General features: G+C 46.3%; 103 protein-coding genes, 1 pseudogene and 2 riboswitches (2 of these 106 cut by a window edge). Of the genes and pseudogenes, 68 read left to right on the top strand and 36 right to left on the bottom strand.

Going from position 1 to position 115,343, the window contains the following annotated elements; all coding sequences use genetic code 11:
• Positions 1–344, bottom strand: partial view of a M14 family metallopeptidase gene (locus EBO34_RS14725; protein WP_122899853.1) — the 5' portion only. The gene continues 799 nt to the left of window position 1, outside the view; 344 of the gene's 1,143 nt are visible here — the first part of the coding sequence; its start codon is at positions 342–344; its stop codon lies off the left edge, out of view.
• Positions 345–915: 571 nt separating this feature from the next.
• Here EBO34_RS14725 and EBO34_RS21150 point away from each other — a divergent pair.
• The 5 genes and pseudogenes from EBO34_RS21150 to EBO34_RS14705 all read left to right on the top strand — a co-directional run.
• Positions 916–1,056: pseudogene (locus EBO34_RS21150) on the top strand (endonuclease VIII); the annotation flags it as partial.
• Positions 1,057–1,208: 152 nt separating this feature from the next.
• Positions 1,209–1,283 (top strand): hypothetical protein, encoded by a 75-nt coding sequence (locus EBO34_RS21145; RefSeq protein ID WP_346725805.1) that lies wholly within the window; start codon positions 1,209–1,211, stop codon positions 1,281–1,283.
• A 370-nt stretch (positions 1,284–1,653) separates the two neighbouring features.
• Positions 1,654–2,841 carry a ParM/StbA family protein gene (locus EBO34_RS14715; RefSeq protein WP_122899851.1) on the top strand — a complete coding sequence of 396 codons (1,188 nt, stop codon included), beginning with the start codon at positions 1,654–1,656 and terminating at the stop codon, positions 2,839–2,841.
• A 12-nt stretch (positions 2,842–2,853) separates the two neighbouring features.
• Positions 2,854–3,468 carry a hypothetical protein gene (locus EBO34_RS14710; protein ID WP_122899849.1) on the top strand — a complete coding sequence of 205 codons (615 nt, stop codon included), beginning with the start codon at positions 2,854–2,856 and terminating at the stop codon, positions 3,466–3,468.
• A gap of 426 nt (positions 3,469–3,894) precedes the next feature.
• Complete coding sequence (locus tag EBO34_RS14705) at positions 3,895–5,322, top strand: M28 family peptidase (protein ID WP_122899847.1); 1,428 nt, start codon at positions 3,895–3,897, stop codon at positions 5,320–5,322.
• A gap of 222 nt (positions 5,323–5,544) precedes the next feature.
• On the opposite strand, the gene EBO34_RS14700 is transcribed toward EBO34_RS14705, so the two are convergent.
• The 3 genes from EBO34_RS14700 to EBO34_RS14690 form a co-directional block, all read right to left on the bottom strand.
• Positions 5,545–6,987 carry a carbon starvation CstA family protein gene (locus EBO34_RS14700; protein ID WP_122899846.1) on the bottom strand — a complete coding sequence of 481 codons (1,443 nt, stop codon included), beginning with the start codon at positions 6,985–6,987 and terminating at the stop codon, positions 5,545–5,547.
• Positions 6,988–7,014: 27 nt separating this feature from the next.
• Positions 7,015–7,926, bottom strand: a complete 912-nt coding sequence (gene ilvE / locus EBO34_RS14695) for a branched-chain-amino-acid transaminase (protein ID WP_122899844.1) — start codon at positions 7,924–7,926, stop codon at positions 7,015–7,017.
• Between the two features lie 276 nt (positions 7,927–8,202).
• The gene (locus EBO34_RS14690; protein ID WP_122899842.1) at positions 8,203–8,925 is read right to left on the bottom strand and encodes a DUF421 domain-containing protein; all 723 of its coding nucleotides are present in this window, start codon (positions 8,923–8,925) and stop codon (positions 8,203–8,205) included.
• Between the two features lie 67 nt (positions 8,926–8,992).
• Between EBO34_RS14690 and EBO34_RS14685 the strand changes: the two genes are divergently transcribed.
• Positions 8,993–9,646 (top strand): DNA-3-methyladenine glycosylase, encoded by a 654-nt coding sequence (locus EBO34_RS14685; RefSeq protein WP_122900145.1) that lies wholly within the window; start codon positions 8,993–8,995, stop codon positions 9,644–9,646.
• A 127-nt stretch (positions 9,647–9,773) separates the two neighbouring features.
• Here the strand turns inward: EBO34_RS14685 and EBO34_RS14680 are convergent, their stop codons facing one another.
• Positions 9,774–9,980: a YwbE family protein gene (locus EBO34_RS14680; protein WP_122899840.1), complete on the bottom strand. Its 207-nt coding sequence runs from the start codon at positions 9,978–9,980 to the stop codon at positions 9,774–9,776.
• A gap of 133 nt (positions 9,981–10,113) precedes the next feature.
• Here EBO34_RS14680 and EBO34_RS14675 point away from each other — a divergent pair, with 133 nt between their 5' ends.
• The 5 genes from EBO34_RS14675 to EBO34_RS14655 all read left to right on the top strand — a co-directional run bounded on the left by EBO34_RS14675 (position 10,114) and on the right by EBO34_RS14655 (position 14,662).
• Complete coding sequence (locus tag EBO34_RS14675) at positions 10,114–11,385, top strand: DEAD/DEAH box helicase (RefSeq protein ID WP_122899838.1); 1,272 nt, start codon at positions 10,114–10,116, stop codon at positions 11,383–11,385.
• 131 nt (positions 11,386–11,516) lie between these two features.
• The gene (locus EBO34_RS14670) at positions 11,517–11,849 is read left to right on the top strand and encodes a hypothetical protein (protein ID WP_122899836.1); all 333 of its coding nucleotides are present in this window, start codon (positions 11,517–11,519) and stop codon (positions 11,847–11,849) included.
• Positions 11,824–12,630, top strand: coding sequence for a membrane protein insertase YidC (gene yidC / locus EBO34_RS14665; protein WP_122899834.1), 807 nt, complete (start codon positions 11,824–11,826; stop codon positions 12,628–12,630). The genes EBO34_RS14670 and yidC overlap by 26 nt, the downstream gene beginning before the upstream one ends.
• A 271-nt stretch (positions 12,631–12,901) precedes the next feature.
• Positions 12,902–13,276 (top strand): hypothetical protein, encoded by a 375-nt coding sequence (locus tag EBO34_RS14660; protein ID WP_122899831.1) that lies wholly within the window; start codon positions 12,902–12,904, stop codon positions 13,274–13,276.
• Between the two features lie 195 nt (positions 13,277–13,471).
• Positions 13,472–14,662: a class I SAM-dependent rRNA methyltransferase gene (locus tag EBO34_RS14655; protein WP_122899822.1), complete on the top strand. Its 1,191-nt coding sequence runs from the start codon at positions 13,472–13,474 to the stop codon at positions 14,660–14,662.
• A 141-nt stretch (positions 14,663–14,803) separates the two neighbouring features.
• On the opposite strand, the gene EBO34_RS14650 is transcribed toward EBO34_RS14655, so the two are convergent.
• Positions 14,804–15,412: a 2OG-Fe(II) oxygenase gene (locus EBO34_RS14650; RefSeq protein WP_122900143.1), complete on the bottom strand. Its 609-nt coding sequence runs from the start codon at positions 15,410–15,412 to the stop codon at positions 14,804–14,806.
• 217 nt (positions 15,413–15,629) lie between these two features.
• Complete coding sequence (locus tag EBO34_RS14645) at positions 15,630–16,934, bottom strand: mechanosensitive ion channel (RefSeq protein WP_122899820.1); 1,305 nt, start codon at positions 16,932–16,934, stop codon at positions 15,630–15,632.
• A gap of 216 nt (positions 16,935–17,150) precedes the next feature.
• Here EBO34_RS14645 and EBO34_RS14640 point away from each other — a divergent pair, with 216 nt between their 5' ends.
• The 4 genes from EBO34_RS14640 to EBO34_RS14625 all read left to right on the top strand — a co-directional run bounded on the left by EBO34_RS14640 (position 17,151) and on the right by EBO34_RS14625 (position 22,219).
• On the top strand, positions 17,151–19,502 hold the full coding sequence (locus tag EBO34_RS14640; RefSeq protein ID WP_122899818.1) for an FdhF/YdeP family oxidoreductase: 2,352 nt from the start codon (positions 17,151–17,153) through the stop codon (positions 19,500–19,502).
• Between the two features lie 18 nt (positions 19,503–19,520).
• Complete coding sequence (gene fdhD / locus EBO34_RS14635) at positions 19,521–20,306, top strand: formate dehydrogenase accessory sulfurtransferase FdhD (protein ID WP_122899816.1); 786 nt, start codon at positions 19,521–19,523, stop codon at positions 20,304–20,306.
• 409 nt (positions 20,307–20,715) lie between these two features.
• A complete protein-coding gene (gene moaA / locus EBO34_RS14630; RefSeq protein WP_122899814.1) occupies positions 20,716–21,744 on the top strand; it encodes a GTP 3',8-cyclase MoaA in 1,029 nt (342 codons plus the stop codon).
• 115 nt (positions 21,745–21,859) lie between these two features.
• Positions 21,860–21,970, top strand: a riboswitch (SAM riboswitch).
• Between the two features lie 81 nt (positions 21,971–22,051).
• Positions 22,052–22,219: a Fur-regulated basic protein FbpA gene (locus EBO34_RS14625; RefSeq protein ID WP_122899812.1), complete on the top strand. Its 168-nt coding sequence runs from the start codon at positions 22,052–22,054 to the stop codon at positions 22,217–22,219.
• A gap of 63 nt (positions 22,220–22,282) precedes the next feature.
• Here EBO34_RS14625 and EBO34_RS14620 read toward each other — a convergent pair whose 3' ends face one another.
• Complete coding sequence (locus EBO34_RS14620) at positions 22,283–23,185, bottom strand: hypothetical protein (RefSeq protein WP_122899810.1); 903 nt, start codon at positions 23,183–23,185, stop codon at positions 22,283–22,285.
• Between the two features lie 495 nt (positions 23,186–23,680).
• Here EBO34_RS14620 and EBO34_RS14615 point away from each other — a divergent pair, with 495 nt between their 5' ends.
• Positions 23,681–24,379, top strand: a complete 699-nt coding sequence (locus EBO34_RS14615) for a tryptophan 2,3-dioxygenase family protein (RefSeq protein WP_122899808.1) — start codon at positions 23,681–23,683, stop codon at positions 24,377–24,379.
• Between the two features lie 249 nt (positions 24,380–24,628).
• Positions 24,629–25,903, top strand: coding sequence for an SH3 domain-containing protein (locus tag EBO34_RS14610; protein ID WP_122899805.1), 1,275 nt, complete (start codon positions 24,629–24,631; stop codon positions 25,901–25,903).
• Positions 25,904–26,142: 239 nt separating this feature from the next.
• Here EBO34_RS14610 and EBO34_RS14605 read toward each other — a convergent pair whose 3' ends face one another.
• Positions 26,143–27,669 carry an FAD-dependent oxidoreductase gene (locus EBO34_RS14605; RefSeq protein WP_122899803.1) on the bottom strand — a complete coding sequence of 509 codons (1,527 nt, stop codon included), beginning with the start codon at positions 27,667–27,669 and terminating at the stop codon, positions 26,143–26,145.
• Between the two features lie 898 nt (positions 27,670–28,567).
• On the opposite strand from EBO34_RS14605, the gene EBO34_RS14595 reads away from it, so the two are divergent.
• The 12 genes from EBO34_RS14595 to EBO34_RS14545 all read left to right on the top strand — a co-directional run bounded on the left by EBO34_RS14595 (position 28,568) and on the right by EBO34_RS14545 (position 39,976).
• Positions 28,568–29,989, top strand: coding sequence for a circularly permuted type 2 ATP-grasp protein (locus EBO34_RS14595; RefSeq protein WP_249414121.1), 1,422 nt, complete (start codon positions 28,568–28,570; stop codon positions 29,987–29,989).
• The gene (locus EBO34_RS20955) at positions 29,983–30,978 is read left to right on the top strand and encodes an alpha-E domain-containing protein (RefSeq protein WP_249414105.1); all 996 of its coding nucleotides are present in this window, start codon (positions 29,983–29,985) and stop codon (positions 30,976–30,978) included. The genes EBO34_RS14595 and EBO34_RS20955 overlap by 7 nt, the downstream gene beginning before the upstream one ends.
• A gap of 15 nt (positions 30,979–30,993) precedes the next feature.
• Positions 30,994–31,848: a transglutaminase family protein gene (locus tag EBO34_RS20950; protein ID WP_249414104.1), complete on the top strand. Its 855-nt coding sequence runs from the start codon at positions 30,994–30,996 to the stop codon at positions 31,846–31,848.
• Positions 31,849–31,969: 121 nt separating this feature from the next.
• Positions 31,970–32,449 carry a large conductance mechanosensitive channel protein MscL gene (mscL, locus tag EBO34_RS14585; RefSeq protein WP_122899799.1) on the top strand — a complete coding sequence of 160 codons (480 nt, stop codon included), beginning with the start codon at positions 31,970–31,972 and terminating at the stop codon, positions 32,447–32,449.
• 79 nt (positions 32,450–32,528) lie between these two features.
• Entirely contained in the window at positions 32,529–33,275 is a 747-nt protein-coding gene (pxpB, locus tag EBO34_RS14580; RefSeq protein WP_122900139.1) for a 5-oxoprolinase subunit PxpB, read from the top strand.
• Complete coding sequence (locus EBO34_RS14575) at positions 33,259–34,026, top strand: LamB/YcsF family protein (RefSeq protein WP_122899797.1); 768 nt, start codon at positions 33,259–33,261, stop codon at positions 34,024–34,026. The genes pxpB and EBO34_RS14575 overlap by 17 nt, the downstream gene beginning before the upstream one ends.
• Complete coding sequence (locus EBO34_RS14570; protein ID WP_249414103.1) at positions 34,023–35,021, top strand: 5-oxoprolinase subunit C family protein; 999 nt, start codon at positions 34,023–34,025, stop codon at positions 35,019–35,021. Before EBO34_RS14575 ends, EBO34_RS14570 begins: the two co-directional genes overlap by 4 nt.
• 344 nt (positions 35,022–35,365) lie before the next feature.
• Complete coding sequence (locus EBO34_RS14565; RefSeq protein ID WP_122899795.1) at positions 35,366–35,746, top strand: RidA family protein; 381 nt, start codon at positions 35,366–35,368, stop codon at positions 35,744–35,746.
• Between the two features lie 4 nt (positions 35,747–35,750).
• The gene (locus tag EBO34_RS14560; protein ID WP_183163889.1) at positions 35,751–36,662 is read left to right on the top strand and encodes a phosphotransferase; all 912 of its coding nucleotides are present in this window, start codon (positions 35,751–35,753) and stop codon (positions 36,660–36,662) included.
• Between the two features lie 204 nt (positions 36,663–36,866).
• Entirely contained in the window at positions 36,867–37,067 is a 201-nt protein-coding gene (locus tag EBO34_RS14555; RefSeq protein ID WP_183163903.1) for a cold shock domain-containing protein, read from the top strand.
• 355 nt (positions 37,068–37,422) lie between these two features.
• Positions 37,423–38,928: a degradosome RNA helicase CshA gene (cshA, locus tag EBO34_RS14550; RefSeq protein ID WP_249414102.1), complete on the top strand. Its 1,506-nt coding sequence runs from the start codon at positions 37,423–37,425 to the stop codon at positions 38,926–38,928.
• Positions 38,929–39,151: 223 nt separating this feature from the next.
• Positions 39,152–39,976, top strand: coding sequence for a DUF6544 family protein (locus EBO34_RS14545; RefSeq protein WP_122899789.1), 825 nt, complete (start codon positions 39,152–39,154; stop codon positions 39,974–39,976).
• Between the two features lie 550 nt (positions 39,977–40,526).
• Here the strand turns inward: EBO34_RS14545 and EBO34_RS14540 are convergent.
• From EBO34_RS14540 to EBO34_RS14510, 7 genes are all read right to left on the bottom strand, one after another.
• The gene (locus EBO34_RS14540) at positions 40,527–41,243 is read right to left on the bottom strand and encodes a 5-formyltetrahydrofolate cyclo-ligase (RefSeq protein ID WP_283234592.1); all 717 of its coding nucleotides are present in this window, start codon (positions 41,241–41,243) and stop codon (positions 40,527–40,529) included.
• A 126-nt stretch (positions 41,244–41,369) separates the two neighbouring features.
• Positions 41,370–42,572, bottom strand: coding sequence for a GTP-binding protein (locus tag EBO34_RS14535; protein WP_122899786.1), 1,203 nt, complete (start codon positions 42,570–42,572; stop codon positions 41,370–41,372).
• Positions 42,573–42,616: 44 nt separating this feature from the next.
• Entirely contained in the window at positions 42,617–43,783 is a 1,167-nt protein-coding gene (locus EBO34_RS14530; RefSeq protein WP_122899784.1) for an FAD/NAD(P)-binding protein, read from the bottom strand.
• Positions 43,784–43,912: 129 nt separating this feature from the next.
• Positions 43,913–45,046, bottom strand: a complete 1,134-nt coding sequence (locus tag EBO34_RS14525; protein ID WP_122899782.1) for a glycerate kinase — start codon at positions 45,044–45,046, stop codon at positions 43,913–43,915.
• 40 nt (positions 45,047–45,086) lie between these two features.
• Entirely contained in the window at positions 45,087–46,778 is a 1,692-nt protein-coding gene (locus tag EBO34_RS14520; RefSeq protein WP_122899780.1) for an alpha-amylase family glycosyl hydrolase, read from the bottom strand.
• A 560-nt stretch (positions 46,779–47,338) separates the two neighbouring features.
• A complete protein-coding gene (locus EBO34_RS14515; RefSeq protein ID WP_122899778.1) occupies positions 47,339–50,005 on the bottom strand; it encodes a glycoside hydrolase family 38 N-terminal domain-containing protein in 2,667 nt (888 codons plus the stop codon).
• A 38-nt stretch (positions 50,006–50,043) separates the two neighbouring features.
• Positions 50,044–52,014: a fructose-specific PTS transporter subunit EIIC gene (locus tag EBO34_RS14510; protein WP_122899776.1), complete on the bottom strand. Its 1,971-nt coding sequence runs from the start codon at positions 52,012–52,014 to the stop codon at positions 50,044–50,046.
• A gap of 287 nt (positions 52,015–52,301) precedes the next feature.
• On the opposite strand from EBO34_RS14510, the gene EBO34_RS14505 reads away from it, so the two are divergent.
• A complete protein-coding gene (locus EBO34_RS14505; protein WP_122899774.1) occupies positions 52,302–53,054 on the top strand; it encodes a MurR/RpiR family transcriptional regulator in 753 nt (250 codons plus the stop codon).
• A gap of 470 nt (positions 53,055–53,524) precedes the next feature.
• On the opposite strand, the gene EBO34_RS14500 is transcribed toward EBO34_RS14505, so the two are convergent.
• Positions 53,525–54,898 (bottom strand): YjiH family protein, encoded by a 1,374-nt coding sequence (locus EBO34_RS14500; RefSeq protein ID WP_122899772.1) that lies wholly within the window; start codon positions 54,896–54,898, stop codon positions 53,525–53,527.
• 219 nt (positions 54,899–55,117) lie between these two features.
• Positions 55,118–56,482, bottom strand: coding sequence for an alanine/glycine:cation symporter family protein (locus tag EBO34_RS14495; protein WP_122899770.1), 1,365 nt, complete (start codon positions 56,480–56,482; stop codon positions 55,118–55,120).
• 363 nt (positions 56,483–56,845) lie between these two features.
• On the opposite strand from EBO34_RS14495, the gene EBO34_RS20485 reads away from it, so the two are divergent.
• From EBO34_RS20485 to EBO34_RS14465, 6 genes are all read left to right on the top strand, one after another.
• Positions 56,846–57,292 carry a hypothetical protein gene (locus EBO34_RS20485; protein WP_142996795.1) on the top strand — a complete coding sequence of 149 codons (447 nt, stop codon included), beginning with the start codon at positions 56,846–56,848 and terminating at the stop codon, positions 57,290–57,292.
• A gap of 16 nt (positions 57,293–57,308) precedes the next feature.
• Positions 57,309–57,872 (top strand): GGDEF domain-containing protein, encoded by a 564-nt coding sequence (locus EBO34_RS14485; RefSeq protein WP_183163887.1) that lies wholly within the window; start codon positions 57,309–57,311, stop codon positions 57,870–57,872.
• A gap of 149 nt (positions 57,873–58,021) precedes the next feature.
• Positions 58,022–58,144, top strand: a riboswitch (SAM riboswitch).
• 78 nt (positions 58,145–58,222) lie between these two features.
• Positions 58,223–59,254 carry a methionine ABC transporter ATP-binding protein gene (locus EBO34_RS14480; RefSeq protein ID WP_122899764.1) on the top strand — a complete coding sequence of 344 codons (1,032 nt, stop codon included), beginning with the start codon at positions 58,223–58,225 and terminating at the stop codon, positions 59,252–59,254.
• Positions 59,241–59,906, top strand: a complete 666-nt coding sequence (locus EBO34_RS14475) for a methionine ABC transporter permease (RefSeq protein ID WP_122899762.1) — start codon at positions 59,241–59,243, stop codon at positions 59,904–59,906. Before EBO34_RS14480 ends, EBO34_RS14475 begins: the two co-directional genes overlap by 14 nt.
• 381 nt (positions 59,907–60,287) lie before the next feature.
• Complete coding sequence (locus EBO34_RS14470; RefSeq protein WP_122899761.1) at positions 60,288–61,118, top strand: MetQ/NlpA family ABC transporter substrate-binding protein; 831 nt, start codon at positions 60,288–60,290, stop codon at positions 61,116–61,118.
• 207 nt (positions 61,119–61,325) lie between these two features.
• Positions 61,326–61,736: a hypothetical protein gene (locus EBO34_RS14465; protein ID WP_122899759.1), complete on the top strand. Its 411-nt coding sequence runs from the start codon at positions 61,326–61,328 to the stop codon at positions 61,734–61,736.
• A 197-nt stretch (positions 61,737–61,933) separates the two neighbouring features.
• On the opposite strand, the gene pdxK is transcribed toward EBO34_RS14465, so the two are convergent.
• Both pdxK and EBO34_RS14455 read right to left on the bottom strand, forming a co-directional pair.
• The gene (gene pdxK / locus EBO34_RS14460) at positions 61,934–62,731 is read right to left on the bottom strand and encodes a pyridoxine/pyridoxal/pyridoxamine kinase (RefSeq protein ID WP_122899756.1); all 798 of its coding nucleotides are present in this window, start codon (positions 62,729–62,731) and stop codon (positions 61,934–61,936) included.
• 343 nt (positions 62,732–63,074) lie between these two features.
• Positions 63,075–64,313 carry an aminopeptidase gene (locus EBO34_RS14455; protein WP_122899754.1) on the bottom strand — a complete coding sequence of 413 codons (1,239 nt, stop codon included), beginning with the start codon at positions 64,311–64,313 and terminating at the stop codon, positions 63,075–63,077.
• A gap of 261 nt (positions 64,314–64,574) precedes the next feature.
• Here EBO34_RS14455 and EBO34_RS14450 point away from each other — a divergent pair, with 261 nt between their 5' ends.
• Positions 64,575–66,422, top strand: a complete 1,848-nt coding sequence (locus EBO34_RS14450; RefSeq protein WP_122899751.1) for an LTA synthase family protein — start codon at positions 64,575–64,577, stop codon at positions 66,420–66,422.
• A 264-nt stretch (positions 66,423–66,686) separates the two neighbouring features.
• Positions 66,687–67,193 (top strand): hypothetical protein, encoded by a 507-nt coding sequence (locus EBO34_RS14445; protein ID WP_122899749.1) that lies wholly within the window; start codon positions 66,687–66,689, stop codon positions 67,191–67,193.
• 421 nt (positions 67,194–67,614) lie between these two features.
• On the opposite strand, the gene bshB2 is transcribed toward EBO34_RS14445, so the two are convergent.
• The 3 genes from bshB2 to EBO34_RS14425 all read right to left on the bottom strand — a co-directional run bounded on the left by bshB2 (position 67,615) and on the right by EBO34_RS14425 (position 69,764).
• Entirely contained in the window at positions 67,615–68,283 is a 669-nt protein-coding gene (gene bshB2 / locus EBO34_RS14435) for a bacillithiol biosynthesis deacetylase BshB2 (protein WP_122899745.1), read from the bottom strand.
• Between the two features lie 29 nt (positions 68,284–68,312).
• The gene (locus tag EBO34_RS14430) at positions 68,313–68,663 is read right to left on the bottom strand and encodes a YojF family protein (RefSeq protein WP_122899743.1); all 351 of its coding nucleotides are present in this window, start codon (positions 68,661–68,663) and stop codon (positions 68,313–68,315) included.
• 150 nt (positions 68,664–68,813) lie between these two features.
• Positions 68,814–69,764 carry an ATP-grasp domain-containing protein gene (locus EBO34_RS14425; RefSeq protein WP_122899741.1) on the bottom strand — a complete coding sequence of 317 codons (951 nt, stop codon included), beginning with the start codon at positions 69,762–69,764 and terminating at the stop codon, positions 68,814–68,816.
• Positions 69,765–70,155: 391 nt separating this feature from the next.
• Between EBO34_RS14425 and EBO34_RS14420 the strand changes: the two genes are divergently transcribed.
• Positions 70,156–71,121 carry an aminoimidazole riboside kinase gene (locus tag EBO34_RS14420; RefSeq protein ID WP_122899739.1) on the top strand — a complete coding sequence of 322 codons (966 nt, stop codon included), beginning with the start codon at positions 70,156–70,158 and terminating at the stop codon, positions 71,119–71,121.
• On the top strand, positions 71,118–72,569 hold the full coding sequence (locus tag EBO34_RS14415) for a glycoside hydrolase family 32 protein (protein WP_122899737.1): 1,452 nt from the start codon (positions 71,118–71,120) through the stop codon (positions 72,567–72,569). Before EBO34_RS14420 ends, EBO34_RS14415 begins: the two co-directional genes overlap by 4 nt.
• A 186-nt stretch (positions 72,570–72,755) precedes the next feature.
• On the opposite strand, the gene EBO34_RS14410 is transcribed toward EBO34_RS14415, so the two are convergent.
• The gene (locus EBO34_RS14410; RefSeq protein ID WP_221175154.1) at positions 72,756–73,118 is read right to left on the bottom strand and encodes a response regulator; all 363 of its coding nucleotides are present in this window, start codon (positions 73,116–73,118) and stop codon (positions 72,756–72,758) included.
• Between the two features lie 183 nt (positions 73,119–73,301).
• On the opposite strand from EBO34_RS14410, the gene EBO34_RS14405 reads away from it, so the two are divergent.
• The 9 genes from EBO34_RS14405 to EBO34_RS14360 all read left to right on the top strand — a co-directional run bounded on the left by EBO34_RS14405 (position 73,302) and on the right by EBO34_RS14360 (position 83,193).
• Positions 73,302–73,994 (top strand): DNA alkylation repair protein, encoded by a 693-nt coding sequence (locus tag EBO34_RS14405; protein ID WP_122899733.1) that lies wholly within the window; start codon positions 73,302–73,304, stop codon positions 73,992–73,994.
• Positions 73,991–74,491, top strand: a complete 501-nt coding sequence (locus tag EBO34_RS14400; protein ID WP_249414101.1) for a GNAT family N-acetyltransferase — start codon at positions 73,991–73,993, stop codon at positions 74,489–74,491. The genes EBO34_RS14405 and EBO34_RS14400 overlap by 4 nt, the downstream gene beginning before the upstream one ends.
• A 20-nt stretch (positions 74,492–74,511) precedes the next feature.
• Entirely contained in the window at positions 74,512–75,216 is a 705-nt protein-coding gene (locus EBO34_RS14395) for a uracil-DNA glycosylase (RefSeq protein ID WP_183163902.1), read from the top strand.
• Positions 75,213–76,037 (top strand): aldo/keto reductase, encoded by an 825-nt coding sequence (locus tag EBO34_RS14390; RefSeq protein WP_122899731.1) that lies wholly within the window; start codon positions 75,213–75,215, stop codon positions 76,035–76,037. Before EBO34_RS14395 ends, EBO34_RS14390 begins: the two co-directional genes overlap by 4 nt.
• Before the next feature lie 520 nt (positions 76,038–76,557).
• Positions 76,558–77,439: an NAD(P)-dependent oxidoreductase gene (locus EBO34_RS14385; protein ID WP_122899729.1), complete on the top strand. Its 882-nt coding sequence runs from the start codon at positions 76,558–76,560 to the stop codon at positions 77,437–77,439.
• 219 nt (positions 77,440–77,658) lie between these two features.
• Positions 77,659–79,839: a cache domain-containing protein gene (locus EBO34_RS14375; RefSeq protein WP_122899725.1), complete on the top strand. Its 2,181-nt coding sequence runs from the start codon at positions 77,659–77,661 to the stop codon at positions 79,837–79,839.
• 114 nt (positions 79,840–79,953) lie between these two features.
• On the top strand, positions 79,954–80,634 hold the full coding sequence (locus EBO34_RS14370) for an NAD-dependent epimerase/dehydratase family protein (RefSeq protein WP_122899724.1): 681 nt from the start codon (positions 79,954–79,956) through the stop codon (positions 80,632–80,634).
• 407 nt (positions 80,635–81,041) lie between these two features.
• The gene (locus tag EBO34_RS14365) at positions 81,042–82,832 is read left to right on the top strand and encodes a M3 family oligoendopeptidase (RefSeq protein ID WP_122899723.1); all 1,791 of its coding nucleotides are present in this window, start codon (positions 81,042–81,044) and stop codon (positions 82,830–82,832) included.
• Between the two features lie 46 nt (positions 82,833–82,878).
• Positions 82,879–83,193, top strand: a complete 315-nt coding sequence (locus EBO34_RS14360; RefSeq protein WP_122899722.1) for a DUF5327 family protein — start codon at positions 82,879–82,881, stop codon at positions 83,191–83,193.
• Positions 83,194–83,261: 68 nt separating this feature from the next.
• On the opposite strand, the gene EBO34_RS14355 is transcribed toward EBO34_RS14360, so the two are convergent.
• A complete protein-coding gene (locus EBO34_RS14355) occupies positions 83,262–83,879 on the bottom strand; it encodes a GNAT family N-acetyltransferase (RefSeq protein WP_122899721.1) in 618 nt (205 codons plus the stop codon).
• Positions 83,880–84,554: 675 nt separating this feature from the next.
• Between EBO34_RS14355 and EBO34_RS14350 the strand changes: the two genes are divergently transcribed.
• Both EBO34_RS14350 and EBO34_RS14345 read left to right on the top strand, forming a co-directional pair.
• On the top strand, positions 84,555–84,857 hold the full coding sequence (locus tag EBO34_RS14350) for a hypothetical protein (protein ID WP_122899720.1): 303 nt from the start codon (positions 84,555–84,557) through the stop codon (positions 84,855–84,857).
• A gap of 79 nt (positions 84,858–84,936) precedes the next feature.
• Entirely contained in the window at positions 84,937–85,314 is a 378-nt protein-coding gene (locus EBO34_RS14345; protein ID WP_122899718.1) for a DUF423 domain-containing protein, read from the top strand.
• 61 nt (positions 85,315–85,375) lie between these two features.
• On the opposite strand, the gene gerQ is transcribed toward EBO34_RS14345, so the two are convergent.
• From gerQ to EBO34_RS14320, 5 genes are all read right to left on the bottom strand, one after another.
• Positions 85,376–85,879 carry a spore coat protein GerQ gene (gene gerQ, locus EBO34_RS14340; RefSeq protein ID WP_122899716.1) on the bottom strand — a complete coding sequence of 168 codons (504 nt, stop codon included), beginning with the start codon at positions 85,877–85,879 and terminating at the stop codon, positions 85,376–85,378.
• A 343-nt stretch (positions 85,880–86,222) separates the two neighbouring features.
• On the bottom strand, positions 86,223–86,654 hold the full coding sequence (locus EBO34_RS14335) for a cell wall hydrolase (RefSeq protein ID WP_122899715.1): 432 nt from the start codon (positions 86,652–86,654) through the stop codon (positions 86,223–86,225).
• Between the two features lie 252 nt (positions 86,655–86,906).
• Positions 86,907–87,650 (bottom strand): hydrogen peroxide-dependent heme synthase, encoded by a 744-nt coding sequence (gene hemQ / locus EBO34_RS14330; RefSeq protein WP_122899713.1) that lies wholly within the window; start codon positions 87,648–87,650, stop codon positions 86,907–86,909.
• Positions 87,651–88,041: 391 nt separating this feature from the next.
• Positions 88,042–88,791: an enoyl-CoA hydratase/isomerase family protein gene (locus EBO34_RS14325; protein WP_122899711.1), complete on the bottom strand. Its 750-nt coding sequence runs from the start codon at positions 88,789–88,791 to the stop codon at positions 88,042–88,044.
• Positions 88,792–88,814: 23 nt separating this feature from the next.
• Positions 88,815–90,740 carry an oxidoreductase gene (locus EBO34_RS14320; RefSeq protein ID WP_122899709.1) on the bottom strand — a complete coding sequence of 642 codons (1,926 nt, stop codon included), beginning with the start codon at positions 90,738–90,740 and terminating at the stop codon, positions 88,815–88,817.
• A 290-nt stretch (positions 90,741–91,030) separates the two neighbouring features.
• Between EBO34_RS14320 and pta the strand changes: the two genes are divergently transcribed.
• The gene (gene pta, locus EBO34_RS14315; protein ID WP_122899707.1) at positions 91,031–92,008 is read left to right on the top strand and encodes a phosphate acetyltransferase; all 978 of its coding nucleotides are present in this window, start codon (positions 91,031–91,033) and stop codon (positions 92,006–92,008) included.
• Positions 92,009–92,409: 401 nt separating this feature from the next.
• Here pta and EBO34_RS14310 read toward each other — a convergent pair whose 3' ends face one another.
• Positions 92,410–93,231 (bottom strand): lipoate--protein ligase family protein, encoded by an 822-nt coding sequence (locus EBO34_RS14310; protein ID WP_122899705.1) that lies wholly within the window; start codon positions 93,229–93,231, stop codon positions 92,410–92,412.
• A gap of 153 nt (positions 93,232–93,384) precedes the next feature.
• Between EBO34_RS14310 and EBO34_RS14305 the strand changes: the two genes are divergently transcribed.
• The 5 genes from EBO34_RS14305 to EBO34_RS14285 all read left to right on the top strand — a co-directional run bounded on the left by EBO34_RS14305 (position 93,385) and on the right by EBO34_RS14285 (position 96,540).
• Positions 93,385–93,609, top strand: a complete 225-nt coding sequence (locus tag EBO34_RS14305) for a YuzB family protein (protein WP_122899703.1) — start codon at positions 93,385–93,387, stop codon at positions 93,607–93,609.
• A 419-nt stretch (positions 93,610–94,028) separates the two neighbouring features.
• On the top strand, positions 94,029–95,333 hold the full coding sequence (locus EBO34_RS14300) for an HD domain-containing protein (RefSeq protein ID WP_122899701.1): 1,305 nt from the start codon (positions 94,029–94,031) through the stop codon (positions 95,331–95,333).
• A gap of 2 nt (positions 95,334–95,335) precedes the next feature.
• Positions 95,336–95,842, top strand: a complete 507-nt coding sequence (locus EBO34_RS14295; RefSeq protein WP_122899699.1) for a YwgA family protein — start codon at positions 95,336–95,338, stop codon at positions 95,840–95,842.
• Between the two features lie 30 nt (positions 95,843–95,872).
• Entirely contained in the window at positions 95,873–96,178 is a 306-nt protein-coding gene (locus tag EBO34_RS14290) for an antibiotic biosynthesis monooxygenase family protein (protein ID WP_122899697.1), read from the top strand.
• Entirely contained in the window at positions 96,175–96,540 is a 366-nt protein-coding gene (locus EBO34_RS14285; RefSeq protein WP_122899695.1) for a hypothetical protein, read from the top strand. The genes EBO34_RS14290 and EBO34_RS14285 overlap by 4 nt, the downstream gene beginning before the upstream one ends.
• Positions 96,541–96,583: 43 nt before the next feature.
• On the opposite strand, the gene thmT is transcribed toward EBO34_RS14285, so the two are convergent.
• Positions 96,584–96,775, bottom strand: coding sequence for a 2-hydroxymuconate tautomerase (gene thmT, locus EBO34_RS14280; protein ID WP_122899693.1), 192 nt, complete (start codon positions 96,773–96,775; stop codon positions 96,584–96,586).
• A gap of 340 nt (positions 96,776–97,115) precedes the next feature.
• Here thmT and EBO34_RS14275 point away from each other — a divergent pair, with 340 nt between their 5' ends.
• Positions 97,116–97,646, top strand: coding sequence for a YwhD family protein (locus EBO34_RS14275; RefSeq protein ID WP_122899691.1), 531 nt, complete (start codon positions 97,116–97,118; stop codon positions 97,644–97,646).
• A gap of 712 nt (positions 97,647–98,358) precedes the next feature.
• Here the strand turns inward: EBO34_RS14275 and EBO34_RS14270 are convergent.
• Positions 98,359–100,443 carry a transglycosylase domain-containing protein gene (locus EBO34_RS14270; RefSeq protein WP_122899689.1) on the bottom strand — a complete coding sequence of 695 codons (2,085 nt, stop codon included), beginning with the start codon at positions 100,441–100,443 and terminating at the stop codon, positions 98,359–98,361.
• Positions 100,444–101,048: 605 nt separating this feature from the next.
• Between EBO34_RS14270 and speE the strand changes: the two genes are divergently transcribed.
• Positions 101,049–101,876, top strand: a complete 828-nt coding sequence (gene speE, locus EBO34_RS14265) for a spermidine synthase (protein WP_122899687.1) — start codon at positions 101,049–101,051, stop codon at positions 101,874–101,876.
• A gap of 12 nt (positions 101,877–101,888) precedes the next feature.
• On the top strand, positions 101,889–102,764 hold the full coding sequence (gene speB / locus EBO34_RS14260) for an agmatinase (RefSeq protein WP_122899685.1): 876 nt from the start codon (positions 101,889–101,891) through the stop codon (positions 102,762–102,764).
• 78 nt (positions 102,765–102,842) lie between these two features.
• Here the strand turns inward: speB and EBO34_RS14255 are convergent, their stop codons facing one another.
• The gene (locus EBO34_RS14255) at positions 102,843–103,151 is read right to left on the bottom strand and encodes a hypothetical protein (RefSeq protein WP_122899683.1); all 309 of its coding nucleotides are present in this window, start codon (positions 103,149–103,151) and stop codon (positions 102,843–102,845) included.
• 340 nt (positions 103,152–103,491) lie between these two features.
• Here EBO34_RS14255 and EBO34_RS14250 point away from each other — a divergent pair, with 340 nt between their 5' ends.
• The 4 genes from EBO34_RS14250 to EBO34_RS14230 all read left to right on the top strand — a co-directional run bounded on the left by EBO34_RS14250 (position 103,492) and on the right by EBO34_RS14230 (position 107,568).
• Complete coding sequence (locus EBO34_RS14250) at positions 103,492–103,932, top strand: YwiB family protein (RefSeq protein WP_122899681.1); 441 nt, start codon at positions 103,492–103,494, stop codon at positions 103,930–103,932.
• Positions 103,929–105,599 carry an arginine--tRNA ligase gene (gene argS, locus EBO34_RS14245; RefSeq protein WP_122899679.1) on the top strand — a complete coding sequence of 557 codons (1,671 nt, stop codon included), beginning with the start codon at positions 103,929–103,931 and terminating at the stop codon, positions 105,597–105,599. Before EBO34_RS14250 ends, argS begins: the two co-directional genes overlap by 4 nt.
• Positions 105,600–106,128: 529 nt before the next feature.
• Positions 106,129–106,296, top strand: a complete 168-nt coding sequence (locus EBO34_RS14235) for a XapX domain-containing protein (RefSeq protein WP_122899675.1) — start codon at positions 106,129–106,131, stop codon at positions 106,294–106,296.
• 468 nt (positions 106,297–106,764) lie between these two features.
• Positions 106,765–107,568, top strand: a complete 804-nt coding sequence (locus tag EBO34_RS14230; protein WP_122899673.1) for an alpha/beta fold hydrolase — start codon at positions 106,765–106,767, stop codon at positions 107,566–107,568.
• Positions 107,569–107,651: 83 nt separating this feature from the next.
• Here the strand turns inward: EBO34_RS14230 and uvsE are convergent, their stop codons facing one another.
• On the bottom strand, positions 107,652–108,608 hold the full coding sequence (uvsE, locus tag EBO34_RS14225) for a UV DNA damage repair endonuclease UvsE (protein WP_122899671.1): 957 nt from the start codon (positions 108,606–108,608) through the stop codon (positions 107,652–107,654).
• 20 nt (positions 108,609–108,628) lie between these two features.
• Complete coding sequence (gene cls, locus EBO34_RS14220; protein WP_122899669.1) at positions 108,629–109,840, bottom strand: cardiolipin synthase; 1,212 nt, start codon at positions 109,838–109,840, stop codon at positions 108,629–108,631.
• 235 nt (positions 109,841–110,075) lie between these two features.
• On the opposite strand from cls, the gene EBO34_RS14215 reads away from it, so the two are divergent.
• The 4 genes from EBO34_RS14215 to EBO34_RS14200 form a co-directional block, all read left to right on the top strand.
• The gene (locus EBO34_RS14215; RefSeq protein WP_122899667.1) at positions 110,076–112,181 is read left to right on the top strand and encodes a (Fe-S)-binding protein; all 2,106 of its coding nucleotides are present in this window, start codon (positions 110,076–110,078) and stop codon (positions 112,179–112,181) included.
• 180 nt (positions 112,182–112,361) lie between these two features.
• Positions 112,362–113,540, top strand: a complete 1,179-nt coding sequence (locus EBO34_RS14210) for an acetyl-CoA C-acetyltransferase (protein ID WP_122899665.1) — start codon at positions 112,362–112,364, stop codon at positions 113,538–113,540.
• Positions 113,541–114,301: 761 nt separating this feature from the next.
• Positions 114,302–115,153 carry a 3-hydroxybutyryl-CoA dehydrogenase gene (locus EBO34_RS14205; protein ID WP_122899663.1) on the top strand — a complete coding sequence of 284 codons (852 nt, stop codon included), beginning with the start codon at positions 114,302–114,304 and terminating at the stop codon, positions 115,151–115,153.
• Between the two features lie 16 nt (positions 115,154–115,169).
• Positions 115,170–115,343, top strand: the 5' end (the start) of a protein-coding gene (locus tag EBO34_RS14200; RefSeq protein WP_122899661.1) for an acyl-CoA dehydrogenase. It continues 969 nt past the right edge of the window; only the first 174 of its 1,143 coding nucleotides appear in the window; it begins with the start codon at positions 115,170–115,172; the stop codon falls past the right edge of the window.

Below are 115,343 nucleotides of genomic sequence, written 5' to 3'. Positions count from 1 at the left end.
TCGGTAACTCTCCGCCAATGTCTCATCCCCCAAGGGTTTATGCCGTGAACAAAATAAATACCTGTCGTTTCAGGATCCAGTTTGTGCAGATACTCTTCGAAAAACATTTGAAGAGCAGCTGCCCCTGTATATCCTTCAATGCCGTGTTCTCCTGTAGTAATGAATACAACGTTTTCATTTCGTTTTATGGCTTCAGATTTAATAACATCTATCGTATTGTCTTCCTTATTACCGATGGGGTAGGAGTGGAGTCCGGCCTGTGGCCAGAATTCCTTTATGTTCGACAGACTCTCTCTGAATCTCATTCTGGAATGCTCGTAAGTATCTGAAAAATAGTGAAGCATAAACAGACACCTCCTAATAGGGTTCTATTTTCCGCTCTACCTCTCGCGACTCTATATAAAACCTAAAAGGAGGGCAGGCAGAGAATTGCATACCTTTATCTTAATTCGATAGCCTTTCCTATCTGTTTTATTATTACTTTTTTTAAAAAATAGGTAAGAATAACAAGAACAAAGAGAGTAGACGCAGGGAGGTATACAAATGCCTGAAGGTCCGGAAATCAGAATTGCTCCCGCTCGTGTGGCTCTTACTCCCTCTCCGGTGTCGGGTATTTCCTTCTTTTTCTAGGCTCTTCAAGTCTATGAAAATTGTTCTTAGAGGTGCACGGGTGAGACCGGTAGATACTAAGGGCAAGGCAACGCTTATCAATACCCAAGAACAAATCGCCAGCTTCGACTCGCTATTCACAATGAAAAGAATTCGGCATTGCTTTACAGTGCCTCCGATATTGACGTTTTACGAGATGAAGAGGTTCCCGCTCATCCTTTTGTAAGCAGGGCAGGTCCTGATATATTAAGCGAAAAAGTTGCAACCGTAGTTCTTTATAATTGATTTCTGTCAAAACACTTCGTAGTGCGACGGTGGACAGGGCTTCTTTTGGACCAGCGTTTTATCGTAGGGATCGGTAATTATTTGCGCAGTGAGATCCTTTTTGCTGGAAAGATTCCTCCCTCTTTTCGGCCTAAGAACTGCACAGACTTGCAGTTAAGGACTGCATCATATGCAGTCATCGATTTAATGACACATTCCTACGATACAGGTGGGATTACGACATATTTGGATCTCGTTAAAAAGCTGAAGCATAAAGGCCTGACCATAGGGAATTATCGTCATGGGGTTTTTACCGTGAAGATCAGTCTTGTCGTATATGCGGTACTGAAATCAGTAAGATTATTGCCAGTTCAAGACGGTTTTATTTTTGTCCGGAATGCCAGTCATAATTGAAGATAGTTCTTGCCTAAACCAAATACGGTGACAAACAGAAGACTTTATTTCCAATTAACGTAAGTTCGAGAGGAGGCTTACTCCCCACAGAAGTAATGTATACAATTTTGTATACAAGTAAACAAAAAGTACACATCGTGTATACAAACATGTTTACAAGTATACGAAATTGTGTACATGTTGTCATTTTAAGGTGTGTACGGGTTTGTACACTTGTATACACTTTTGTGTACAAGTGTACAAAAATGAATACAACTAAAGGATCATTGACGTTTCAAGTAACCTGCTATACTCTTTAATATAAATGGTACAAGTTACTATTTTTTACCTTATAACTCTATTTATTTTTATGAAGGGATGATGAAATTGAGTAAATCAAGAATTGCTGCAGTTGATGTGGGGAACGACTCCGTTAAAGCATTATTTGGGAAGGCGGATGCTGAATACTACATACCAAACGTCATTGCAAGAGATGTTGAAGATCGTCCTGTTATTGGCATCGAAGAACTGGATGAAAAAGATCCATTGGACGGCATCCATATTCGTGTTCACTCACCTGCGCTGGCAGAAAATAACGTTATTTACCGTGTTGGAAATCTTGCAACAAAAGCAGACAATGCTACTGAACTTGACCCGGGAAGCAGTAAATCTGAGGAAGACCAGACACTCGTCATGCTTTTTGCATCATTAGCTCTTGATGCTGTAAATGATCAAAATAAAGATCGTTTCAAAAAGAATAACAATGTAGTTGAAGCAAACTACACGCTTGGGACAGGGCTGCCTTTACGTGAAGTAAAAGAAGGAAAAGACGTAGGCTACCGTTCGCAGCTTTTAAGTTCTGTTCACCAGGTGGAGTTTTTAGTAACGCCTAAATATCAAGGGATTAAAGTAAACATCAAGTTTGATGAAGTAAAAGTTTATCCTGAAGGGTTTGCTGCTTACATTAATCTTGTAATGGACAAAGACTTAAACATTATCAATCGTGACTTGATAGACAAGCAGATTCTTATTCAGGACATTGGCGGGCTATCCACAGATATTGCTGTGATTCGTAATCGCAACGTTGACGACGACAAAGCACAAGGATTTAACATCGGTGTATCCGAATCTCTTGAACAAATTCGCGAAGAGATCCGCTCAAAGCACGGGGTAGAATTGGACAGCCGCCGTGATGTGGTGGATATTCTGACGAAGAAAAACGACCGTAATCACATTATGGTAAAAGGAAGCCGCACAAGCGTTCACGATATTACAGACCGCATTCTTGTTGAACTGGCTAAAAAGCAGTACCGCCATCTTCGTAACGTATGGGCGAAAAACTCTCAGACAGAGATCTGCTATTTTGTCGGCGGAGGCGCAATGGTACTGAAGGATTACCTGAAAACACTTAACAACAATCTTGATGGTTACAACATCGACTTCTTTGAAGATGAAAAGGAAAGCATCTGGATGATGGCCAATGCTTACTATAAACTCATCTCAGACTCTGTTCGTAAGCAGCAAAAAGCGGAAGAGAAAAAGGGCAAAGAAGAGAAAAAAGCAGTAAAAAACTAACCGGGTGATTCCATGGCTAAAAAGGGGACAAGCGGAATAGAAAGAGGGCAGGCGATTACTTTTCGGCTGCCTTCCGATACACCTGACCATCTTATAAAACAGTTACAAGATTTGAAAGAAACAGAGAAAAGAAATTTTTCAAGCAAGATTGCGCAGTTCGCGCTTGAAGGGGTTAGCCAGTCGCTTCAGAAAGAACGGGAAACGATTACGATCCCCTTGCCTAAAGGGTTGAGCAAAGAACAGCGGAACTGGATTAGACATGCCCATTCCGAAGCCCTTCTCGGTAATATCGTCTATCAGCTGCTTGCAGATCCGATAAGAGCTTCGTCAGTGCTGGCTTCTCTTAACAGCAGTTCGCTGGATATAGACGAGGCTCTCTACCTTCAGGAAGGACCGTCACAGCGTTTTGAGCATTCATACAGTCAAATGCCTGCAGAAGAAAGTTCAAATCAATCTGAAGAGCACTCAAACCGTATGAATAAATCCGAATTTGATGACCAGCTGGACAACTTTGACTGGGGGCAAGCACAGGCAGAGCAGGCTTCTTCATCAGAAACGGAGAAAGAGCCTGAAGAGGAAGATGCAGATGATTTGCTCGGAGGATTTCTGGACCGGATGAATCGTTAAGCGGGTGCCTGTCACCACCCGGATCCTGTCGAAACCATAGGACTTTTCCACACCAGGATAGAAAAAGACCTATGAATACGACAAAATTCGGGGAGAGACAGGCACCAACGAGCCATGGAGCATAATATGCGTCCATGGCTCTTTTTTGTGGAGATAGAGTATTTCGGTCTAAACGTAGAATATAAGTGAATAAGTGTAAAAAAACGAAAGCTATCCGTAATAACAATAGATTGTGCGTAGATTCATTAATAGGAGCTAGCCACAATGTCATCCCCCTACCGCGGTCATGGGCAGATAGACTGTTACTGTGTTTGAATTTTCAAAATTTAAGGAAATTTGGTCTATTGGCAAGTTTATCCTGTTCACCGAAACTAGAATAGTAGATTACTATTTCGGATTTCTAAATGTTGAACAGGAGGGTGTATTATGAAGAAAGGTCTTGTTGCTTTTTTAGCTTCATTAATGGTGTTAACTGTGCCGATGGGGTTAAGCGGAAGTTCACTGGGTTCAGGGCAGACTGTCTATGCGGAGGCGCCGGGTGAATCAGGATCGGCCTTTGACAAAAGAATTACCCAGAGGTTTGATACAGATCTTGTCATGGATCATATTTATTATCTTACTGAAGAGATCGGTCCAAGGGTGGCAGGAACAGAGGAGGAAAAAGAAACCGCTGCCTACATCCAGGATCAGTTAGAAGAGTATGGGTATGACGTTTCAACCCAGGAGTTTGATATTGCCAACCGTCTCTCAGGAACGCTGATCAGCGGGGAGGACGAGTTTGCAATCCGGATTTCACCAGGCTCTGCTTCAACAGGTGAAGAAGGGGTCTTAGGGGAGATCGTTTACTCCGGTTTAGGTCTTGAAGGTGACTTTCCTGCAGAGGTGGATGGAAACATTGCGCTGATTCAACGAGGAGAGATTCCTTTTTGGGATAAAGTTAACCGTGCCCAGGAGGCTGGGGCTGCCGGGGTAATCATTTTTGATAACGCAGAAGCCCTTGTGCCGCCTACACCAAGCCTGGGAGCTAACCAAGCCGATGTTCCGGTGGTAGGTATTACGAAAGCCGATGGAGAACGCCTTCTTGAGGAAAACATGACCGCTGTCATTACGATCAGCGAGGTGACCGATCAGGTATCACAAAATGTCATTGCTGTTAAAGAACCTAAAGGTAAAAAGTCAGACGATGCTGAAATTGTGTATGCAACTGCCCATTACGACAGTGTTCCTTACTCCCCTGGTGCCAGCGACAATGCATCGGGAACAGGGGTAGTGCTTGAGCTGGCCAGAATTATGGCCCCTTATCCGACAGAAAAAGAAATCCGCTTTGTTTTTGTGGGGGCAGAGGAAATCGGGCTTGTAGGATCACGTTATTATGTCAGCCAGCTGAGTGAAGGTGAGATTGCCCGTAGTGCGGCAAACTTCAACTTGGATATGGTGGGCACGAACTGGGAGCCGGCAACGAGTCTGTATGTAAATGTTGTAGATGGAGCGCCGAACCAGGTTTGGCAGTCTGCCAGTGGCGCAGCAGAAAGGCTGGGGAATGATTCTCTTATTTTATTTGAACGAGGGGCTTCCGATCATGTCGCTTTCTATGAAGCTGGAATAGATGCTGCGAACTTTATAAGAAGAGAGCCTGGAACCGCTGCTCTCGAGCCGTGGTATCATACCCCGTTTGATACGATTGATAAAATCAGTGAGAGCCGCTTACAGGAAGGCGGCCAGCTGATTGGTGCAGCGATCTATGACTTTGCCCGGAAAGAACATCCTGGAAAAGGGAAGTCGGAAAACAGAAGAGCAACTGTATCAGGTGCCTATCTCCTGAACGAAGATCAAACTGCGCCTGAAGCAAGGTAACAGCGTAATGTATGAAACCGCCCTGGTTTTTGACCGGGCGGTTTTTTACTATGATGAAAATTACTTGGCCGCCGGCTGAAATTTTAAATAGAAAAAAGACCTATGAATACGACAAAGTTCGGGGAGTGACAGGCACCCGCAGCAAAAAAACAGAAACCTATCCGTAAAAAAGGCTGACCTAAAAAGTTAAAAATCCTTTTAGGTCAACCTATTCTGAAAGAATTATGAAGCTAAGCTTGATGCGCTGTCTTCCTGTTTTTCTTTTCTATGAACGTAAATCTGTCTGATGTACCAGGCAAGAACAAAGCTTGTGAGTGTCAGGCCAATTGCGAGAGAAGGCTGGTAAGCCATACCGAAACCTTCCGGTGCGTAAAAAATGTACGTACAAACGACACTCGTCATAAACATAGCGGGTATGCCGCAGATCCAATGAAACTTGAAATGTTTAAGAAGATACATCGTTGCTGTCCAGAGCATAACCGTAGCAACAACCTGGTTTGTCCACCCTACATAGCGCCACAGGAATGTGTAGTCGATTGTAGCAAGATAAATAGCCGGGACAGTAACCGGAATCGTCGCAAATACGACTTTCTTTTTGCCGGAAATACCTTTAAATGACTTGCCTAAAAACTCAGTCAGCATCATTCGTGATGAACGAAGGGCTGTATCACCAGTCGTAATTGGAAGAATGATAACACCGAGAATAGCAAGGATACCGCCGATCGTTCCAAGTAAGGAAGTAGAGATCTCGTTGACTACACCTGCTGGTCCTCCGGCTGCCAATGCACTTTCCAGTCCGACTGTGCTTCCGAAGAATGTCATACCTGCAGCTGCCCAGATGAGGGCGATAATTCCTTCGGCTACCATGGCACCGTAAAATACTTTACGTCCATCCGATTCCTTTTTTATTGTCCGGGCAATAATCGGGCTTTGAGTACTGTGAAAACCGGAAATCGCACCGCAGGAAATCGTCACCATTAAGAGCGGCCATAACGGCAGCGATTCAGGATGCAGGTTCGTCATTGTCAGATTTGGTATCGGCTGATTTGTAAACAGCAGCGCACCGGCAATAGCCACTGCCATGAAGATAAGGATTGCGCCGAAAACAGGATAAATCTTACCGATAATTTTGTTGACCGGAAGGACTGCTGCAATCAGGAAATAAGCAAAGATAAACCCTAAAGCAGCAAGGAAACTTAGTGGTGTCAGCTCCGCGATCAACTGTGCCGGACCAGCGGTGAAAGCTGCTGCTACTAAAATCATCAGTATAATTGAAATAATATAAATAAAGACTCTTACGTATTTTCCAAGATACCGCCCTACGATTGTGGGATACTGCTCGCCATTGTGGCGAAGTGACAGCATTCCGGAAAAGTAGTCATGAACCGCACCTGCAAACAGACAGCCGACTACAATCCAGATAAAGGCTACCGGCCCATAAAGGGCACCGAGAATCGCCCCGAAAATAGGCCCAAGCCCTGCGATATTAAGCAGCTGAATCAAACTGCCTTTCCACCAGCTCATAGGGACGTAATCCATGCCGTCACGGCTTTTATATGCCGGTGTTTCGTTCCGGTCGTTGATTCCGAAGATTCGCTCGACCACTTTTGAGTAAACCATATAACCAAAAACAAGCAGTAAAATTGAAACGATGAATGTCATCATGGTGTCTGACCCTCCTTGATGCCCGCGCTACCCGGCGTAAGCTTTTTCCAATTTGACATCTGGATAGCAGGAGACCCCGTCGGTCGTCACAAGCTCTCTGAATTTAGAAAGCAAATGTTTTGTTACTTTTCCAGGCTTTCCATCGGCAATTTTACGGCTGTCCACATCAACGACTGCAATGACTTCGACGGCTGTGCCGGTAAGGAACACTTCATCAGCCACATATACATCGTGGCGGGTGAACGGCTTTTCCTCTAACGTATATCCATGCTCTTTTGCCAGATCAATGATGGCGTTCCGGGTGATGCCTTCCAATGCGCCCAGATAAACAGGAGGTGTATAAATCGTGCCTTTTTTTACGATGAAGATATTATCGGCAGAGCCTTCTGTTACGTACCCCTGATCATTAAGCATCAGTGCCTCATCCACACCTGCCTGATTGGCTTCCATTTTTACGAGGATGTTATTTAAATAGTTTAAAGATTTTACCTGCGGGCTCAGTACATCGGGACGGTTTCGCCTGCTGGCTACTGAACCGACGCGAAGCCCTTTATCATATAATTCCTTTGGAAACATATTAAGTTCTTCAGCGATCACAACCACTTGTGGTTTTGAGCAGTGTGAAGGGTCGAGACCGAGGTTACCGGGACCTCTGGATACAACAACGCGGATATAGGCGCTGTCCAGCTCGTTCTTTTGAACGGTGCCGACAATAATCGCTGCCATCTCCTCCATTGAATAAGGTACGTTCAACATGATCGACTGGGCTGAATCGTATAAACGATTCAAGTGTTCTTCAAGTTTGAAGATGTTTCCGCTGTAAACGCGAATTCCTTCGAACACCCCGTCGCCATATAAAAATCCATGATCATAAACTGATACTGTTGCTTCTTCCTTCTTTACAAATCTGCCACTGAGAAATATCCACTGACTGCTCATGTAAACCACTCCTTTCTTTCATGGTGAGACGCTTTACTTTAATAAAAAGCAAGGTTGTAAAAAGACCGTTCCTGCTGCTTGGAAAAATGTCAGGAAAAGTCTGTTTATTGCGTCTTTTGAAATAACAAAGCTAATAATACGCCCGTTCGAAAGGAAGGTCAACACTAAAAAAAAATTATTCAGAACATTTTTATTAAACTGATTTTATCTAAGCGCTTACACGCTTGCAGCAAGCCGGATTGAGCCGTTTATAAAAAATGATGTAAACTCTGCCCCTTAATGGTGAATCGTTGGAGAGCTTCCAGTACTTTCATTCTTTAAGGAAATATGGAGTTCAGCCTGATCGTTTACAGAAGCGAAAAAGATGTTTTCAGTACCGATAATTCCGTGTTTTTCCAACTCTTTTGATAGCCAGTTACGGGGAATTTCCAGATTATCCAGCACGGAAGGGTACACAATCCCCTCAATAATTAACGGATACGATATGCTTGAATGCAACTTTGATATATTCATATCCTCATTTGTGACAGGATGCTTGGCCGGTTTTTTAAACACGCTGACAGCCCCGTTTGCTTCTACAATAGCTGTATCAACTTCACTAAGGTCAAATACCCCTTTTTCCCTGAGCATTTGAAGAATGTTATCGATGGAAAAACGGATTTTTTTTAGGTTTTTCGGGATAAACTTGCCGTCTTTTACAACGATTAAAGGCTCAAAGGTGGCAAAGCGCCCGATCTTGCGGTTCTTTATTTTCCATGATGAAACAAGCCGTTGCAAAATGCCGATAGCAACAATTGCGATTGCTGTAGGAAGATGTTTAATATTCGGGTCGGCAATATCAGCTCCTACTACAGCGCCAAGGGTTATAATGATCAGGAAATCAAATACCGGAAGTTCACCTATTGCTCTTCGTCCCATGAACAGTGTGATGAGAAGGAGAAGAGGAAGGATCGTGATGATTCTGCCGAGAACCAGGAAAATTTCGCTTACCGTTTCCATGTAGCTCACCTCTTTCTAAAAAGCTAACATTACTGTTCGTTATTATGGGTAAATTATGCAGTATATGATGCTTTTGTGGGGAGGCAGAGCTTTGTTTAAACCAATAGACGAGAAATTTTTTCATAAACCAACGATTGATCTGGCAAAAGAATTACTGGGAAAGATCCTTGTGAAAAACACGGAGGAGGGAGTCAGTGCCGGCAGAATTGTAGAAACAGAAGCTTATTTAGGACCTGATGACAGGGCGGCTCACAGCTTTGGAGGAAAGAGAACGAAGCGGACAGAAGCCATGTTTCACGGGCCGGGTACAGTGTATACATATGTGATGCACACTCACTGCCTTGTAAATGTAGTAAGCGGAGGCGAGGGTGAGCCGGAAGCGGTTCTCATACGGGCGGTTGAGCCTGTAGAGGGTCTCGGTCTTATGTATAGGCGCAGAGGGGAAAACAAACGGCTGTATGACCTTACAAGCGGCCCCGGAAAGCTTACAAAAGCCCTGGGAATAACGCCGGAGGACTATGGTCGGCAGTTTTACGGCCATCCGTTATTCATTTCAGAGGGCGATGGAGATACGTTTGATATCTCCACAGGTCCGAGAGTGGGCATTGATAACAGCGGGGAAGCAAGGGACTACCCGTGGCGGTTCTGGATAAAGGATAATCCGTTTGTGTCGAAGCCGAGAAAAGAAGTGAAGGTCATAAAGGGCTTTATCAGCAGCTAAAGGGCAGGTGTCTATTCATTCATTCTCTATTTAAAGGTCATTTTGAATTATACGTGCTGAATTGTGCGGAATGAGCGGGTTTACAGATCCTTTAAATAACACTTGTCATAAAAAAACGAACAGGCTGTCAGGCCTCTTCGTCTTTTACAATCTCTTTTACCCTTCCGACCTGGCCGTCCTGAAGGCGGACCTTAATTCCGTGTGGGTGGCTTGGTGACTTTGTAAGAATATCTTTAACGATCCCGGAAGTGAGTGTGCCGGTACGCTGATCTTTCTTCAGTACAATTTTCACACTTGCCCCCGGCCTAATGTCTTTGCGGTTTTGTCCGTTCATATAAGTGAAGACTCCTTTAAAACGTAGTGTGCTTTATTTTATCATGAATCAATCAAACCCGATACGTTGGTTTCTGTTATAATACACTGATGGATAATGAGTAAATGCGAGTAGAACTTAGGAGGAAAACAGATTGAAAGGCTTTTTACATTTAGGAATAAAAGAAGAAACCAACAAGGTTTTAGAAACCCTTGGAATTATAGAACCAACACCGATACAGGAGCAGGCAATTCCCGTGCTTCGATCAGGAGAAAACGTGGTGGCCCAGTCTCAGACAGGTACGGGGAAAACACTGGCATTTGTTCTGCCAATGCTTGAAAAAATCGATACGGGAGCCAGCCATACCCAGGGGCTGATCCTTGCTCCGACGAGAGAATTGGCTCTACAGATAACAAAAGAAGTGTCCAAGCTTACAGAAAGCGAGCCCGAGGTAAAGATACTGGCTGTTTACGGGGGACAGGATATCGAGAAACAGCTTCATAAATTAAATAAAGGTACCCATATAATTATTGCTACACCAGGAAGACTTCTTGACCATCTGCGAAGAGGAACAATCCGTCTTGATAAAGTGGACATGCTGGTCCTTGATGAAGCGGATCAGATGCTTCACATGGGCTTTTTAAATGAAGTGGAAGAGATCATCGCCAAGACGCCTGTTACGCGCCAGATGATGCTCTTTTCGGCAACCATGCCAAAGGAAATCAGGGATCTTACAAAACGCTATATGAAAAAGTCCACGTTTCTTAAAGTTGCAGCAACACGAATTACCGTTGAGGAAATTGACCAGCTCGTGGTTGAAACAACAGACAGGGCAAAGCAGGCAGCACTCCGGGGACTGCTGGATGAACACCAGCCGTTCCTTGCAATCTTGTTCTGCCGGACTAAGCGCCGTGCTTCTGCACTGAATGAGGCTCTTCAGGAGCGGGGTTACAATTCGGACGAGCTTCATGGTGATTTGTCCCAGGCCAAGCGAGAAAAGGTAATGAAAAGCTTTCGTGACATGAAGATTCAATTCCTTGTTGCGACTGATGTAGCTGCGAGAGGGCTTGATGTGGAAGGCGTTACCCATGTTTATAATTACGACATTCCTCATGACGTGGAAAGCTACGTGCACCGGATCGGTCGTACAGGCCGCGCCGGAAATGACGGACTGGCTGTGACTCTCGTGGCACCAAAAGATAGAATGCACCTTGATTTAATTGAAAAAGGAATTGGCTTCAGCATCCGAAAAGTGCAATCTGAGGCCACAGCGGATCAAAATCACGGCAGCGGTCCATCGCGGGGTGGTGACCGTAGTAAAAGCAGAAATTCCTGGCAGGACCGGAACCGGAAAGGGTCTAAGCCGAAGCAGAGAAACGGAAGGGAAGGCCGAGGCGGACGTCAGGGATCGAGGCGGGGACGGTAAAGGAGCCGGCTGGACTCAGGTGTTTGTCGAAAAGAAGTGACAGGGGTGCCAAAACCTCCCTTTGACTTTGTCCCAAAAATAGACGATGATGAAGCTATATTTAACAGCGCGTGTAAAGGAGGTGAATGCAGATGTTTCTTGAGCATTATCATGATCTGGTGCCGATTCTGATTTCGATCAGTATACTCGTGGCGCTTGCCGGGGCCCAGTGGGTCAACTATTTGTCCCATGACTGCATGGTTCGGAACCGCCATATGGCGAACAGCAGGATCCGCTCGCTTCAACGGGCGCGTTTAGACGACGATGAAGCAGTGGAGAGTAAAGAAGAACGCCAAAGCTTTATTACCAGGATTGTAAAAAGAAAAGAAGCACCGGAAGATGATGCGGATTATTTTTCCTTCTCGTTGGAAATGATGAATGAAAGCGAGGAGGATAAATATGGAGAAAACATCTGCATCACTTAGGAAGTATCAGCTTTTGATTGTTTTTGGTTTATTACTCGTTACTTTAGCGGGCTGTGGAGCTTCCACAGAGCCCATCAACGCGGAAACGACAGGGGTTTTTAACCACTACGTCGTATGGCCGTTTTCGTTTTTAATTAAATTCTTTGCAGGAATGTTTGCAGGAAATTACGGGCTGTCCCTTGTGTTCATGACCTTCCTGATCCGTCTGGCACTTATGCCGCTCATGATGAAGCAGTATAAAGGTCAACGCACAACAAGGGAAAAAATGGCGCACATTCAGCCGGCTATGAAAGAGATACAGGAAAAATACAAGGACCGGAAGAATCCGGAGAACCAGAAGAAGCTTCAGCAGGAGATGATGGCTCTTTACAAGGAGCATAATTTTAACCCGATCACATCCATGGGGTGTCTGCCGATGCTGATTCAATTCCCGATTATGATTGGTTTTTACTATGCGATCATGCGGACACCGGAAATTGCTCAGCACAGCTTTCTATGGTTCAATCTTGGACAAACAGATATGATTCTCCCTTTTATTGCAGGGGGGGTCTACTTGATTCAATTCAGAGTTTCCATGTCCGGCATGGATGATCAGCAGCAAAAACAAATGGCGATGCTCGGCTATGTTACACCGATCATTATGGGAGTCTTTTCGTTCAACGTAGCGGCAGCTCTCCCCCTTTACTGGTCCGTAAGCGGTCTGCTGCTTATTTTCCAGACACTGCTCTTTAAAACGATGTACAACAGTAAAAAGCAGACAGCGGAAACAACAACGGTATAGACTGAAGAGGCTCTCCATACGGAGGGCTTCTCTTTTTTGTGGCGGAGTTTTTTTATGGTGAACTTTCGGGGATTTATGGAGAATTTTAGTGACTTTATGCAGACTTTCAGATCGTTTATGCAGAACTTCGAAGGGTTTGTAAAGAGTTTGCAGTGATATAAAGAGAATAGGTCAATTTTCGACATATTTTTAAAAACGGGTTTTTAAAATCCATATAAAGGGTATTAAATCAAAAGATTTAAAGAAAATTGTTGGTCTGGAGGTAAGGGGAATGTGGGATGTTAAGATTGTTGATACAAAAAATCACATTATTTATCTAAAATGGGCAGGTCTTGTCAAACCGCGTGAAGTAGGGGAGGCAAATAATAAGCTGGCTGAATGTATCGATCAGCTGGGATCACGCTTCGATATGGTGGTAGACATGGCTGAGCTGAAAGTGTGGACACCTGAAACGCAGCAGGAAATCGTTAAGCACCAGCAGTGGCTGATTGGAGCTGGCCTTGGAAAGGCAGCTGTAGTGGTAAACGGTGCCATTGCAAAAATGCAGCTTAAACGGACGGCGAAAGAATCGAGCCACAGTAATGAGCATCACTTTACAAGCTATGAGGATGCGATGGCATTTCTGCAAAAAGAAGCGGTAGTATAGAAGGCTCTCCTTTGGGGGGCTTTTTTGTGTTGCCTGTAGCTTTCGGCAGGCAGGGGGAGACCCAGGAGTGCTGTGAGTGTAATTCAACATTTGAGTTTAACAGAGCCTTAAAGAAAAACCCATTCCCGCATTTGTTTTCATCCTCTTTTCGTGAAAGAATAGAAGCATAATGGTTAAAGAAATGAGGATGAACAAATGACAGAAATGACATTGAAAATAAAACAGAAGTTTTCCCATAAATTCAAACAAGGACAGCCGCTTATTTTTAAGGAAGCGATCGCCAACCTGGACAGTCTGAAGGAAGAGGGAACAATTGTATCCCTTGAAGATGAAAGAGGAGGCTTTCTGGGGCGCGGTTATTACGGGCGGCAGAATAAAGGCTACGGCTGGATGCTGACGCAGAAACAGAAGGAACAGATCGACCAGGAATTTTTTGAGCGGAAGTTTGCAAAAGCCTGGAGTAAGCGAAAGTCTTTTTTCAACAACCCGGATACGACTGCTTTCCGCCTTGTGAATGGGGAAGGTGACGGGCTTGGGGGTCTGACAATTGATTATTTTGATGGTTTTCTTCTTCTCAATTGGTACAGCGAGGGGATTTATTGCTTTAAAGATGAAGTGATTGAAGCTCTTGAAAGAACGGTGGACTTTAAGGGTATTTATGAGAAGAAACGGTTCAACACAGGCGGAAAATATATTGATGACGATGATTTTGTTACAGGGGAACGTGGTGAATTTCCTTTGATTATAAAGGAGAACGGCATACAGTTCGCTGTTTATTTAAACGAAGGGGCAATGGTCGGGGTCTTTTTGGATCAAAGAGACGTTCGGCGGAAGATTCGTAACCACTATTCAGAAGGCAAAACCGTGCTTAACACATTTTCCTACACAGGTGCTTTTTCCGTGGCAGCAGCCTTGGGGGGAGCGAGAGAAACGACGAGCGTGGATTTAGCCAATCGGAGTTATGAAAAGACGGTGGAGCAGTTTGCCATTAACGGCATTGATTACGAAGCGCAGAAGATCGTCGTCCAGGACGTGTTTGATTACTTCAATTACGCAGTAAAAAAAGGGCTGTCTTTTGATACGGTTGTTCTCGATCCTCCAAGCTTTGCCCGTTCAAAAAAGAAAACGTTCAGTGCGGAAAAGGACTACAAGGATTTGTTAAAGCAATCCATTGCCATTACTGAAAAAGATGGCGTCATTGTAGCATCAACGAATGCTGGGAAGGTACCGATGGCCAGGTTCAAAGGATTTATTGATCAAGCGTTTAAAGAAACCGGACATAAGTACGCCATCCTGGAAGAATTCACATTACCCCATGACTTTGCTGTTGATCCGAAGTTTCCTCAAGGCAACTACCTGAAAGTGGTGTTCGTCAGGAAGAGGTAGATATAAAGTTGGAAGCTGTTCTTTATATCGTATTTATAACGTAAAATAAGCCTCTAAGGTAGCTTTACTTACATGAACCGATGCTATGCCCCCGATAAAAAAGAGTGCCGGACGTAATGACCGGCACTCTTTTTTATACTGTTATGTGCGAAATTTCTGACGGCGAACCCAGAGAGTGGATGCCCACTTTTCGCCGGAAATGACCGGTGAACCTGCGTGGAGGGTGAGTGCATTGATTTTAGGGTCGTTGTAGAAGTATTCAAAGTACAAAGCAGTTCCACGTTTTGGCGGAATGGAAATACCAAGCTTCGGGAATAGTGTTTCCCCGCCTTCTTCCACGTTATTTAAGTACACAACCATTGTGGCAATCCGGTTGTTGACATCAGGTTTGGTAAAGGAGTCCATATGAGCTTTATATTCCTCACCAGGCCGGTAATGCAGAATGTGCAGGTTCTCGGCGTGGGAGAGGGGCATGCCCATTATGGCGCAAAGGCGGTTCTCTACCTCGGAAATAACGTGTGAATGGTGATCATCAAGAAACGCGCCACGGCTCGTGCGCATAGCGTGTTCTTGTTTATCGGTGCCAACTTTGGACCGCTTCAGTTCTCCGCGGCTCAATTCGATGATGGCGTTGCACTCCTCATCATCGAGGACGTTTTCAAAAACAGCGACAACAGGTTCTTCTGAAAGTCGTTTCAGGTTCATTTGGCGTCCGTTCACTTCCAGTGAACCTCCGGAATAAGAAAACATCGACTGCTCTTTAATTTGATTCAACCAGGTTCCTCCTTAACGGATATGAATCCGTTTTCTTTAGTGTAGCAGAACCGGTGATTAAAAGGCTTTTTAATTTGGTGAATCAAGTGTCTTTAAGGTGAACTTTCAAGGGGGAGCATACCGACTTCATGTAACAAAGGCTGAATTAAAAAAAGCTGTACCGGAGAAAACCGGCACAGCTTTTTATGATCGTTTAAATAGATGGTGGTCCGTCTGTTGGATCGTTGGAATCACGCTGAATTTTTCTTTCAAAACGGTCCAGGTTACGTTTGGCAAAGTCACGTCCGCCGATACCAAAGGAGATGGCAAATGCGATGCTTAGACCGCCAAGAATGAGCAGGAAGCCGATGTTGACGATGGTTGTAGCGAATCCGAGCTGATCAAGAGCCATAAACACTGCGAAGATGATGACAATGTACTTTACAAGTGCAGCTGAGAACGGACTGTTTGTGTAGCGTCTGATCACGCCTTGCAGCAGTGTTCCCCCAGCGATTGCAAGCCCCAGAATAAGTAAAGCACTGACAACCATAGGCAGGTAAAGAATAATGGCATTACCGATCTGATTGAGTACGTAAAGCTGAAGGACATTTAAGGCCTCAACTGTAAAGAAGACAATAATCAGTACTTTAACAACTTGTCCAATGATGTTGGCAAGGTCAAAGCGTTTGCTGTCTCCGCGTTCAATACCGATGAAATCATAAACCGAGTTAATTCCTGTACGCTGCAGGAGGCTGATAAGCAGATCTGAGATGAACTTAGCAAGGTAGTAACCTGCAATCACAAGAATAATTGCCACAAAAATATTTGGAATCATCGTGAGTACAGTGTTCAGCACTGATGTAATGGGCTCTGAAATGGTCTGAATGCTTAATGTTTCAAGAGCCACAGTTACGATTGGGATCATGATGACAACGAACACAATATTGGAGAGAATTTTAGCAAGTGTGATCTTGTTCTGTGCAGCCGGCTTTTCACCAGGGGCTGCAGGTGCAGCGGAATCAGCCGGTGCGGCAGTTCTGGTTTGAGTATGACCGAGGCGGTTAAACCAGTGATCAATATTTAAACTCAATAAAAGGTTGTGAACAAGGTTTCGTACGAGCCTTGCAATATAGAAACCGATAACGAGGATCACGACAGCCGCAAAGATATTAGGAAGGAAAGCAAGGAACTGCTCGACCATATTTGTAATTGGCTGTGCCACTGACTGCATGTTCAATGCATCCAGGATACTTGGGAGGAAGAGAATGAAAATGAGGAAAAAGAATACGTTTCCGATGGACCTTAAGACGTCTCTTCCCTGTTCTTCGGATGTTACGACGCGTGATTTAACCAAACCGCGCGGGGCACCGAGTTTACCGAATCCTTTAACGATAACACCTCGTACCAGGCTCGCTACTATGTATGCGAGTAATAATAAGAGCAGTGCAACAATGACATTTGGGATCGCCTGAACCAGCGAGGCCAGTGCAGATTCAAAACTGTTTGATACATTATTCAATACAATCACTCCTATTGCAGAATATAGACCAATATCCTGTAAATGGAGTATCTAAACAAGAATTAATCACTTTTTCATGGTTTTGGTTAATGTTGGTACCAACGGCCCTCCTTATACCACAATTTTACACAAAATTGTGCGGGGGACAGACCCCGGTGTTATACTTGGTGTATGCGTTTTCAAAGTGCGTGAGAATAAGAGAGAAGGGTGATTGGTATGGGGAAAACGAAGCATCAGGGGCCGATGAAGCTGCCGAAGACACCGGATCCGAAGCATTGGGTAAGCATGGTTCCCTTTGGCCTTGGGAAAGTAAAGCCAAAGCATATCCGTGATACGGCCAAGGTTGTCTGGGATAACAAGGATAACCTGCCTTACGCGACGCGGATTTTAACCCAGGGGGTTTGTGACGGCTGCGCTCTCGGTGTGGCTGGTTTATATGACCAGACCCTGTCCGGCCCTCACATCTGTACGACAAGGCTTAACGTTCTGCGCTTAAATACAATGCCGGCGATCAAAGACGACATTTTATTTCAGGATATAGATGAGTTAAAGAAAATGAACAGCTCCGAATTGAGACAGCTGGGTCGTATCCCTTATCCCCTTTCAAGAAAACCGGGGGAAAAGAAGTTTACGAGAATCAGCTGGGATGAGGCTCTCGACCGTGTAGCCGGGAAAATTAAAACGATTAACCCGAAACAGCTGGCGTTTTTTCTGACTGCACGGGGGATTACGAATGAATCTTATTATGCAGCCGGAAAAGTCGCTCGTTTTCTAGGGACGAATAACATTGACAATGCTTCCAGGATCTGTCATTCCCCGAGTAAAACAGCCCTCAAACGCTCCCTCGGGATCGGAGCATCGAGCTGTAATTACCAGGACTGGATCGGGACGGACGTTCTTGTATTCTGGGGATCGGTCGCATCCAATAACCAGCCGGTATCAACAAAATACATGTACGCGGCAAAACGAAAAGGGACAAAAATCATTATGATTAACCCGTACCGGGAGCCGTCAATGGATCAGTACTGGATTCCATCGATCCCGGACAGTGCTTTGTTCGGTACAAAGCTTGCCGATGACGTGTATCAGGTTAATATCGGCGGGGATATCGCCTTTATGAACGGCGTAATGAAACATTGGTTTGAGATGGAGCAGAAAAACCCCGGCTCAGCCATTGACCGCAGGTTTATTAATGAACACACGAACGGATTCAACGACCTTAAAGGCCACGTGGAAAAACAGGACTGGCATGTCCTCGAGAAATCTTCAGGCCTTACAAAAAAACGCATGCTTGAGTTTGCACAGCTTTTAGCCAAATCAAAAAGCGGGGTCTTTGTCTGGTCCATGGGTCTTACCCAGCACCGTTTTGGTACCGACAACATTTCCCAGGTTGCGAACCTGGCTATGCTCAGGGGCTTTCTCGGACGGGAGCATTGCGGAGTCATGCCGATACGGGGTCACTCCGGGGTACAGGGGTCCGGTGAGATGGGGGCTGATCCATTTGTCCTTCCCGGCGGAGAATTTGACGAAAAAAACCGGAAGCGCGTCCAGAAGCTATGGCGGTTTGAAATACCGGACTGGCAGGGGGATATCGTAGGCGTTACTCTGGAAAACGCTGTTCTTCCTGAGGATCACGAACGAAAACTCAAAGTCTTTTATACGTCAGGGGGCAATTTCCTGGAGACGATGCCCGACCCTGCCTTTGTGGAGAAGTGTCTCCAAAACGTTGACATTCGTATTCACCAGGACATCATTTTAAACACCTCAACTCTCGTCGATGCAAAAGAGGAAGTCATCGTTCTTCCTGCAGCCACACGCTATGAACAGGCAGGCGGCGGAACGTCCACATCAACGGAGCGAATGGTTTATTTTTCTCCTGAAATTAAAGGGCACCGCATTGAAGAAGCCCGCTCTGAGTGGGAAATTTACGTGGACCTTGCCAAACGGGTCAAGCCATATAAAAGTGAGCTTATTGATTTTAAAAACGCCCAGGAGATCAGAAACGAAATTGCAAAAGCCCACCCGATGTACGACGGAATTCAGCACCTTTATAAAAAAGGGGATGTGTTTCAGTGGGGCGGAGCATGGCTTTTGGAGGGAGGCGTGTGTCCGACGGAGGATGGAAGAGGAAACCTGCTTCCGATCGTTCTTCCCGAACTTCGAAAGCCGGAAGGACATTTCTATGTGACGACCCGACGTGGAAAGCAGTTTAATTCCATGATCTACAGTGAAAAAGACCCCAACAACAATGCCGGCAGATATGATATTCTCCTTCATGCCAAGGACTGTGAAGAGCTGGGAATCAAAGAAGGGGAAGCGATCGTGGCCTACAACAAATACGGTGTTTATCACGGGCGTGCAAAAGTAGATGATACAAAACAAGGCAACATCCAGGTTTACTGGCCGGAGGGGAATGTGCTGATTCCAAAAGGGGTATATGAACAATACGCTGGTATACCGGAATACAATACGGCTGTAGTCGTGGAAAAGGCTGAAACATTTCATGCGAAAAAGGATACGAAATACGTAGAACGACGCATAGAAGAGCTGGAAACTGAACTGAGCTGAAAAGGAGCGTAACCGATTATGGGCAAGATCATGCACGAGCGGGCGATCGTAAAATATAAAAATGGCAGACTGGTAAACCTCCGTGATACGATAGCAACAGAAACAGCTCTTACAGTACGTGTTAACAACGAGGAGTTTGCCACGATGGTCTGTACCCCTTCCCATATGGAGGAACTCGTCACTGGCTTTCTCGCTTCTGAAGGGCTCATCCGTTTACCTGAGGACATTGAGTCTCTCACCGTAGACACAGGCAAAGGCTATGCTTATGTGACCCTTAAAAATAAAAAGATCTCCTCCGCTGATTTTGTGACGAAAAGGGTGATCGGCTCGTGCTGCGGAAAGAGCCGCCAGTTTTATTTTCACAACGACGTACAAACAGCAAAAACCGTTACGACAAAAACAACAATAACTCCGGAGCAGGTTATCAGCCTGATGAAAAAAATGCAGGAAGGTTCGTCAGACTTTCAAAAAACCGGAGGCCTTCACAATACCGCTTTATGTACGACGGAGGATATTCTGCTTTCCCGTTCAGACATCGGCCGGCATAACGCCCTGGACAAGATCTACGGTCACTGTCTTGCCAACCGGATAACCTTAAAAGACAAAGTCATTGCCTTCAGCGGACGGATTTCTTCGGAAGTGCTCCTTAAAGTGTCAAAGATCGGAGCAGGTATTCTCATTTCGAAATCAGCCCCGACGTCACTTGCCATTGACCTTGCAGAGGATCTCGGCATCACGGCAGTCGGGTTTGTCAGGGGCGGGCGGTTCAACGTTTATTCACACCCTGAGCGAATCGAAGGGTAAGAGTAAGACTGAAAATAAAACCAGGGAGACTTTCTGCGAAGGTTGCTGTTGAACGAAATACGCTTCCTTTCCCCGGACTGGCGCTTTCGCAGGAGTGACGCATCAACTACGCACATGCGTTGAAAGTACGAGGAGAAAGATAAGCTTGCAGAAACCGGCAACATGCCAATTATCATGCGACTTGGTGCGAATTTAAATATCATGGGTGAGTGTGTTAAAGGTCATTGTTGTTTTATAAAAAAGTGTTGATTTGAACGATTGCGCGACACTCCTGCGGGAGGAGCGAGTTCCCGGGAAACCCCACAGCGCGAAGCACGAGGAGTCTCCCGAACCGCCCGCGGAAGGGAGCGAAAAGGAGCGGAAATCAACACTAACAGAGCTTAATCATTAAGGGAAAGGAGTGTTCCTCATGCAAAAACGATCAAAAGTATACGACTCCTTGTTTCGGCCTCTGAAGGATTTAAGAATTTCAGTAACCGACCAGTGCAACTTCAGATGTTCATACTGCATGCCGGCAGACGTGTTCGGACCGGACTTTCCCTTTTTGAAAAAAGACGAGCTTCTTTCTTTTGAAGAGATTACAAGACTTGCAGCCCAGTTTGCAAAGATGGGTGTTGAAAAAATCCGTATTACCGGAGGAGAACCCCTCCTGAGGAAAGATCTCCACTTCCTCGTAAAAGAGCTTAAAAGAATCGAAGGAATCAACGATATTGCCTTAACAACAAACGGTGTTTTTTTAACAAGGCAGGCAGAAAAGCTCAAAGAAGCAGGGCTTGACCGGATTAACGTAAGTCTTGATGCCATTGAAGACCGTATCTTTAAACAGATGAACGGGAGAAATGTCCCGGTGGCGCCGGTGCTGAAAGGAATCCGTCATGCACAGGAGGTGGGGCTTCCGGTGAAAGTGAATATGGTTGTAAAAAAAGAGGCAAACGAATCACAGATTATCCCCATGGCCCGCTTCTTTAAAGGGACCGGAGTGATTGTGCGGTTTATCGAATTTATGGATGTAGGTAATACAAACGGCTGGGACTACAGCAGTGTGGTATCCAAAAAAGAAATCATCCGCAAGCTGTGCGAATCTTACCCGGTAGAACCTGTTAAAGCGAACTACTACGGAGAAGTAGCAGACCGCTTCCGTTACATGGACGGTGACGGGGAAGTCGGTGTAATCTCCTCTGTGTCGGACTCCTTCTGCTCCAGCTGTACAAGAGCAAGATTAAGTGCAGACGGAAAGCTGTTTACTTGTTTATTTGCCCAAAAAGGAACAGATCTTCGTGAAAAACTCAGGTCGGAGGGTGATGATGAAGCCCTTTATTCCTTTCTGTCAGATGTGTGGAAACACCGGCATGACCGCTATTCAGATGAGCGTACCAAAGCATCTGTAAAAGAAAGACAGGCCGGCCCGAAGATTGAAATGTCCTATATTGGCGGGTAACCTTGACGATTGAAATGTCAATCGGTATACTCGAAATTAATGATGGATAAAAATTTCATAAAGCTGTTGTTTAAGCAGGAGACGACAGGTCAAACCTGTTTAACAACGCGTAATCTTCTTATTAAGAGAGGTGGAGGGACTGGCCCTTGGAAGCCTCGGCAGCGGATTGAACTTCAATACCGTGCTAAATCCTGCTGGCTGCTCAGTGCAGACCGGAAAATAAGAAGGGGAACATGGATTAAACCCCTCTTCTTACCTTACGTTGGAAGAGGGGTTTCTTTTTCCCTGAAACAAGGAGGAAGGGATTGTGAGTAAGAACGCAGAGGAATACCTTGAAAGCCGCCGCCAGGAATTGATTGAAAAACTACTTAACAAAGGTGTATTTAAAATAGGCGGCCATCAGCTGTATCACCTGACACTTCGCGAGCTTGAAGCTGAATATGCCCATGTGGCGACCCGTCATCAGGAAGTATGAAGAGGGCGTGAAAACGCCTGAAAAAAAGAACCTCAAAGGCTTCTGCCTCCGGGGTTCTTTGCTTTACTCATTTATTTCGATGCTTTGTGCTATCTGGAGGAACTCGGCTATGAGAGCGTCCGTTTCTTTTTCCAGTTCGTAATTAAATGTGAAGATGATCCGACGGTCTTTTTCCACTCTTACCAGCGTATGAAAGGCCGTATCAGTGTTTAGAAACTGGTTCGGCACGGGGAGGTCGTTTCCTTCTATGTATCCGGACGTGACGAGGTAATAATCAAAGGTTTCGGCAAGGGGAGGGTAGTCTTCCAGCTCTACGTCAACAACGTCGAGCTTTTGGGCTGATTTCTCCTGCTCTTTTTCCATATGCTTTTCCTTTTCTGTTTCAAGGTCGAAATCCTCCAGGTAATCTTCTGCCGTTGCCTCATTTACGCTGAGAAAGGAGGAGTGATGGCCTGATCCGAGGATCAGCATAGCGTTATCCTCATTAAAGTTATGTGGGAGAAAAGAAGGGACAAGCACCGTGAGGCCGAATTCCGCTTCTCTCTCCTCAAGATTAAAATCAAATTGATCTATGGTCTCCTGATCAATCAGAGTATAGGCGGGAGCTTCCTGTAGGGTTTCGCTTTCTTCTGCAATCTCCTTTGCAGTGTCCTGATCGTGCTCTTCGACTGCAGCGGTTTCCTCATTCTCTTCGTTTTCTTTAATTTCCTCCAGCTCTTCAATCTCATCTGCCGTATTTTCTTCAGAGGGCTCTTCGTCTATTGGTTCATCCTGTTCATTCTCTGTTTCGTGAACTTCTTCCACATCTTCATCTTCTGCAACATCGGATGGCTCCTTTTCGTCATGGATCCCGTCATTCGGTTCGTTTACATTCTCTCCTGCCGACTCTGATTCTGTGCCGGAACAGGCAGTGAGTACTGCTGCGCTAAGCAATCCTGTAGTTACTAATGCTGTACTTCGTTTCATTGTTTTTCTCTCCCAGCGGTTAAATAAAGGCTGTTTTGGATAGTTTGTTGCTTTTCCTGCAAAAGGTAATGAAGGCGGAGTGCCCGAGATTCCTGCGGTTGTGAGGGCCAGGCAAGACCTCACAGAGCTTAAGCTTGAGGAGTTGCCGGCACCACCGCGAAAAGCAAAGGGTGCAGGTTTGTTCTGCTTTACTGTGATAAAGAGAAAAGACTGAAAGCAACAAACTTTATGTGAACAGCGTAAATGGTAAAAGTGGTGCACCGTAAATTTTACGTGAAAAGGCGCAGATGCCAATAGCAATAGAGGAAAAAATGACCTATAGGCTAGCAAAAAAATACCCGATCCCATCTTTATAACGATAAATCTTCTATAATTTGCAAGTCGGAAATTTCGAAATTTTAAGTAGCCTGGTGGACAAATCTCTAGTAGAATGAGTAATTGGAAGTGTATGCGCTTACATTTTGGCTGCTCTGCGAAAAATTGGAGGGATTACAAATGGGAAAAACAGATTACGAGAAGTATATCCGGACAGATGAACTTTTAAACTTACAAGTCTCAGAGGATACTGCAAGCTGTGACGAAGAATTAACCTTTCAAGTTATTCATCAGATTTCCGAGCTTCACTTTAAACTGATTATCCAATACATTCATCAGGCTGACAGTCACATGAGAAAAGCGGAACTTACAAAGGCAACAGAGAAATTGCAGAGGGTCACGATGCATTTGGAGCATCTGCCTCCTGTTTTTGATATGGTCAAGGTTATCAGTCCGAGGGATTACCATACAATTCGCCTTGCTCTTGGAAGAGGGAGTGGACAGGACTCCCCCGGCTTCAATGAAATTCTGAAACTGGGCCCGACTCTCTGGGAGCCGTTTAAAGCATTACTTGAGGCGGAGTCCGTCAGTGTGGTTGACCTCCACGAAAATGCAAAAGACCGTTTTGAGCTGTTTCAGCTCATGCAGGGGCTTACCCGTTTTGACGAATGCTTTCAGTCGTTCAGACATCAGCACATCCAGCTTGTACGCCGGATGATCGGATTAAATACAAAGAGCCTGAAAGGAGTACCGGCGCAGATGCTTGAAAGAGGGGCGAAATTTGAATTTTACCCTGAACTCTGGCAGGCCATCAGTGACCTTACTGACCTTACAGGCTCGAGCTATAACCCACGCCCTCTTGGAGAAAAGAAAGGCTGACTGGATTAAGAAGAATGTGTCTCAAAAGGTCCAGGCAGATTGGAATGTCTCCACACACTGCTGGCCTGGCAGGGGAAAATCCACTCCTGCCGGGCTTTTTTAATGAGGAAAGCGGCTCCACTCATTACTTCGAGGTTGACTTAAAAGGGAATAAACGACCTTTTGAGCCAACTTCTTTTTTACATTGTTTTCCATGTTATAATAATGCTGAATAGTCTGAAAAAATAACGAGTGTGGAGGAAATTTCCGTTGAAAAAGAGGTTGTCTTTAATCGTAACAGTGATGATTATTATTGTTTTAACAGGATGCGGCTTAGGAGCAGAAGAAAGTGGAGAGGCACAGGAAGAAACAGACTTCAATGTAAGTGACGACAGCATCGTTATTGCAGAAGGATATCGCAACATTCAGCCGAAGAGGGAGCGTGATCTTGGTATGTACAGAAAAGAAGAGACTCTCACAATAGAAGAGGAGCTGGAACAACCAGCCGACAGGGCAGAAGAGCCGGTGGAAGATGAGAAACCACAGACGAAAGAGGTTGCACAGGCAGAAGATGAGGTTCCGGCGGAAACCGCTCCTGAACAGCAGGAGGTCACAGACGCCAGTGGAACGTACTACATAACTGCTCCTTCCATCAATGTGAGGTCAGGAGGGGGAACAAGCTACGGCGTGATCGGACAGATAAAACAGAATGAACCTGTAAAAGTCGACGGCAAGACACCAAATGGCTGGTTCAGGTTTGAGTTTCAGGGACAGGAAGGGTTTGTAAGCGGGAGTTTCCTGGGAGAGGAGAAGGTGGAAGTGAAGGCAGCTGTGAGTTCCCCGGGCAGCACATCTTCACCGGCAGCCTCATCAACTTCAGAGAGTAGTGAGGAGCAGGAGAAAGAGGAACCGTCCAGTTCATCAGAAGAAACCAAAACAGAAGAAAAGAAAGAGGAGCTGCCGGCTGTCGCCAGAACGAAAACAGCTTCCAATACAGATCAGATTCTCACTGTTGTGAGCACCGGTGGAGGAAGTGCGAAGGTGGAGTACTGGAAAAAGTCCGGAGGCACCTGGAACAAGGAGATGTCGACAAACGGATTTGTAGGAAGCAACGGTGTGAGTGCAAACAAGGTTGAGGGAGACCGGAAAGCACCGACTGGCGCTTACCGTTTAGGATTTGCCTTTGGAACCGAAAATCCCGGAACGAAGAAATCGTTCAGGCAGATTACAGACAACTCTTACTGGATTTCCAATGTGAATGATCCTGAATACAATACGTGGCAGGAGCGGGAATCTTCTCATGCCCACGACGAACACCTGATCAAATACAGGGATCAGTATAAGTACGCCATGGTAATCAACTACAATACGCATAATCCGGTAAGCGGTAAAGGGAGTGCGATATTCCTTCACATCTCAAACGGCACTCCGACCCTTGGCTGTGTGTCGGTTCCGGAAGCACAGATGAGAATGCTTATGCAGGAGCTGGGTGACAATGCCTATATTATTATTGCAGGCAGTGAGAGTGAACTGGCGGGTTACTAGTAATGAGTTTTATCTTGATTGCCGCTCATTGCACTTTCCGCGGGCAGTTCGGGAGCCTCCTCGGCGTGTTGCGCCTGCGGGGCCCCGCAACACACTTTTCCCGCAGTAGTGTCGCACATTCGCTCCAATTACACTTTACTTCAACAAAATTTTGACACAGTTACTAATTTAAAGGGCGTCTGAAAAGGGTATTCTACCTTTTCAGACGCCCTCTTATCGTTATCGGAAGATAGACGTGCTTACTCCAAATCAAGCTTCCTTAAGGGCTTGTCTGCAGGGCCTTCTATAACCTCTCCTTGAACATTGAACCTTGAGCCGTGGCAAGGGCAGTCCCACGTTCGGTCGCCGTCGTTCCATTCACATTCACATCCCATATGGGTACAAGTTGTATCCACTGCATGGAGGAGGCCGTCCGGATCTTTATAGGCTCCTGCACGCTTGCCTTTTACGGTGACAACACCGCCTTCATCACTCGCCAGATCCTCCGGTTTTCTGCGGACCATCTCCGCTTTTCCTTTCACAAAATACTTAGCTACGTTTGCATTCTCTTTTACGAACTCCTTAATACCCGGATCGGCTTTCATCCGATGGGGAGTGAACAATTCCCGGTACGTGTTTTCTTTTTCCAAAATGCCGTCCCGGATGATTTTTGCTGCAATGGTTCCGTTCGTCATACCCCACTTGTGAAAGCCGGTTGCAACAAAAATGTTTTTATGACGTTCGGTGATGTGGCCGATATACGGCAGTTTGTCCATCGTGATAAGATCGTGAGTTGCCCAGCGGTAAAGGATTTCAGCATCGGGAAACATTTCGCGGCTGTAGGCTGCAAGTGCGTCGTAATGCTTCGACGTATCGATGCCCTGACCGGTTTTATGCTTCTCGCCTCCGATAATCATCAAATACCCGTCTTCTGCCGGTGTGCAGCGAATCGAACGCTTGGGATCCTCCGCATTAATATACATGCCTGAAGTAATTGGTTTGGATGTTTTCACGGCAAGAGAATATGACCTTTCTGCGTGCATCCGGGCGAAGTAAAAGCCCATTCCGTCATAGAAAGGGAAGTGAGAAGCAGCCACCACATGATCGCACGTGATTTCATGCCCTTCTCTCGTGATCACAGCAGGACGGTCACCGGTTTTGACATCACTGGCCGTTGTGTTTTCGTAAACCGTTCCTCCTGCTTTAATAAACGCATCTGTCAGGGCGTTAAGGTATTTCACGGGGTGAAACTGGGCCTGGTCACGCATCACAATCGCCGCTCTGGTGTAGAATGGCAAGGTTTTTTCATCGATCAGGCCACCGTTAATATCAAGCTGCTGGTAGGCTTCATCTTCTTTTTTTATCTTAAAAATTTCATCCGGATCCTGTGTAAATACGAATGCATCTTCATGACTGAAATCACAGTCTATGGAAAGCTCATTAACCAGCTCTTCAATAAACTCGAGTCCTTCCTGGTTGGCATCATAGTAATGACGTGCTTTCTCTTTACCAAAATGGTTGATCAGCTCGTCATAAAACAGCCCGTGCTGAGACGTGATTTTAGCTGTAGTATGACCGGTTGTTCCGTTAATGAGCTTTCCAGCATCAATTAACACGACATTCTTTCCTTCTTTTTGCAGCAGGTATGCAGTTGTAATTCCTGCAATCCCTCCACCGACGACCGCAACGTCACAGTCTGTATTATCGGTAAGTGCAGGGTACTCAGTGGTTTCACTTTCCTTCCGCCAGAACGGCTCCGGGTATCTTGGCATGTGTTCGCTCATAATTGTTCAGCCTCCTCTTGTATACGAAGCCACTGAAAAAGTGAAAACCAATTTTCTCAGTGGCTTTTATTAAAGTGGCAATGGCTCCATCGGTTGCTCGCCTGTTACGAGAAACCCACTCATAACAGGATTTTAAAACATGCAACCGCTCCGCTCATTGCTTAGAAGGCACTGAAAAAGTTAAAGGTCAAACTTTTTCAGTGCCTTCTATACACACATAACTTTTCCCAATCCATTTAAAACATGTATTTCCATAACCGGCCATCTTATGCTGAGGTGAGCGGGGGCCACGGAGACGGTAAAACCGATAAAATAATAATAGGCTGTTCTGAAAAAGAATCAGGAATGATTTTAAAACCCTTCAATGAATTTCAGCTTTGTTGAACGGAATACGCTCTCTGTCCGCGGACTCGCGCCGAGCCTCCTCGGGGCTTGGCCCTTGTGGGGTCTCGTCTGTCTCGCACTTCCGCAGGAGTCTCGCGTATTCCGTTAACTGCGCATGATGCGCTGTGAAAATCATAGGAAAAGGATAACTCAGCTGAAAAAGACAGCATTCCTATTTTCATGCACTATGGTTTGAATAAATTAGCATGAGTGTCGTGTTCATAAAGATTGTTGCTTTTGCTGACAAAGCCCCTTCAAATATGATTAGCTCGACTTTCCTGAAGTTCTCTGTTTTTACGACAATGTTCATTCTCTGTGTAAAGGAATTTCGCGCTTGCATGAAGAATGTATAAAAATAATAAGTCTTCTCAGTCATACCGTTACTCTAATCTCAAAAAATACAAGTGTAAAAAATTTCAAAAGAGGGAAAAGGATGGACACTGTGTTAATAACGTTTCCCCAGGGAGGAGATGGATGGGTGTTAAAGCAATATGATTCTAAGACCTTTTTCGATGAAATGATGGAGATGGACGGAAAGCCCAAGTCTCACTATGAGCAGTTTCATGATATTCTTAACCGTTTTTCGGTGGAGGATCTTCACGAAAAGAATGAAACAGCACAGCTCAGTTTCCTGCGACAGGGAATAACATTCACGGTTTACAGTGACAAAACAGGAACGGAACGGACTATGCCCTTTGATTTTATTCCTGTTATTATTCCGCCCGATCAGTGGGAGCAAATCGAGAAAGGGATGAAGCAGCGTGTGAAGGCGCTCAACCTGTTTCTTGAGGACATCTATAATGATCAGCAGATCCTTAAAGACGGATTGATTCCGAGAGAGCTGATTGAAGACAATCCTTATTACTATAAAGAACAGGCAACGGGGCTTAAAATCCCGAACGATAATCACATCTTTTTAGCCGGAATAGACCTAATCCGTGATCACAACGGAGAGTACCGGGTACTTGAAGATAATCTGAGAAACCCTTCGGGGATGTCCTACGTATTTCAGAACCGTTTTGTTATGCGCCGTGTTTTTCCTGAATTCTTTAACAGTCATCAAATCTGCACCCTTGAACATCAATTGTCCAACCTCCATGAGGCTCTGTGCAGCCACGCTCCGGAAAACAGTGAGGACAAGCACCATCCGATTGCTGTCCTTCTTACACCAGGAAGCTACAATGCGGCTTATTATGACCATGTCTTTCTTGCCCAGCAAATGGGGATTGAGCTTGTGGAAGGGCGTGATCTGGTCGTAAAAGACGATTGTGTATATATGAAAACGATCCGCGGACTTCACCGCGTGGATATTATCTACCGCCGTATAGACGATGATTTCCTCGATCCAAAAGCGTTTAATCCTGAATCCGTCCTCGGTGTGCCTGGCCTGCTTGAAGCATACAGAAAAGGAAATGTAGCGATTACAAACGGGATCGGAAACGGTGTAGCCGATGATAAAGCCATCTATGCGTATGTTCCGGACATGATCCGCTACTACCTGGATGAGGAACCGCTTATCAAAAATGTTGAAACGTACTTTTTACGGGATAAAGAAGCCCGTGAGCATGTTCTTGAAAACCTGGAAGAGCTCGTTGTAAAAAACGTCGGTTCTTCAGGCGGCTATGATATGCTCATCGGACCTCATGCCACAAAAGCTGAAATCGAACTGTTCCGCGAAAAAATCATTCAGGATCCTGCGCAGTATATTGCCCAGCCGACAATCAAGCTGTCACGTGCACCTGCGTTCCAGAAAGAGCGTTTTTACCCTTGTCACGTGGATCTTCGCGTATTTGTTATGGGAGGTAAAGAGTTGAAGGTGCTCCCTGGCGGATTGTCCCGTGTGGCCTTAAAAGAAGGGTCGCTTGTGGTGAATTCCTCTCAGGGCGGAGGCGGTAAAGATACGTGGGTACTGAAACAAGGGAGTGATGATTCATGCTGAGCCGTGTTGCGGATTCGTTATACTGGATGGCAAGAAACATCGAACGTGCCGAAAACAACAGCAGAGTATTAAGTGCGAGGTTAATTAATATGCTCGAAGCCTCTGATACCGATGCAGTAGCTGAACGTGACTGGGAAGAGGTTATTGAAATTTGTGCTTCATTTTCTGATTACAAACAGGAATATTCTACCTTTAACCCGGATACAATTGTCCAGTACCTGGCATTTCAGGAGCAAAACCCGAACTCACTTGCCAACTGTATCGGCTATGCCCGGGATAATGCAAAGTCAGCCCGTGAAATCATTCCTCATGAACTGTGGGAGTGCTTAAACGAGTGCTACTGGAATAGCATTGACGTAGATCGTCAATATTGGAATTTGAAAGAAGTAGATCACCTGCTCCGGGAAATCAAGCTGATGTCCTTTACGACTCAGGGGGTTATTGAATCGTCCATGACCAGAGACGAAACCTATACCTTTATTCAGATCGGCAAGTGGCTTGAGCGGGCGGAAAAAACCGCGCGTATTCTGAATGTCATGTGTGAAAAAGCACGGAAAGAAGCAGAAAACCCTGAAGCTCATCATTATTATTACTGGCTGGCAGCACTGCAGTTTGTGAATGGTCACGATGCTTATCTGAAAAAGTATCCACCGACCATTTCAGCTAAAGATGTCCTGGCCTTTTTAATCACTGATGGCACGTTTCCCCGCTCGATTCAATACTGCGTAAACCACGTTTGGGATGCAGTTAAGGACATGGAAGGCGGGAAAGTGTCCCATTACTCGGAAGAGCTGTTTGATGCGATTGAACGGGTGAAAATTGAATTTGATGAAATGAAGATTAAAGATCTGCAAATGCACGAGCTTGGTGAATTTCTGGATCAGTTCCAAGATCACTGTAACAACATCGGACGTATTTTCTCAAAAACATATTATTTAATTGAACCGGCTGATTCGTCAGTGGGGGTTATGACACAGTTCCAGAATTGAGAGGGGAAGGCAGGCATGAAATACCAGATCGAGCACACCAATCGCTTTCATTATGAGACTCCCGTAGACCAGAGTATGAACCACATCCGGTTAAAACCGAGAACCGACGAGTGTCAGCGCCTTTTATCGTACCGCTCTGACATTAATCCAAGCTCGTTGACAAAAGAGCATGTGGACCTCTGGGGGAATACAGTTGAGACGTTTTTTATTCCGGAAGTCCATGAAAATCTGGAAGTGAAAACGACGTCCATCGTGAGTATCCAGCGAAGTCCGTTTATCAAAATGGTCGATTATTCGACTGAGATGAGAAACATCTACCATTCGGACTTGTTCCGAAAGCATTATCTTGCTTATTTGAACGACACACCCTACACGTTCTTGTATAAAGAACAAGTAGATGAAATAGTGGCGGAAGTAGGCGACATTCACAATCCTGTACAATTCGCCATTGAAGTGATGCGCTATATCCATGAACGATTCTCGTATGACACGAATGTAACCAATGTAACTACAAAAGCGCACGAGTCGTTCCCTCTTAAAGCAGGTGTGTGTCAGGACTTCACACATGTGATGCTGGGTGTTCTTCATGCCCGGCTCATTCCGGCCCGGTATGTTAGCGGCTATTTGTATGTTGGAGAGAATTCAGCACTGATTGGTGATGCAGCAACACATGCCTGGGTAGAAGTGATGGTACCGGGTATCGGCTGGTGCGGTCTGGACCCGACAAACAATGTCGAGGCTCTTGAGCACCACATCCGCGTAGGTACAGGACGGGACTATTCAGACCTGAGCCCTCTTCAGGGAGTGTATCGCGGCGGCCAGCATACCTTGACCGTAAACGTAAGCTGTACCCTTCTTGACTCTCAGTAACGACAAGGTTCTTAAAAAGCATCGGGCTTTTTAAGGACCTTTTTTCGTAAGGCGGGTGATGCTGAACCGGGGTGCATAAACCTGTATAAGGGACATACCTTCTTCATAGGAGGTGCCTGTCATGTTCTTAAAAGGATTAAAGGAATTCGCAACAAGAGGCTCCGTGGTGGACATGGGGATCGGGATTATTATCGGTGCGGCCTTTGGGAAAATCGTCAGTTCTTTCGTTTCGGATATTGTCATGCCTCCTATAGGTCTTCTTCTCGGCCGTGTCGACTTTTCCAATCTCTATGTAAATCTGTCGGGAGGACACTATCGTTCACTGTCTGATGCTCAGGAGGCGGGAGCCGCGACTATTAACTATGGCGTGTTTATTGAAGCTGTAGTCCACTTCGTCATCATCGCATTTGCAGCGTATTTGCTTATTCTCCAGATGAACCGTTTAAAACGGCTTCCAAAAGAGGCAGGGCGGCAGAAAACGTGCCCTTTCTGCTTTTCGGATATCTCGCTTCGTGCCATGAGATGCCCCAATTGTACGAGTCATCTCGGTAAAGAAGAGGAGAACCGTCCTCAGCCGGGTTATCGCGTCAATATTCGCTAAAGCGATACTCAAGAGTAAATGGGCTTTTTGTTATAGTTAAAGGAAGGTAACAAGTTGGCAAGGAGGAAAACGAGTGAGTATGATCCAATCCATAAAGCCTGCGGGCGACCGTGCTGTCCGTATAGGCTTCAAAGAAGAAATATCAGATACAGTACACCAGCACATTCGGTCTTTTTGTGCTGTACTCGAAGAGGAAAATCACTCGGCCATCGCAGAATGGGTGCCAGCCTATACTTCGGTGACCGTTTTTTATAAACCAGAGCTCGTGAAGTACGATGAAATAGCCCTATGGCTTAACGGGTTATCGGAGCGGGCAGGGACCTCTGTGTCCCGTCCTGTCCGGGTCATTTCCGTTCCTGTCTTATACGGCGGCGAAAAGGGACCGGATCTTTCCCGCCTGGCAGCCCGCCATCAATTGGAGGAAGAGGAGGTAATCCGCCTCCATACTGAGCCGGGTTATCTTGTTTATATGCTAGGGTTTGCACCGGGATTTCCATATCTGGGAGGTCTTTCAGATCGTCTTCATACCCCCCGGCTGGACAAGCCAAGGCAAAAAGTAAGTGCAGGATCAGTAGGGATTGCCGGGGAGCAGACAGGAATTTACCCTCTCGACTCACCAGGCGGATGGCAGCTGATCGGTCATACGCCGGCAAGGTTATTTGATCCTGATAAAGAAGATCCGTTTTTGTTCCGGGCAGGAGACCGGCTCCGCTTTTTTGCCGTGGAAAAAGAAGAGTACGAGGAACTTCTCGCACGCGCTGAAGATGGCAAAAGTGTCGTAAAGATAGAGACAGAGGAGGCGGACGCAAATGAGCATGCGAATTGATCTAAACAGTGATCTGGGAGAAAGCTTTGGAAACTATGTCTTCGGAAACGATGAAGGCATCCTCGAGCTTGTCAGTTCGGCGAACATTGCCTGCGGCTATCATGCAGGTGACCATAACGTGATGCAGCGCACGGTGAATCTGGCTGTACAGAATGGAGTTGGTATCGGGGCTCATCCAGGCCTGCCTGACCTCGCCGGCTTTGGAAGGCGTTATATTGAAGTAGACCCGGAAGACGTCTATAACATGGTCGTGTATCAGATTGGAGCTCTCCGGGCGTTCGTTGATCTGAAAGGAGCTCACATACAGCACGTAAAGCCTCACGGTGCTTTGTTCAATATGGCTGCCAAAGATCGTGCAGTAGCTGATGCAGTGGCTCGTGCAGTCAGCGATCTTGATCCGTCATTCATTTTATTTGGCCTTGCGGGAAGTGAGCTTGTGAAAGCAGGTAAAGAGCAGGGGCTCAATGTAGCGGAAGAAGTGTTCGCAGACCGCGCCTACCAGGCAGATGGCTCCCTCACCTCCAGAACAATCGCAGGTGCTGTGCTTCACGATGAGAATGTTGTGATTGAAAGGGCCGTACGAATGGTGCGGGAGGGCAAAGTTGAAGCCGTGGACGGTACGCTTGTGCCTGTTCAGGCAGACACCATTTGCGTGCACGGAGACGGTGCACAGGCACTGGTTTTTGTAAAACAGCTTCAAGAAGCATTTACCCAGGCGGGCATTGAGATAAAGCGGGTGAGTGACAAGTGACCAATCATCCAACAACAAAAAGCAAGGAAAATAATGGCGGAATTTCGGTTATCAAACCGGGACTTCTCACCACCGTTCAGGATCTCGGCAGGGAAGGTTATCAGCAATTCGGTCTCGGAACAAGCGGAGTGATGGACAGCTATGCTTTGCAGGTAGCCAATGTCCTCGTTGGAAACTGGCGCGACGAGGCGGCTCTTGAGATGACCGTTTCAGGCCCTTTTTTGAGAGCGGAAGAAGATATGGTTGTTGCTTTCACCGGTGGTAACATGAAGCCGGTCATTGCAGGAGAACCCGTCAGCATGTGGAAGAGCTATTACGTTCAGGCAGGTGAAGAAATCCGTTTCGGTCATGCCGGGAACGGCGTTCGAACATACATGAGTGTTCACGGCGGGATCGATGTTCCTGTTGTTATGGGAAGTAAAAGTACAGCTGTCCGGGCAGGAATAGGTGGATTTGAAGGCCGTGAACTGAGAAAAGACGACCGGCTGAAGGTCGGGAAAAGGACAGGAGATCTCGGTGTCCACGGAGGGCGGAAAGTGATGGCCGAATATATTCCGGATTACGGCAAAACAGCCCGGGTACGGGTAGTCATGGGTCCCCAGCAAGAAGCTTTTGAAGAAGAATCGCTGGAACGATTTTTGCAGGACGAGTATCGGGTCAGCCCCCAGTCTGACCGGATGGGCTATCGTCTTGAAGGAGACGTGCCTCTTTCCCACCTGGCGGACAAAGGAGCGGATATCTATTCCGACGCCATAGCCCCCGGGTCGATTCAGGTCCCTGGTGACGGGCAGCCGATCATTTTGCTTGCTGACCGCCAGACAACCGGCGGTTATGCGAAGATAGCTACGGTGATCAGTGTGGATTTGTGGAAAGTAGCCCAGCTTCCACCGGGCGGGACAATTACGTTTGAAACCGTTGACGTCGGGACGGCTCAAAAGCTGTGGCAGGAACAGGAAGATATCCTGATTCAGCTGTCGTCGTATGGACCGAGGTAGGTGAGTTATAGCTGTTGTGTGGATGTTGGGAATGCCTCTCTTTTCAGGGGGGCATTTTTGATGGGGTAATTTCCTTTGGCAACCCGGAGCACGTGCGTGGGGGTATCAATTCTAACTGTAAAATAGAACGTGTTAAGTGTATAAAACGGAGTGAGAAGTGTAAAATACCGGGCGATAAGTGCAAAAAGCAGAGAACTAACCGTAAAATCGGTCTTGCAAAGTGTAATAACGGAGCAAGAAAATGTATGATTGTTCAGGAAATCACCTCCAACCCACCCCTCCATCTATGCTAAACTATACTCAAATCACCCTGAAAACCAACATCCACAAGGAGGACATCCATTATGAAAATCCAACCTGTACAAACCAGCCATGCACCTGATGCCATAGGCCCGTACTCTCAAGCTGTGACAGTTAACGGCTTCGTTTACACATCCGGGCAGATCGGTCTTGACCCGGAAACGATGGAGATGGTGGCAGGCATTGAAGCTCAGACCCACCGCGTCATGAAAAACGTCAATGCGGTTCTCAAAGCAAGCGGAACTTCCCTCAAGCAGGCAGTTAAACTGACGATCTTCCTGCAGGACATGAACGACTTTGCTACGGTAAATGAGATTTATTCTTCATATTTGTCTGAGCCATACCCTGCAAGAAGCGCGGTGGAAGTGGCCAAGCTGCCAAAAGGGGCACTGGTGGAAATCGAAGCGGTTGCCATTAAGGAATAATTCTGTGACAAAACTCTGGGACGGAGAACAGATAGTAGGAGAGGGGGCGGCCGCTGACCTGATTGCCGCACAGTTCCCCGGGTTCATTCCAGTTACTGTCCGGAAACTTGATCAAGGGTTCGATAATACCGTCCACCTGGTCAACGGTACGTATGTGTTTCGTTTTCCAAGGCGTCAGGTTGCGACAGCCCTTTTGGACACAGAAGCGAGACTGCTGCCTGAACTTCCGACATTCGAAGGCATTGATATTGCCCGTCCAGAATTTTTCGGGAAGCCCTCTCATGGCTATCCTTGGCCGTTTCTTGGCTATAAACACATTCCGGGTAAACAAGCGTATGATCTTTCAGAAAAAGAACGGGCTCATTCAGCCAGACCACTGGGTGAATTTCTTAAAAAACTCCATAATGTTGATGTGAAGCCCGAGTGGAAAGTACCGGAGGACTATCTGCACCGGACAGACATTCATAAGCGCCTGCCCAAACTCCACTCGTATATTCAAGACATCAAAGGAACCGGTGAAACAGCGCTATACCAAAAGCTTACCGGTTATGTGGAAACCATAGACACAAACGGCTTGACTGACTCCTATAAACCAACTCTTGTCCACGGAGATCTACATATCAAGAACGTACTGATTGACCCAAAAGAAAACCTTTTAAAAGGAATCATCGACTGGGGAGACGTTCATAAAGGAGATCCGGCCGTTGACTTGTCCTTTGCATACAGCTTTCTGCCTCCGGAAGCCAGACCGGCGTTTTTCCACGCCTACGGGGATGTGAGTCAGGCTGTAAAAGTAAAAGCGCAGTTTGTTTCCCTTTGCATTAGTACGCTTCTTTATCTGTACGGCTGTGATTACAAAGACTACAATCTTTCACACGCAGCCAGTCAGTCTGTTACCAGGGCACTAGTGATCTGACTTTTCACCCGGATCAAGGTAGTTCGAAGGCTTTATCCACCGGTCTTGGATTTGCTTTTCGAATACCTACGTGATATAGTGAAGAAGATTGAAAATCTGGATATCGAAAAACATTTTTTCCGGCCTCGTAAGGATTTTGGAGAAACATGGTTTTACGGTAATTCAGTTTTCACGAATTTTCTTTTCTTTTAAAGGAGGCCGTCAATTATGACAGGTAAAGTAAAATGGTTTAACTCAGAAAAAGGTTTCGGTTTTATCGAGCGTGAAGACGGAGACGACGTTTTCGTACACTTCTCTGCGATCCAATCTGAAGGTTTCAAGAGTCTTGAAGAAGGTCAAGACGTTGAATTTGAAATCGTTGAAGGCGACCGCGGACCACAAGCAGCAAACGTTGTACGTCTGTAATTTAACTCGATTCCAATAGGAATAAACGGGCATATTCCAACGTATCAGGAATATGCCCTTTTTAGTGCTTACGGGGGCCACCCCCGGGGCAGTATATATAATAACGGCTCCGCCATTGATACAGCCTGGTTTTGCCCGGGTTTTCTTTATGCCTTTGTTATAGAAGGTCTCATTTAAAGTGAAAATAGAGGATAGATTACGCTCATCCTGAACATAAATGGATAATAATAGAAGTCTCCATGATGGTTGTTACTAGAAAGACGGGGGACAGATTATCCCTTGTTCATTTTGAACACGCGTGAACGTGGAGAGCTGTTGATTATATAAATTTAAAAAATAAAGGAGTTCGGTTTTTTTGACAGTTTTTGCAGAATTAGATATTCATCCGATGATTTTAAAGTCTTTAGATCAAATGGGGTTTGAAGAAGCTACCCCAATTCAAAAGCAGGTGCTTCCGATTGCCAAGGCTGGAAGAGACGTTCTTGGTCAAGCACAAACAGGTACAGGTAAAACGGCAGCATTCGGTATCCCGTTAATAGAAAAGATGGAACAAGAAGCGCGGCACCCACAAGGGATCGTTCTTGCGCCTACACGTGAACTTGCGATTCAAGTAGCTGAAGAGCTTAACAAACTCGGTCGTTACAGCAACGTTCGCTGTCTACCAATTTACGGAGGACAAGAAATTGGCCGTCAAATTCGCGGGTTGAAGAAAAACCCGCAAATTATTGTTGCAACACCGGGGCGTCTTCAAGACCACATGAGAAGAAAAACCATTTCTCTTGGCAACATTAACACTGTTGTGTTGGATGAAGCTGACGAAATGCTAAGCATGGGCTTCGTAGAAGAAATTGAAGAAATTCTTGAGAGCGTGCCGGACAACCGTCAGACATTGCTTTTCTCTGCTACAATGCCTCCGCGCCTGCAGACGATTTTGAACAAGCACATGAACAACCCTGAGCAAATCAAGGTTAAAGCGAAGGAAATGACGGTATCGAATATCGACCAGCGTTACGTAGAAGTACAGGAACGCCAAAAGTTCGATACACTTTGCCGTTTAATCGATATTCATTCTCCGGAACTTGCCATCATTTTCGGTCGTACAAAGCGTCGTGTAGACGAGCTGTCTGACGCACTTTTCCAACGTGGTTATGAAGTAGAAGGGATCCACGGTGATCTTCCGCAAAACAAGCGTGACAAAGTGATTCAGAAGTTTAAACAAAAGCGCATTGAAATTCTTGTAGCGACAGACGTTGCTGCTCGTGGACTTGATGTTAGCGGCGTATCTCACGTGTTTAACTTTGACTTGCCACAAGATCCTGAGAGCTACGTTCACCGTATTGGACGTACAGGTCGTGCCGGTAAGCACGGTATGGCATTCTCCTTTGCAACACCACGTGAGAAAGAGCATATCAATATCATCGAGAAAACAACGAAGAAGAAGATGACGGTTGAAAAAGCACCAACTCTTCAAGATGCCAGCGTCGGCCGTCAGCAGCAGGCAGCAGAGCAGCTCCTTGAAGTCGTAACGGGCGGCGATTACGCAGACCTTACGGATAAAGCAGAAGAGCTTCTTGAAAACTACGATGCCGTTACATTGGTTGCAGCAGCCCTTAAAACGGTAAGCAAAGAGTCATCCAATGAAGTGAAAATCACCTTGACCAGTGAGCCGCCTGTACGCATTAAGCGTGGCTCCGGACCTAAAGGCAAAGGTGGCGGCGGCTACCGTGGAGGAAACAAAGGCGGCAACCGCAGTAATGACCGTCATCGTTCCGGTGGAGGGAAAGATCAGCGCCGCGGCGGAGGAAACCGTCCTGAAGGCAAAAAAGAATTCTCTTTTTCCGGAAAGCGCCGTAAAAAATAGTGAAGATAAGCCATGGACTTTATATAGGTCCATGGCTTTTATTATAATGGATGTGTTAAAGGTCATTGTTGACCTTTAACAATGTTGATGATGCGCGGCACTCCTGCGGGAGCTGGAGGCTCACCGGCGCCCATGAGTGCAATAAGCGTAAACCAACTATAATAAGTCCAGGTGAAAACGGGTATATGAATAAGATAATGAGAATGGAAATGAGGGAGCTTACATGCTTGAACAAATTTTATCTGACATTGTCGTCAGTTTTATTGTCGTTGCCGTCCTGTTCCTGGGGGTCCTTTTGATCAGCAACTGGGTGTTTTTAAACCGGTTCAGAGAGGACGTCCTCTATTTGAAAAAAGGACAGGATGAAGCAGGGGAGAAAAAGGTGGAGGAACTGCCAAAGGCTCTTGTTACGTACCTTTCAAAAGTGAACATCGCCTCACAAATGGATCTTAAACAGGCTTTCATCACGTATGAAGGGTTCCACCGTGGGAAACAAAAAGGACCGCTCGTTCCTGTAAAAGGGGAGCAGTTCTTTTTAACCGACCGGCCTGCCTACATGTGGATGGGATTTTCAAAGCTGAATCCGGTTATCCGCATGAGCAGCCTGGAAAAATTAAAACCGGAAGAAGGAAGTTCTTTTACCCGTCTGTGGTCCGTATTTCCGGTTAACAAAGCATCGGGGCCGCAAGTGATAAAAAACCACAGATTCCGCTATGCTGCAGAGATGGCCTGGTTTCCTCAATCCTTTGTTCATAACAACTCGTTGATTTGGACGGAAAGCGGGGAAAGGGAAGTGAAGGGAGAGTTTGACGGAGTTGAACCGTTGAGCTATACGCTCACCTTTAATGAAGAAGGTCTCATTGAGCAAGTACAGGCAGAAGAAAGAGTCAGAGATGGTCAAAAAGAACGGTGGACTGTTCATTATTCAAATTACAAAGCAAATCAGGATAACGTACTTGTCCCGTACCGCGTTGATACGTTTTGGAACACAGCCAACGGAGACGTTCACGACTCGAGAATCTTCTTAAAGACTGTGCATTACGAATAAAAAAGACCAGACAGCCTTTAGGAGGCTGTCTGGCTTTTTAATGAGTTGGCGGTTTGCTAAAGGTGGCGGCTTAATTTTATCATGGGTTTGTGTTAGGGGAGGGTGGATTTTGTCGAAAAATGACTAATTCTCTTTAAAGTGTCCAAAGTTCTGCATAAAAGGTCAGAAGTTCTCCATAAATCGTCCAAAAGTCTGCATAAAAGAGCAAAGTTCTCCATAAAACGGCCAAAGTTCTGCATAAAGAATTTCAGAGTCTCAGAAATCAGCCTCAGAGTCACCCAAATTCGTCCCAACTACTTCCTAACATCCCGAAAGCATCCATAAACAGCCAGAAAATCTGCCTTACCTGAAAAAAACCGCCCCTCTCAAAAAAGAAAAGGGCGGTTCTGTAATGGTTAAGTCATATCTTCGGGAGAAATAGCTTCTGTTGCATTCATTGACTCATGAGCATCCTCGATGGCCTGCTGAAAATAGCGGTTTCCCATCGCTTATTGCTCCTATATCTCTCGTACTTTATACTCTTTATCGTATTTTACAACCTGCCAATTTTTTAATTCCGGGTAATCTTCCAAATCTCTTCAAGGACAGGCATTTCCCTCTTTTCTTCATCCGTAACCCGGTCCCAGACAATTCCCTTAGGCTTTTCGTATGGTGTGTTTGTAGCAAACACCTCATGTTCCGTAGCGATGTAATCCACTGCAAGGTCATATTCGTCCCTGGGAATATCATCTTTTACAAGCTGAACAGCATTGACGGTTCCGATCACAGGGATTTCAGGGTTGCCCAATTCCCGGAGAATGGCGTATTCGCGGTCCGCATAGCCTTCTCCTTTTCCGAGGCGGCGTCCGTCGCGGTGAAGAGCGACAGATCCGACTACGAGGAGGTCGATTGGAGGCAAGGCGTCAAGGGGAGTTACTTTTCCATAGCTGTTCATATGTTTCAAGCTTGCCGCTTTCCGTTCTTCCCCCGGAGGTACGTGAGCCGGATCGATTATAACAAATCCGTCCTTCAGGCGGGGAGTAGGGATGAGCAGTGTCTTTCCATCCTTTAGTACCTGTGCGCGTATCGGCAGCTGCGGTGAGTCGGGATTAACTTTTACAACCTTTGCATTTTTATATACGTCGAGGCCGAACACATGTCTGGCAGCCGCTTCAGCCCCTTTAAAATTAGGTATTCTTCCTCTTAACGGGAAAGGAAAGCGTCCGACTTTTTCCTGTTCCATTGTCTCCCATACAGTTTCGCGTATTTCATGTTTTGATTTTGTCACTGTTATCCTCTCCCATAACATAGGTTGTCTTTCTGTAGTATACGATGTCCATTGGGAAAATCAAACATTGTTTCACGTGAAACGACAAAAGAGCCGAAAGGGAGTGACCTTTCGACTCTCAGGTTTCTATACCTCTGACGGATCTTTTACAGTAAAGGACGGCAGGGGATCGTGAAATTCAGACCAGTCCTGTTTCATTTCTTCATCGGTAAGGACGCATTCGTCCAGGGACCGGCTTACTTTATCATCGTCCATCTCGATGCCGATAAAAACAATCTCATTGGCGCGGTCACCGTAAGGCTCTTCCCATCCCTTTTTCAACTCAGGGTCCTGGGCAAATAACTGTTGCTGTTCTTCTTCTGGATAAGAAGCGATCCAGTCCCCGGCTGCGGAAATGGTGATGGACCCGCCAGCCTGGGAGAGAAGACCCGCCATGTCATTGCGTGTGGCAGCCCAGAAAAATCCTTTCGCGCGAATCACGTCTTCCGGCCAGTTTTCCAGCCAGTTCATGAGGCGCTCGGGGTGGAAAGGGCGTCGTTTCCGGTAAACAAACGAAGAGATACCGTATTCGTCCGTTTCAGGTATGTGTTCTTCATTGAGTTCTTTAATCCATCCTGCGCTGTGGCTTGCCTTTTCAAAATCAAAGCTTTTCGTATCAAGAACCTCCGTAAGAGGGACATTGCCAAAAGAAGAGCTTATGATTTTGGCATCAGGGTTCAGCTTTGTCAGAACAGCTTTCAGCTGAGTGGCATCCTCTTTACTTATTTTGTCTGTTTTGTTTAATACAATCACATTGGCAAACTCAACCTGGTCAATTAACAGGTCCACAACATCTCGATGATCTGTTTCATCTACACCTTCGCCTCGTTCCACCAGGGTATCGCCGCTCGCATAATCGTTCCAAAAAGAATAAGCATCAACAACGGTCACCATTGTATCAAGTCTGGAGATGGCCGTGAGATCCACATTCATGTCTTCATCCATATACGTAAACGTCTGGGCAACGGGAACGGGTTCGCTTATCCCTGTTGACTCAATGACGAGGTAATCAATATCTCCTGCCTGAATCAGCTTTTCAACTTCAAGAATCAAGTCTTCCCGGAGAGTACAGCAGATACATCCGTTTTGCATTTCTACGAGCTTTTCTTCCGTCCGGGAGAATCCTCCCTGATTAATCAGATCACCGTCAATGTTGATTTCGCTCATATCATTGACGATAACGGCAACTCTTTTATTATCCCTGTTGGCTAAAATATGGTTCAGTAATGTTGTTTTACCTGCTCCGAGAAAACCGCTTAAAACCGTAACAGGTACTCTTATCTTTGTCATTGGATCATCTCCTTGAAATGGTTGATAAACAAAATCATTACGATCTATAGTGCGTGCTGAACGATACGGCCGGCACCTCGTCTGGCACCGGATATATTTCTGGCAGTAGGGCCGAGCTCGAGCTCCGCCAATCCGCCCATCAGATAGAGGTGATCACACCACTCAAGACTTTCAGAAACGACAGGATAACCGCACTCAGCGCACTTGAGCTTATGGTCTTTTATCAGAGGTTCAAGCCAGTTCATACCCGGTGCTTCCTGTATAAAACCGGTAGCCAGAATAACAGTACGGGTCTGATGAAGGACGTTGTTATCCCCGTATAAAGTAATAATGCCGTCTGAGGTTTGTGCTGCATGTGTAATGTCTCCATGGTTAATCTTAAGTCTGCCGGAACGTTCCAGATGCAGAAGGTTCATGTGCAGCTCCTGAGGAATCGATCCCCGGTGTCTGGCCTGACGAATGATCCGGCGTCGCTTGGCGAGATCATTGACTTTTTGAAACCGGCTCATGTTTTTAGGACCCATCCATCCTGAATCGCTGTCGAACTCATGAATACGGAAGGGGTGGCGTTTAAGAAGGGTAACATTACCGGGCTCTTGACCGGCCAGTTTTACAGCAAGGTGTGCTGCGGTAATCCCGCCGCCGACAATGGTAACCGGCCCTTTTATGGAATCCGTGTCCAGATCTCTGTCAAATACATGGGCAACAGCGGAAGGGGAGTCACTTCTGATCTCTTTTGCCCACTCAGGCCAATATGGCTGTTCGCCAAGCCCGATAGCAGCGACGACGTGTCTGGAGTCTATCAGTCTTCCATCAGATAAGCGGAGCTGCCAGTGGTTACGGACTTTTCTTATCCCCGAGACACGGCTTTTAATCCAACTCTGGTTCAGGCCACGGTCTGTAAGAACAGTATCTGAATGAGCATTAAACATTTGAAGAAGCGGGCGTTTCCGCCTTCCGAAAAACGGCTTTACAAACTCTTCTTTTTTCGCATAGGAATCAAGAGAGAAGGGGGATTGCGCAAGGTGATGAACGAAGGGCGATCTCAGGTAATCCATTCCTATTTTAGACGTGCAGTGTTTCCAGTTTGCCAAAGGCTCTTCATTAGGGTCAATCACGGCAATCTGAGCAGGTTCTACACCGGAATCAGCAAGGAAACTGGCCATAACAGCTCCTTGTATGCCGCCCCCGATAATCGTCCAATTAAACACATCACACACCTCCACAATGTTGTAAAGCGAAATTATTACGATTTAAAGTGTACGTTACTCTGTTGTTTTTTGCAATAGAAGAAAGCTAAAAACGTCCGGAAGAGTAACTCCCCCGAACGTTTTGACCTATTAATTAAACAATGTCAATGTTTTCATAAGGCGTACAGCAGCTTCATAAAGGAGCGGTTCTCCGTTTATCATGGCTTCTTCAAGTGCCATCGGGCCGGTTGCGAGTGGGTGAATCACGCTCACGCCGTACTTCTCGAGCTCCTCGCTCCCTTTACCGATGGTACCTGCAAAGGCAACCAGTGGTATACCATGACGTTTGGCGAGCTTTCCAAGGCCGACAGGCACCTTTCCAAACAGCGATTGTCCATCTACTTTTCCCTCACCTGTAATAATCAGATCAACAGAAGGGAGGAGTTCCTCAAGTCTGCTCTCTTCAACAACCAATTCGAGGCCAGGTTTGAATGTGACATCCAATAAGGAATGAAGCAAGTAACCGATTCCCCCGGCAGCTCCACTCCCGGGTGTCTGTATTTCATTACGGCCTGTGTGGTTTGATACTACGGTGGAGAAGTGTCTCATGCCATCTTCAAACCGTTCCAGAAGTTCCGGTGTGACCCCTTTTTGAGGACCGAAAACAGAGATGGCACCATTTGGGCCGAGCAGAGGGTTTGTTACGTCAGAAGCCACTATGATCGTAACATCATGAAGCCTTTTGTCTAAACCAGAGGTTTCAAGGGCGGCGATTTGTTTCAGGTTCCCTCCTGGATACCTGGTCAATTCCCCATTTTTGTCGTAAACACGCAGACCAAGTGCCTGAAACAGGCCGACACCGGCATCAACGGTCGCACTGCCGCCGAGTCCCAAAATAACGGTTTCAGCCCCTAAGTCCAGTGCTTCTTTTATTAATTCACCTGTTCCATAGGTGGAACAGGTGTGGGGGGCAAGCTCTTCTGGCTTTAGTAAGGGCAGGCCTGAGGCGGCGGCAGTCTCGATGACTGCCGTTTTTTTGTCTGGAATCCATCCGAATTCTGCGTTAACGGGACGAAACAGGGGATCGTGCACTTTTTTCGTAATTCGTTCTCCCCCTGTAGCCGTCATGATGGCATCAACTGTTCCTTCTCCTCCGTCTGCCATGGGAAAAGAGCGGGTCACTGCATGGGGAGAAACAGCCTTAATGCCACTCTCAATGGTTCTAGCCGCCTGAACACTCGAGATCGATCCCTTAAATGAATCAGGGGCAATCAAGATGTGCATCTCTAATCACTTCCCGTCTGTAGTGTTATTAAAAATAGAGTTATTTTTTCACCCAAATGTACTGATAAGGAGCAAGTGTCACTGCTTTGCCCGTGCGCTCTCCTGTGAAGAGGTCAGTACCTGCTTCCGGCAGGTCGACAGAAACGTGTTCATTGGTTACGTTGACAACAGCGTAGACAGTGTTACCTGTTTCTGTATTTGTACGTTTCAAAGCAAACACAGAGGCACCAAGATCGAGAACCTGCTGATCAGCATATGGGGAAAAAGCAGATTCATTCCGGCGGATGCGTACAAGCTCCTGCATGCCTTCGTAAATGGACTTACGATACGCATCTGTATTTAATTCGTCAGCAATTCTTTCGTATTCAAGCTTTTCTCTGTTAATGCGGCGGTTGATTCCTGAAGCTTCAAGTCCTGCATAGTCATTTTTGGAGCCCAGGAGAGAGTGATAATAAATCGCCGGCACCCCCATGAAGGATGTAAGAACAGAGTGGGCTGCAAGTGACTTCTTAACAGCTTCTTCATCCGATTCACCATCTCCTTTATTGACCAGGGCTTCAGAATAATTAATATTCAGTTCGTAAACGGACTCTGATCCGTCGGGGTTGCTTTTATACGAAACACGGCCGCCGTTTTCCCGGACTTTATCAACGAGCATCTGCTTGTCTTCCTCGGAAAGAATCCCTTCTGTGGGGCGCATGCCGATGCCGTCGTGGCTTGCGAGAAAATTAAAGTAGGTTGCTTCGTCAGAGACCTTCCCGATTGTTTTTGCCCATTCTGTCATTTTTGTGCTGTCGTGTGTTGTGAGTGTATACAGCATAAGGGGCGGGAGAGAGAACTGATAAACCATGTGCGCTTCGTTTTCCCCGTCACCAAAGTAGCTGATATTTTCTTTATGAGGGACGTTCGTTTCAGTGATGATCTGTGTTCCTTCTTTGAAGTAGTCAAGAACAAGGTGCCACAGCTCTATAATAGCGTGTGTTTCCGGAAGATGGATACTTGTTGTTCCCGAGCGTTTCCACAGAAAGCCGATGGCATCGAGTCTGATACTTGTGCCGCCTTTTTGTGCGTACTCAAGCAGGATGTCCGTAAGCTCCAAAAGAACCGGGAAATGGCGGACGTTTACATCAACCTGATCTTCACTGAAAGTGGTCCAGGCTGTTTTAGTCCCGTCTTTCCCCTCATATTCATGGTAAAGATGAGAGGTGCGGGGCCGGACGACACGGCTTGTATCAAAGCTGTCGTCTTTTGGAATAAAGTAGCCTCTGTATTTCGGATCATCGTTCAAATAGCCCTTAAACCATTCGGATGATTTTGAAATGTGATTAGCGACAAAATCGAACATGAGCCTGTAGTCTTCCGACAAAGCTTCAATGTGTTCCCAGTTTCCCAGTTCAGGATTGATCTCGCGGTAATCCGTAACAGAAAAGCCGTCATCTGACGTGTAAGGAAACATAGGCAGTAAATGAACGTCGGTGATCGTTTCACCGATATTATTTTTCAGGAATTTGTGCAGAGTTTCCAGCGTAGGTCTTCCGTTTTCATAAAAGCTGTCTCCGTAAGTAATCATATAAACGTTTCGCTCGGAAATAGGGCGGGGCTGTTCAAAGTTCCTGGATTCCCAGCTGGAAACAAGGTCCTTCATGCCTTCCATATACGACTTTTCGTATTCGTCCCCGTATATAAACCGGAGCTTTTCTTCTATTTGTGAAAGAAGGGTTTGTTTATCCACTGCTATCATCCTTTTTAAAAAGTAATTTCCGCTGAATAACCGGAGGGTGTAATGGAATGAAAGGGTAATCCGGAAGTTGGACCAACCTCTGAATTACCCCCTATGTTTTAAATTTTGGCTGCCCTGAAAATACTATTTCGGGGCATTTATTCTCAACCTCTTAGCGATGTTTCAAGCTTCGTTGAATGGGAATACGCTCCCTTTCCGCGGACTCGCAGAGCCTCCTCTGGGCTTCGCCATGTGGGGTCTGTCTCGCACTTCCGCAGAAGTCTCGCATATGCCGTTCAAATTCAACGCGTCGAGAACCAGAAGATAAAGGTAACCTTGCCGAAAAAAGATCCGTATGCCTATGTTCGTGCTCCCTGGTGTGAAAAATCAGCATGGGTGTATGTTTCCACATAGATTGTTGTTTCAACATAAGAAATGGAGCGAAAGGCGGCGACTCCTGCGGGAACAGCATCGTCTGAAGACCCCGCAGGGTGGTTTTCCCGAGGAGCTGAAGCGGTGCCCGCGGAAAGCGTCCGCCTGTAGCGTAATTTCCCTTGTGAGGGTAACAACCTTTAAGAAAAGAGCATCATCTTAACCGTTACATATCCCCGTGCAGGAACGTCAATAGACCGGCCGGTTACTTTCTTTTGTTCTTTTTCATTAAGATCACAGACAATCAGCTCGCCCTGGAAGTCTTCGCATGTTGTCTGAAGAGGCTGATCGGTTGGGTTAAATAACCGGACCATCACGCCATCCTGGTCGTGACCGAGCTTACACATACTCATTTTCACTTTTTCATTGGTGAAGGAGAACAAAGAGTATTCCGGTGCAATCCCTGTTAATGGATATGGAATCTCAAACCGTTCAAGACGCTCTTCAAACGTGTTAAGTGACTGCTTCTGATACGTATCGTATCTTTTAGTGTATTCATCAGCAAGAGAGAACAACGTATTTGGATCATGGGTTTCGCTTTCGAACACATAAGCATATTCAAAAGTGAGATCCTGCTGCATTTGTGCATCCGGTGTGTAAACCACCTTATTATTTATTCCGGAAGCACGCCCCGGACGCCAGGCAAGATCGTCCCTCCCCAGAAGACCCACAGAGCGGAAAAGGGTGAGTGAAAGAGCAGAGTCTTCCTCTGTGACCTGGTATTCTTTCAGTCCTTTTGTAATAACAGCAGCCATGCCGTTACCATTGGCTACCCCTGCAAAGTTTTCAAGAGGGTAGATGGAAACCGGTGCTTCCGCATAGCCTTTTTCTTTCCAGTTGCTAAAATGCGGATTCTGTACAGGACGTTCTATTAAGCTGAATCCCTGATCCGCAAAGGAGTGAGAAGGGTTGTCCGCCCCCGTGGCAAGATTAACCCGGACCCGGTGGTCTTTTATCTGGTTGTTGATACGGTGAACAATCCTTACGTACGATTCGCCCTCACATAATGTAAGAGTTGTACTGATTGAAAGAAGGGCTGTTTCTTCTTTTGTTTTTCGTTCTTCAAGATTTGCAGGTACAGAGCGCGCGTGCGTAACGGTCATTGTCTGACTGTGAGGGCCTGATTCGACATCTGTAAGTGTCCCTTCCGTCAGCCAGTAGGGCTCGTCATTTTCCAAAGGTGAATAGTCATACGAATCGCCTGCGTCGGCTCTGTTTTCAAAAGTGAGCAGGTTTTCGATTTGTTTACCCGACCGTTTATCTGTAAGGGTAAGCCGGCCGTTTTTGAATGTAATGAGAAGATTGTCATTCTCAATTTGCTCTTTGTTTGCCGGTTCTTTTAGACCGAGGTCACCGTTTTCTTCTTCAATAATGAATGTTTGATAGCCTATCGCCGGGATCTTCGTATTTGTAAGTGTCACTTCACTGCGGTAGTAGCCCGGCTCTTCCACTTGTTTTTCCCCTTCAGCAGTGACAACGATCTTTGTTCCGCCGCTGATGTAGGACTGGGAAGTGAGCTCTGCAGGAATAACATCGCCATCACGGGTTTTCACGGAGAACACTTTTTCCCTGGTGAAAATAACGGATTCTGCGGCTTTTTCAGCTGCAGCCGGAGTGAAGTTGAATACCGTTAAAAGATTGTCGCGGCCGATTTCGCAACTGACGGCTTCGGTAATTTGTTTCTTTTTTAAGTTGATGAGTCCGTCACAGATCCGTTCAACTTTCTCCAGACGCACCATAATATCGTTATTCGTATCGTCTGAATTACAGCCGCCGATCGAGTCGTGGGCGTGAACATCGAACAGCTTTTTCCACATTTCGTCCATCCATGCCTGAGGGTAGCTCAGACCAAGAGACTTTCCGATGACACTTAACGGCTCAAGGATGGTGAGAAGCTTGTTTTCTACACGGTAATTCAGCTGTTTAATGTCGTAGCGCTGAGACCGGATGGTGTTATGAATCCGGGACTTCTGGGAAGCAATCAGTTCGCCTTTAATATGATTTTCGAACGCGTTTTCATCTGACCATGCCGCCTCCATGAAAGATTCATAGTCGCTCAGTACATACTCCCGCTCCGGGTCTTTCTCATTTAGCCTGCGGACTGTTTCAGGGAAATGTCTGCGAACGAGAACCTGATCTCCTCCGGATGGAAGGAGGACATTAGATGTACCATCATTTAAATCACTGAGCTTTTCAAGGATGGGTACAAGCCGTTCGTTAAAATAATCATCTTCATCTGATAAAAACTTACCCGGGCCGTACCCGTAGTACATGTTGTTTGTTTTTACTGATTCGCCATCAGGTGAAGTCCAGTGGAAATTCATGCTTCCTTTCAGCTCATCTGTATAAACCCCGCGCTGCAAAATGCTGTAGTCAAGACCGAACCCTCTGAAAATCGATGGAAGGTATGCATTCTGGCCGAAGATATCGGGAAGGTAGCCGATATTCATGTTGTGACCGTAATCCTCTGCGATACGGGTACCGTAGAGGAGGTTGCGGATCATGGACTCTTTGTTTACAAGAAGGGAGTCCGTCTGGGTATACCAGGGTCCGATAAACAGCCGCTTTTCTTTTACCAGTCTTGACACACGTTCTTTTTCATTGGGACGTCTGGCAATATATTCATCGATAACAGAAGCCTGGCCGTCAAACATATATGCGTGGTATTCAGGGTCCTCATCAAGTACATTTAGCAGGTAGTCCATATTTTCAATTAATAACACATTGGAATCTTCTATTGTAAAGTACCATTCGCGGTCCCAGTGGGAGTGAGGGACCACGAATACGGTTTGTTTTTTTGATGACATGTAACATGCCTCCTGAAGTCTGTTTTAAATCTTGCTGCTTAAGCTGATTTGCGTTCGTTGCGTACCATCAGGGCATAGCGGACAAAGATATTGGCAAAAGCAATGAAAAATGCACCGACAGCGAGTCCGATAAAGTAAGCCCAGAAGCTTTCTACCAGTGGCCAGCCCCATACTGCCGGAAGCGGATACCATTGAACAGCACCGAGGAATACGGCCGTACAAGCTCCGATCACAGCCCCGAGGATGTTAATCGGAATGGTGATCAGCGGGTTTCGGAGCATAAATGGAATGGCTCCTTCACTGATGGCAATAAAACCAAGCAGCAGTGACGTTTTACCTGCCACATAAAGGTTGGCGTCAAAGACACGGCGGCCAACGGTATAACGGTCAAGAAGAGTAGCCAGTCCAAGACCGATTGGCGGAATAACAATCGCAAGAACGCGTGGTGTTAACGGGAAAATCTGATCTGCGGCAAGACCGATGGCAATGGCACCGGCTGCCTTGTTTACAGGTCCGCCTAAGTCAAACGCTGTGGCAGAAGCGATAATGGCTGATAATACCAGTGTTCCAGAGCCCTGTGCAGACTCAATCAGGTTTGTGATCCCCGCATTTAAAGCCCCGAATACAGGGTCTACGAAATAAAAGTTGATCAGGAAAATAGACAATACACTCACTGCAGGAATGATGAGCATCGGCTTCATGGCCTGCAGGTTTTTATGGAGTTTAATTTTTTCATTCAGAAACTTTGCAGTGTAACCGGCGACAAGACCCAGAAACAGCGCTCCTAAAAATCCGGATTCAACGGCTCCTTCAACACCCCAGTACTGGAAGTGCATGCCTGTTGCAAAAGCACCGCCGATAAAACCTGCTACAATACCGGGACGGTTGGCAATAGAGAAGGCGAGAAACGCTGCAAAAACAGGGTACATAAACTGAAATATTAAAGCACCAAATTTATCAAGGTGATGCAGTAACACGAATAGCGGGTTTTCATGAGTGGCAAAGCTCGGCTCATGAATGTCGTTCACAAGTCCAAACGGCATAGCCCCGAGTTTTGCAATTCCAATCATTAAACCGGCAGAGACAATGACGGGAATCATGTACGAGATACCCGTTAGGATCCCTTGTCCCATTTCCTTCAAGAGGCTGGTCTTTTCTCCGTTACCGGCACTGCTGCCTTCATCGCCTTCCACCTGAACGGTTCCATCAGGACTGTTTAATGCTTTATCAATAAGTTCAGGTCCTTTTTTAAGGGGTTCAGCAACCCGGGTCTGAACATAAGGCAACCCGTTGAAGCGCTCTTTTCCCCGGGGGGTAATGTCTGTAGCGAATATGACGGCATCTGCTTCTTTAATGTCCTGTGCAGTCAGACCATCTTCAATTCCGTTGGCACCTTGCTTTTCCACTTTTACCTGGATACCATTTTCACGACCGGCTTTTTCAAGGGCTTCTGCTGCCATGTATGTGTGGGCAATCCCTGCTGCACAAGCAGTAATGGCAACCACTTTTTTACCGGTTACCGGTTGTTGTGGAGCCTCCGTGTCACTAGTTTTGTCTGCATCAAGGGCTTCAAGAAATTCAGAGGCGTTTTTAGCATTGAAAAGGTTTGCATAATATTCCTCATTCATGAGACGGGTGCTGAGTTCTGAAAGAATCTTCAGGTGTGTCGATCCGCCTTCAGATTCAGGAATCGCCAGAAGGAAAACGAGCTCTACCTTGTTGTTTGGGTCAATGCTTTCCCAGTCTGAAAGAGGGCGGTTCAGTCGCGCAACGGCAAAAGCCGCTTTTTTTACAGAAGGTGATTTACCGTGGGGGATGGCCAGGCCTTTCTCCATGCCCGTGGCTGAGACTTCTTCACGCTCGTAAACGGTATTCAGGAAATCCTGCCTGGATGTTAAAATACCTTCTTCATCAAGGGCATTTACCAGTTCTTCAAGTACTTGCTGTTTCGTTGACCAGTTCACATCAAAAAAGATAAGGTTTTCCGATGTTTGAGAACGCAGTTCCATGTTGGTCACTCCTTTTCTATCGTTAAATTTAAATAGTAATGTCGACATGTTGCATTACTTTATTTTGTCCAGTGCTTAAGTAAAACGCTTACACATTATTTGTAACATGAGATACACCGGTGTGAATGTACAGTCACTGTATATATGTACAGTCTGTAATTTGCGCTTATTTGTACTATAATAAATAGGACTGCTGTTATTGAGGCGGTGTTAGCCGGAGGTGCTGACTTTCGGCCCCTCACAGAAACTTCATGCAGCCAATCTGAAAGAAATCAGGTGCCGTTTTTATGGGAAAAATTACGACTCATTTTGCAAACAAAGTACCAGCCCTCAGCTACACGGAAAAGCACGTGTTGTATTTTATCGACGCTCACCTTCCGGAGGCAAAGGGGATGGCTCTTACAACGCTTGCCAAAGAAGTCAACGTCAGCACCACATCCGTTATCAGGATGTGCCAAAAGCTTGGTTTTGACGGATTTTCGGAGTTTAAATATGCTTTAAAGGAATTAGGAGAGGAAACAAGGAGAGAGGTAACGGACAGTTCGATCTCCAGATTCCATAAAGATTTAGAAAGTACCCTTTCAAACCTCGATGAGAAGGATATAAACAGAATCTGCAGACGGATGAAAGAAGCGGACCGGGTGGTGATCATAGCAGTAGGGCTGTCCAAAATGTTCGGTGAGTACTTCAGCAAACTTCTTATGCAGGTAAACAAGCCGAGTATGTATATTTACGAATCCCATATGATTGACTTGTTTTCCAACAAAGTGACTAAGGGAGATTACATTATTTTTATTTCTTCAAGCGGGGAAACTAAAACGCTTGTGGAAACGGCGGACAAAATGACCCACCAGTATGTTTATACAGCGGCTATTACAAACAACATTAACTCCACCCTTACCACACTTGTAGATGATTCGATCAGTACACAGGTGGAGCGGGCGGAATATGGCGGTTATGACCTGACCGCACGTTCACCCCTCGTTCTCCTGGTTGATCTCATTTTTGAATCCTATATAAAACTGATTATTGAAGAGTAACTTAAGATAAAAGAGCATTCTGACACACGCAGATTCCTATCGGGGACTGCGTGTTTTTTTGTGTGGTTGGAGCTGTACCTCGAAACAGAGAAAACGGAGAAATAGTGCCGTTTTTTTCAAGCATAGCCATGAAAAACCGATAAAAGAAAATGAAAATAGTACCAATTCATATGATGTCAGGTATAAGGTCTTTCTTCAATGTGGTTGTTATTACCCTTTATTTTAACAACGCATCGTGCGAAGTTGAACGGAATACGCGACACTCCTGCGGAAATGCGAGACAGGCGAGACCCCACAGGGGCAAAGCCCCGAGGAGGCTCGGCGCGAGTCCGCGGAAAGGGAGCGTATTCCGTTCTACGAAGCTGAATTTCAATGAAGGATTATTGCTCCTTACTACTTCAATATTCAGGATAGGGTAAAAAACAAAAAAACACCCGCCTGGAACAATCCGTTCCAGGCGGGTGAATACATTAAAAGATCAAATGAGCAACGATTGTAATAATCGGCAGTGTAATCAGTGTACGAAGCAGATAAATAATAAGCAGGTCACGGAACTTCACCGGAATTTTTGATCCAAGAAGAACTCCCCCGACTTCAGAAAGATAGATCAGCTGCGTAACGGACACACAGGCAATAATAAAGCGGGTCAATTCACTTTCAATACCAGAAGCAAAAATAGCAGGGAGGAACATGTCTGCAAAACCGACAACCAATGCCTCCGATGCAAGGGCAGCTTCAGGAATCTGCATCAAATTCAGGATTGGAATAAACGGAGCTCCGAGCCATGAAAAGACAGGAGTGAACTCGGCCACTACAAGGGCAAGTGTACCGAAAGCCATAACAACCGGTGCCACACCAAGCCACATGTCGAGAACGTTCTTACCGCCGTCTTTCATAAATTCTCCCGGCCCTTTACTTTGAGCAGCACGTTTTTTTGCCTGCTTGAATCCCCAGGAAAATGCATTATAGCCTTTTGGAATCGACTCATCAAGCTGGCTTTCCTGACCGTTTGCATAAGTATTCGCTTTTCTTGACAGCGGTGGAATACGCGGCATGATCAGTGCAGCAATAAATCCGGCTAATGCAACTGTTCCATAAAACTGGAAAAACATATGCTCAAGGCCGACTTCCATAATAACGACCAGGCTGAATGTAATGGAAACAACAGAGAAGGTCGTACCGATAACAGCCGCTTCACGTTTTGAATAAAAGCCTTCTTCGTATTGTTTACTCGTTAACAGAACCCCGATAGTCCCGTCCCCAAGCCATGAAGTAAGGGAGTCAATCGAAGAACGTCCCGGTAATTTAAAGAGGGGGCGCATAAGCTTCGTTAACAATGAACCAAACAGTTCGAGTAAACCAAAGTTTAAGAGCAGGGGCAAAAACAGCCCGGCAAACAAAAATACTGTGAAGAGAAGGGGAAGAAGCCCGCCCTCCATTAATAACAAGCCGCCGGTATATTCGTTGTATACTGCTTCAGGTCCGATCTGGAAGAACGTCATAATTGCAAGAACGAAAGCAACAAAACGAACAATGAGCCAGAAAGGACCTACAACGAGAAGCCTCTCAACAAACGGTGTATTGGAAAAGGTCTGAGGTTTTCCTTTTTTCATTAAAATAGCAATGAGTGAACCAATAAAGCTGAGAGAGATAATAATCGTTAAAATTGCCGGAAGCACAGAAGCGAGTGTGTCTTCTAATAAGTTTGCCAGTATAGCAACGGGAATTGTTACTTCACCGTCAACGGGTACCGGTGTCATAAACAACCCGATCCCAATTAATGAAGGAATTAAAAATTTCCAGAAAGAACCGGATTGTGATGTATCATGTTTTTCCTTGTTCATGTCAGTCACTCCTGTTGGATGTCTATTGTCATAGTATGATAGTATCGATAATTATTCACTGATGAAAATATTAATACAATTTGAGTAAAAATACAAGATAATTTTTAAATAAACACTATGCTGCTAAAGTAATTTTATTATAAAGCGCTTACACATAAAGCGCAATAAAACGCTCCGCCACCAGAAAGACCGGCAGCAGAGCGTTCCGCAAAGTGGTCATTAACTCGCAGATCTTGCCCTTTCTTTTTCTTCCCTGGCTACTTTCAGGAATCGGTTGGTTTCAGCAACAACGACTCCGGAGAGACCGAGAAGACCGATTAAGTTAGGTACAGCCATTAACCCGTTCAGGACATCGGCAACGCCCCATACAAAGCTCAGTTCAGTGATTGCACCAACAAAGATCATGAGTACAAAGGCAAAACGGTAGAATTTAACCGCATTTCCTTTCACCAGATATCCAAAGCATTTCTCACCATAGTAAGACCAGCCGAGGATAGTAGAGAAAGCAAAGAATGCAAGACCGATGGCTACAATCATGGAACCGGCACCACCGAGGAAGAACTCAAATGTTGCAGCAGTCAGGTCAGCACCATTTAAATCTCCGCTTGCATACATGTTACCCATGACTATCGCGATACCCGTGATGGAACAGACAACAATTGTATCAATAAATACCTGCGTCATAGAGACAAGTGCCTGACGGCCAGGGTAGTCAGTACGTGCGGCAGCTGCAGCAATTGGTGCAGAACCAAGACCCGCTTCGTTTGAGAAGACCCCTCGGGCCACACCCCAGCGGATAACAGCACCAATGGCACCACCGGCCACTGCTTCTCCTGTAAACGCATCAGTGAAAATCAGCCCGACAGCAGCAGGTACAAGGTCAAAGTTTTGAATCATGAGAACAAGACCGGCGATAACATAAAATAATGCCATAAACGGAACAAAGTAAGCCGTAACTTTACCGATACTCTTAATTCCGCCAAGAATAACAAGGCCGGCTAAAACAGTAAGTACCACACCTGTGAGCCAGAATGGCACATTAAAAGACGATTCCATGGCGCTGGCTACAGAGTTGGACTGCACCAGGTTTCCAATACCAAATGCAGCTATGGCACCGAATACTGCGAAAAGAACGGCAAGCCATTTAAGCTTAAGTCCTTTTTCAATGTAATACATCGGACCGCCGGACATTGTACCGTCTGCGCCTTCTTCCCGGTACTTAACGGCGAGAATGGCCTCTGCATACTTTGTGGCCATCCCGAACAAGGCGGAGATCCACATCCAGAAAACAGCCCCCGGTCCTCCGAGAACAACGGCTGTTGCCACCCCGGCAATGTTACCGGTACCAATCGTAGCAGCAAGAGCTGTCGTTAATGCCTGAAAGTGAGAAATGTCCCCTTTTGACTTCTTATCCTGGCTTTTTGGATTGAAGGACAGCTTCAGTGCATAAGGCAGCATCCGAAACTGCAGGAAGGCAAGCCGGAATGTCAAATAGATTCCTGTCCCGACAAGAAGGACAAGCAAAGGCACTCCCCAGACCAGATCACTTAAAAAGCCAATAAAATCGTTTAATTGTTCCATCATTCTCCCCCTTTTTATCTTTTATCAGACAAGTATAATAGAAAATTCTGAAAAGTAACAGAATTTAACTATTCATTTTTAAAAAAAATTGATCTGGTCAATGAAAAGTTGATTACTAATGTCTTCGTGACCAAAAGATGACTTCTGTCATCATAAAGATATGTTCAGATTAAAACATGCATGCAGGCTGTACTTAAAGCAAATAACAGCACGACTCTCTGTCGGAAACAGGAGGATAATAGAAACTTTTAGCCTTTAGGCACGATGACTGTAAAAGAAGTAGTGTTTCTTCCTGTCGTTTTATATACTGTTGTTTGTAGCTTGGAAATAATGGTGTAATTTGTTTTATATGAGAGGCGGCAGGGCATGAAAAGAAGAGGGGTTGTCCAAACGGACCATTTTCTGGAAGTGGCTTTTTCGATTACGAGGTGGATCTTTCTGGTTGTTGCGTTTGTTGTCTACGTCTTTTTCACAGGGCCGGCAAATGACAACCACACTGCCTTTAGTTTGCTTGTGATATTCGGTCTTGTCTATATGTCTGTCACCCAGGTGTGTCTTCATAAGGTGAAGAAGGGTTCGTCGCTTTACGCCTGGATTACAAAGGGCGGTGTGGTATTCGATTTCATTGCCTACCCGTGGCTTGTCGCCATTACAGGCCGGTTTATAAGCCCGTTTATACCTGTCGGCTACTTGATTGTCCTTCATGCTATTCTTTACTGGCGTTACACAGGGGGGGATTCTGTCAGCGCTGGTGATCAGTACAAGTTATACAGGAATACTCTTCTATCAGGGGTTCTTGTTTTCCGGTCATGAGATGGTGGTCTACCTTTTGAATATTGGCGTTCTGTTCTTGTTTGCGATTCTTGGAGGCACAATTATCTCCCGTGAGCGCAAACATTATGCTGAGAGAATAACTTTCGAGAATATGGCAAAAGGGGATTATCTCACGGGTCTCTATAATCACAGGACGTTTCAGGAACACTTGAGGGAGCTTCTTGAAAAAAACGCCCCGCTCTTTCTCGTAATGTCAGATATTGATAACTTTAAATCTATTAATGATACATACGGACACGTTACCAGTGATCATGTTTTGAAAAATATCGGCAACTGTCTTAAAGAATTACCGGACGGGGAGGCGTACCGTTGCGGAGGAGAAGAGTTTGCCATGATTATCACCACTGCTTCCGGCCAGTTGGTCCAGGAGGGTATAAAAAACATCAGCAGGATAATTGAAGAAACGAACCGCGAGCTGCTTCCGGAGTTACGGGTTACGATGAGTTTTGGCTTCAGCAGGTATGCTGGGGAGAAAGCAGAATCCTTTATTTCACGCACTGACAAAAAGCTGTACGAAGCAAAAACAGGCGGGAAAAATCAGGTTGTGGGATCTGGATAAAAAAAGACAATTTATTAAGAACAAAGAACTACTTTTGTGCGGTGAAGCGTTTGCATGTAAGGACACTGTTGACACTCTCCGGCACGGGAGGTTATGATTACTCTCAATTATTAATTTTTTCATAATTAAAGCTAATCAAATAATAAATCTTCTTATCAAGAGAGGCAGAGGGATATGGCCCTGTGACGCCTCGGCAGCGGACTCCGGTGACGAATGGAGAACTGTGCCAATTCCATCGAGCTTACCTTACCGATAGGCTCGAAAGATAAGAAGGGCGGTATTTACTAATTTACCCTCTTCTTATTTTGATAAGGAGAGGGTTTTTTGCATTCAAAGGGAGTGGAGGAATCATGATAACCTTCGACAACGTTTCAAAAGCGTATGAAGGAAAAGAAGGAACAGTAACGGCAGTCAAAGACGTGTCGTTTACCGTTAATAAAGGTGATATCTTTGGTGTCATCGGATTCAGCGGTGCAGGGAAGAGTACCCTCGTCCGGTGTGTAAACCTTCTTGAAGAACCTACTGCAGGTGAGGTAAGGGTCAACGGACGGGACATGAAAAGCCTTTCGGCAAAAGAGCTGAGAGAAGCAAGGAAAAAAATCGGCATGATATTTCAGCACTTTAACCTGTGCGAATCCAAGACCGTTTACGCAAATATCGCTATTTCCCTTCAGCTGAGCAAGACGCCGAAAGCGAAAGTAGAAAAGAGAGTAAAGGAGCTTCTGTCCTTTGTTGGTCTGAGCGACAAAGCTGAAAGTTACCCTGATCAGCTTTCGGGAGGTCAGAAGCAGCGGGTGGGTATCGCACGTGCGCTGGCTACTTCACCGGAAGTGCTGTTGTGTGACGAAGCAACATCGGCACTTGATCCTCAAACAACAAAAGCGATTCTCGAGCTGCTGAAAAAAGTGAATCGCGAATTTGGTATTACGATACTTATAATCACGCACGAAATGCCGGTCATTCGTGATATTTGTAACCGGGTTGCAGTAATGGAGAATGGGGAAGTCATTGAGTCGGGCAGCGTATTCGATGTTTTTTCACGTCCACAGGCAAAAACGACGAAGAACTTTGTCAGCTCTGTGATGCAGGACAAGCTCCCGGCCTCGGTGCTTACTCATTTACAGACAGATGGAAAAAATCATCACATCTACCGGATTCTTTTTGAAGGAGAAATGGCGAGTCAGCCTGTCCTGTCAAAAGTGGGAAAGCAGTTTGACCTGGAAGTGAACGTCCTCCACGGCCATATTACCGAGCTTCAGGAAAAGCCGTTCGGCAACCTGATTGTCGAATTCCACGGCGAGTCCCGGCTGATCGAAGAGGCCGTCTCGTTTATCGGAGAAAATTTCACCATAAGGGAGGTGGACATCCATGAGGAGTACTGATTGGAGTACTTTTTGGGTCCGGGTGTGGGAAGCCACCCTTGAAACCCTGGCCATGACAGCTTTTCCTTTAGTCTTTGCCAGCCTGATCGGAATTCCGCTCGGGGTAGCGGTAGTTGTAACACGAAAGGGTCAGTTATTTGAAAACAAAGTAGCCTTTATCATATTAAATACCATTGTTAACATGGTCCGTTCCGTGCCGTTTATTATTTTGCTGGTTGCACTTATCCCATTAACAAGGCTGATCGTAGGCACAACTATTGGAACAACGGCTGCCATGGTCCCGCTCGTGATTTTCGCGGCACCCTTTATTGCCCGTCTCGTTGAAAGCAGCCTTTTGGAAGTCGATCCCGGAGTGACGGAAGCAGCCAAGTCCATGGGAGCAACCCCGTGGCAGATCATCTTCAGATTTTTAATACCCGAAGCTCTGAGCTCACTCGTGCTCAATTTAACCATTGCCACCGTTGGTCTTGTAGGGGCCTCGGCTATGGCAGGGGCAATCGGTTCCGGTGGACTTGGAGACCTGGCCATTGCTTATGGGTATCAGCGTTTCCACACAGACGTTATGATCGTAACGGTGATTCTGCTTATCATTATCGTTCAGGTTATCCAGGCAGGTGGTAACCACTTATCAAGGGCAATCCGCCGCAGGTAACAGATATGTTAATTTCTGAACTCGTGGACATGGGGGAGTTCTGTTCTTGATTTCAATCAGACTCGATCTAAAAAATATTGCCGCAAAGGATGTATAGAGCCGATATCCAGTCTCTTTTCAGCAGGATGTTTTCGCAAAGATTATGGCTTATCGTAAGAGGATGAAGAAGCCGGAGTCTCCTGCGTGAGGAGGCTCACCGGCACCCCGCGGAAAACGAAGGTTACGCAGCTTCATCTACAATAACTGTGTTTATGTCAAAGTACTCTCAACAACCTATAAGGAAAGAGAGTTTCGGTATATCCTTAGGATTTCAATAAGGGGTTATTGCACCTTCGAGATTCTATTTAAAAAAATTGGGGTTTAACAGGAGGAATACAGAAAATGAAGAAAGCATTAACAACAGCGTTATCAGCATTATCTCTTACGGCACTTGCTGCTTGTGGAGGTGGAGAAGACGACGAAAATACAGTAACAGTCGGTGTAAACGGATCAGGTATCCCTTTGTGGGAATACATGGCTGAGAAAGCAGCCGAAGAAGGCATTACGATTGAAATCCAGGAATTCTCCGACTATGTAAGACCAAATATGGCACTGGCCGATGGAGAAGTGGATTTTAACGCATTCCAGACGATTTCCTATTTTGATAATTTCATTGAAGAGCACAATCTGGACCTGGAGCCGATTGCAGGAACGTACATTGCACCTATGGGTCTTTATTCCGATAAATATGAATCTCACGAAGAGATCCCGGAAGGGGCAACCATTGCCGTACCACAGGAAGAAACAAACCAGGGGCGTGCACTTCTCCTTCTTCAGGAAGCAGGATTTATTGAACTCCCTGAAGACTTTGACGGTATTGGAGATGCCAGTGACATCGTGGAAAACCACCATGATCTTAACATTGAAGAAGTACAGGCTGCCCATACACCACGCGTAATTCCTGATGTGGATGCATCCGTTATCAATAACGGTGTTGCAGTAGAGGCTGGCTTTATCCCGGTTAACGATGCCATTTTCATCGAAGACGCAGACGGTGCTGCTGCATATGTAAATATTCTGGCAGTGCAGGCTGAAGACAAAGACAATGAGACACTCCAGCGTATTGCCGAGCTTTATCATGAAGAAGATACTCAGGAGTTTATCATCGACCTTTACGAAAACTCACTTCTACCAACCTTTATTGATGACGTGGATGAACTGAGAGATTATTAATATATAAATGAAGCACCTCGCATAGTTTTACTGTGCGGGGTGTTTTGCCGTTTTGCTGTACTGGTTCTGGGAGCCCGAAAATATGTTAACTTCGGTTTACAAACTTTTAGTAATGTGGAAGGGTGGATTTAAAGAAAGGTTGATAGGAACGATACTGGGAACTTTTTGAAGACAGTTTGCGTAGCTAATAAAGGGATGGTGATTAAGGTGTCATTGAAAAAATCGGTGTTGTACGTGGTTCTTGCCATGTTGTTTATTAGTTTGTTTTTTGCAGGTGATCAACTGTCAGAACAGATGCGTGAACAAATGGCCCGTAATTTTGCGGTAATGCCCTATGTCCTGCTCATTCCGCTAACCGGTTTACCAATGGGTCTCATCATTGGCGTACACTGGCTCATTGGGGAGGTACGGAAAACAGGGAGATGGCTGATCAGGTGGGAGAAGATGATCTTCTTTGGTTTACCCTTTTTGTATCTCATGCTTTACCCGGCTCTTTTCTATTCAAACATTACCTTTCTTATACTACCGGTAAATGCCTTTTCATTGACACTCTTAAATGCCCACAGCGCCATTATTGGAGGATTAGTTCGGATATGCTGTTGTGACGAGCTTTTATAAAGCAGAGGAGAAGTCGGAGAAACGATGAATGATTAAGGAAAGGATGTCCTCAAAAATGAGGACATCCTTTTTTGGGAGATGGTTGGAATATATCGGTCCAATTGCGGCATTTATCCGTCAAAATAGCACGCTTATTGTTCAATCGACAAGAATACCTAAGATTCAACAAGCCTTCTCCAATCCTCCTTCAGGCTCACTTACTGCTCGCGGTTGGCGTAACGTTTAACCGGCCCAATGTATTCATTAAGGGCAAAAGAGCCTTCAATGGCTTTTGAGATAAAGACCTTCGCATCTCTTACAGCTGTTCTTACATCTTTGCCGGTCGCAAGTCCTGCGCAAATAGCGGAAGAGTAGGTGCAGCCTGCACCGTGAGTATAATCCGTGTCGATTTTCTCTGACTCAAGAATTTCAAAATCCTCTCCGTCGTAAAGAACGTCAACGGCTGTTTCTCCGATGGAACCGCCGCCTTTAACAAGAACGTAGTCTGCGCCAAGCTCCTTGATTCTCGCTGCAGCCTGTTTCATGTCATCAAGTGTTTCAATAGGGTTTACGCCGCTCAATTGAGAAGCTTCAAACAGGTTTGGCGTAACAACGGTCGCTTTAGGAACGAGGGCTTCACGGTAGCTTACTGTATGCTCAGGGTGAAGTGGCTCGTCGGCACCTTTACATACCATTACCGGGTCCACAACGACGTTCTTAATGCCTTTTTCATCTATTGTACGGGCAGCCATCTCGATCATCTCACTGGATCCGAGCATGCCTGTTTTCATCGCATCAACACCAACCCCGTCTAGAATGGTTTCAAGCTGCGTTTCAACGAGTTCCATCGGCTGCGGAAATACATTATGGGACCATCCGTTTTTAGGGTCCATTGTTACGATTGTTGTAAGAGCTGTCATTCCGTATACACCAAGCTCCTGGAAGGTTGAAAGGTCAGCCTGGATACCGGCGCCTCCGCTCGTATCCGACCCTGCAATTGTAAGTGCTTTTTTCATTGTAGTACCTCCTAATATGCCTGAGGTCACTGAAAAGTATAATATAACTTTTTCAGTGCCTTTTATTTGAGTTGCAATGGCTCCACTCGGTTGCGCGCATGTTACGAAAAACCCACTCGTACCAGGCTTTTTAATAATGTAACCGTTACGCTCATTGCTTAGAAGGCACTGGAAAAAGGTAAAGAGCGAACTTTTTCAGTGCCTTCTGTCTTACTCTAAAGCTTGTCCTTATTATAGTATAGATGGGCGTGAGAAAAAACCGTGAAAGGCCCTTGTCCAGAAGAAAAGCTATCCATAAAAAACGCCCGGCCTTTTTTACAGGACCGGGCGGGTTAATTGCAGATTAATCGTTCGTTGCCCATTCACCGTTTCTGAATACCGGCTCACGGCTTCCGTCTTCTTTAATTCCATCAATGTTCATGTCAGCTGAGCCGATCATGAAATCAACGTGTGTGATGCTGTTATTGATTCCGAGCTCTTCCTGCTCTTCCTTGCTCATGTCAGGGCCGCCTTCAACACAGAATGCATAGGCGCTTCCAAGAGCAATGTGGTTGGAAGCATTTTCGTCATAAAGTGTGTTGTAGAAAAGGATGCCGGACTGGGAGATTGGAGAACTGTGAGGAACAAGTGCAACCTCACCCAGATAGCGGGCGCCTTCGTCTGTATCAAGAAGGTGTTTAAGTGTTTCGTATCCTTCTTCTGCTTCAAAGTCTACGACCTTACCGTTTTCAAAAGTAAGGGAGAAACCGTCAATCAGGTTACCGCTGTAATTTAAAGGCTTTGTATTGCGGACTGTGCCGTTTACGCCGCCTTTTTTCGGTGCTGTAAACACTTCTTCTGTCGGCATGTTGGCGATGAAGTGAGTGCCTGATGTGTTTGCACTGCCGCCGCCGGCCCATATATGCCCTTCCGGAAGTTCAATTGTAAGGTCTGTTCCTTCAGCAGTGTAGTGAAGGGCTTTATATTTTTGTTCATTAAGAAATGTCGCTTTTGTGTTAAGTGTCACATCGTGATCTTTCCATGCCTGGACAGGGTCTTCCGTATTAACGCGTACAGCTTCAAAGATGGCTTCCCAAAGTTTTTCCTGTGCTTCTTCTTCAGAAGCCTCTGGGAACACTTTCTTAGCCCATCCCGGAGAGGGTGCTGCAGTGACGCACCAGGCAACTTTGTCCGACTGCACAAATTTACGGAAAGTGTTTGTTGCTTCGCCGGCTGTTTTATTGTTTGTTGCAATACGCTCGGCAGGAACACCTTTGAAGAGATCAGGATCTGTTGATTTTATCGTTAAAAATGCAGCTCCGTTTTCTGCAAGTGTCTCAAGTCCACGGGCTTTCCATTCAGGGAATTCCTTAAATGCATCCATAGGTGCCAGGTCGTAGCGGATGCGTGCAGACTCATCGTCATGCCATTCAATATGTACGTTTTTAGCTCCGGCTTCGTAACACTCTTTTACAACCAGGCGGACAAAGTCGGCAGAGGTAACAGGTGCGTTGACTACAACGTCCTGTCCTTCCTGGATGTTGATTCCCATACGGACTGCCAGTTCGGCATATTTAGCAAGCTTTTGTTCGAATTGACTCATAGTGATAACCCCTTTGATATAAAATAGTGACGTCAGTTATGTTTATTTTAACAGTTTACAGTCTTTTTTGAAACTTTAGTAAAAATTGCAGAATCCATTGTGTGATAGTTGATAGAAAAAAGGGTAAAGAGGGTAGTGTATAAGAATATGGGAAATGTATTAAATCGTGTAATCGCGCAGGTTTTATTTGTAAACGAATTGGAAGGTTATTAAAATCAGAGTAGGTATGATGCAGTTTACAGTAAAGAGGTGTCAGTTCAGATGAGAACGTTTTTTCATAACCACCGTTTGTTCATCCTTTGTCTTCTCACTTTGTGGTTAAAGACGTTTATCGTTTCAGCGTTTGTGTTTCAGGTAACGATAAGCAACATCCTTCAGGCAATCGTTTTCATCCTTAATCCTCTTTCATTTATACTTGTGTTCTTTACGATAGGGCTTTTATTTTATGAAAAAGTCCAGCGTTGGTACTTTACAATCCTTTTGCTGCTCCTCAGCATTACCTTGTACAGCAACGCCGTTTATTTTCGGGAATTTACCGACATTATCACGCTGCCTATGCTTGTGATGAGCGGAAATGCGGGAGATCTGAGCACAAGTGTTTTTGAACTCATAAAATGGTACGATATCCTGTTTTTCATAGACTTTATTGTATTTGCACTTCTGTTATGGAAGAGGCCGGGTCTTCTTCCGGTAACGCAGCTCGGTTTCAGTAAAAACCGCAGATTGTTCGCCGTGGCAGGAGTCATTGTCCTCGTGGTCATCGCCCTCTCCCAGGTGGAGAGGCCCCAGAATCCTGAAACCATGACTCATTCCTTTGACAGAGAAGGGCTGATTAAGCGGTACGGCCTGTATAATTTTTATGTCTACGATGCTTTTTTACACACAAGAACCGCGGTTCTGGCTGTGATCTCTGAAGAAGACGACTGGGAAGACATTGAAGATCATTTGTCCCAGTATCGTAAGCCTCCTAATCCGGAAGCATTTGGAATAGCTGAAGGAAAAAACGTCGTGTTCATTTCAATGGAATCAATTGAGAGTTTTGTTATAGGGGAGACGGTGAATGATGAAGAAATCACCCCTTACTTAAACGAACTTATAGAAGATAGCTATTACTTCCCCAACTTTTATGACCAGACCGGACAGGGGAAAACATCAGATGCGGAGTTTATGATCAATACCGGTCTTTATCCCGTGGGCAGGGGGGCTGTTTTTCATACCCACACAGATAACGAATACATGGGACTCCCTGACATGTTAAGGGACGAAGGCTACTACACGGCATCCTTTCACGGGAATGACCGCACGTTCTATAACCGTGATGTCATGTATGGAAACCTCGGGTACGATTATTATTATTCGAAAAGTTATTTTGACGTAACAGAGGAAAACAGTGTGGGCTGGGGTCTTAAGGATATTGATTTCTTTGAGCAGTCCATGGACTATGTCAAGGATCTGCCCGAGCCTTTTTATGCAACGTTTCTGACTTTAACCAATCACTTTCCTTATGAGCTGGATGAAGAGGATCATTTCATTGAGCCGTATACGTCTTCCAGTGACATCCTGAACCGTTATATCCCAACTGTCCGTTATACGGATGAAGCAATCAGGCTGTTCATGGAAGATATGAAAGAAGAGGGCCTCTATGAAGATACCATCTTTGTGCTTTACGGGGACCATTACGGTATTGCGGAGAGTCATAACGAAGCGATGGGGGAGTTCCTCGGTAAAGAGATTGATCCGTTTGAAAATACCCAGCTTGCAAGGGTTCCATTAATCATTCACATTCCCGGCCAGGAAGGGGAAGAGGTTGATACGGTTGCAGGCAAAGTAGATATTAAGCCGACGATCATGAACCTGCTTGGCATACCGGAATATCCCCACGTTCTCTTTGGTACCGATCTGTTATCCAATCAGCGGGAAGACTTTGCGGTCCTCCGGAACGGGACGATTATCTCAAATGAGTACATGTATACCGCAGAAACCTGTTATGACAAGAAAACGAAAGCGCCCACAACCCCGGAGTCATGTGATCCGATCCGTGACCGGGGAGAGTGGGAGATCTTCTACTCCGACAGTATTATTTATGGTGACCTCCTGAGGTTCCGCTAGCCCAAAAACCAGTCTGCCGATAAAGGCAGGCTGGTTTTTGTATCAAAAAATTGTGCGGGGTCTGTCCCCGCACAATTATGCATTGCAGGTTTGACAGTTGTTTGGGGAGGGTAATGGTATACTTCGGGCTCAAAGTGGCTGAGATATTTTAGCGAATTATTGAAGGACCACACTAGTTTTGTCGAACCTGAAAATATATTTTGAATATTTAGAACGTTGCTGGTATAGTTTTGTATTAAACCTCAATAAAAGGAGGGAACAATGATGGCAGGACCATTTACGGATAAGTACGTGAGATATGTTTTAAGCTGGCTGTTGTTTGGTCTGTTCGGTTTTACGTATCTGCTGCAATTTTCATGGAGTTTAGCCTTCGGCAGTGTCCTTGTGGCAGGGGTTCTTACTTTCGGGATCGATTACGTGTGCAGGCAGATTGTAAAAATGAAAACGAACAGGCTTGTTGATGAGATGCCGCAATGCATGGTCGATGCATTTCGCCACGGCAAAGATAAGAGGGGATACCTCGTACTGACCGAGAACTATTTACTTTTTGTACCCGTGCTTGGGAAGGTGCGCACCGTTCTCAATGCGAGTCAGATCGTCAGAAGAGATGTAGATGGCCTTACAGCAGAATTCACTGCGAAATTAAGACATCAGTACAGGAGGTTTACGTTCTCCATTCTTACAAAGCAGAAATTTAAGGAGGCATTTGAGGAAGCCACAAACCCTTCACTTCCATACAAGGGCAAAATGCTGAAGAAAAAGGGTTCGTAAATCAATTGGAAGTGTTCCTCAGCTGCGTGGCTGGAGGAGCATTTTTTGTATGAGGCAATTTCAGCCAAACCGGAAATAAATGCTTTGAAGCCGTTAAAGGGAAATTCTAAGCCGTTAATGTCCTTTATCAACACGTTAAACCGGATCTTTAAGCCGTTAATAACCTCGAATCCCATAAAAACCCCCCGGACCGGGCAGGCACGGTTACACGGGATATCCACAGAATCTTCCTCTTCGAACAAGCACTGAATAGGACTTAAAGAAAAAAACAAGTTACCCACATGTGGATAACAAAAAACTCCCGACAGCTGTACAACTTATCCACGATCCCTTGCTTTTTTATCCACATATGCACATGAAACGAAGAAAAGGATGATCCCGGACGGAGTGCTGTGCACTGGCACCGGGGTCATCCTTTTAATTATTCATTATCCACCGGATACGTCCAGAACCGTTCGGTGTTCATCCGGTCTTTCATCGTTTCATCGTGTTCAAGGAAGCGCTGCTTCATAGTCTGAAACACGCCGGCTGTCTGTGATTCGTGGGCTTCAATGACTTTCATTTTCTGGTCTGCAAATGCACTCACGTCGTGAATAATATCCGGCTCGCCGATGATCTTTTCACAGCCTTCAGAAAAAGCGAGGGCATGAACTGTCGGCCTGCTTTCAGGCGGCATCATCTGAACAGCCTGAATGACCGCTGCGGCCGTAGCATCGTGATCGGGGTGCACGGCATAACCCGGATAAAACGTAATAATAAGAGAAGGATCTACATCATCAATGACTTCTCCGAGCCTGTTTATGAGCATGGCATCGTCTGTGAATTCAATCGTTTTATCTCTCATACCGAACCGTCTTAAGTCCTCAATACCCAAAAGGCGGCATGCTTCTTCAAGCTCTTTTCTGCGGATGTCAGGAAGAGTTTCCCGGTTGGCGATAAGCGGACGCCCCATGTTTCGTCCCATCTCTCCGAGCGTCAGACATACATAAGTGACAGGGGTTCCGTTTTGCGTATGGGAAAGGATTGTTCCGGCAACACCAAATGCTTCATCATCTGGGTGCGGAAAAATAACGAGTACATGTCGTTCCATTGTTGGTTCACATCCTTAAAGTAGGAGTATTATTTGCGGAAAGGTTTTTCACTGAGCTGAAAGGCTATGGCCAGTCTGCCATCAGGATCGTGCCCTGCCAGAAGAACCTGATTGTTATCGTCCACTTCCCAGTCTGTCAGTCCTTCAGCATAAGCCCATCCGCCCTCAAGTTCAAGGCCGATTCGGAAAGGACCCGGGCCGGTGATTTTCCCCTGGACATAGTTTATGCGTGCATTACGCAAAAAGGTCCCTACGGAAAAGAAGCCCTGGTTTTTATGGGAGGCATAGGCACCGTTCGTCGTTTCCAAATGCACATAAAGCTCTTTTCCTGCGAGCTCATCAATCTTTTCCTGAACAAGCTTTTTATCAATCGGTTTCATGACTATTTCCCTCCTCGGGGTCCTTGCTCTGATCTATTGCCATTATATCAAACCTTAGGGCAGAGGATAAAATACGAACGCTTAGTGACTTTGTCCTAATGGTACTAAAAAAGTGAGCGGTTGTCCCAGACGCACGCTCACTTTTGACTATTACCGGCTGGCAGGATGCAACAGGAGGGCCAGCTCCTGTTTTAAGTGGGCGGCGACTGCCTTCATGCCGAACTTTCCGGCCTTTGCTTCTGCCTGGGGGTTATAGTTTGTATTCGTATTTACATCGTATGTGTAGGCTGTTCCATCAGCATCCTCGATAAACTCAATGCCTGCAAAGGTAATGCCGTTAGCTGCAAGAAAAGCTTCATATTTTTCAATAAGAGGGCTGTTAAAGCGGTCAATAATCTCAAACTTCGGCCGGGCGGCTTCCGATTCCGTTGTCGGACATGCGCCTTCACCTATTTCGCATGCCTCTGCAGGGCACAGCTCAAATCCTTCAGACGTATCTACCTGTACGGCATAAAAGAACGTTCCGCCGATAAATTCACAGCGGGTAATCGTCTTTTGAGGCGCATCAATAAACTGCTGGAGGAGAGTGATACCGTCTACAGAGTCATCGAACTGGCCGCCTGAAACGTACCGTTCCAGCGTTTTTGCATCGTCAAACCTCATGACACCAAGACCTTTGCCGGCGCGGTTGTGCTTTGTAATAAAAGGAGCGGGAAAGTTCTTTGCCGCCTTAATAAGCTGGTCTTTTCCCACGGCAGCGACTGTATCGGGGGTGCGGATGCCAAATTGCTTCAACCGCTCATACTGAATGACCTTACTTAACTCAAGAGTCAGGGCCCGGCTGTCATTAAGTACAGTCCGGCCGTGGCTTTCAAGCCAGGTAAGCATAGCGGCTGTGAGTTCAGGGGCAAAGCGGTGCCCTCTTGTATGGGATGAAGCACTCATCCGGTTATAAAAAATTCCTTCAGGCGGTTCTGTCTGCAAATCCACCGTTCCTTCACTCAGGTGCCAGTCTTCAAAAGGAACCTCAAGATCCTTCAGAGCTTTCTTTAAAGATGCCGTCCATTCTTCGTTTTCATGAATAATATATACTTTTGTCATCCAATCGCTCCCTTCATATGCCAATTCCGATAAAGAAGATAGGTTTTATATTATTTTATCAAGACACCTTCCTTTTTGCCACAGCTAACGCTTACATTCCGTAAAAAAACGAGGAGTTTGGTTACAATACAAAAGAATCTTTCAGTGAAAGCGGTATCTTTCCTTATTTGCGTTGCGGTAGAGGGAAGGTTATGGCAACATGTAGGGTATAAAATAAAGAAAAGGTTGACCAAAAAGGTAGCCTTTGAATTAACCTCGAAGCGATAAGCCAACCACTGCCTTCTAAAAAAAGAGCGGTACAGGCGGTCTTCTCCCTGCCGATGGGGCAGCAAGATTGACAGACCACATCCACACAGCACATACATAACAGACGTAAAGAGGAGGACTATACATGAATAAAGGAATTGTAAGTTTAGGTGAAGCCCTTATTGATTTTATTCCGCTTGACGATAACAACGAAACGTTTCAAAAAAGCCCGGGCGGTGCCCCTGCAAATGTAGCTGTAGGTGCAGCGAGGCTCGGGGCAAAGTCCACGTTTCTTGGAAAGGTCGGAGACGACGTTCTTGGACGCTTCCTGGAAGAAACATTAAAAGGGTATAACGTGAACACAGATCACCTGTCCTTTTCCCAGGATGTCCGGACCGGTGTGGTGTTTGTGACCCTTGGTGAGGGCGGGGAAAGAAGCTTTGAATTTTATATTGACCCAAGTGCAGACCGCTTTTTAAAGGAAGATGAAATCGATTCCTCACTGTTTGACGAACACAATCTTGTTCATTTCGGTTCCATCAGTCTGATCAGCGAACCATCCCGCTCGGCAACAATAAAAGCAGTGGATCTTGCACGTGAAAAAGAAGCTATCGTTTCCTATGACCCGAACTTGAGGCTTGGTCTCTGGGAAGATGAAGAGACCGCACGCGAGGCCATCATCTCCATGCTTGATAAAGCTGACGTAGTAAAAATCTCAGAAGAAGAGCTCGAGTTTATTACAGGTGAAAGTGATATTGACGAAGGAGTGAAAGCACTCAGCCAGTATGAAATTCCTCTCGTACTCGTCACATTGGGCGGCGAAGGGAGCTATGTGTTTACCTGCGGTGAAAAGCTGCACGTTCCCGCTATGAAAGTGGATGCAGTAGATACGACGGGAGCAGGAGATGCGTTCGTTTCAGGCATGCTCTATCAGCTTCACAACAGCGCCAAGCCCATCCGTGAGCTGACTGCTGAAGAAGTTGCTGAGATGGCCGGATTTGCAAGTGTATCGGGGGGACTGGCCGCGTCCACAAAAGGCGCAATGACAGCTCTTCCAACTTTGGATAAAGTAAAGGAAATTCTATCCGGACAAGGCAGGGAAAAGCGATGACAGAAAGAGAACAAGCCCTAATTGCACAGGCCGATGATGAAGTGGCAAAGCACGAAGAGAACATAAAGAACGATCCATACCGGCTAACCTATCACCTAATGTCTCCTGTTGGTCTGATCAATGATCCGAACGGCTGGATTCAGTGGAACGGCATGTATCATATGTTTTACCAGTGGAATCCCTTTAAGGCGGGGCACGGCGCGAAGTTCTGGGGTCACTATACGTCCACAGATCTTGTGAACTGGAAGCATGAACCCATCGCCCTTGCACCGAGTGAGTGGTATGAAAAAAACGGCTGTTACTCGGGAAGTGCCGTAGACCTTGACGGCAAACTCACGCTCTTTTACACAGGAAACGTGAAAGATGAACAAGGCAACCGTGAGTCTTATCAGTGTATCGCTCAGTCGGAAGACGGGATTACCTTTGACAAGCAGGGCCCTGTCATTGATGGACTGCCTGAAGGATATACTGCCCACTTCAGAGACCCGAAAGTGTGGAAGCTTAACGGCATGTGGTACCTGGTAATCGGTGCTCAGACAGAGGACCTGAAGGGGCATGCCCTTTTATACCGCTCCGGGGACGGCCGGGATTGGACAAACCTCGGTCCGGTGGCAGGAGCCGGGATCCCGCCCCTTCAGTCCTTCGGCTATATGTGGGAATGTCCCGACATGTTCAGCCTGGGCGATAAGGACGTGATGATTGTTTCCCCTCAGGGGCTTGATCCTGAAGGCATGCATTATCACAACACATACCAGGCCGGCTATTTCGTAGGTGAACTTGACTATGAGACGCCGAAATTTCACCACGGAGCCTTTGATGAGCTCGATCGCGGCTTTGAATTTTACGCACCCCAGACAACAGAAGATGAGAAAGGAAGACGGATTCTTGTAGGATGGATGGGTGTACCGGATCAGCAGGAAGACCAGCACCCGACGGTCGATAACGGCTGGATCCACTGTCTTACGATTCCCCGCGAGCTGCGTCTGCAGGGGGACCGTCTGATCCAGGTGCCTGTAGAAGAGCTAAAAGACATGCGCACCGGTGAAGTAGAGCATACTGCGGCCAACTTGCAAGCCGGATCACAGATGTTGGAAGACGTATCAGGGGACGTAGCTGAGCTTGAGCTTACGGACTTCTCAGATCTACCTTCGTTTTTTGAAGTAGAGCTCCGGGGCACTGCCCGTCTCATTTACGACAGGGAAGGAAAGGTCCTCACATTGGAGCGTAAAAACTTCGCCGACCGTCTGACAGAAAAGCGTCAGTGTCACCTTGAGGAACTGAGGTCTATCAGGATATTCATGGACACCTCTTCTCTTGAGATCTTTGTGAACGGAGGAGAGGAAGTATTCACACTCAGATACTTCCCTTCACCTCAAGCGCGAGACATTACATTTACTTCATCGGAAAAGGCCGTTGTTACGGTGAAGAAGTGGGGACTGAAGGGGTAGGGGCACAGAGAGAATGTCGAACCTTAACGAATTCTCCATAAATCCACTAAACTTCTGCATAAAAGACGTTAAAGCTCTGCATAAACCATTAAAACTCTCTCTATAAATACGCTGAAGTCTCTCCATAAAAAAACCTGAGGCACCGCCCCCCGCGTGCCTCAGGTCTTTTTTATGTACTTTTTTCTGCTATCTGGCCAGTGCCTTGGTGATTGCTTCTCGAATCCGCACTTCATCAAAAGGTTTCACGATGAAGTCGATCGCCCCGTGCTTGATGGCGTCCATTACCATACCCTGCTGTCCCATTGCGGAGCACATCAGGACTTTTGCACCGGGGTTTTTCGCTTTTATTTCTTTTAATGCCTCAATTCCGTTCATCTCGGGCATTGTAATATCCATCGTAACGACGTCAGGTTTTATTTCATCATACAGCTTAACGGCTTCTTTACCGTTAGCAGCTTCTCCCACCACTTCGTATCCCGCATCGGTGACAATTTTCTTCAGGGTCATTCGCATAAACGCTGCATCATCAGTAATTAACAGTCTGCCCACCAAAACTCCTCCTTTGAACCTGGGTATATTGTCCTTGTTCCCTTAAATATAGTCATAATAATACTGTCTGTCAATTACCAATTTCCAGTTAACCGGTACTTCCTACAAGGAAAAAGAGATCTTTTCCCGTATACTTATAAGAGAGCAGAGCGTTTAACGTCGTTATTAAATAGGAGTGAAACGATGAGTGAACAAGTGAGCAAGCTCAAAGCGCTGTTTGATGAAAACAAAAATGCGGCAAATGCGGGCCCGATGGAAGCTTACATGAAACATCACTTCCCTTTTTTAGGGATCAAAGCTCCTGAACGCACCAGACTGACACGGCAGTTTCTCAATGAAACAGCTATACACAAGGGAAAAACGCTGCCAGTTTCTTTTTTAAAGGAGCTGTGGGCCCTTCCGGAAAGAGAATACCATTACACCGCCATTGACTTTACGCAACGGATGCATAAAGTCTATGAAAAAGAACACCTTCCCTTTTTTGAAGAACTGATTGTGACAAATTCCTGGTGGGACAGTGTTGACGGGCTTGCCCCGAATGTTCTGGGGCCTTATTTTAAAGCGTACCCGGACCGACTCCATCACGCGGATAAATGGGCTCTGCATGAGAATATGTGGCTCCGTCGGACAGCGATTTTATATCAGCTCAAAGAAAAAGAACAAACCGACGAGGAGCGGTTATTCCGCTACTGCAGACAGAACGCTCAAGACCCTGAATTCTTTATCAGAAAAGCAATCGGCTGGGCTCTAAGGGAATATTCCAAAACGAAGCCAGAACCGGTTGAGAATTTTATCGAAAAAGAGTCGTTATCAAACCTCAGTAAACGGGAAGGTTTAAAACAGATTCAACGTGTAAAAAAGGAGTGTAGCTGGTGATCACATTTGACATGGAGAGGATCACAAACGAACACCGCAAAGAGCTGGAGGACTTCTTCAGTGCTTATTGGGGAGACGACAGAATGGTCTACTCCCACGGGGTTTATCAGTGCAGTGAGCTGGAAGGCTTTATCGCCCATGACGGGGAATCGATCGTCGGGGCCGTAACATTTTACGATCATAAAGAGGAGAATGTAAGGGAGGTCATCTCCCTTGACAGCCTGATAGAACGAAACGGAGTAGGCGGCAACCTGATGGAGCTAGTTGAAAATGATGCCATTACGAGAGGACTTGAAGAACTTTGTCTTGTGACTACAAACGATAACATTCACGCCCTTGGTTTTTACCAGAAGCGAGGGTACAAGCTCGTGGAAATAAGACAGGACGCGGTGGAGAAATGCCGTAAAATAAAACCTCAGATTCCTCTCACAGGCACGAATGATATAGAGATCCGTGATGAATGGGTGATGAAAAAGCCGGTTCAGACACAATCGTAATTGAATGCAGGCAGGTGAGACTGGTGAAAATCATAACAAACGACTGGGAAGATCATATCGGAGAGGAATTTTCCAAACCTTATTATAAGGAGTTACGCGCATTCCTCGTTGAAGAATACAACAAAAAAGCCATCTTCCCCCCAATGCACGATATTTATAATGCTCTCAATACAACGTCATTTAAAAACACAAAAGTCGTGATTCTCGGACAGGACCCTTATCACGGTCCGAATCAGGCCCACGGCTTAAGCTTTTCCGTAAAGCCTGGCGAAAGGGTTCCTCCGTCCCTGAGGAACATGTATCAAGAGCTGAACGCAGATCTTGGCTGCCCGGTTCCGGAACACGGTTATTTACAAAAGTGGGCAGAAGAAGGCGTCCTTTTATTAAATACCGTTCTAACTGTGCGGAAGGGAGAAGCAGGATCCCACCAGGGCAGAGGATGGGAAACGTTCACCGACCAGGTAATCCGGACCCTTAATGAACGCAGCCGGCCTGTTGTATTTATGTTGTGGGGGAAACAAGCACAGAAAAAGCAGGAGCTTATTACAAACCGCCGGCATCTGGTCATTAACTCCCCGCACCCGAGTCCATTTTCCGCCAGACGGGGCTTTTTTGGCAGCCGTCCTTTTTCAAGAGCGAACGCATTTTTGCAAGAAACAGGTTCAGGAAAGGTTGACTGGACTTTGCCTGTAACCGTTGACCAGACAGAGGAGGAGACAGTATGAAATCCATCCACGAACGAACAACGCTGAATAACGGGGTTAAAATGCCGTGGCTCGGCCTCGGTGTTTATAAGGCTGAGGACGGCAGGGAAGTGATCAACACGATCAAAGAAGCCGTGAGTGCCGGTTACAGAAGCATTGATACTGCTGCAATTTATGAAAATGAAGAAGGTGTCGGAGAAGCAATCAGACAGGTGAATGTGCCCCGTGAAGAGCTGTTTATCACAACCAAGGTATGGAATGACCGACACGGATATGATGAAGCCATAAAGGCTTTTGAGGAAAGCAGGGAAAAGCTCGGTGTTGATGTGATTGACCTGTATCTTATCCACTGGCCGGTAACAGGCAAATTCACGGAGACGTGGAAAGCCCTGGAACATCTTTATAAAGAAGGGCGTGTCCGGGCGATCGGGGTGAGTAACTTTAACATTCACCACTTGGAAACTCTCCTGGAAGAAGCCGAAATCGTGCCTGCCGTTAACCAAATGGAGTACCATCCGTTACTGGCACTCCCGGAGCTGCATGCGTTCTGTAAAGAAAAAGGCATTCAGCTTGAAGCCTGGAGCCCCTTAACACGGGGCCGCATTTTTGACGATCCGATTATCAGGTCCATTGCCGAGAAACACGGTAAATCACCGGCTCAGATTATCCTGCGCTGGGATCTTCAAAATGAAGTGGTGACGATCCCTAAATCGGTAACACCATCAAGAATCCGTGAGAATGCAGCCATCTTTGACTTCGAGCTCGATCAGGAAGACATGGACAAAATCAACAGCATGAACAAAAACCACCGCTTCAGCGGAGACCCGGATACATTTGCATAAGTCATATCAAAAGGCACGCTTCACGCCTTTTGATATGACGAAGCAATGAGCGAAGCCATTGCAAAAAGAGATACTGAAAGGCACGCTTCACGCCTTTTGATATGACGAAGCAATGAGCGAAGCCGCTACTGTCACTTGAAGCCTGTCGCGGCGTACTTCCGCGACAGGCGTGCAGCGAGCGAAGCCATTGCAAAAAGAGATACTAAAAGGCACGCTTCACGCCTTTTGATATGACGAAGCAATGAGCGAAGCCGCTGCTGTCACTTGAAGCCTGTCGCGTTTTGACAGGCACTGTTTCACCAGAAAATCTGTTACCAAAAATGGATTGTTGTTTTAGAAAAGCAGATGCAGCCGAAATGCCCGAGACTCCTGCGGGAGTGGGAGTCAGGGTGAGACCCCGCAGAGCGAAGCTCGCGGAGGCTCACCGGCGCCCCCGCGGAAAGCGAAGGGCATTTCGGATGCATCTGTATCTTCGCAATTGAGAAAATCCTAATAAAGAGATCCAACTGAAAGGAAGATCATGATGCAGACTGAAAAACCGAAAATAGGCTTTATCGGCACCGGTGTAATGGGTAAAAGCATGGCCGGTCACTTGATTGATGCCGGATACAACATACATGTCTATACCCGTACAAAAGAAAAAGCAGACCCGCTGCTTAATCGCGGAGCCACCTGGTGTGATAACCCGGCTGACATAGCCCGCTTAAGTGATATCATCATTACTATTGTAGGCTATCCCGAAGACGTGGAAGAAATCTACTCTGGAGAATCCGGCCTCCTGGTGAATGCAAAAGAAGGAACTATATTAATAGACATGACCACATCGTCACCTCTGCTGGCAGAGCGGTTACATAACGAAGGGAAAAATCATGGTGTACACGTATTGGATGCCCCTGTTTCCGGTGGAGATATCGGCGCAAAAGAAGGAAGACTTGCCATTATGGTCGGGGGCGAAGAAAGTGCCTTTGAACAAGCACGTCCTGTTCTGTTGCATCTAGGTACAAATATCGTATACCAGGGACAGGCTGGCAGCGGCCAGCATACAAAGATGAGCAATCAGATCGCTATTGCAGGCACGATGCTTGGTGCCAGTGAAGCCCTCGCATATGCAAAAAATGCTGGGCTTGAGCCTGAACAGGTATTGAAGAGCATTGAAACCGGTGCAGCAGGGAGCTGGACATTAAGCAACCTTGTTCCAAGGATGATCCAGGAAGATTACAGTCCCGGATTTTTTATCAAACATTTCATCAAGGATATGAAAATAGCCCTGGATGTAGCAGAAGAACTGAATCTCCGCACCCCCGGTCTGAGGCTTGCAAAAGAGCTTTACGAAGAGCTGGCTGAGAATGGAGAGGCTGATTCAGGGACCCAGGCACTCATCAAATACTATCTATCAAAATAAGGAAGTTTTTAAACAGAAGGAGGAGGGTCGATATGTGTCGAACCTTCTTCTTTTTTTATGGCGAAATGACCATGAAAATGGGAAAACTACTGTAACAACCCTGCAAAAATATGTTCATCTTCGTAAAGAAAGTGAAAAAAATGTCGTATTATCTCCACATAAAATCTGCCGATATACTATAATGAGACTAACGAAGAATGTTGCAAGGGAGAAAATAAAATGTTTCAAACGCTAAGAGCCAAGCTGCTGATCTTTTTTCTGCTTGTAACTTTTATTCCTCTGAGTGTTGTCGGGGTGATGGGTTACTATGCTCAAAAAAGCGAGCTTACTGCCAATCTGGAAAACTCCTTGTCGACACACACGCAAAGCCTGTCGGCTGAAATAGAAACCTTTATAAAAGAACGATTATATGATGTTGAATACCTTGCAAGAAACCCGATCATCAGTGACGAAGAATCAGGAACCCAGGAAGTTCGTCAGCAGTTTAACCAGTTTCTTTCCATTCATGATATTTATTTTGGTGTTGTCCTTTCAGACACAGAAGGAATGGTTATTGCAGACACCGATAATAACATTGTCGGCTCCGATATAGCGGACAGGGAATGGTATGAACATTCCATGGATGGAGAATCATTTGTATCGGATATGTATTATTCTCCAGTTATTGATGAAAGTGTCATTGTTTTATCTTCCCCTGTATTTAATACACAGGACGATATTATCGGAGTGATTACGCCGCTCTTTGATCTTGAAGAACTCACCAAAACCCTTCAGAATTTTAACCGCTCACAGCAGGCCGGGGATTCAGAAAGTTATGCCTTTCTTATAAACGGGGATGGTATTGTCATTGCACATCCGAACCAGTCCAAGGTACTTGAGGTTAATTACTTCGACCGGTTTAATACTTCTGCAGAAGAAGTGAGGATTCTTGCAGAAAATCAGACTCTGACTACCTACTCTGGTGAAGACGAAGTTCATGCTTTCTCTGAAATCGCCCAGGTTCCCGGCTTTCAGAATGACTGGTATATCGGTGTTGCTGCGGACGGTACTGAGCTGTACGCACCGCTTACACGGCTTTTGTATCAGTATCTGATTGTATTTGGTCTTGTTTTATTAATTATGACGTTTGCTGTATTCCGTCTCTCCCGCTATATCGTAAGACCGGTAGAACAGCTGGTGGACGCTACAACGGATGTGGCATTCGGCAAGCGCACAGCACCCAAGTATGTAACGGCTTACGAAGAGGTTAACCGTCTTAACAATACGTTTGATGAAATGATGAGAAAATTGGAAGAACGGGAAAAGGGTCACAAGAAAAGCTCTCTTATTCTTGAAACAACCGATAATGGTGTGTTTGCCCTGAACCGTTTTACGAGGGAAGTAAGTCTGTTTAACCGTCAGTGTGAAGAAGTGTTCGGTGTTTCAAGAGAGAATGTGATAGGACAAAAAGCGTGCACTGTTGCCGGTGAAGCTGAAGCATTCCGGACATTTTTAACCGCGTCCCAGCTTGTAGATCTTCTCGGCAAGGACGAAGTGAAAAAAACCTTTGAAATTGAATGCTTAATCGATAACAAACCACATTATTTTTATCTGAGTGTCTCGTCACTGCCGAGCATGGCTGACGAATCCGTTCATGAAGACCTACTCGTCGTTTTTCATGACCTGACTGAAAAAAGGCTTATGGAACGGGAACTGATGCGCTCTGAAAAACTGAAAGTAGTAGGGGAAATGTCGGCTGGACTTGCCCATGAAATCCGCAATCCTCTTACGACAATCCGCGGATTTATTCAGCTTTTTGACTCAAAGAAAGAAGCCTCGAACGAACGTTATTACAACTTGATTATAAAAGAAATTGACAGAGTCAACGGTATTCTTACAGACCTTATGAACATTGCTAATCCGAAACTGTCTGAGAAACCCCGGGAAACGAACCTGGAACTTCTCATCGATGACCTGCTTTTACTGCATCAGTCACAGATGAAGAAAAAAGGCATTGAAGTGAATACGTATTTTCACGGCAGGCTGCCCGCTGTTTATCTTGATGCCAATAAGATTCAGCAGGTATTTCTGAACCTTTTACAAAACGCCTGCGATGCCATGGAGGCAGGTGGCAGGCTGACGGTCAGCACAAGCTACCGCAAACAGGAAGAGGAGATTGTGATTTCTTTTGCCGATACAGGTATCGGAATGGATGAACGAACCATTGAAAAGCTTGGTACCCCGTTTTATACAACGAAGGAATCGGGAACCGGGCTCGGCCTTACTACAAGCTATCGGATTATTGAAGAGCTTGAGGGTACGATTTCTGTTACTTCGAAAAAAGGCGTCGGTACGACGTTCTCTGTCCATATACCGGCAGACGAAGAAAAACCAGAGGAAAAGACCGGGACGGATGACTAGGGAAATATACCCTGTTCATCCGTCTTTTTTTATAGTTGGAATTAGTTGTTTCAATTTTCTTTTTATTTTTTTAGTGATAAAGTGGAATTACCAAGTGAAGAGAGGTGCTCATGAGTGAAAACGGCATTAGTAGCTGGAACTACAGGACTGGTTGGTGAAAAACTCGTCCGTGAGCTCATCAAAAGTAACGTCTATGAAAAGATTACCCTGATCTCAAGAAGAGAGACCGGGTTCAGTGAAGAGCAGTCCGTTCATGAACGCCTGGTATCGTTTGACGATCTGGCAAAGGATGAGGACTGTTTTGCGACAGACGATATCTTTGTATGTCTTGGGACAACCTTAAAGAAAGCCAAATCAAAGGGCCAGTTTGAAAAAGTTGATTATGAGTACCCTGTAAAGATGGCTCAGCTGGCAAAAAAACAAGGAGCGAGCAGGTTTCTTATTGTTTCGGCAATCGGAGCCGATCCGGAATCTTCGTTTTTTTACAGTAAGGTGAAAGGCCGGCTGGAAGAGGCACTCATCATGCTCAGACTGCCTTCCCTTCACATCCTGAGACCCTCCTTACTCCTCGGCAGCCGTAATGAGTTCCGGCTTGGGGAAAAAACAGCCGAAGTTCTGGGGAAACCCCTGAGTTTAGCTCTGGTTGGTCCTCTGGAGAAGTACAAGCCCGTGAAAGCTGAACACGTGGCTATGGTTATGTGTGCCCTCGCTCAGGAAGAAAGCAGTGGTATTCACATCTATGAATCGGACAGGATCAGACACCTGGGTAAAGTTCTTGAAGAAAAGCCAATGTAGTAAATTCCTTTTACGTTGAAGGCGCTTACATTATGGAGCCGCTTAACACCAGAGTTTCGAATTCACTGTCAGGAAATGAAGAGGTGTTCTTCAAAAAAAGGAGCACATCTCAGGAAACCGAAGGGCATGCTGCTCCTAAGTGCTTCAATTTTTGTATCAAGCAACGAAAAAAAGCTGATTAGGTATATGTTACTCTTGGATGAAAGAGGATGAAGCCGGAATGCCCGAGACTCCTGCAGAAGTGGTGGGCCGGGGGAGACCCCACAGTGCGAAGCGTGAGGAGGCCCACCGCTACCTCTGCGGAAAACGAAGGGCATGCAGGCAGCATCCACATAATCCATGAGTCATGTATTTTTCTAAAACCAACAATCTTTTATACAAGCAGAGACAAGAAAGGGGATAGCAAGATGAAACAGATGAGTCAGGTTTGGGATTTGGAGACGATTTTTCCAGGAGGAAGCGAGTCTGATAAATTTCAATCCTTCCTTTCGACACTTGAAGAGGATATTTCACAGTTTCAGAAGGATTTAAGCAACAGAAGTGTACCTGAAACAGAAGAGGAACTTTTCGGTATCGTTCACGTTCTGGTGCGCGCCCAGGAAATTTCAAAGCGCGTCCGGGAGTCGGGGGCATTTGTAAGCTGCCTGACAGCACAGAATACGAAAGACGAACCGGCAAAATTACTTACGGGGCGCGTAAAGCAGCTTTCATCCTCGTATTCTTCTTTTATGACATCTCTTGATGAGCTTCTCCTTGGTCTTTCTGATGACCTTTGGGAAAGCCTCGTAAACCTGGATGAAGTAAAACCACTTACATATAATCTTGAGGAGCGTCGCCGCCTCGCGAACGACAAACTCCCTGCTGAAAAAGAAAAGCTCATGCAGTCCCTGTCTGTAGACGGTTACCATGCATGGGGGGATATGTACAATACGATTGTCGGGCGGATGAGCGTTGAAGTAGAAGAAGACGGTGAAACAAAGTCTCTTTCTGTCGGCCAGGCAGCAAACAAAATGACGAGTAAAGACCGGAATACGAGACAGCATGTAGCAGAACAGTGGGAAAAAGCCTGGGGAGACGAAGCGGAATTGTTTGCCAATACCCTCAATCATCTCGGTGGCTTCCGGCTTCAAACGTACGAAGCCCGGGGATGGGATCATGTCCTGAAAGAGCCGATGGATATTAACCGTATGCAGCAAAAGACGCTGGATGTGATGTGGAAGACAATCGAAGATAACAAGCCGGTCTTTACTAAATACCTGAAGCGCAAAGCGGAACTCCTCGGTCTTGAAAAACTGGACTGGACTGATGTGGGAGCTCCTCTTACGAGTGAAGTGGAAGAAGTGTCCTATGACGATGCAGCGAATATGATCGTCCAGCAGTTTGAATCATTCAGCCCCAAGATGGCCCAATTTGCAGAGAAAGCTTTTTCTAAGCGGTGGATCGAAGCAGAAAGCCGCCCCGGCAAGCGGCCGGGAGGATTCTGTACGAGCTTCCCTGTAAAAGAGCAGTCACGTATTTTTATGACCTATGACGGATCTGCTTCAAATGTCGCAACCCTCGCCCATGAGCTGGGACATGCGTATCACCAGCATGTCATGAACGACCTTCCGCAGATGGCGCAGCGCTATGCCATGAACGTGGCTGAGACAGCTTCGACCTTTGCTGAAATGATCGTAGCCGATGCCACGGTGAAGCAGGCTGCGACAGAAGAGGCGAAAGTGCAGCTTCTTGATGATAAACTGAACCGGGCTATTGCGTTCTTTATGAACATTCACTCCAGGTTCCTGTTTGAGACAAAGTTTTATGAGGAGCGAAAAAAAGGACTAGTCAGTGTACACCGGTTAAATGAGCTGATGCTGGAAGCCCAAAAAGAAGCATACTGTGATGAACTGGGCTCTTATTCACCGCATTTCTGGGCTTCAAAACTTCACTTTCACATTACGGGCGTTCCGTTTTATAACTTTCCGTATACATTCGGTTATCTTTTCAGTATGGGGATTTACGCGAAAGCAGAGGAAGAAGGAACGGCGTTTGAGGAGCGTTACATTGAGCTTCTTCGTGACACCGGCCGTATGCAGGTTGAGGACCTCGCTCAAAAACACCTGGACGCAGACCTTACAAAGCCTGAATTCTGGCAAAGTGCGATTGATCTTGTAGCAAAAGACGTAGAGACGTTTATTGATTTGACCGAAAAATAAAGCTATGCTAAACGTACGAAACTGTTCAAAAGAGGAGGGATACACCATGAACATTTCAGCAAAGACCGTAGTAGCAAAGATGGAGCAGGAACTGGGCCAGGTGCGAAAGCATATTAATACGGGTTCGTCAGCGGACATCCGAGAGCACGTCACGGCGCTCAGAACCTACTGTGATCTGCTGCTGGCAACGGAATCTTCCTCTGAGGCAGCGAAGAGCGATGCATCAGCTATGGATATCCTTGAAAGGCAGCGGATGATGGGGGATCTCGATGATGATAAGTCATCTGCACCCCGCCAGCCAAAGCGCTCGGCTTACGACGATGATGACAAGCCTGACAGCGACAGCTTATTTGATTTTTAGAGCCGGCATTTTTTCAGCCTGGTACGGAAATGACCCCGTGCCAGGCTGTTTTGTATTTATTTCCGGTATCATGACTGCCTTCTTTTCCACTCCACAATCACTGCACAGTCTTTCGATTCCTCATCGTCCAGATAGTTTTCCATCACTTGAACAGGTGTCATTCCCTGCCGGATCATGAAAGAAAGGACCAGGTCGTCGATTCGTCCGTTCCTTACTTCCATCATATAGTCCTGGGGGGAGAGGCGGTCTGCATGCTTGTGGTAGCCCGGAATTCTGCAACCTGCTATAAAGCGAGTCAGCTTCAGCTTTTCTACCAGTGACTTCCTGGCCTCGTACAAAGCTTTGGCAACGCCTTTTCCACGAAACTCAGGCCTGACGCACACATCAATGCCGTAGAGGGAGTCTCCTTTACGGTTATGGGACCGTGCAATATAGCCTTCATCCGCCACTTCATCCCACGTATGAGGTTTCCCGTCAAACAAAATCATGAGGGCCGTGGCAGATCCGGCAGGTTCCCCGTCAATCTCTGCAATCATGGCACCCTCAGGAAAGGTCTCAATATGGGAGCGGATCTGGTCTTTACTCCACCACAATTCTTCAGGGAAAGGGGGAGGGAAGGCTTCTTTCTGGATTGTAAGTAAAGCTTCATAATCAGCCAGGGTGTAGTTCCGTACGCTAATGATCATGACGTCATCCTTTCTGCCTTGAATATTATTTTTAATGAGTATACCCTTACGTCAGTTTATCTGAGCTCTGCTGAACGCCATCCGCTCGCCGGTGAGGAGAATGAACCCTGCTTCTTCCTCTACAAGTAACGCTTCGAAGTGATCTGCGTCGAAGCAACTCGCAGAGGACTCATGATGTTAACGCTCGTCACTGTCGCAGGAGTCTCGCTGCTGGCGTTCAGCTGCGCATGATACTAAAAGGATTATCACACTTCCATTTTTAATAAAAGAAATTTACTGACTCAGAGGGATACTCATTTTATTTTATAAGCTCTGTTAAAATCAGGTGTTGATTTAGCACATTGCACTCCCTTTCTGCGGGTTTTTGGGCTGAGTTTCCCTGTTCCTCTGATTTATACAGCACAGCGCATCGTAGTTGAACGGAATACGCAAGACTCCTGCGGAAGCGCGAGACAGACGAGACCATGCAGAGACAAAGCCCCGGGGAAGCTCGTCGCGAGTCCGCGGAAAGGGAGTGTATTCCGTTCAACGAAGCTGAATATCAATGAAGGGTTATAACATTCTTCTAATTTCTTTTTCATGGCAGCCTTATTATAAAAAAGTGTGTCTTCTCGAATGGTTTCACAGGAAACTGGGGAACTTTGTTAATATAACGTTGCAAAGGAGTACCACACTATGATCTACAACACAGGTAATTCAGGACTGCCTCTTTATTTCAGGGTATTTGAGGGGGAGCAGTATGACGGAAAGCTCACAGAAGACCGTTATGAGATGTATGTGAACAATCATTATGTAGGGGACCATACCCTTTATACAGAGAAGGAACACGCGTCCTCAGTAAAAGACTTCCTTCACCAGCAGGGGTTCCGTCATGTGAATATGGAAGTGAACGGGGATCACGTTGTTGTCATTACACCCAGTCATGAAGAAGCAGAGCGGATGGAAAACTGTCTGCGTATTTTTGCCCAGAACCGGTAATGGTTCAAACCGCATTTTCCCTTTCTGACACGAGTGTGATATTCTGACATTGAACAGGATCGAAAGGAGAAACACTCACATGAAGTTATTTTTACTGCTCGGAAGTATCAGCTCGTTTTTGTTTGTAGCGCTTGGGGCTTTTGGTGCCCATGCCTTAAAAGATAAGCTTGAGGCTACGGGCTATATGAAGACATTTGAAACAGGTGTTCAATATCATATGATCCATGCACTGGCGATTATCGCAGTGGCGATTCTGACGAAACACTTGTCTTCTACAGGACTTCTTCACGGTGCGGGATGGGCCTTCTTTATCGGGATCATTCTTTTTTCCGGAAGCTTGTACGTCATGAGTCTAACCGGTATCCGCGTACTGGGCGCCATTACCCCGATCGGCGGCGTTGCATTTCTGGTAGGATGGACACTGATTTTTATCGCAGCTTTAAATCATTCAGGATAAAAAATAACGGCTCCCAAGGCGGCATTACACTTTGGGAGCCGTTATTTTGAAGAGCAAAGTACTATCTCGGAGCAAATGTCGCCAGGTCCGGCCCGTTGTCAAACGGATAATCGTACTCAAGAGGCTCATCGAACGTCACGTAATCAAGGTTGACCATCAGAAGCAGGAAGCGTTTGTCAGTCTGCGGGTCACTGATAATAATGTGGTCACGCCCCGCAGCTTCAATAACCCCTTTAAAAATCTTCGCATTCCACTTCTCGTTTAACTCATATGTCATGTAAAACGTACCGATTTTTCCACGGTTTAAACGGAGGATATTCTCAATGTAGGACTGTTCAATCGGAAGCATGCCGGGCATTTGCGCTGATATGCCGAATGGTCCGCCTGACTGTTGCTGTTGCTGACCGCCGGCAAATGCAGGCTGAGGAGGTTCCGGTGTGCCCGGGAGAAACTGCTGCTGACCGTTTCCGTTCATGCCATTCATTCCGTTTTGCTGATTAAAGCCCATTCCCTGACCCGGAGCCCGGAACGCATTTTGACCAAATTGTGGGTACTGTTGATACATACGATCACGTCCTTTTAAGAATTTCGCAAGTCATCAGAGCAGACAGAATCATCAATAAGAAGCGGCGTAATGCCTCTATTACGCAAGGTTGTTTCTGACTGGACCTGTGGCCTTCACCCATAATCTCTTACAAAAGCAAGAAGCTTCTTATTTACCGGAATTAGCAGAAACTTCTGCCGTTCCATTCACCCCCTGACGCTGCTAACTCTCAGATGCGAAGATTTCGTTCGGGAAAGTTAAATATAAAAGCCGGCGCTCCTGCGCTATTTTAATACTATGAAACAAGGTGTAAGCCTATGCTCATTTGTTTTTTCCATAAAAAAACGACCGGGTAAGGGTCGTTTTAATAGACATCATATACTTCTTTACAATCAACGTATTCCGGCCGGTAAAAGCAATGAAGTTTGAAACGGCCTGTGTTCGGCTGGCCCCACCACTGCGGAGGACAGTCACCGGGCGGCCGGAAAAACCATAAGGCGTGCTCGGCAATTCCTGTTCGTTCGCCCTGAATGAGCCGGCGTGCAAGGCGCTTATCCCGTTCTCTTGCCCGCTGGTAGAAATACCCCTTTTGAGTCGCTTCAAATCCGCCGGGAGACTGATAAACCATTCGCTCAACTGTATTTATATCCTCAAAATCCAGACACCGTACTCTTACCCGGTTGACCATGACGCTTCCGGCTTTCATCATGCCAATTTCGCCTTCCCCTTCAGCTTCAGCCCTTAACAGCCGGGCGAGGAGTGCCACATCGCTCTCCGATGCATTGATCACTGCCATTGTATTCGACCTCCTTCGCTGTGCGCACGTGCGCTCCTATATCCTATGTGGGAGGTGCTGCAGGTATGAATGGGAGAGGAGGGAGAGCGGAGTGAAAAATAAATGTATGGAAATGAAAAATAAAGCGGTAAAAGTAAAGAATAAATGCGGAAAAGTAAAAAAAATCTGGTGAAACTGAACGACAAAACCGCCCCAATAATACCTCCCGCCGCAAAAAAAGGCGGCCGTGAACCGGCCGCCTTCATCTTAAATTCAGATATAAAGAAACTTGGAAAGGGAGTCTTCATCAAGGTAAGTTCCCACGTAGAAAGAACCGAATTCTCCGTAACGGGCACTAACCTCATCGAAACGCATTTCATAAACAAGCTTTTTAAATTCCAATACGTCATGAGCAAACAGCGTTACGCCCCACTCCCAGTCGTCAAAACCGACAGAGCCGGAGATGATCTGGCGTACTTTTCCTGCATACTTGCGGCCGATCATGCCGTGACTGCGCATCATCGCTTTACGGTCTTCCATCGGCAGCATGTACCAGTTGTCTTCACCGTCGCGGCGCTTGTCCATTGGATAGAAGCAGGCATACTGCCAGCGCGGGAGGATTGGCTTTAAGCGGGCCTGAATTTCAGGGTCTGTTTCAGGGTCCACATCCGGCGGAAGGTAGTTGCTCAGTTCCACAACGGATACGTAGGAATACATCGGAATCGTGTATTCTGCAAGACGTGTTTTATTAAACGCTGTTTCCAGCTCGTTAAGCTCATCCATTGTCGGACGAAGAAGCATCATCATGAAATCGGCTTTCTGTCCGACGATGCTGTAAAGAGCATGGCTTCCATTAAATTTTTCCTGGGTTGTTGCCCATTTATCCAGCAGGTGACGGAACTCGGCAATGATGCTTTCGCGCTCTTCAGACTCAAGCTTCTTCCAAGAAGCCCAGTCCATCGTACGGAAATCGTGGAGAACGTACCAACCATCTAACGTTTTAGCGGCTTCACTCATTCAAAACACTCCAATCTTTTTATAAATCGATAACGTGAGAGAAGGGGAGAACCCCGACTCCTATGTACAGTTTCGCAACTCTTATTATACTATTAGAAAAACGAAAAACCAAACGGTCTGTTCCGCCTGGTTTTTCTTATTGTAAACGCTGTTAGTTTATGGTTTGCTGTTGGACAGAAGCAAGTTTGCCAATGGACAGATGGAGTACTCTCCGCCAACTGCTTTTTTCTAAAAGAGATCACGAAGCAGGAGTGCCTGAGACTCATGCGGTAGTAGGGGCCAGGCAAAACCCCGCAGAGCACCAGCTCGAGGAGGCTTGCCAGCACCACCGCGGAAAGCGAAAGGCACGCAGGCTTTGTCTGGATTTTACATGAAAGGATTAACAACAAGGTTATTTCTTAACCCCTTTTAAGAAATGAAGCAGGGCCTGGCGGTGTTCGTCGGACTTTCCGGCCTGCTGCTGGCCTTTACGCTCTTCTTCCAGCACATCGTCAAGGCTCAGGTGAAGCCCGCACTTCATGTTGTTTTTCATATTGGAATAGGCAGTCGGGGGCGCCTGTTTCAGCGTCTCCATAAGCTGATCCGGGTTACCGATCCGGTGAATCAGTCCAATTCTGTAAGCTTCCTCAGCACTAATTGATTCACCGAGAGAGAGCTCAAGAGCTTTGGACAAACCGATCAGCCTCGGCAGAAAGTAAGAGGCACCCGCATCAGGAACAAGTCCGATTTTCATAAAGCTCAAGGCCAGTTTCGCATCGTGCTCCGCAACTCTGAAATCACAGGCAAGAGCGATGCTGAGTCCGGCACCGACTGCTGTTCCATTTAAGTAGGCAACGGTCGGCTTGTTTATGGCGTCAAGAAGTCTTACAAGCTTATTATACGTACGTTCAAGATATTCCCCGTGGTCAAAATGTTCCAGCTTCTCAACCGGGATGCTTTTTAAGTCGGCCCCACTGGAAAACGAACCGTTTGTGCCCTGGAGTACGATGACACGCACGTTTTCATCAGAGCGCGCTTCCTGAAGGCAGTCAAACAATTCTTCGTGCATTTTTTCATTGATCGCATTTTTTACTTCGGGGCGGTTCAGGGTGATTGTACCTGCACCGTTACCCACTTCATAAGCTAATGTTTGATAAGACATGTCGTTTCCACTCCTTCAAAAGGTTAAATTGCCCGTCCTACGAGCGTACCGTCGTAAATCGCTTTTTTTGCATCAAGTCCGAGTGCGTGCTTCGCGCCACCGATGATGTGAACGGTTTTTCCCTGCGATTCGATCGTTTCCGCAAGGGTGTTATTGACGAGCTGACCGCTGGCTAAAAGAACTGAAACAGCCGGTACAGTCTGCTCGTTTCCGCCTGTGCTGATGACTACACCGTTTTCGTTAATCTCTTTGTACTCCAATCCGCCAATCATCTGAACCTTATTCTGCTTAAGTTCCATCAATGTTGTCCATCTGGTCGTTTTTCCGATTCCCCTGGCGAAGGTTTTGCCCCGCTGGAGAAGGGTAATCGATTCGACACCTTTCTTTTTCAAGTAGAGGGCGAGATCACAGGCAATTCCGCCGCCTCCGATAATTACTGCCGTTTTGCCGACAGTGGCTTTTCCATCGAACACGTCCCGGTAACTGGCCACGTTTTCCCGATCCACCCCTGGAATCTCCGGTATTCTAGGTGTAATGCCTGTAGCAAGGATCACTTCGTCTGCTTTTTGCAAAAGAGAGTCCTGATCGGTCAGGCGGTGTCCGAGCACGACATTAACTCCCAGGAGACGAAGCTGTACATCAAAGTAGCGAAGGGTTTCATAAAACTCTTTTTTCCCTGGAATCCGCTTGGAGTAGTTCAGCTGCCCGCCTATTTCCTCTTTTTCATCCACGAGGGTGACTGAATGACCCCGCTCAGCGGCCACCCTTGCTGCTTCAAGCCCAGCAGGTCCTGCTCCGACAACGAGAATGTTTTTCTGGTTAGAAGTCGGCTTCAATATAAGCTCCGTTTCCCGTCCTGCCTCAGGATTCACGAGACACGTAGCCGTTTTCCCTTCAAACACATGGTCAAGACACGCCTGATTACAGGCAATACACGTGTTGACCTCATCATGGCGGCCTTCCCGCGCCTTCGTAAGGATCTTAGGGTCTGCCAGGAACGGTCGAGCCATGGAAATCAGGTCAACGGTGCCTTTTTCAAGAAGTTTCGCTCCGTCCCGGGGGTCGTTGATCCGGTTGCTGGCCACAACTGGAATGGAGACAGCTTCCTTAATTTTTTCAGCCACAGGGACGAACTGCAGGCGGGGTACCTTCATGGAAATGGTCGGCACTCTCGATTCGTGCCACCCAATCCCGATGTTTAAAACGTCGGCGCCGGCTTTTTCAATGGCTTTTGCCCAGGCGAGTGTTTCCTCTTCAGTCGTGCTGTTGTCCACAAGATCAAGGCCTGACATCCTGAAAATAACCGGGAAGTCTTCTCCCACTTGTTCCCGTACCGCTTCGGTAATTTTCAGAGAGAAGGCGATGCGGTTTTCAAAACTCCCGCCCCATCGGTCCGTCCGTTTATTTGTAGCAGGGGAGGTAAACTGGTTGATCAGGTAGCCTTCCGAACCCATAATTTCAACAGCGTCAAAGCCGGCTGCTTTGGCACGGCGTGCACCCTGGGCGAAGTCGTTAATCGTTCTTTCCACATCGGCGTCAGAAAGGGCCACTGGAGGGTCAGGGTTAATCGGCGCCTGAATGGCAGAAGGGGCAACCGGATCCTGCCCGATCATCATTTTGTACGCATAGCGTCCTGCATGAAAAAGCTGAAGAGCGATCCGGCCTCCTTCTTCGTGGACACCTGCCGTCAGAGGCTTCCAGCGTTCGATGTCGTCTTCGTGGTCAATCATCATAAAATCAAGACCGCCGCTTCCTTCACGGTTCACAGCGGCACCGCCTGTTACAATTAATCCTACATGGTGGCGGGCGCGAAGTTTGTAAAACTCCGTCAGCTTTTCGATTCCATTTTCCAATCCTTCAAGTCCTACGTGCATCGATCCCATCATGACACGGCTTTTCAGTGTAAGGTTGCGGATCGTAAGCGGCTGAAATAAAGCATCACAGGCCATAAGAGTCCTCCTTGTTTTTTTGGTTAATAGTCAAAATAATGAGAAAATGAGTGATTATTCATTCATTATACTGAAGTTTCTCGGAGGGAACAATGAATAGGTGAAATTTAGGAAGTTCGGTTAAGGCATATAGGTGAATGAAATGAGTGTGGCACGGGTAAAAGAGAACTAAGGATGTCTGAAAATTAGAACTTTGTGAAGAATTGATCACAACAATTTATTTTTTAAAACGAAAGGAGTATCCTTATGGATAAAGGTCAGAATAGGTATGAAAACAAGGAGGAATCATTGTGAGCAACTTATTTAGAGGCATTTTGGAAAAAGTGAAGGCACACAACCCGACGATCGTTTTCCCGGAAGGAACGGACGAGCGTATTATTGAAGCAACAGCGCGGCTAAAGAAAGACGGGGTTCTTAAGCCGGTACTGGTTGGAAATAAAGAGGAAGTTACCAAAAAAGCAGGTGAGATCGGGGTTTCTGTAGATGGAATTGACATCTTCGACCCGGAAACGTACGAGCACTTCGAAGAGCTAGTCGAAGCTTTCGTTGAGCGTCGTAAAGGAAAAGCGTCCCACGATGATGCACGCCAGATTCTGAAGTCTCCAAACTACTTCGGAACCATGCTCGTTTACCTGGACAAAGCACACGGTCTGGTCAGTGGTGCGGCCCACTCAACAGGTGACACGGTCCGTCCGGCACTTCAGATCATCAAAACAAAAGAAGGCGTGAAAAAGACGTCCGGCGTGTTTGTAATGGTGAAAAACGAAGAGAAGTACATTTTCGGTGACTGTGCGATTAACATTGCCCCGGACAGCAGCGACCTTGCAGAGATTGCTATTGAAGCGGCGAAAACAGCTCGGGTCTTTGATATCGATCCAAAGGTAGCGATGCTCAGCTTCTCAACAAAAGGATCAGCGAAAAGCCCTGAGACAGAGCGCGTGGTAGATGCGACTCAAATCGCAAAAGAGCGTGAGCCGGAATTGACACTGGACGGCGAATTCCAGTTTGACGCAGCCTTTGTTCCGTCTGTGGCAGCGAAAAAAGCTCCGGACTCTCCGTTGAATGGAGAAGCGAACGTGTTTGTTTTCCCAAGCCTTGAAGCAGGGAACATCGGCTACAAAATTGCCCAGCGTCTCGGTAACTACGAAGCGATCGGACCGATCCTGCAGGGCCTTAACAAACCTGTGAACGATCTATCCCGCGGCTGTAACGTAGAAGATGTCTACAAGCTCGCTTTAATCACTGCCATGCAGGGACTTTCTGAATAATACGGTTGATGCAGTCTCATCTGTTCATAGGAAGGCACTGAAAAAGTACAAAACAATTTTTTCAGTGCCGTTTACTTGAGTTGCATTGGCTCCACTAGGTTGCGCGCCTGTTACGAAAAACCCACTCGTAACAGGCTTTTTAATGATGCAATCGTTACGCTCATTGCTTAGAAGGCACTGGAAAAAGTTAAAGACCGAACTTTTTCCAGTGCCTTCTCGGGTGGGGCTGTTTTTGTCTTGGGAAGGGCAGGCAGGGGCTAAACGTAAAATATGGTGCTTAAGTGTAAAAAGAGTGTTCCTAAGTGTAAAAAACCAAAGACTAAACGTAAAATCCCCCAGCCCCCCTCCAAGTAAATGTAATAACCGCCCCGCCCCTAACAGGCGAAGCGGCTGCGGCTGCGCTATTTCATCAATTTCTCATTTCTCTTAACCATCCTCGCGAGGTTCTCCTCATAGACGTCCCACTGCTCCATGCCGAGGCTCAGGTTGCCGAGTTCATCTGAATACTCCTTCAACGTAAGAAGCATCGAATGAAGAAGCCCGTCTACGTTTAACCGCTCCCCTGTGAGTTCCTCAAGGGACGCCATCCGTTCCGGCACAATGCGGGGGTACGTATACTTCGACTCTTCTCCGCCCGCAGCAACCTCATAAAAGCGGCGGATGAGGTCGGCCCGTTCACTGCCGCTCCCTGTTACAGCGAGATAAATCTGAACAGCAACACCGCCGCGAAGCCTACGCTGGGAAATTCCGGCGAACTTCTGTCCGCCGACACTCAGGTCGTAACGTCCCGGACAGTAACTTTCCGCAATTTCTCCGTCCACAATCTCAAGCCCGCAGCCACGGAACCAGTACCGCACAAATTCGACCATTGCTTCATAGCCGCTGTCAATACTCAGGCGCTTCTCATCCTTAAAGATCAGGCTCACATTCAGCACGCCTTCATCAAGAACAACGGCAAGGCCGCCGGAATTTCGCACGATTACGTCAAAACCTTCTGTACGTAAAAAATCAATCCCTTTGTCAATATGGGGAAGCCGGCTGTCCTGAATACCGAGGACGATGGTCCGGTCGTGAACCCATGTCCGTGCAATGCCCCAGTCTGCTTCAGTGGACACGAGACGGCAGAGGGTGTCATCCATGGCAAACGAGTGCATCGGATTTTCGCTCAAACCTGTGACGGATTCATCCATTACGTACCAGCTGTTTCTATGTAAAATACTCATTGGGTTTTCTCCTTCAGATACATTAATCAAACGGTTAAATTATATCACAAAATGGACAAGGTTACCGTTGCATTCGCCTGTCTCTGCATAGTAAAATACACGATAGCGGCAAAACAGCCTTAACTAAAAATTGAAAATAAAGTGGTGGTTAAAGTGGCAAATGAATTTCGCATCTGTGACGATTGTCAGGCCACAAATATCCAGACACTCGTTCCAAAGTTAAAGGAACTGGATCCCGAAGCTGACATAAAAGTAGGGTGCCAGGCCTATTGCGGACCGGGGCGGAAAAAAGTCTTTACCTTCGTAAACGACAGGGCAGTTGCCGGTCTCAGCGAAGAGCAGCTGATTGATAAAGTTCAAAAACGAATGAAAAAATAAAAGGTACATCCGATGAGGAGGGGGTACCGGGGGAAAGCACCTCCGGGAGGCGCCCTCCTTTCTATTGCTCTGAACTCATACAATTCCTGTAAAAACCTCCACAAATATCGACAAAAAGTTCCTTTTTCCTATTGTTCTTTAGTATAATAAGAACATGGAATTGAACGGTACAGAAGACATATACAACACAGAATGACAGCTGCCCCAGGAGTGCGGAAGGCATCGAAAAAGTTCGGTCTATAACTTTTCCGGTGCCTTCTAAGCAATGAGCGTAACGGTTGCATTTTTTAAAATCCTGGTATGAGCGGGTTTCTCGTAACAGGCGCGCAACCGAATGGAGCCATTGCAACTCAAATAAAAGGCACTGAAAAAGTTGTTTTTACTTTTTCAGTGGTCTCAGAGCAGGAAAGGAGCCTTTCATGACCGGCCCATTTAAAAAATTAAGTGAAGAAAAGGTGTTTAAAGATCCGGTTCACCGCTATATTCATGTGCGGGACGAATTAATCTGGAAGCTGATCGGAACGAGAGAATTTCAGCGTCTGCGCCGGGTCAGACAGCTTGGAACGACATACGTAACGTTTCACGGTGCAGAACATACGCGTTTTAATCACTCACTTGGGGTATATGAAATTATGCGCCGTATGGTGGAAAATATAGAGGAAAAAGAAAACTGGGACCCGGAAGAGCGTCTTGTCTGTCTGAGTGCCGCCCTTCTTCATGACGTAGGACATGGTCCATTTTCCCACTCCTTCGAGAAAGTGTTCCACACCGATCATGAGCACTGGACCCGTGAGATCATTCTCGGGCAGACGGAAATCAATGCTGTATTAAGAACAATCAGCGATGCTTTTCCTCAAAAGGTTGCAGATGTGATCGGAAAAACATACGACAATAAACTCGTGATCAGCCTTATTTCCAGCCAGATTGATGCCGATCGTATGGATTACCTTCAGCGGGATGCCTTTTACACTGGTGTGAGTTACGGTCACTTTGACATGGAACGGATTTTACGTGTTATGAGACCGACACAAGATCAGGCTGTGTTTAAGTACAGCGGTATGCATGCGGTGGAGGATTATATTATGAGCCGCTACCAGATGTACTGGCAGGTCTATTTCCATCCGGTGACAAGAAGTGCTGAAGTGATTTTGAGTAAGATCCTGCATAGAGCCAAACACCTTTATGAAGAAGGCTACTCATTTAAAGACGAGCCCCGTCATTTCATCTCCCTTTTCTCAGGGAGCATTACGCTGGAAGACTACCTGAAGCTTGATGAAGCGGTTATTATGTATTATTTCCAGATGTGGCAGGAAGAAGACGATTCAATATTGAAGGACTTGTGCGACAGGTTTATGGATCGCCGTCTGTTTAAATACGTGGAATGCGATCCGAGCACCCAGATGAAAATCTGGCCGGAGCTTCTTCAGTTATTTAAAGAAGCAGGCATCGATCCGGCTTACTATCTCGTTATCGACTCATCTTCAGACCTTCCCTATGATTTTTACCGTGGGGGAGAAGATGAGGAACGGCTGCCGATCCACCTGCTTATGCCGGGAGGAGAGCTTCGTGAATTGTCCCGTAAATCAGATGTCGTAGAGGCCATTTCGGGTAAAAAGAGAACCGACCACAAGTTGTACTTTCCAAAAGACTTTCTCGATGACAACAGTACACATAAAGAGATAAAGAATAGAATTAAGACTTTACTTATGACTCAGGGGGGATAACCATGCTTAACGAGCATGCAAAACTGCTGTCACTTATTCAGCAGGCTGGCGAAATCGTCGGGCGTAAAAAACTTCAGAAAATCGTATACATCGTCAAGAAGCTCGACCTTCCTTTTTACGAAAAATACCATTTCAGAATGTACGGACCTTACTCCGAGGAGCTGTCTGTCCGTATGGAGGAAATGCGGGATCTCGGATTTATATCAGAGGTGAAAGAAGACAAAAGCAGCTATCACCAGTTTCGCTACTCTCTGACTGAAAAAGGAGAAGAGTTTCTGACAATCTCAGACTTTGAGTTTCCGGATCCTAAAGAAATGCTTGACGATCTAAACAGCAAAAGCTCCCGATTCCTGGAGCTTGTATCCACAATGTTTTATTTTGAAGATTTATCCAATGAGGAAATTAAGCAAAAGGTGTTTACAATCAAGGCGAAACAAAACTACACTGAAGAAGAAGTAGAAGAGGCCTTCAGTTATATCAAGGCTCTTCGCCAAACAAAAGTAAACTAACGGTTTGCTTTTTAGAGGAGAGTGTTATTTTTGTATATCGTCCACTCAGTTGTCACGATTCCGGAAGAAAAATCAGATGAAGTAATCGGACTTTATCAAAACCGCTCCAAGCTGGTTGATGAAGCAAAAGGATTTATCTCCTTCAAGCTTCTTCAGAACCGCCATAAACCAGGTGAGCTTACTGTACAAATGGAGTGGGAAACAGAGAAGGATTACACCGACTGGATCCGGAGTGATGATTTCAAACGGATACATGAACTGGAAAAGAAATATCCGGATAAAGAACTGGCTAATGTAAAAGCGCGGGTTCATCAATACAAGGTGGTGGCGACGTGATCTCCCAAGCAGAAGAAGAGCGTATCGCCATAAAGCTGACCGACCGTTTTTATGAAGAATACGGGGAAATGCTTAAGAAGTTTGGTGACCGTGGCAGGACGCATACAAAGAATGACATTCATCATCATTTTAACTATTTAAAAACAGCTCACGAACTTAACAATAAAACAACCTTTACAGACTATGCGATCTGGCTGAACACTGTTCTTACAAGCCGTGGCGTTCCTACTGAGCTGCTTGAGAAAAACTTTCAGTGGCTTATTGAAGAGTTTGAAAATCATGACGACCCGGAAGTGTTTTACATTGAAACACTTGAGCTTGCTTTACAAGAACTTCGTGAAGTTGAACAGCATCATAAATAACGCAAAGACGACCGCAGCGGGTCGTCTTTTTGTGCAGATCGGGTTATGGCATCACATCGCTGATCCGTTCACCGTTTACTCCGTAGTTGGCCGGGGACATTTCTTCAATAATCACGGCGACTTTCTCCCGGGGAGCCCCTGTTGTTTCTGAAACAGCATCAGTAACCTTTTTTACGAGTTCACGCTTTTGGTCGTCAGTACGGCCTTCAATCATTTTTACTGTAACGTATGGCAATGTTCATCCATCCTTCCTCATGATAGGTCGATCGTTTAATACACTAATAGACGTTCTTATTTCACTTTAAACCGAATGACGCCATTCGTCACGTTTTTTACCGCCAATGCCATGCAAGATTGAAATTGAATATGATAAACTAAACGAAACGCTGTTTTCGTAAACATTGTTGCTTCTATAAAAGTAATGAAGAAGCCGAAGTGTCCGAGACTCCTGTGGCATTGGAGGCTTGCCGGCACGGCCACGGAAAGCTAAGGCTTAAACAATTATCTCGGAAAAAAGATAGCAACAATTTATATGGAAACAACTAAACGAAATGACGTTCGAATGGAGGATGATTATGAAAAACTTGTTTGATGATAATAAAGGTAAAAAGCGCGGACAGGGCTTTAATATATTGAGTTCAGATTCTACTGATGGACACGGAGGCTACGGTTCCGGGGTCCTTAACCTGAACAACATGTCTCCGGTTTTCATCGATGTACAGGAAGGAGAAGCCTTTGTGGATATGGGGGCGCTCCACGCAAGAAGCTCGGTGGAGAAAGGGATTAAGTTTCTTCGTGAAAAAGACCAGGTACCAAACGGGAAGCCGTACTGGCTTGTCTGGGTAACCGTGGAAGACAAGGGGGACGGCCCTTTTTACCATGGGGTAACTGCATGTGAACTTACTGTGGACCGTGAAATCCGCCGGGGATATAAGAGCCTTCCCGAGCACGTAAACAACATGGACCGCTCACTTAAAGGCCGCGTCATCATTGATCATATGGATGAGAAATCAAAAAGCGTGCTTGCTGGTTTCCTAGAAGGGCATAACAAAGAGGTCTGGGACCGTTCACCGGATGCATTGAAAGAAGGGCTTAGAGCTGAATAAAAGCAACCGCAAATGTGAACGTCTTGTGAACAAATCTTAAAACGTCAGAAATGTCTCTTGCGATTTTCACACGAAGTTTGTAAACTTAGACTTACGTGTCTGACACACACAATATACTAAGACAAAAAGACAAGCGAAGGGAATGCCAACCCTTCGCTTGTCTTTTTTTGTACACAAATCAATGCTTAAGAAAGAGGGGGAGATGCAGACTTCATGCGCTTTGTATTCCACGGAAGGGTTATAAGCCTCTTCGTTCTTCTGCAGGAGTGCCGCATCAACTACGATGCGTTGTGAAAATCATGGGAGAGAGATAATTCAGCTGAAAAAGCCCATATGCACTTCTTGCAATAGTGTGAATAAGCATAGGTGTCTGTTCTCACAAAGATTGTTGCTTTTACTTAAAATAATAATGAAGCCGAAGTGCTCGAGACTCCTGTGGCAGTGACGAGCGTTGGCATCATGAATCTGCTTCGAGTTGCTTCGACGCAAACACTTCGAAGCATAAGCTTGTAGAGGAAGAAGCAGGAACCACTTCTACTGAAGACCACGCAGAGCTTTTGCTCGAGGAGGTTTGCCGGCACCGCCACGGAAAGCGAAGGGCACTTCGGCTTCATCTAGACTTACCATTGTGAAGAGAATTGACTAAAAGCAGCAATTTATACGAAAACAGTGATTAGTGAAAGAAGTGAATATTTTCCTTTCTGAAACCTCGTTAATCAAACCACTTAAAGAAACGGTCGATGAAGCTTGACGGTTCTTCATCGGGTTCTGCTGCTTTTTTACCCGGCTCCCGTCCTTCCTGGTGATCCGTGCAGTACTCTGTCGGCTCTGTTCCCTGAAGGAAATAGGAGGTTCGCTGGATTGGGCACGAATCTGTGGCAAGCTTCCCGTTCAATGGGTTGATGTCGACTCCGACAACATTCGGCGGCTGCTCAAATGGCAGGATCAGCTCATCCTCCAGCGCTTCACGCATGAACTGGGCCCAGATTCGTTTTGAATACAGTCCCCATTCATTGGATGATGGCAGGTTGCTAAGCTGTTTGTCATTTCCTATCCATACCCCTGTCAGCAGCTGCGGCGTATAGCCGATCATCCAGCTGTCATGGGTAGTGGATCCGCTTTTTCCTGCGATAGGACGGTTCAGAAGATGAATCAGGCTGCGCCCGGTTACCGCAGTACCGGAACGTGGATCATTCAGCCCCATTTCAAACATCCCATGCATCATATCGGTCATTAAAAATGCGTAAGCCGGATCGATGACTCTGGACGGTTCGTTCTCCGCCCGGTAAAGCTCATTTCCATTCCGGTCGACAACACGGGTCACAAGGGTCGGTTTTACTCCGTAACCTCCGTTGGCAAACGGGCTGTAAGCGTTAGTCATCTCAATGACACTCACATCGGCAGCTCCGAGCGCGAGTGAAGGAACCGGACTGACAGGACTTTCAATGCCAAATCGCTTGACGGTATTTACAAGCGTGTCGAACCCTAGAAGGAAGTGGGTTTTCATCGCATAGATATTGTCTGATACAGCGAGTGCCTGCATCATCGTCACGTTGTCTTCCGCGTAACGGTCGTTGAAGTTTTTAGGCGAATAGGTTTTTCGTCCATCGTCATATACGAAATCCGTTGCTTCAATTTTAAATTGCGTATTTGGTCTGAAGCCTTCCTCCAGCGCTGCATAATATAGAAGGGGCTTCATCGTGGATCCGGCCTGTCTTCTTGCCTGGGTTGCCCGGTTGAAGGAGCTTTCCTGATAATCCCGGCCCCCGACCATGGCCTTCACGTAACCGGTCCTTGGATCCATTGCTACAAAAGCGACCTGTAAATCATAGGGTCCTGCCATTTCCTTTTCGATCCAGTCCTCGGCGAGGCGCTGCTGTTCCTGGTCCAGGGTCGTGTGGATTTCAAGACCGGAAGAATGGATGGCAGCAGCGTCCATTTCCAGCTCTTCTTCCAAAAAGGTCTGTACAGCGTCTTGAAAATAAGGGGCTGTTCTTTTACCCTGAAAGTCACTGAACGCTTCCGGTTTAACAACTTCCCCGGAAGCCCGGGCGTACTCTGCCTGTGTAATGCTTTCAGTATCCAGCATGGCTTTTAGGACAATGGCTTGTCTCCCACTTGCCTGGGTGGGGTTGTTGTGCGGTGAGTAAAGCCCCGGTCCTTTTGGAATTCCTGCTAGCATGGCGGCTTCAGCGACGGAAAGTTCTGAAGCAGGCTTACCGAAATAAAAGTTGGCTGCGGCTTCGATGCCATAAGCACCGTGTCCGTAATAAATCGTATTTAAATAACCCTCAAGGATTTCTTCTTTCGTATAATGCATCTCAAGCCTCAAAGCGTACATCGCTTCGTTAAGCTTTCTCACCCACGTTTTATCATGAGTCAGATACAGGTTCCGGGCGTACTGCTGGGTGATTGTACTCGCGCCCTGGAGTTTTGAGCCGGCTGTCACGTTTGTCATCGCGGCTCTGGCGATTCTGAGCATATCAAACCCGTGATGATCATAAAACTTCCTGTCCTCAATCGCAACTGTGGCGAGAAGAATGTTGTCGCCCATCTCCTCAAGAGGGATCCAGTGCCGGTTCTGCCCTTCATGCTGCTCACCGATGACTTCACCGTCTGCGGAGTAAATCACCGTTGTTTCAGGAACTGAAAGGGATGGTGCCCCCAACTGATAAACGTAGCCAAGGAGAATGGCGGTAACGACCAGCTTACTGACCATAGAGAATAACCATAATCGAATAAGCTGGCGCAGGGGCCTGCTTTTTTTGCGCTGCTCTGTCCTTGTTCTGATTTCCATCCCTTTTCACCTCATTAGCGGTAAATATAAGAGTGCTTTCCACAGTTTTCCACAAAGGTGAGGGAGATATACATAGGGAGCAGGGGACTTTTGAGGAAAGGGAGTGTGGATTAAGGAAACAGGATTTACAGTAAGGAATCGAGCCTGTGTTTTAAGGAAAAAGCATGGATGAATAGGGGGTTATCTTTGGCTTACCGGAGTAAGGAATAATCGTTTGTATTAAATAAAACGTTGTTTTAAGGGGAAAAGATCGGCGGAGGGAGTTTTCAGGATAAAGTAAGATTGTTCAGGATATATGTTTTTTGTCAGGAAAAACAGCTGATAGTTCAGGTTATTTTTCATTAGTCAGGATAAAGAGCGGATTCTTCAGGAAAACCCCCAACCACCCGTCTCCGATATCCTCCACCCTCCGAAAAACTCCGCAAAAACTATTCCCATTTCAAAAAGGATCGGCTATACTTCAATAGATTAGAACATCATCCACCGCCCAAAGCCTGTCCGGTGCAAGTTTTACAGCGTGCCTGGTTACGTTAAAGATGTTTACAAAAAAGGCGCGGCGTGAAATCAATAAATAAGATCCACACATACTTAAAGAGGTGAAAGTTTTGTCTATTTGGTTTACAGAAAAGCAGACGAAAGATTTTGGTATAACAGCACGCATTAAAAAGACGTATCACAGTGAAAAAACAGACTTCCAGCAGCTCGACATGGTGGAAACCGCTGAGTTTGGCAACATGCTTCTTCTTGACGGCATGGTCATGACAACGGAAAAAGACGAGTTTGTCTACCATGAAATGGTGGCACACGTACCGCTATTTACCCACCCGGATCCGAAAAACGTCCTTGTTGTGGGCGGCGGTGACGGCGGCGTGATCCGTGAGATTCTGAAGCACCCGTCAGTGGAAAGAGCAACCCTTGTTGAAATCGACGGAAAGGTTATTGAGTACTCTAAAGAGTTCCTGCCGTCCATTGCCGGGAAACTGGAAGATCCCCGTGTAGAGGTAAAAGTAGACGATGGGTTTATGCACATTGCGAAAAGTGAAGCAGACTATGACGTGATCATGGTCGATTCCACCGAGCCTGTTGGCCCTGCTGTGAACCTGTTTACAAAGGGGTTTTATGAAGGAATCGCAAAAGCCCTTAAAGAAGACGGCGTGTTTGTAGCCCAGACGGACAACCCTTGGTTCCACCAGGACCTGATCCGTAACGCCTACCGTGACGTAAAAGAAACGTTCCCGATTACCCGTCTTTACACAGCGAACATTCCAACGTACCCAAGCGGACTCTGGACGTTTACGATCGGATCAAAGAAACACGATCCTCTTGAAGTGGCGGAAGACCGTTTTCATGAGCTTGATACAAAATACTACACAAAAGATATCCACCGTGCAGCGTTCGTGCTGCCGAAATTCGTGGAAGATCTCTTGAAATAAGGAGGCCTTTTCATGTTTTTTGACCAAGGCTACTCCGGTCGTGTATTCATTATGGGGGACCGTTCCTACGAAGAGAGCAATATCGTTATTTTTGGCATGCCGATGGACTATACTGTGAGCTTCCGTCCCGGTTCAAGGTTCGGGCCGAACCGTGTCCGTGAAGCATCCATCGGACTTGAAGAGTACAGTCCGTATATGGATCGTCATTTAGAAGACGTGAAGTATCATGATGCAGGGGACATGTTGCTGCCGTTCGGGAATGCAGCGAAAAGTCTCGATATGATTGAGCAATATGCCGAGCAGCTGATCACTGACGGAAAATTCCCTCTCGGAATTGGCGGAGAGCATCTTGTGACGTGGCCGATTATCCGTGCTATGCACAAAGAGTATGATGAGCTTGCTGTTATTCATATCGATGCCCACGCGGACCTTCGTGAGGAGTACGAAGGGGAGGAGCTCTCCCATTCAACTCCGATCAGAAAAACCTGTGAGCTGATCGGACCGGAGAACGTATACTCATTCGGGATCCGCTCGGGTATGCGTGAAGAGTTTCAGTATGCAAAAGAGAGCGGCATGCACATGAGCAAGTTTGAAGTGGCTGCACCTCTTAAAGAGGTTCTGCCAACCCTCAAAGGGCGCCCAGTCTATGTAACCATTGACATTGACGTGCTTGACCCGGCATTTGCACCGGGAACGGGAACGGCGGAAGCAGGAGGGATTTCCTCCAAGGAGCTTCTCGAAGCCATCCAGGCGATTGCCCACTCCGGCATCAACGTGGTCGGCTGTGACCTTGTTGAGGTGTCACCGCCTTATGATCCGTCCGACCAGACAGCGATTGCTGCAAGCAAATTCATCCGCGAAATGATTTTAGGCTGGCCAAAAAAATAATCACTCTCCAGCTGAAAATACCCGCATCAAAACATTGCAAAAGGCACGAAGAACTGTTCTTCGTGCCTTTCAGTGTGGTTACCAGGATGAAAAGTGACCGGCAAAAATGACAAATATCTGATACAAAAGAAAGAAAGCACAGGCAAGATACACGACCCATCGTTTTCTTTTTTGTCTATAGTTGTTGGTCATACTTACTAAAAACCACATTCCAAGATAAAAGAAAACGGCAGAACTAATAACCTCGATACCGTCTAATCCAATCTGATACATGGAAATGATAAATATAACGAAGAATATCCCGCCGAGACCAAGCACTTTTAATGTTTTTGTATTCATTTTATCCATTGTCTCGGTCCTTTTTTGTACATCACGGTCTGCTCTCAAGACGACTCACTCCTCCAAGTTACAGTTTCCATACTTCGTTAATTATTCTTTACGGTTAAAACCTCTCAAAGTTTCAAATTTTAACGGTAGTCAAGCTTAACTGTAATTAAACACTCTCAATGATTATGCCGGAATGTGTAATATCCTCTCTTGTATTTTCCAAATCCATTCCCTGCACAATATAGGGGCCATGAAAGAAAAAGTCATTTTAAAGAACGTAGTGGTGATTACCAGAACCCCGCACCTTGAATAATAGGGGTGAAATCAGCTATAATACTTAAGTTATAAGGTTTTTTTAAAGTGTTAATGATAGACATATAACGAAAGTTCGGTGACAGAAATGGAAGGACTTCTAGTCCATATTCATATGAAAACACAGATAAATGACCAGGGTCGTAAGGAAACGAACACGGTCAAAGCAACAGGTCGTCTCATGTCCAAAGGGCAGGTAACCTACCTTCGTTTTGAAGAACCTGCTGAAGAGGGCATTGATAAAACGATGCAGACCGTAAAGGTGCAGCAAGGGGAAATGTCGGTGATCCGAAAAGGAGCCGTCAATATGAACCAGCGCTTTGTAACCGGCGTCGAAACGGAAGGGACGTACCACAGCCCGTACGGCCCTATGCGTATGCTCACGGATACAAAAAACGTCCGTTTTTTGTGGGACGAGTCAGCAAGCAAAGGGGAAATACAGCTCAGCTACGCCCTCACACTCCAAGGGGAATTTGCAGGGGATTATGAGATGCGCGTGACATTAAAGGAGGACAAAGAAAGACAATGAGCCAAGTAGAGGAAATGAAACAGCTATTAAAAGATGAAATTAAGCAGTCGGTAATCAGCGCAGGCCTCGCTTCGGAAGAGGAGATTCCAGAGCCGGTCATTGAGCTGCCTAAGGACAAGGCCCACGGAGACTATGCAACAAACATGGCCATGCAGCTTGCACGGGTGGCTAAGAAAGCACCTCGGATGATCGCAGAGGAAATGGCTGCGAACTTTAATAAAGAGCGCGCCCATGTTAATAAGATCGACATTGCAGGACCGGGATTTATGAACTTTTTCATGGATAACAGCTATTTGAGCGATGTGGTCCGTACCGTACTTGAAAAAGGGGACGACTACGGCCGTACGAACTTTGGCGGGGACAAGTCCATCCAGGTGGAGTTTGTATCCGCAAACCCTACAGGAACCCTTCACTTAGGCCATGCCCGGGGAGCTGCCGTCGGTGATTCTCTTTGCAATATCCTGGATAAGGCTGGCTATGATGTTGCCCGTGAATATTACATCAACGATGCCGGCAATCAGATAGAAAACCTCGCTGTAAGTCTTGAAACACGTTACCTGGAGGAGCTTGGGGAACAAGCCGAAATGCCAGAAGACGGATACCGGGGACAGGATATTATCGGCTTTGCGAAAGAAATCGTGGAAGTGTACGGAGACCGTTTCCAAGATGTTCCCCGTGAAGAGCGTCTTGATTTCTTCCGCGAATACGGTCTGAAGCGCGAGCTGGATAAATTAAAAGAGGATCTGGCAAGTTTCCGGGTCAACTTTGACAACTGGTACTCTGAAACATCTCTTTACACAACAGGCAAAGTGGAAGCCATTCTTGAAGAGCTTCAGGAAAAAGGAGAGACGTATGAAAAAGACGGCGCCCTCTGGTTCGAATCTACAAAATACGGTGACGATAAAGACCGTGTTCTTGTAAAAGGTGACGGATCCTATACGTATCTGACACCGGATATTTCCTACCACAAAGACAAGTTTGCCCGTGGCTTTGAAGAACTGATCAACATCTGGGGTGCTGACCACCACGGCTACATCCCCCGAATGAAAGCAGCGGTTCAGGCTCTTGGCTACGACCGCGACCAGCTTGGTGTACAGATTATTCAAATGGTAAACCTGTTCCAGGACGGGGAACGAGTGAAAATGAGTAAGCGTACTGGAAAAGCCGTTACCATGCGCGACTTGATGGAAGAGGTAGGCACGGATGCCACACGCTACTTCTTCGCTATGAGAGCAGCAGACACCCACATGGATTTTGATATGGATCTGGCTGTTTCCAAGTCCAACGAAAACCCGGTTTACTACGTGCAGTATGCCCATGCACGCATTTGCAGTATGATCAGACAGGCAAAAGACGCTGGATTTGAGGCCGATCCGTCTGTTGACCTGACTTGCTTAAGCAGTGAAAAAGAACTCGATCTCCTGAAAAAAGTCGGCGAATTCCCTGAAGTCGTCAGTGACGCTGCAGACAAACGCGCACCGCACCGCGTAGCCAATTACGTATTCGACCTTGCCCAGGCACTGCACAGCTTCTACAACGCTGAAAAAGTAATCAACGAAGACGACGCAGACCTCACAAAAGCCCGCCTGGCGCTCATGGAGTCAGTCCGTATTACACTAGCCAATGCACTCTCCCTAATCGGCGTATCCGCACCCGAGAAAATGTAAGAGGAAAACGGGAAGGTCGAACTTAACCTTCCCGTTTTCCGAAGCGATGAGCGAAGCCGCTGCTGTGTTTTGAAGGCTGAGAGGCGCATTTCCTGTCAGCCGCGCAGCGAGCGGAGCCATTGCAAAAGAATGAAGGTCGAACTTAACCTTCCCGTTTTCCGAAGCGATGAGCGAAGCCGCTGCTGTGTTTTGAAGGCTGAGAGGCGGGTTACCTGTCAGCCGCGCAGCGAGCGAAGCCATTGCAAAAGAATGAAGGTCGAACTTAACCTTCCCGTTTTCCGAAGCGATGAGCGAAGCCGCTGCTGTGTTTTGAAGGCTGAGAGGCGGGTTACCTGTCAGCCGCGCAGCGAGCCCGGAAGATCTATAATGTAAGAGGCGCCGGAGGAGAATTCCCCGCTGGCAGCCTCTTTTATTTTCCTCAAGTATAGATGTACGGACCTCTTTCTGGTACGATAAAAGGTGTCTATAAGTAAAGCGCTTACGTACATACTAATAATAAGATAAAATTGTGTTGAAAAGGGTGAACCGCATGCAGGAGATATTCATGGCTTTAATTGCAGGCCTTGTAGTAGGGTTTGTTTTTGCACTTATCAAGCTTCCAATCCCGGCACCGCCGGCTATAGCAGGAATCGTAGGGATTTTCGGGATTTACCTCGGCTACAAGCTGTTCAGCTTCGTATCAGGTTACTTCGCATAGAAAACAGGGTGGACAAAGAGGCAGCTGCTTCTCTGTTCAGCCTGTTTTTATATATATGGAGTGATAAATGGCAGATATATCTTCAAAAATGATCGATATGTTCGCAGAGGGAGGACAGTCCATGTCGTGTGGACACTCGACAGACGAATATCCGTAAAAGAGCCAAGTCGATGAATAAAAGAACAAACTCGATGAACAACTCGACGAAGGTGATGAACAACTGCTTAAACCGGCAAAACGCCCCCCCCCCCCCTCGAGAAGATCATTGTTTATTTTTTGAACAGTTAGTTGCAGCGAATGCGTGACACTCCAGCAGGACCAGGAGGCTCACCGGCACCCCTCGGAAAGGAAGAGCAATTGAGCGGAAATCAACACCAGAGTTCAACAGAGTAAATTTATAAATATATTAATAATACACTCTGAAATGAGACACCATAAGAGTGATTATTAACGAGGGTGGTGGATTGGATGCCGTGGACATGTGATCGGGATCAGGCGGGTATTTACTATGAAATAAAGGGGCGTGGTCCGTCCATTTTATTTATTCATCCACCCAGCATGGGGCATGTGACATTCCGCAATCAGACTGAAGCACTCGTGGATTCTCATACCATTATGGTTATTGATATAAGAGGGAACGGACGAAGCGGACTTGATGACACGCCTTTGTCCATGGAGCTTCTGGCAGATGATATAAGAAGGGTTCTCGACCACGCCGGTATCCGCCGGACATTTATCTGCGGCTATTCAAATGGAGGGTCCATCGTTCAGGAATTCTGTATCCGCTATCCCGAGAGAACAAGAGGAATGATTCTCCTCGGAGGTTTTTCCGAAGTAAACAGCTTCCTGCTGCGAAATGAATTCCGTTCAGGCATAGTGGCAGCACGGCTGAAAAAGATGCGGACCATATCAGAAGTTCTTGCAGCTGCTCACGAAAAAGGCGGGAAAAGAAAAGAACTGGCGGAATATGTACGCCGCACATCACCTTCCTTACTGGCAGATCTTTACGAACTGGGGCTCCACTATAAGTCAACAGACAGGCTGCATCACATCACCTGTCCGGTCCTTCTCGTCTATGGTCAGTGGGACTACTACGTACATCATTACCGGTTAATTTTCCAGAAGAAGCTTAAGGTCCCTTGCGATGTTATTTTTATCGGGAAAGCGACCCACCAGCTGCCTACAAAGCATTCAAAAGTACTGAACCGCGTTATCCATGAGTTTATTGTTAAATCGATTAAGAATGAACGGAAAAAGCGTGTACAACAATAAAGAAAGCATGACAAAAGCGCCCGGGGCATCATTGTTTCCTGAGCGCTTTTTACATACTTCATCTTTTGGTCCCCACACGACAACTATTTTTTATACTCAATAGATGCACCTGACGTTCGTTTTACGCCGCGCACTTTCGATATGTCTTCCATAAAGGCGAGAAGAGCCTTGTCTTTCTGCTTGGCTTCAATCATGACGTCGAAGTCCGTATCAAACTGGCGCATCGTTTCAAGAAACGGTCTCACAAACGAGGTATCAAGTCCTTCGGCGTGGGAACGGGACCGCTCGCCGTCCTTAGGAGAAGAAAGATGAACTTTGGGTCTGAGCCCGGTTGATTCCCACGTCTCCAAAACTTTAGGCAACGTTTCCTCCAAAGGCTCTGCCCCCGGATAAACAACATGGTGATGGTAGTCAAAGACAAGAGGGAGGCTTTCCTTTTTGCAGATAAGAAGCACATCGTTTGTGTGATAGGATTTATCGTCATTTTCAATCATAAGCCTGTTTTTCAAGTGGGACGGAATGTCGTTTATGTTTTTTGTGAAACGCCTGACTGCCGTTTTTTTATCCCCGTATGTACCTCCTACATGGAGAACGAACCGGCACTCCTGAAGACCCATAGCCTCAGCCATCTTATGGTGGTAGGTGAGATCCTCAACAGCCCTATCAGTGACGTCCTGTTTTTCAGACGTGAAGAGGGTAAACTGATTTGGGTGAAAACTTGTCCGGATGCCATGATTCCTCACGAGTTCACCAATCTCTGCCCATTTTTTCTTGAATGGCGTTACATAATCCCACGCAGCTTCGGGGTGGGTTGCGAGAGGGACCATTGATGAGGAAAACCGGAACAGTTCAATTTCGTGGGCAATGCAGTAATGGACTGCACGCTTTGTGTGAGCGATGTTCCTAGCGGTGATCTGATGGAGTTTTTCAATGCGGTCTGCTTTAGACAGTCTTTTAGCATGTGCCCATGTTGTTGTATGAGCAGGGGAAGCATTCCATAACGAAAGGGCATGTGAGACAAAACCAAACCGAATGATCATGAAAAACCTCCTTCTTCCGGCTACATTAAAGGACCAATGGCTGAAGCCAGTGCTTCTTTACTTCTTTTCAGCAATGACCGTTTGTTTAACTGTTCAATCGTCACCCGGTCGCTGCGGTTCAGATCTTCTTTTACCTGTTCCATCACCTGTTCAATCCAGCTTTCGTTATAAATCAGACAGTTCACTTCATTGTTCAGGTAGAAACTCCGTTTATCAAAATTGGCCGTTCCGATGTCACAGATATTGTCGTCTACAATGATGGCTTTTGAATGATAAAAGCCCTGAAAGTAAAGGTGGATGTCCACACCTGCTTCAATAAGAGGGCGGAAGTAAGGGTAGGCAGCATGGATCACGAGAGGGTGATCAGGGTTTTTGGGCATAAGCACCCGAATGTCCACTCCGCGCTTGGCCGCTTGGATGAGTGCGTCTTTTACCTTTTTACCCGGAACAAAATAAGGGCTGCCGATAATTAACGACCGCTTGGCTTTGGAAATCAGTGTAAGAGCAAGCTCTTCCACATGAGCCCCGTCTGATGGGAAGATCTGAATTTGTTTTTTCCCTTCGTGTTGGGGAGGGTAGAAACGGTCTTCGTGAACAAGATCCTCCGAAGACCCGCTTTTCCAGTCAATAAGGAACTGCTTCTGCAGGTCGATGACACCTTCTCCTTTAACTGCCAGGTGATAATCACGCCAGGGACCGAATTCCGGGTCACGCCCCAGATACTCATCACCCACGTTATAACCCCCGATATAGCCAATCCGCCCATCAATCACAGTAATTTTGCGGTGGTTACGCTGGTTGGCACTGTAAAACAGAAAAGGAAGCTTTGGTTTATTTGTAATGGTAAGCTGTACACCGGCTTGCTCTAACGCTTTTCTCCCTTTCCTTGAGACTCTTATTCCCATGAAATCCACCATAAGCCTGACCTCTACACCGGCCTTTGCTTTACTTTTCAGCTTTTCAAGCATCTTTTTACTGATGTCATCTTCCCTGAAAATATAAAAGAGCATATGAATATGCTGCTCCGCCTGCTCAATCTCTCCAAAAAGATGATCAAAGAGTTTGTCACCTCTTGCAAAAAATTCAACATCGCTTTTTCTGAAGGGAGGCTCCTGATAGGGTGGAATATTTTTATGGTGAATGTAGCGTGCAATATTAAAATCGATAATAAATAAAAGGATAACGGCTAAGAGAACAAGAATAATGATTAGAAGAATATTCAGGATTGCCATATTCGGACCTCCTTACGTGTGGGATCTTGCGCCGCATCAAGCTGCTGACACTTCTTCTAGTTTCCCTCTTCAAGTGAAAATCAATCCATCCGGATAAAAAAATGACGTGAATGAATACTCATTCACTATTCGTTGTGGTATAATAAAAAACAAAATTCATTCTATTTTCTGAAAAGGGTTTTTCTTCCGATTTTTCCAGGCGGGAGAAAAATGTCTGAAAGGGGCTGTCTACATCATGGATCCAATCCTCATCAACTGGCTGATGTTCATTCTTGTAACCGGTTACGCGCTTTATTTGTTTGCGACACTGGTCAAAACAAGAATCGAATACATCAAGCTTGGTCAAAAAGCGGAGTTTACCCGTTCGGTAAAAGAACGGAAAGATGTGTTCTTTAAGCAGGTATTCGGTCAGGAAAAGTTGCTGAAGGATAAGAAGAGCGGTATCATTCACCTTATGTTTTTCTATGGCTTTTTACTCGTGCAGTTCAGTGCCATTGACCTGATCTGGAAAGGTCTTGCCATTGGCTCACACCTGCCTTTGGGACCGGTATATCCGTTCTTTACGTTCTTCCAGGAAATTGTTGTCTTAATGATCCTTGTAGCCGTTGTCTGGGCATTCCACCGGCGCTACGTTGAAAAGCTTGTCCGCCTTAAGCAAAATGCCAAAGCGGGGCTTGTTCTCATTTTCATCGGCGGCTTAATGATTTCCAAGCTGTTCGCCAAAGGAACGGAAATGATCTGGCTCGGAAAATCAGCAACCTGGGCTGAGCCGATTGCGACTGGAATTGCAACTGTTCTTTCGCCGATCGGTACAACTGCAGCAGGTGCCCTGTTCTTCGTATTCTGGTGGGCACACCTGTTATTCCTGCTCGTCTTCCTTGTGTACATTCCACAAGGGAAGCACGCTCACTTAATTGCAGGACCGGCAAACGTATACTTAGGACCGACACATAAAACAGGTCAGCTGAAACCAATCAATTTTGAAGATGAAGATGCAGAGAAGTTTGGTAAAAACCAGATCGAAGAGTTTGACCAGAAGCAGCTTCTTGATCTTTACGCCTGCGTGGAATGCGGACGCTGTACGAATATGTGTCCGGCAACGGGAACAGGGAAGATGCTGTCTCCGATGGACCTGATCGTAAAAATGCGTGATCATTTAACGGAAAAAGGCGCAGCTGTCACGTCACGCAAACCGTGGATGCCGACGTACGCCTTTGATAATACCCGTGCCAATCAGCTGGCGGCTGCCGGAGCAGCCGGGCAGGAAGCAGCTGCTGCTTCTGAAGCTTATGACGTAAGCCTTATCGGTGACGTCATTACAGAAGAAGAGCTGTGGGCTTGTACTACCTGCAGGAACTGTGAAGATCAGTGCCCGGTAGCCAACGAGCACGTGGATAAAATTATCGACATGCGACGCTACCTCGTTTTAACTGAAGGAAAAATGGACCCTGAAGCACAGCGGGCCATTACAAACATTGAGCGCCAGGGCAACCCGTGGGGGATCAACCGTAAAGAGCGTGAGAAATGGCGTGACGGCCGGGACGATATTTACGCACCTACGGTAAAAGAACTGAAAAAAGCGGGAGAAGAATTCGAATATCTCTTCTTTGTAGGCTCAATGGGCTCATATGATAACAGAAGCCAGAAAATTGCCCAGTCTTTTGCTAAAGTGATGAATGAAGCGGGCGTTAAATTTGCTATTCTAGGAAACAAGGAAAAGAACTCCGGTGATACTCCTCGCCGTATCGGAAACGAGTTCCTGTTCCAGGAGCTTGCCACAGCGAATATTGCGGAATTCGAGAAAAACGACGTGAAGAAAATTGTCACGTTTGACCCTCACGCATACAACACGCTGAAAAACGAATACCCAGACTTCGGTTTGGAAGCAGAAGTGTATCACCACACCGAGCTTCTTTACGAACTTGTCCGTGACGGACGTCTGAAGCCGGCAAAAGAAGTGAATGAAGTCATCACATATCACGACTCCTGTTACCTCGGCCGCTACAATGATGTATATAATCCGCCGCGTGAAATCCTGAAAGCGATCCCCGGCGTCCAGGTGGTGGAAATGGAACGTAACCGTGAAAACGGTATGTGCTGTGGGGCCGGCGGAGGAATGATGTGGATGGAAGAAGATACTGGAACCCGTGTAAATGAAGCCCGTACCGAACAGGCACTTGCTGTGAGCCCATCGGTCATCGGCAGTGCGTGTCCTTACTGTCTGACCATGCTCAGTGACGGTACGAAATCGAAAGAAGTAGAAGAGTCCGTGAAAACAATGGATATTGTAGAAATTTTAGAAAAATCTTTGGAAACAAAAAAGGAATCTGTCACTGTATAAAGAAGTAAGTAAAGTGATGAAAAAGTAAATCACATCCGGGAGGAGGGAGGATCATTCCTTCTCTCCGGATGTTACAGCATTTTTTTGGGAGCCTTTTTGAAAGCGCTTTATTCTTTGTCATGTAATTGGTCTGAGCGAGCGTTCAATCATATTGTTCAAATTTAAAGGAGGAATAATCAAATGGGAAAAACGGTCATTGTTAGCGGAGCCAGAACACCGGTTGGGAAACTGGGCGGAAAACTTTCAGGATTCACAGCATCGGAACTTGGGGGAAAAGCAATCTCTGAAGCTTTGAAACGAGGAAACGTAGACACAGGTGATGTTCAGCACGTCATTATGGGGACAGTGCTGCAGGGCGGACAGGGGCAGCTTCCATCACGACAGGCACTGCACCATGCAGGCCTTCCTTGGGAGACGGAAACAGAAACCATCAATAAAGTCTGCGCATCCGGTATGAGAAGTGTCACATTAGCTGATGTATTAATTCGTTCCGGCGAACACGATACGGTTGTGGCCGGCGGGATGGAATCTATGAGTAATGCACCGTATTTTGTGAAAAATGCCAGATTCGGCGTCAAAATGGGACCAACGAAATTTGAAGACATGATGATTCATGACGGACTGACTTGTACGTTCACCGGTGTTCACATGGGTACCTACGGAAACAAAACAGCGAGCGAATATGAACTTACCCGTAAAGTGCAGGATGAGTGGTCCTACAGAAGTCATCAGAGAGCGACTGATGCCATCACCGCAGGAAAGTTCGCTGACGAGATCGTGCCGGTGGAAGTACCGCAGCGAAAAGGGGAGCCTCTCGTTGTAAAAGACGACGAATCTCCACGGGCAGATACGTCTGTTGAAAAGCTTGCGAAACTAAAGCCTGTATTTGGTGCAGACGGGACGATTACAGCAGGAAATGCTCCTGGTGTAAACGACGGAGCCGCAGCATTGGTCGTTATGGACGAAGCAAAAGCAAAAGAGCGGGGTCTTGAGCCGCTTGCAACAATTATCGGGCATACACAGCTTGCAGTAGAGCCGGAAAACTTCCCAAAAACACCGGGTCTTGTCATTAACAAACTTCTTGAGAAAACAGGAAAATCCTTAAGCGATATCGATCTGTTTGAAGTGAACGAAGCTTTCGCAGCCGTGTCACTTGCAAGCGGGAAAATTGCAGATCTCGATCCTGAAAAAGTAAACGTAAACGGCGGAGCAGTAGCACTCGGTCACCCAATCGGTGCAAGCGGAACCCGAGTCATCCTGACCCTTGCCTATGAACTTAAAAGAAGAGGCGGCGGAATCGGTATTGCCTCCATCTGCAGCGGCGGAGGACAGGGCGACGCCATCATGATCCAAGTGTAATAAACCTGCATGTAAAGATGACGATTGGTCTTGTATAAAAGACGATGCAGCAGGAATGCGCGTCACCACCGGGGAGATTGAAGGGCATGGAAGCAGCAACGATATTACTGAAAACTTGCTTAAATCCCACAATGGAAAAACCTTTTAAATAGTTCACCCTGGTATTTTTTATGGCTCTCAACTACTCATTGCTATTCTAAGCTTCGTTGAACGGAATACGCCCCCTTTCCGCGGACTCGCGCCGAGCCTCCTCGGGGCTCTGCCCCTGTGGGGTCTCGCCTTTCTCGCACTTCCGCAGGAGTGTCGCGTATTCCGTTCCACTCCGCACAATGCGCTGGGGAATAAGAGTACAAGGATAACCATACCGAAAATAGACAGCATGCCTGCTTTGGATTTTGTAAAAAAAGGTGATGAAGCCGAAGTGCCAGCACTACCGCGTAAAGCGAAAGGCACGCAGCCTTTATCTCAAGTGTCCTGATTAAAGAGAAGATAAACAAAGGAGGCTGACTTTTCGGCCGAGGTATCTTTATCCTCTTGTCAAAGTAATGCGCAGTTGAACGGATATATGCGACACTCCTGCGGGAAAAGCGAGTTCCGGGGAGACCCCGCAAGCGCGCAGCGCTGAGGAGGCTCCTGAACCGCCCGCGGAAAGGGAGCATATTCCGTTCAACGAAGCTGAATTTAAATAAAGGACTATAGCATCCTTCCAAAGCCAACTAAGCGGTAAGTCAAAACACTGTCAAAAGGAGTCGTTAAACCCCATGGATATAAAACGCGTAATGGTCGTAGGTGCAGGACAAATGGGTTCAGGAATTGCCCAGGTATGTGCCATGAACGGCTACGAAGTCATTCTTCACGACCTGAAGGAAGAATTCGTCCAAAAAGGTATTGAAGGAATAAAAAAACAGCTTGAAAAACAAGTCAAAAAAGAACGGATTTCAGAAGCAGACATGGACCGGTTCCTCCGTCAGGTACATCTGTCCACAGACTTAAACAATGCTTCTGACGTGGATCTTGTTATTGAAGCTGCAGTAGAAAACATGGAAGTAAAAAAGAATGTGTTCAAGCAACTAGACGCCATATGCCCGGAACATACGATTCTCGCCACAAATACGTCCTCTCTTCCGATTACAGAAATCGGAGCGGAAACGAACCGTCCATCGAAAGTGATCGGCATGCATTTTATGAATCCGGTACCGGTCATGAAGCTTGTTGAAATTATCCGTGGACTCGCTACAGACCAGGAAGTTTATGATGCAATCCGGACCATGTCCGAAAACTTGAAGAAAACACCAGTTGAAGTTCAGGATTTCCCTGGCTTTGTATCAAACCGCATTCTTATGCCGATGATCAACGAAGCCATTTATACGGTATATGAAGGTGTGGCATCACCAAAAGACGTGGACGAAGTGATGAAGCTCGGAATGAACCATCCAATGGGCCCGCTCACACTTGCAGATTTCATCGGCCTTGATACATGCCTGTACATTATGGAAACCCTTCACGAAGGATTCGGCGATGACAAATACCGTCCGTGCCCGCTTCTCCGTAAATACGTAAAAGCCGGCTGGCTCGGCAAGAAAACAGGTCGGGGTTTTTACGAATACAGCTAGAGAGGCGTGAAGCACCATGGAACTGAGATGGAACGAAGAACAGGAAATGATGCGGAAGATGGTCCGCCAGTTTGCAGAGGAGAAAGTAAGCAAAGCAGTACAGCGAATGGAAGAGACCGACGAATTTCCTGGTGAGATCGTTAAGGAAATGGGAAGCCTCGGACTTATGGGGATCCCTATTAAAGAAGAA

Source organism: Alteribacter keqinensis (genome assembly GCF_003710255.1).
Classification (GTDB): Bacteria; Bacillota; Bacilli; order Bacillales; family Salisediminibacteriaceae; genus Alteribacter; species Alteribacter keqinensis.
The sequence above is the reverse complement of the archived record's forward strand: the minus strand, read 5'-3'. Positions and strand labels throughout refer to the sequence as shown.

Bases quoted from the DNA above. Each gene is read 5' to 3' on its own strand.
- EBO34_RS14670 (WP_122899836.1), top strand. From the start codon at position 11,517: ATGTTTCTTGAGCATTATCATGATCTGGTGCCGATTCTGATTTCGATC.
- EBO34_RS14655 (WP_122899822.1), top strand. From the start codon at position 13,472: ATGACAGAAATGACATTGAAAATAAAACAGAAGTTTTCCCATAAATTC.
- EBO34_RS14205 (WP_122899663.1), top strand. From the start codon at position 114,302: ATGGATATAAAACGCGTAATGGTCGTAGGTGCAGGACAAATGGGTTCA.
- EBO34_RS14445 (WP_122899749.1), top strand. From the start codon at position 66,687: ATGGCAGGACCATTTACGGATAAGTACGTGAGATATGTTTTAAGCTGG.
- EBO34_RS14685 (WP_122900145.1), top strand. From the start codon at position 8,993: ATGCTTTTGTGGGGAGGCAGAGCTTTGTTTAAACCAATAGACGAGAAA.
- EBO34_RS14595 (WP_249414121.1), top strand. From the start codon at position 28,568: ATGATGGAGATGGACGGAAAGCCCAAGTCTCACTATGAGCAGTTTCAT.
- EBO34_RS14495 (WP_122899770.1), bottom strand. From the start codon at position 56,482: ATGATGGAACAATTAAACGATTTTATTGGCTTTTTAAGTGATCTGGTC.
- ilvE (WP_122899844.1), bottom strand. From the start codon at position 7,926: ATGAGCAGTCAGTGGATATTTCTCAGTGGCAGATTTGTAAAGAAGGAA.
- EBO34_RS14455 (WP_122899754.1), bottom strand. From the start codon at position 64,313: ATGAGTCAATTCGAACAAAAGCTTGCTAAATATGCCGAACTGGCAGTC.
- EBO34_RS14295 (WP_122899699.1), top strand. From the start codon at position 95,336: ATGCTTAACGAGCATGCAAAACTGCTGTCACTTATTCAGCAGGCTGGC.
- EBO34_RS14420 (WP_122899739.1), top strand. From the start codon at position 70,156: ATGAATAAAGGAATTGTAAGTTTAGGTGAAGCCCTTATTGATTTTATT.
- EBO34_RS14235 (WP_122899675.1), top strand. From the start codon at position 106,129: ATGCAGGAGATATTCATGGCTTTAATTGCAGGCCTTGTAGTAGGGTTT.
- EBO34_RS14275 (WP_122899691.1), top strand. From the start codon at position 97,116: ATGAAAAACTTGTTTGATGATAATAAAGGTAAAAAGCGCGGACAGGGC.
- uvsE (WP_122899671.1), bottom strand. From the start codon at position 108,608: ATGATCATTCGGTTTGGTTTTGTCTCACATGCCCTTTCGTTATGGAAT.
- EBO34_RS14565 (WP_122899795.1), top strand. From the start codon at position 35,366: ATGAAAATCCAACCTGTACAAACCAGCCATGCACCTGATGCCATAGGC.
- EBO34_RS14705 (WP_122899847.1), top strand. From the start codon at position 3,895: ATGAAGAAAGGTCTTGTTGCTTTTTTAGCTTCATTAATGGTGTTAACT.
- EBO34_RS14500 (WP_122899772.1), bottom strand. From the start codon at position 54,898: ATGAACAAGGAAAAACATGATACATCACAATCCGGTTCTTTCTGGAAA.
- EBO34_RS14365 (WP_122899723.1), top strand. From the start codon at position 81,042: ATGAAACAGATGAGTCAGGTTTGGGATTTGGAGACGATTTTTCCAGGA.
- EBO34_RS14390 (WP_122899731.1), top strand. From the start codon at position 75,213: ATGAAATCCATCCACGAACGAACAACGCTGAATAACGGGGTTAAAATG.
- EBO34_RS14575 (WP_122899797.1), top strand. From the start codon at position 33,259: ATGAGCATGCGAATTGATCTAAACAGTGATCTGGGAGAAAGCTTTGGA.
- EBO34_RS14360 (WP_122899722.1), top strand. From the start codon at position 82,879: ATGAACATTTCAGCAAAGACCGTAGTAGCAAAGATGGAGCAGGAACTG.
- EBO34_RS14415 (WP_122899737.1), top strand. From the start codon at position 71,118: ATGACAGAAAGAGAACAAGCCCTAATTGCACAGGCCGATGATGAAGTG.
- EBO34_RS14355 (WP_122899721.1), bottom strand. From the start codon at position 83,879: ATGATCATTAGCGTACGGAACTACACCCTGGCTGATTATGAAGCTTTA.
- EBO34_RS14680 (WP_122899840.1), bottom strand. From the start codon at position 9,980: ATGAACGGACAAAACCGCAAAGACATTAGGCCGGGGGCAAGTGTGAAA.
- EBO34_RS14535 (WP_122899786.1), bottom strand. From the start codon at position 42,572: ATGACAAAGATAAGAGTACCTGTTACGGTTTTAAGCGGTTTTCTCGGA.
- EBO34_RS20955 (WP_249414105.1), top strand. From the start codon at position 29,983: ATGCTGAGCCGTGTTGCGGATTCGTTATACTGGATGGCAAGAAACATC.
- EBO34_RS20485 (WP_142996795.1), top strand. From the start codon at position 56,846: ATGAAAAGAAGAGGGGTTGTCCAAACGGACCATTTTCTGGAAGTGGCT.
- EBO34_RS14335 (WP_122899715.1), bottom strand. From the start codon at position 86,654: ATGGCAGTGATCAATGCATCGGAGAGCGATGTGGCACTCCTCGCCCGG.
- EBO34_RS14325 (WP_122899711.1), bottom strand. From the start codon at position 88,791: ATGTCTTATCAAACATTAGCTTATGAAGTGGGTAACGGTGCAGGTACA.
- EBO34_RS14505 (WP_122899774.1), top strand. From the start codon at position 52,302: ATGGGAAAAATTACGACTCATTTTGCAAACAAAGTACCAGCCCTCAGC.
- argS (WP_122899679.1), top strand. From the start codon at position 103,929: ATGAGCCAAGTAGAGGAAATGAAACAGCTATTAAAAGATGAAATTAAG.
- EBO34_RS14615 (WP_122899808.1), top strand. From the start codon at position 23,681: ATGGGAAAAACAGATTACGAGAAGTATATCCGGACAGATGAACTTTTA.
- speB (WP_122899685.1), top strand. From the start codon at position 101,889: ATGTTTTTTGACCAAGGCTACTCCGGTCGTGTATTCATTATGGGGGAC.
- EBO34_RS20950 (WP_249414104.1), top strand. From the start codon at position 30,994: ATGAAATACCAGATCGAGCACACCAATCGCTTTCATTATGAGACTCCC.
- EBO34_RS14690 (WP_122899842.1), bottom strand. From the start codon at position 8,925: ATGGAAACGGTAAGCGAAATTTTCCTGGTTCTCGGCAGAATCATCACG.
- EBO34_RS14405 (WP_122899733.1), top strand. From the start codon at position 73,302: ATGAGTGAACAAGTGAGCAAGCTCAAAGCGCTGTTTGATGAAAACAAA.
- EBO34_RS14525 (WP_122899782.1), bottom strand. From the start codon at position 45,046: ATGCACATCTTGATTGCCCCTGATTCATTTAAGGGATCGATCTCGAGT.
- EBO34_RS14700 (WP_122899846.1), bottom strand. From the start codon at position 6,987: ATGATGACATTCATCGTTTCAATTTTACTGCTTGTTTTTGGTTATATG.
- gerQ (WP_122899716.1), bottom strand. From the start codon at position 85,879: ATGTATCAACAGTACCCACAATTTGGTCAAAATGCGTTCCGGGCTCCG.
- EBO34_RS14375 (WP_122899725.1), top strand. From the start codon at position 77,659: ATGTTTCAAACGCTAAGAGCCAAGCTGCTGATCTTTTTTCTGCTTGTA.
- EBO34_RS14350 (WP_122899720.1), top strand. From the start codon at position 84,555: ATGATCTACAACACAGGTAATTCAGGACTGCCTCTTTATTTCAGGGTA.
- EBO34_RS14270 (WP_122899689.1), bottom strand. From the start codon at position 100,443: ATGGAAATCAGAACAAGGACAGAGCAGCGCAAAAAAAGCAGGCCCCTG.
- EBO34_RS14430 (WP_122899743.1), bottom strand. From the start codon at position 68,663: ATGAAACCGATTGATAAAAAGCTTGTTCAGGAAAAGATTGATGAGCTC.
- EBO34_RS14475 (WP_122899762.1), top strand. From the start codon at position 59,241: ATGAGGAGTACTGATTGGAGTACTTTTTGGGTCCGGGTGTGGGAAGCC.
- EBO34_RS14215 (WP_122899667.1), top strand. From the start codon at position 110,076: ATGGATCCAATCCTCATCAACTGGCTGATGTTCATTCTTGTAACCGGT.
- yidC (WP_122899834.1), top strand. From the start codon at position 11,824: ATGGAGAAAACATCTGCATCACTTAGGAAGTATCAGCTTTTGATTGTT.
- EBO34_RS14450 (WP_122899751.1), top strand. From the start codon at position 64,575: ATGAGAACGTTTTTTCATAACCACCGTTTGTTCATCCTTTGTCTTCTC.
- mscL (WP_122899799.1), top strand. From the start codon at position 31,970: ATGTTCTTAAAAGGATTAAAGGAATTCGCAACAAGAGGCTCCGTGGTG.
- EBO34_RS14210 (WP_122899665.1), top strand. From the start codon at position 112,362: ATGGGAAAAACGGTCATTGTTAGCGGAGCCAGAACACCGGTTGGGAAA.
- EBO34_RS14480 (WP_122899764.1), top strand. From the start codon at position 58,223: ATGATAACCTTCGACAACGTTTCAAAAGCGTATGAAGGAAAAGAAGGA.
- fdhD (WP_122899816.1), top strand. From the start codon at position 19,521: ATGGGCAAGATCATGCACGAGCGGGCGATCGTAAAATATAAAAATGGC.
- EBO34_RS14230 (WP_122899673.1), top strand. From the start codon at position 106,765: ATGCCGTGGACATGTGATCGGGATCAGGCGGGTATTTACTATGAAATA.
- EBO34_RS14345 (WP_122899718.1), top strand. From the start codon at position 84,937: ATGAAGTTATTTTTACTGCTCGGAAGTATCAGCTCGTTTTTGTTTGTA.
- EBO34_RS14470 (WP_122899761.1), top strand. From the start codon at position 60,288: ATGAAGAAAGCATTAACAACAGCGTTATCAGCATTATCTCTTACGGCA.
- EBO34_RS14640 (WP_122899818.1), top strand. From the start codon at position 17,151: ATGGGGAAAACGAAGCATCAGGGGCCGATGAAGCTGCCGAAGACACCG.
- bshB2 (WP_122899745.1), bottom strand. From the start codon at position 68,283: ATGGAACGACATGTACTCGTTATTTTTCCGCACCCAGATGATGAAGCA.
- EBO34_RS14425 (WP_122899741.1), bottom strand. From the start codon at position 69,764: ATGACAAAAGTATATATTATTCATGAAAACGAAGAATGGACGGCATCT.
- EBO34_RS14660 (WP_122899831.1), top strand. From the start codon at position 12,902: ATGTGGGATGTTAAGATTGTTGATACAAAAAATCACATTATTTATCTA.
- EBO34_RS14545 (WP_122899789.1), top strand. From the start codon at position 39,152: ATGCTTGAACAAATTTTATCTGACATTGTCGTCAGTTTTATTGTCGTT.
- EBO34_RS14620 (WP_122899810.1), bottom strand. From the start codon at position 23,185: ATGAAACGAAGTACAGCATTAGTAACTACAGGATTGCTTAGCGCAGCA.
- pdxK (WP_122899756.1), bottom strand. From the start codon at position 62,731: ATGAAAAAAGCACTTACAATTGCAGGGTCGGATACGAGCGGAGGCGCC.
- hemQ (WP_122899713.1), bottom strand. From the start codon at position 87,650: ATGAGTGAAGCCGCTAAAACGTTAGATGGTTGGTACGTTCTCCACGAT.
- pxpB (WP_122900139.1), top strand. From the start codon at position 32,529: ATGATCCAATCCATAAAGCCTGCGGGCGACCGTGCTGTCCGTATAGGC.
- cls (WP_122899669.1), bottom strand. From the start codon at position 109,840: ATGGCAATCCTGAATATTCTTCTAATCATTATTCTTGTTCTCTTAGCC.
- EBO34_RS14310 (WP_122899705.1), bottom strand. From the start codon at position 93,231: ATGAGTATTTTACATAGAAACAGCTGGTACGTAATGGATGAATCCGTC.
- EBO34_RS14320 (WP_122899709.1), bottom strand. From the start codon at position 90,740: ATGGCCTGTGATGCTTTATTTCAGCCGCTTACGATCCGCAACCTTACA.
- moaA (WP_122899814.1), top strand. From the start codon at position 20,716: ATGCAAAAACGATCAAAAGTATACGACTCCTTGTTTCGGCCTCTGAAG.
- EBO34_RS14710 (WP_122899849.1), top strand. From the start codon at position 2,854: ATGGCTAAAAAGGGGACAAGCGGAATAGAAAGAGGGCAGGCGATTACT.
- EBO34_RS14250 (WP_122899681.1), top strand. From the start codon at position 103,492: ATGGAAGGACTTCTAGTCCATATTCATATGAAAACACAGATAAATGAC.
- EBO34_RS14385 (WP_122899729.1), top strand. From the start codon at position 76,558: ATGATGCAGACTGAAAAACCGAAAATAGGCTTTATCGGCACCGGTGTA.
- EBO34_RS14650 (WP_122900143.1), bottom strand. From the start codon at position 15,412: ATGTTTTCTTATTCCGGAGGTTCACTGGAAGTGAACGGACGCCAAATG.
- EBO34_RS14515 (WP_122899778.1), bottom strand. From the start codon at position 50,005: ATGTCATCAAAAAAACAAACCGTATTCGTGGTCCCTCACTCCCACTGG.
- EBO34_RS14510 (WP_122899776.1), bottom strand. From the start codon at position 52,014: ATGGAACTGCGTTCTCAAACATCGGAAAACCTTATCTTTTTTGATGTG.
- EBO34_RS14300 (WP_122899701.1), top strand. From the start codon at position 94,029: ATGACCGGCCCATTTAAAAAATTAAGTGAAGAAAAGGTGTTTAAAGAT.